This is a genomic window from Streptomyces sp. NPDC015346 (assembly GCF_043078785.1).
GTDB lineage: Bacteria > Actinomycetota > Actinomycetes > Streptomycetales > Streptomycetaceae > Streptomyces.
This window is the reverse complement of record NZ_JBIBTW010000009.1, coordinates 171,535-286,877: the sequence shown is the minus strand read 5'-3', so window position 1 is coordinate 286,877 and position 115,343 is coordinate 171,535. Positions and strand designations below refer to the sequence as shown.

Sequence of the window (115,343 nt, the reverse complement as noted above, 5' to 3'; positions counted from 1 at the left end):
GTGGCGTAGACGACCGTCGTCGCCTCGGGGGAGAGTTCCGGGTAATGCGTGCTGCGGAACTGCACGTTGAGGCTGGGGTGGCGCATACCCGTCAGCTTCGACGCCGTCTGCTCGTCCAGCAGGTAGGTGGTGCACGGATCGCCCTGTGGGAAGGGCCGGCTGAGGCCGAGGAACAGCATGACGTAGCCGGGGAACACCATGCCCGGCTCCTCGATGGTGCGGGTGTACAGCTTCCGGTACGTCTCGTCGAGGTAGCGGCCCCCCAGCAGCTTCATCACCGTCGTATGGCCGTCGCAGGCGGAGACCACGATGTCGGAGCGGAACTCGCGTCCGTCGCTGAGCCGTACGCCCACCGCGCGGTCGTCCTCCACGAGCACCTCCTCGACCTTGGCGTTGTAGGTCACCTCACCGCCGAGCCGCCGGTAGCGCCGCTCGATCGAGGTGGAGAGGCCGAGCGAACCGCCCTCAGGCACGCCGGCGGACCGGTTCGCGTGCGAGGCCAGCTGGAAGTAGAAGGGCAGCACGGGAAACGCCGGGTGCTTCTCGTAGAGGATGAAATTGAACGCCTCTCGCAGCAGCGGGTCCTTGAACCTCGCCGAGTAGTCCGTCATCAGCACCGTGATCGACTTGCGGATGACGTTGAAGTAGGGCACGAACGACGCCAGCATGCGCCAGCGCTCGAGGCGCCCCATCAGACCGACCGGCTTGAGGAAGGGGTAGACGGCCAGGCACTTGCGGAAGCTGCGCAGACCGGCGCAGAAGTCCCGGATCAGTCTGGCGTCGGCCGGCGAGAGGGAGAGCAGATGTTCCTCGAGGCGGTCGGGATCGGAGTAGAAGTACACGGCTCTGCCGTCCCGGCCGCGGACGATGTTGAAGACGTCGAAGTGCCGCATCTCCTTGCCCTGCAGCGCGCCGAGTTCGAGCCAGATCTGGTGCATCTCGTTGCCGGGCCCGTTCCCGAGCAGCCAGCTGACGCAGCAGTCGAAGGTGAAGTCGCCTCGGTCCCAGGCGGTGCAGCAGCCGCCGGGGATCTCGTGCATCTCGAAGATCCGGGTCCGGTATCCGTTCATCTGCGCGTAGCAGCCGGTGGACAGGCCACCGAGGCCGCCACCGATGATGATCATGGACTCTCTGTCCTGCTGGGACCGCGGCATCGCCGACGCCCTCCTCACGTCTGTCCGTGGGCCGGCCGGCCCACGGGCCTGGTGTCCAGTTGGGGCAGCCGGCCCAGCTTTCCGCGGTGCCAGGGCCCGGCGCCGGGGCTCTCCGAAGCCGTGAAGTCGAGCCCGAGTTCCTCGCACAGGTACTGGACGGCGAAACGGCCCGCGGACGCGGTACGGATCAGGCCGCCGCCGCCGACCCACTGACCGGTCATGGAGAAACCGCGCAGGCCCGGCAGCCGCATACGGTCCTTGTTGACCAGCTTGGTCGTCAGGTCCTCCGCCTTGGTGAAGGCCTTCCAGGCGAGGATGCTGCCGTTGTAGTTGCCGGTGTAGCGCAGCGTCGTGGCGGGTGAGGCCACGTCGATCACCTCGATGCGCTCCGTGATGCCCGGATGGTGCCGCTCCAGGAAGCCCTGGACGAAGTCGGCGACCTCGCGCTTACGCGCCCGGTACTCCTTGCGGTCGGAGCCGCGCAGCGTCTTCCAGTAGGCGAAGTCGCTGAAGTACGTGCAGTGGATGACCGTCTTGCCGGGTGGCGCGAAGGAGTCGCAGTAGCGCGACCGCATCTGCACCACCATGCTGTCCTGCCGCACGGCCGGGAGTTCCGCGCTGTCCTCCCGCGACAGCAGATAGGTGGTGCTGTGCGGGGTGGCGGGGTCCACGTCGCCGGTCAGGCCGACGAACGCAGAGACCACGCCCGGGTAGATGAGTTCCGGCTCGTGCAGCATCTCGGTGTAGAGCGTGTCGATGGTGGGGTTCGTGTACTTCCCGTCCAGCAGCCCGTAGATCGTGGTGAGGCCGTCGCAGGCCGAGACGATGTGGTCGGCGTAGTGCCGTCTCCCGTTCCTGAGTTCCACGCCCACCGCGCGGCCGTCCTCGACGAGGATGCGCTCCGCCCGTGCCCGGTAGTCGATCCGGCCGCCCAGCGAGGTGTACCGCTCCTCGATGGAGCGTGAAAGACCCAGCGACCCGCCCTGCGGAAAACCGGCGTTGCCGTGGTAGGCGCCCGCCATGTTGAAGAGGTACGGCAGCAGCGGGAAGACCTCGTGGTCCTGGTAGAAGATGAAGGGGAAGGCCCGGCGCAGCAGCGGATCCTGGAACTTGCCGCAGAAGGACTCCATGGAGGTGGCGGCGGTGCGCCAGAACAGCCGGAAGGCCGGCAGGACGGTACGGAGCAGGGTGAGCCGCTCGCGTACCGACCGCAGCGGCGGCGCGGTCAGGAACGGATAGAGGTTGATGTCGATGAACCGCCGCAGATCCCGGCAGAAGGACCGGATCAGGCGTGCGTCGGCCGACGAGATCTCCAGCAGGTGCCGCTCGAGCCGGTCGGGATCGTTGTAGAACGTGACCGACCGGCCGTCCTCACCGACCACGGTGTTGAACGTGTCGAAGTTCGTGATCGTCTTGCCGTCGAGCGCGCCGAGCTCACGCCAGATGGTGGCGGCCTCGTTGTCCGAGCCGGTGCCGATCAGCCACTCGATGCAGTAGTCGAAGAGGTAGTCGTCCCGCGCCCAGGCCGTGCAGCACCCTCCGGGCAGGACGTGCTTCTCCAGGATGCGGGTCCGCGCCCCGCTCATCTGCGCGTAGCAGCCGGTCGACAGTCCACCGATGCCCGCGCCGATGATGAGGACCCGGGGCTTGCTGCCGGGAGCGCGCTCGCGGGTGTCCCAGTCCTGCTCGGTGTCACCCGTCACGCGTCACCCGTCACGCCGGTGGGCCGGTCGAAGGTGACGGGCAGGTCGACGAGGCTGCCGACGACACCGCCCGTCTTCCAGCGCAGTTCGTCCTCGGGGACGGCGAGTCTCAGGCCGGGCAGGCGCCGCAGCGCTGTCTCCAGGGCCACCTGCAGTTCGAGCCGCGCGAGGTGTGCCCCGAGGCAGAAGTGCGCGCCGTGCCCGAAGCCGAGGTGGGGGGCGCCGGTCCGGTCGAGGACGAGGTCGTCGGCGTCGGGGAAGACCTCCGCGTCCCTGTTGGCGGCCGCCAGGGAGACCAGCACGGCTTCACCGGCGCTGACGAGGACCCCGCCCAGCTTGATGTCCTCGGTGGCGTAACGCGGGAGGATGAAGTCGTCGAGGTGCACGTACCGCAACAGCTCCTCGGCGGCCCGGGGGATCAGCTCCGGTCGCTCACGCAGCCGCGACAGCTCCCCGGGGCGGATCAGCAGGTGGTAGAGGGAGGCCGCGATCTGGCCGGCGATGGTGGCGAAGCCCGCGAGGAGAAGATCGGCCGCCAGGACCCGCAGCTCGTCCCGCGTGATCTTGCCGTCCTGGTCGCAGGCCCGCACGAGCGAGCTCAACACGTCGTCGCCCGGGTCCCCGCGGCGCATGTCGACCATCGCGTCCACCTGGGAGAAGAACGCCGCGGCGAGCTCGCCGGGGTCACCGTCGGGTGCGGCCGCGGACATCTCGGCCTCCGCCCAGGCCCAGAGACGGCTGTACTCGTGAGGTACGCCGAGCAGCTCGCAGTTGAGTGTCGTCGGCAAGGGGGTGGCGAACCGCTCGAACAGGTCGACCGTCGGTCCCGACTCCACGATGCCGTCGAGGAGTTCCCCGGCGACCTCGTGCGCCCGGGCGCGCAGCCGCTCGATCCGGCGCGCGCTGAACTCCCTGGCCATCAGGGAGCGCAGCCTCGTGTGCTCGGGCGGGTCGTGGGAGACCAGCCCGCCGTAGTCCCGGGCCGTCGCCTCCATCCGCGGCTGGTCACGGCCCACGGCCGCGGCCCGGCTGAAGCGGGGATCCGACAGGACCGTCTTCACGTCGGCGTACCGGGTGGCCAGCCAGGCGTCCTCTCCGTAGGCCATCCGGACCCGCACCAGCGGCCGATCACGCAACTCCGCGTAGATGGGGGGAACCGCGAGTCCGGTGCCCCGCTCGAAGGGGTAGGCGAGCGGCTCGCTCTGGGTGTGCATGGTGGATGTCAGCCCTTCCTGTCGGCAGGCGTTCGATCGCGCAGAACGTCCCGCACCAGACCGGTGTTGAGCTCCAGATGGCCCGGGTCGAGCATGTCGGCGTGCGCACCGGAGCCCCGGACGACCGCCGTGCGGGTGGTGGAGCTGCCGTGCCAGGAGCCCTCGTGGCCGGCGGCGTAGAGCTCGGTCTTCCGCTCGTCGGAGATCACGCTGACCGGGGCCGTGACCGCGCCGAGGTTCGGGGTGCGGCCGCAGAAGTCGATGTACTCCCTTGCCTGGTCGAGCGTCTCCTTCGTGACGGTCTCCGACCCGGTGTGCTTGCGCAGGTGCTCGCCGAGCTCCCGCTCGAAGGCTTCGAGGTGCTCCTCGGCGAGGCTGAACCGCTCCGAGATGCGGTACGAGTCCACGATGACCACATGGGACACCTCACGCCCACGCCGCTCCAGCTCCCGGGCCACCTCGAAGGCGACGTTGCCGCCGAGCGAGTAGCCGAGCAGGGTGCAGGGACCCTCGGCCTGGAGTGATTCGACCAGGTCGGCGTAGCGCTCGGTCTTGTCGTCGCCCGGCAGGTAGTTGAACGCGGTGACGCGGTACTCCGGCAGGTGGGCGGCGAACCGGCGGTAGACCAGACCGTGGCCGCCGGCCGGCGGGAAGCAGAAGAGCTGGGGCCCGTCGCCGCCGTCGAACCGCAGGTAGGGCTGCGTGCCGGCGATCCGGCCCGTGGCGATCTGCTCCACCGTCCAGGCCATGCCCTGCAGCGTGGTGATCTTGAAGAGATGACTGACGGGGATGGGGACGCCGAACTCGCCCTGGAGGCGGTGGATCAGCTCGATCAGCTTGATCGAGCTGCCGCCGACCTCGAAGAAGTCGTCCTGCAGGCCGACACGCTCCAGGCCGAGAACGGCCTTCCACTGCTCGGCCATCCGGAGCTCGTGGTCCGTCACCGGAGGCTCGTGGACGTCGCCGTCGCCGCTGGATCGCGGGGCCGGCAGGGCAGCGGGATCGATCTTGCCGTTCGCGGACAGCGGCAGGGCGGGCAGCTGGACGAAGTACGACGGGATCATGAAGGTCGGCAGACAGCCGGCGAGGTGACGGCGCAGCTCGCGCTGGTCCAGCTCCGCACCGGCCTCGGGGACGCAGTAGGCGCAGAGGACGGCCTCGCCCCGCGCGTCGGCACGTACGGTCACCACCGACTGCGCCACTCCGGGGCAGAGCGCCAGCTGCGACTCGATCTCGCCGGGCTCGATGCGGTGGCCGCGGACCTTGATCTGCGAGTCGAGGCGGCTGAGCAGCTGCACACCGCCGTCGGCGTCCCAGCGCGCGAGGTCGCCGGTGCGGTAGACCCGTACCGGTTCGGCGGCGGGTCCGTCGTCGGTCTCGCCGTCGCTCCCGCCCTCGGTCCCGCCGTTCAGCGCCAGGGTGGCGAAGCGCTGGGCGGTCTGTTCCGGATCGCCCGCGTAGCCGAGGGCGACGCCCTCTCCGCCGATCCACAGCTCGCCCGGCACGCCCGCCGGCACGGGTTCGCCGTACCCGTCCAGGATGTAGAGGTCGCTGTTCGGGAACGGGCGCCCGATGGGCACCATCCGGCTGGGCTCCAGACCGTCGGCCGGGCCTTCGAAGTAGCTGCTGTCGATGGTGGCCTCGGTGACTCCGTAGGAGTTGACCAGCCGTGTCCGCGGGCCGCACAGGCCTCGCAGGCGCTCGTACTCCTCGACCTTCCAGGCGTCGGAGCCGACGATCAGCAGCCGCATGAAGTCCAGCCGGACGCCCTCGCGCTCGCAGTGGTTCATCAGCCCGCCCACCACGGCCGGCACGAACTCGCCGCAGTCGACCCGCTCCGCCCGCATCGTCTCGTACAGGCGGGCCGTGTCGAACAGCAGCTCGCGGCCGATCAGCACCAGCGTGCCGCCGGAGCAGAGGGCGCGGACCAGGTCGCCGGTGAAGACGTCGAACGAGGGGTTGGCCAGCTGGAGATGGACCCGCACGTCCTGGTCGAGGCGGTACTCCTCGCGCCATCCGCTGTAGGCGGAGGCCAGATTGCGATGGCTGACCCGGACGGCCTTGGGCCGGCCGGTGGAGCCGGAGGTGTGGATGACATAGGCGGGGGCGTCGGGGCCGACCGTGACGTCGAGCGGCGCGTCGGCGGCGGGGCCGGGCCGGTGCAGCTCGTCCAGGGTCAGCACCTCGGCGGGCGCCGAGGCCGTCCGCTCACGTCCCTCCTCGTCCGCCACGACGACGAGGGCAGCGTCGGCGTTGCGCACCATGTAGGCGAGGCGGTCCGCCGGGTACGAGGGGTCCAGCGGCAGGTACGCGCCACCGGCCCGGAGCACCGCGAGCAGGGTGACGATCAGCTCGGGCGACTTGTCCAGGCACACGGCGACCACGGTGCCCTCGCCCACCCCCAGCCCCCGCAGTCGGTGCGCGAGGGCGCGGGAGCGGTGTTCGACTTCGCCGTACGTCAGACGGCGGGTGGCGCCGGACTCCGAGGGGGCCGACACGGCGACCGTGTCCGGGTGCGCGGCGGCGGCCCGGCGGAACAGTTCGTGCACCGGAACGTCGTGGGCCGCGCGGCGCCCGGCCCCGCTCCACTCACGGAGGATGTGCTCGCGCTCCCGGGGGGCGAGCATGGCGAGACGGGTGGCCGGGCGGGCCGACGGCTCCCGGGTCAGCGCGTCGAGCAGATTGACGTAGTGGGAGGAGAGCCGCCGCATCGTCTCGGGCTCGAAGAGGTCGGTGTTGTACTTGAAGACGCAGTGGAAGCGGCGCTCGGCCTCGTCCTCGTAGGCGGAGAGCGTGAGGTCGAACTGGCCCTCCTCCTCCGGGAGTTCGATGTACTCCAGGCGGTAGCCGTACTGCTCGGTGGCGACCTTGTGGGTGAGCAGGATGAACATCGCCTGGAACACGGCCGAACGGCTCGGATCGTGCTGCAGGCCCAGCTTGTCGACCAGCAGGACGAACGGGTACTCCTGGTTGTCGAGGCCGCCGAGGACGGTGTCGCGTACCCGTGACAGGAGCTCGGCGGTCGACGGCTCGCCGGCCAGGTTCACGTAGAGCGGCAGCGGGTTGACGAAGTACCCGTAGACGGAGGCGAACTCCTCGTGGGTACGGCCCGTCACGGGGCTGCCCACGATGATGTCGTCCTGTCCGCTGTAGCGGTGCAGCAGCAGGTAGTAGGCGCTCAGCAGGACCATGAACACGGTCGCGTTGTGCTCGCGCGCCAGGGCGTGCACGCGCGCGCTCAGCTCTTCGTCGAGTACGAAGAACTCGGACGCGCCGTTGTGGGACTGTACGGCGGGGCGGGGCTTGTCCGTCGGCAGGTTGAGGACGGGTACCTCCTCGGGGAGGTGGCCCCGCCAGTAGTCGAGCATCCGCCGGGCGTCGCGGCCGGCCAGGAACCGGTTCTGGCGGTTGAGGAAGTCGAGATAGCGCGCGGGCACCGGCGGCAGCTCGGCCGGGCGGCCGCGTCGCAGCCCCTCGTAGACCGCGAGCAGCTCCTCGATGAACGTGAAGGTCGAGACGGCGTCGGAGATGACGTGGTGGACGGCCTTCATGATCACCCAGCGGTCCGGCTCGCGCTGGAAGAGGCGGAAGCGGACCAGCGGGTCCCGCTCGAGGTCGTACGGCTTGCGGTATTCGCGGATGATCAGCTGCCGGATGTCCTCCCACTCCCACCCCCGCACGTCGTACACGCCGAAGTCGGGCGTGGCCACCGTGGAGATCCGCTGCACCGGCTGCCCGTCGTCCATGACGAGGTTGGCCCGCAGGCTGGGGTGGCGCTCGATCATGGCGGTGAAGGCGGCGCGCATCAGCTCGGGGTCGAGCTCGACGCGCACCTCCACCGCGCCGCCGATGTTGTAGGCGAAGCCGTCCGGATTGAGCTGCTTGAGGAACCACAGCGCTTTCTGGTTCTGGGTCAGCGGATACCGCAGCTCGTCGTCGTACACCTCGACCGCCGCGGCGTCGTCGCCCTCGGCCGGGTCCCCGGCGAGCAGCTCGGCCAGCGCGGTGTGCACCTGCTCGACCAGCTCGGCGACCGGCGCGTTGCCGAGCAGCGCCACCACCGGCAGGGCGATCCCCAGCTCCGCGTGGATACGGGCGCGCAGCTCCATCGCGAGCAGCGAGTCCATTCCCATCGCGCCCAGGGTGTCCGCCGGGCCGACGTCCTGCGCGTTCACCCGCAGGACGCCCGCCACCAGCGCGGCGAACCGCTCGGTCAGCAGCCGTCGGCGTTCCCCGTCGTCGGCCTCCCGGAGGGTGTCGACGAGGCTGCCGTGCGCGCCGTCCGCGCGGTGATCGCCCGCGGCGCCCGCGGCGGCCAGTTCGGTGACCAGCCGCGGCGGGGAGGGGTACCAGGCGAGGAACGTCGGCCAGTCGACGACCGTGGCCACGAGCAGCTGCGCGCGGTCCTGGGCGATGACGCGTTCGAGCACGGCCATGCCGGTGTCCGGGGAGAGCGAGGTCATGCCGCGGCTCACCCGGTAGTGCTCGACCAGGCCGAGCTCCTCGATCATCCCGGTCGCCCAGGGGCCCCAGTCGATGCTCAGCGCGGGCAGTCCCCGGGCGCGGCGGTGGTGCGCGAGCGCGTCCAGGAAGGCGTTGCCGGCGGCGTAGTTGGTCTGTCCTGCGGTGGTGAGCAGCGAGGCGACGGACGCGAACAGGACGAAGTGTTCGAGCGGTTCGTCGCGCAGCAGGTGGTGCAGGAGGTAGGCGCCGACGACCTTGGGGCCGTACACGGAGTCGAAGACCTGCCGGTCCATCTCCGGTACGAGCGTGTCGCGTACCTGTCCGGCGAGGTGGAACACGCCGCGGATCGGCGGCGAGCCGGCGGCCCGGTAGCCGGCCAGCCAATCGGTCAGCGCCGCCTCGTCGGTGATGTCCAGCGGCGCCAGGACGGGGTGGGCGCCGAGTGCTTCCAGCTCCTTGACGAAGCGGACGTGGCGCCCGGCCGGGGTGTCGGGGTCGAGGCCGCGCCACTGGTCACGCTCGGGAAGGGCCGTACGGCTCATCAGGATCAGCCGGCGCGCGCCGCGCCGGACGAGGGTGCGGCACAGCAGCCGGCCGAGCGCGCCGAACGCGCCGGTCACCAGATAGCTGCCGTCGGCGCGCAGCCGCAGCGGCAGCGGGCGGGTGAGACCGGCGGCCGGTGTCAGCCGGCTGGTGCGGCGGCGGCCGGCGCGCAGGGCGATCTCGTCCTCGTCGTCGGCCGACATCTCGCGCAGCAGCGCCTCGGCCTCGGACCTGCGGGCCTCGGGGTCGTCCGACCGGTTCGGGTCGAGGTCGATGAGCTTGCCCCGGTGGGCGGTGAGCTCCTGGTGGCGCAGTACGCGGCCGATGCCCCAGGCGGGCGCGCCCAGCGGCTCCACCGCGTCCTCGGCGGTCGCGGCCTGCGTGCCGCGGGTGACGATGTGCAGCCTGGCGCCGGGCTGTTCGCGCGGCAGGGCCTGGGCGAGTGCGATCAGCGAGTAGACGCCGCTGCCGGTGTGCCCGTCGAAGGGGGGGCGGTCGGGCCCGTCGATCGACGGCAGGTCCAGGCTCCACAGGTGCGCGATGTCGCGGGGCGGCTCGCCGCCGTCCGCGCGCAGCTCGGTGAACAGGCGTGCCATGTCCTCGGCGGAGTCCGGTGCGACCGTCCAGGGGCGGCCCTCGCTCGCCCTGCGGTAGCCACTGCCCGGGCGGACCAGATGGCAGCGGCCGCCGGCCGCGCTCACCGCGGCCGCGAGCTCGTCGGCGACGCCCTGGGCGTCGGCGAACACCAGCCAGTCCCGGACGGCGCCGTCCACGAGCGGTGCCCTGCCCTGGTTCGCGGCATCGCTCGCGGTGCCGGTCCCGTTCGTGGTCGTGGTCGCGGTCGCGTCTGCGTTCGGGTCGAGTGGCGGGTCGACCCACGTCACATCGGCCAGCCAGCCGTCGATCGTCCCCAGGCCGACCGTGGTCGCCGCCTTCTCGATGTCGGCCGCGCGGAAGCCGCCGATCCGGCCGAGGGGCACGCCGTTGTCGGAGTACAGGGCGATGTCGCCGACGAGCTCGTCGGCGCCGCGTCGCGAGACGGTCGCGTGCGCCCACAGCGGCTGGTCGCCGACGGGTTCGACGCGCACCTCCGCGATGGACAGCGGCAGCAGGACGCCGGTCCCCCGGGGCTCGGCGAGGTCGGCGGGGTCAGCGGGATCGGTCGGCAGCCCCGGTGTCAGCAGGGCCTGGAAGCAGGCGTCGAGGAGTGCCGGATGGACGTGGTGGTGCGCGGCGTCGTCTCCGAGGGCCTCGGGCGGACGGATCCGGGCGAGCGCCTCGCCGGGACCGGTCCACACCTCCTCGATCCCCTGGAACGCGGGTCCGTAGTGGTACCCCGCGGCGGCCAGCGCCGCGTAGCAGCCGGCGCTGTCGAGACGGTGGGTGGCGCGTGCCCGGACCGCGTCGGCGTCGAGTGTCCCGCCGTCGCGACGGCGCTGCCCCGCGCGGACCACCCCGGTCGCGTGCGGGGCCGGTTCCCGGCCGTCGCCCGTCACGCTCGCGATGGTGAATCCGGCGCCCTCGGAGGAGAAGGACAGCTGCACCGTGGCGGCTTCGTCGTCGGCAAGGAAGAGGGCCTTGCGCAGCTCGATGTCGCCCAGGACCGCCTCGGTGCCGCCGGTCATCGCCCGTACCGCCTGCGCGGCCATCTCGACGTAACCGGCCGCGGGGAAGACCACACTGCCCTGGATGCGGTGATCGCTCAGGTACGGCATCGCCTCGACGTCGAGCGTCGCCTCCCACGTGGGTTCGGCGTGGGCCGTACGGCGGCCCAGCAGCGGGTGGTCCCGCCGGCCGAGCCGGATCTGGCGCACCGGGTCGGGCTCCGTCCAGTGGCGGTCCCGCTTCCACGGGTAGGGCGGCAGCGTCACCGGTCGTCCGGTGGGCTGCAGTACGTCCCACGCGATGTCGACGCCCATGGTGTGCAGCGCGGCCAGCGACCGCATGAACCGCTCCGGCTCGTCCTCCCGGCGGCGGATCGACGGCAGCGTACGGCCCTCGACGCTCCGGGCGGAGAGGCACTCCTGGATCGCGTGGCCGAGGACGGGGTGCGGGCCGATCTCCAGGAACAGGCTGTAGCCGTCGTCGGCCAGGCGGTCGACGGCCGCCCGGAAGTGGACGCTGCCCCGGACGTTCTCCCACCAGTAGTCGGCGTCCAGTTCGGTGCCGTGCGCGGTGCCCTCCCTGCCCGTCAGATACAGCGGCACCTGTGCCGCGCGCGCCTTCAGATCCGCGAGCGAGGACAGCAGGTCGTCCTTGATCGGATCCATCCGCGCGCTGTGGTACGGCACCCGCACGGAGAGGAACTTGGCGAAGACCTGCTCGGCGACCAGTTCGTCGGCGAGCTCCTGAAGCGCGTCCTCGTCGCCGGAGAGCGTGACCGAGCCCGGGCTGTTGGACGCGGCCAGCGACACCCGGTCGCCGTACGGCCGCACGCGGCGGGCCGCCTCCGCAGCGGACAGGTTCACCGCGAGCATGGTGCCCGTGCCGTTCAGCCGCTGCTGGAGACGGCTGCGGTGGACGACGACCGCGACCGCGTCCTCGAGGCTGTAGACACCCGCTTCGTAGAACGCCGCGACCTCGCCGGTGCTGTGCCCGACGACGGCGTCGGGACGCACACCGTAACTACGCCACAGCGCCGCCAGACCGACCTGCACGGCGAAGTTGGCCGGCTGTGCCAGCCAGGTCTCGTCCATCCTCGAGTCGGCTTCGTCGGCGGTGAGTTCCTCCACCAGGGACCAGCCGGTGAGCTTGGCGATCTCGCGGTCGCAGCGCTCGATCGCCTCCCGGTAGACCGGCTCGCTCTCGAACAGCTGGCGCCCCATCGCCCACCACTGCGGCCCCATGCCGGTGAAGACCCAGACCAGACGACGTCCTACGGCGTCACGCTCCTGGTCCACGAGCACGCGGGGGTGTTCCTCCCCCCGCGCGAACGCTGCCAGGCCTTCCTCCAGCGACGCGCGCGAGGAGTACACGACGGCCAGCCGCGACTCCAGGTGCTGGCGGCGGTGCGCCAGCGTGTGGCCGAGGTCGGCCAGCGAGACGGGCGCCCCCTCCGCGCCGGCGCCCGCTCCCGCGAGTTCCTGGCGGATGCCCTCCGCAAGGCGGGGCAGGACTGCCGGGTCCCGCGCGGTCAGCGGCAGGATGGTCAGGGCCGGGGCCTCCGAAGCCCCGGAGGGGCCGGCGGCCGACCGGTCGGCGCCGGCCGGGTCCGCCCCGTGGCGTACCACCGTCTTCGGCGCCTCCTCCAGCACCACGTGCGCGTTGGTGCCGCCGAAGCCGAACGCGTTCACTCCGGCGCGCGCGGGCCCGTCGTGCTCGGGCCAGTCGGCCGGCCGGGTCGGGATCTCGTAGGGCATGGCCGCGAGGTCGATGGCGGGGTTGATCCGCGTCAGGTTGATGTGCGGCGGGATGGTGCGGTGCTTGAGGCTCAGGACGGTCTTGATCAGCCCGGCGATGCCCGCGGCCGATTCCGTGTGACCGATGTTGGTCTTGACCGAGCCGACGTAGCACCTGGCGCCCGGCTTCCGTCCGACCGACAGGGCGCGGCCGAGCGCGGCCGCCTCGATCGGGTCGCCGACCGGTGTCGAGGTGCCGTGCGCCTCGACGTACTGCAGGTCGCCGGGGGTGATCCCCGCCTCGGCGCAGACCTGCTCGATGAGCGCGACCTGGGCGTCCGCGTTGGGCACGGTGATGCCGTTGGTACGACCGTCCTGGTTGACGCCGCTGCCGATGATCACCGCGTGGACCGGGTCGCCGTCGCGCTCGGCGTCGGCCAGCCGCTTGAGCGCGACCATGCCGACGCCCTCGGCGCGCACATAGCCGTTGGCGGAGGCGTCGAAGGTGCATGACCGGCCGTCGGGTGACAGGAAGCCGCCCTTGGTCTCGGCGATGGTGTACTGCGGCGCCATGTGCAGCAGCGTGCCGCCGGCGAGCGCGAGGCCGCTCTCGCCGCGCATCAGGCTCCGGCAGGCCAGGTCCACGGCCACCAGTGACGAGCTGCACGCGGTGTCGACGGAGAGGCTGGGGCCACGGAAGTCGAAGCAGTGCGAGACACGGTTCGACACCATCGTCATCATGGTGCCGGTGGCGGTGTGCGCGGCCAGCGTGTCGAAGCCGAGGTCGGCGAACTGCAGGATCTTGTAGTCGAGGGTGAACGCGCCGACGAAGACGCCGACGTCACGTCCCGCCAGTTCGGCGGGCTTCTGCCCGCCGTCCTCCAGGGCCTCCCAGGCCACCTCGAGGAGCTTGCGCTGCTGCGGATCCATGTGCTCCGCCTCGCGCGGGCTGATGCCGAAGAACGCCGGATCGAACTCGTCGAAGCCGTCGATGTAGCCACCGCGACCGCCGACCAGCCGCCCGGGCTTGGTCTTGTCCCGGCTGCCGAGCGTCGTGACGTCGTACCGGTCGGCCGGTGTCGGTGTGATGCAGTCCCTGCCCTCGATCAGGTTCTGCCAGAAGGACTGGTAGCTGGACGCGCTGCCCGGAAACCGGCAACCGATCCCGATGACTGCGATCTTGTCGCGGCTGATGGCGTTCCCCGTGTCTGTCATGTCGAAATCCGTGAGGTCGTGGTCCGGTGCGCGGCGTTGCGGACAAGCGGGACCGCCCGCCGCTGGCGACGGGCGGTCGGGTGTCCCGACGAGATCAGATGACTGCCGAGGCGCTCGTACACCCCCCAGAGGCAGCGATGATTGCGCTGAGTAATGTATTGCACACAGCACGCGCCCGATGCATGTTGATGCGGGACGAGCGCCGAAAGGGTCACGAGCCCGCCGGGCGTTGACTGGCGCGGGCGCCCTGCCGAAGGGCGGCGTCGCCCGGTCGGCACCGGGCACGGCAAGCCCGTGACCCCGCTCCGGACCACCGGCGAGAGCCCGTCCACTCCCGCGCCGGATCCACACGATCGGGGGGCACTTCGGCGAGAGCGCGCCTGACGAATCGTCAGGCCCCTACACTCCGCATGGTCCCCGCTGACCAGCGCGAACGCCGAGGCCCTGCTGGATCACGGGAGTGCGGCCCGACGTCAGGAGATCCATGCGCCTCTCGGAGCTCAGCCGCACCAGCGGCGTACCCGCGCCCACCATCAAGTTCTACCTCCGGGAGGGCCTGTTGAGCCCCGGAGTCCGTACGAACACCAACCAGGCGCGGTACGGCCCGGGGCACCTTCACCGCCTTCGGCTCATCCGCGCTCTCCTCGACATCGGCGGCCTCTCCCTGGCGGAGATCGGCGACGTCCTCGCGGCGTCGGCCGGAAGCGACACCGGCCTCGGTCACCTGCCGCGGGCGGCCCGGCAGCCCGCCCTCGGCACCACCCGACGGGACACGGAACCACGGGACACGGAGGACGCTCACGCCACGGACGAGGTCCTCGCGCTGGTCCAGCGGCAGGGCTGGCTCGTCTCCCCCGGCGACCCCGCGGTCGAGGCCGCCGCCGAGGCCCTGGCCGCCCTGCTCCAGCTCGGCCGCCACGACTTCGCCGAGCGGCTGGACACCTACGCGGCCGCCGCCGACACGGTGGCGGCGAGCGATGTGGGCGGCCTCGACCGCCGCACCGACCCCGCACGCGCCACCGAGACCCTGATCGTCGGCAACGTCCTCGGCGAGCGTCTCCTCGCCGCCCTGCGTCGCCTCGCACTCACCCACCACCTGCGCGGGCCCGTTCCTCTGGTCGGGGACACGACACCCGCGTGAAAGCCGAAGGCCGCCACACCGATTCAGGAGAATCGCATTGGGATCGACACGCACCCGCGGACGCACGATCAGTGAGGGTCCGACTCCGGCCGACGTGGCGCGAGCTCCGGGCCTGCCCTACCCGAGCGGCTGGTCGGCGCTGGCCTTCTCCCGCGAGTTGAAACCCGGCACTGTTCTCACCCGGCCGCTCATGGGCGAAGACGTGGTCCTCTACCGCCTGGGCACCGGTGACGTCCGGGCCATCCGCCCCTACTGCCCGCATCTCGGTGCCCATCTCGGCCTGGCGGAGGTCGACGGAGACGACCTCGTGTGCCCCTTCCACCTGTTCGCGTTCGGCCCCGACGGGTCCTGCGTGCGTACGGGATACGGCACACCGCCCCCGAAGGCGCCGCTGGCCCGGCTGCCGGTGCGCGAGGTCAACGGCGCCGTCTTCGTCTGGCGGCACGAGGACGGCCGGCAGCCGGACTGGGACATCCCCGCCTGGCACGCGGTCGGCCACCGGCCCGCTCGGCAGTCGGCGTGGGAAATGGCCGGAAATGCCCAGGAGGTCATCGAGAACTCGGTGGACATCGGGCATTTCGCCACGCTGCACGGCTGGGTCGAGGCCGGTCTGGCCGCCCCCGTCTCCTATCGCGACAAGCAGTTCCACGTATCGATGCGGGTACGCGAGAGTGCCCCGCTCATCGGCGAGTTCGACGTCACGGTCGAGGTCGACGGGTACGGCCTCAGCTGCCTTCACGCCGACATCCACACGCCGCGGTTCGGGCTCACGATGTGCACGATGATCATGCCCACCGCGATCGCGCCCAACCGGATGCAGCTCCGGCAGTCGAACCGCATCACCCTGGCGGAGCCCTCCCGACTGCCGAGGCCCCTCGCCCGGGCGGTGAGCCGCACGGGCGCGCGCCTGCTGGAAGGACCGCTGTTCCGGTCCAGCTGCGACTTCACGGGTGCCGATTTCCCGATCTGGAGCCACAAGAAGTACGAGCAGCGCCCGCGACTGGCCCAGGGCGACGGCCCCATCGGCCCGTTCCGGCGCTGGGCCCGGCAGTTCTATCCGCAGGACTTCGCCGACCGGAAGCTGTCACGGGTCGAGCAGCAGCGAAACGCGGCCGCCAACTGAATCCGTACACACCAAAGCCCCCTCTATCCGGTCTGCACCGGGTAGAGGGGGCTTACGCGTAGGCCGCGTGGGACTCGAACCCACAACCAACAGATTAAAAGTCTGCTGCTCTGACCAATTGAGCTAGCGGCCCGCGCGCCCCAGCATAGCCGCACGGTCTGACTGCCTTCACGGCCTTATCCGTGATGCGGCGAGCCACGCCCCGGCCTCGCCGCGATCAGCTGTTGTGGGAGGGGGTGGGTCAGGACAGGGTCTTGTACATCTGCCAGCCGCCGCCGAGCTTCACGCGGGCACCGAACGCGCCCGCGCCCGTCCCGTCGTACCGCCACAGGACACCGGCCGTGTCACGGGCGACCAGGTCCGCCTTGCCGTCGGCGGTGATGTCGCCGACGCCCGTCAGCGTGCTGTAGACCTGCCACCCGGTGCCGGCCTTCACCCGGGCGCCCAGCGTGCCCTTGCCCGTGCCGTAGTACCGCCACAGGGCGCCGGCCGAGTCCCTGGCGAGGACGTCGCCGAACGTGTCGCCGTTCAGATCGCCCACGCCGACGAGGGAGCCGTAGGTCTGCCATCCGGTGCCGATCCTGACCCGCGGCGCGAGGCTGCCCGCGCCGTTGTCGGCGTACAGCCAGAGCTCACCGGCCGTCGTACGCGCCAGCAGGTCCGCCCGTCCGTCGCCCGTCAGATCGCCCGGGGAGGTCAGGGAGTTGTAGATGTTCCAGCCACCGCCGAGGGACGCCCGGGGGCCGCTCGGCGAGAACGCCTTTCCGCAGCCGCCGTCGTGGCGCGTCAGGGCACCCGCCGAGTTCCGCACCAGCAGGTCGTTGCAGCGGTCGCCCGAGAGGTCACCGACCGGGACGACCAGCGACGACGCGGGCCACCCGGTCGCCGAGGCCCCCGTCCCCAGGCTCCCGGTCCCCGTCCCCGTACGCACGGTCAGCGCGCCGGCCGACGTGAGCGTGATCAGGTCGCCCTTGCCGTCACCGCTGAAATCGCGCCACTTGGGGAGCGGCTTGGGAGGCAGCGGCGCGGTGGTGGCGGCGCGCAGCTGGGTGGTGAAGTCGCCGGTGGACTGCTGCCATACGGCGACGGGGCGGTTGGCGGCGTCGACGGTGACCCGGCCCAGGGCGTAGCCGGTGGTGTTGGTGCTCAGCGGCGTCGGGGTCGCGGACCAGACACCGTTGACCCGGGAGGAGGTCATCATCTTCCCGGACTGGGTCCATATGGCGTGCGCGCTGCCGTCGGCACCGACCGTGAGGTCGAACTGGTCGTCCGGCACAGAATCCGTGGAGAGCGTCTTCAGGGGAGACCAGGTGCCGGTGGCCGCGGACCGGGTGGTGGTCCGCGCGGTGAAGCCGGGGCCCTCGTCGTAGGCGACCCCGAGGAGGGTGACATCGCCCTCCGGGCCGACGACGACCTTGCGCCAGGCACCGGTCCTGAAGCCGTTCGCAGGCTCCTCAGCTCCCCAGACCAGGCTTCCGGCCGGGCGCTGGGCGATCGCCTCGGTCTGCTCGCCGCCGGAGGGGGACACCTGCGTCTTCCAGGCCAGCACGGCGCGGCCGTCCTGGCCGAGCGCCAGCGTGGGGCCGGTGGCGTAGAGCTTCGGGTCGGAGACGGTGACCGGCTTGGTCCACGTGCCGTCGGGCGTCCGGTCGACGACCTTGACGACGCTGATCTCGGGGCCGGCCTGTACGAAGGCCAGGGTCGCCGTGCCCTGGTCCGAGTAGACGAGCTCCGCCGAGGAGGAGAGCCCAGCGCCGGCTTCCGGCTCGTCGATGCGGATCGGCTCGGACCAGGCCTGGCCGGGAGCCGTACGGACCGACGCGTACAGCTCCGTGGTCCGTCCCGAGCTGTGCGTCCACGTCGCGACGAGCGTCCCTGAGGGCGAGCCGGCCAGCTTCCCGCTGTGCACCCAGTCGGTGGCGGTCATGATGTCGGACGGGGCGGACCACGTGGTGGCGCCGGCCGCGAGGACCGACATCCGGAACACGCCGCCGGGCTTCTCGTCGTACGGCGGAATGTCGTTGGGGAACTCCATCCAGGCCGCCGTGACGGAACCGTCGGCCGAGACGACCAGCTCGGCCTCGCTGCGCTGGCCGGGCTGCGTGGTCAGGACGTGCGGCGCGCCCCAGGCGGCGCTGCCGGCCGGGCGTACCGCCGTGACGAGTTCAAGCTTGCTGCGGTCCTCGGGGACGCGATACCAGAGAGCGACGACCGCGCCGTCCTTCGCCGTCTTGAGGTCGTGGACGCCGTGGATGGCGGTGCCGTCCGACAGCGGCACCGACGCCGCCCACGGGTCGAGGGTCGCGGACGCGGCGGCGAAGGCGCCGGCCGGCGTGGCGAAGGCCGCCGGGGTGGCGGCCGCCACGACGCCCAGGCCGAGGACGGGAACGAGCGCCGTGCCGAGGACACGGCGAAGGGTGGCCCTCCGGGGCCGAACGTGCGGATTCACGTGGTCTCCATGCATGCGGGTGGTGCACGGAGAGGACGCGGCACCGTGTGCCGCGGTCGACAGCGCGAACGCGCGTGCCCCCCACTGCAAACCCCCCGTGCGAATGCGCCGATGTTAACAGCGGTCCCACAGACAGCGGAAGCCAATTTCGAACCCGTTCAAAGAAGCAGGGCCCGTACGACACCGAGGTGTCGTACGGGCCCTGTTCAGGCGCTACGCCGTACAGGCGCTACGCGAGGTCAGCCGTTGCGCTTCCAACGCGGCTTGTCGTCGCGGCGGGCGAAGGACGAGCCGGTCGAGCCGGTCGAGCCGGTGCCACGGTGGTCGTCACGACGGCCGTGCGGACGGTCACCGCCGGCCGGGCGGAAGCCGCCCGACGGGCGGTCGTCACGACGGTCGCGGTTGAACGGACGGTCGCTGCCACGGTGGCCGCCCGAGGGGCGGTCGTCGCGGCGGTCGAAGGAACGGCCGCCACGGTCGTCGCGGTTGAAGCCACCGGAGGGGCGGTCGTCACGGCGGAAGCCACCGGACGGGCGGTCGTTGTCGCGGCGGAAGCCACCACGGTCACCACCGCGGTCGTCGCGGTTGAAGCCACCCGACGGGCGGTCGTCACGGCGGAAACCACCGGACGGACGGTCGTTGTCGCGGCGGAAGCCACCACGGTCACCACCGCGGTCGTCGCGGTTGAAGCCGCCCGACGGGCGGTCGTCACGGCGGAAGCCACCGGACGGGCGGTCGTTGTCGCGGCGGAAGCCACCACCCGACGGACGGTCGTTGTCACGACGCTCGAACGAACGGCCACCACGGTCGTCACGACGGTCGTCGCGGCGGAAGCCACCGGACGGGCGGTCGTTGTCGCGGCGGAAGCCGCCACGGTCGCCACCGCGGTCGCCGCCGCGGTCACGGCGCTCGTAGTTGCCCCGCTCGTCGCGGAACGCCGGCGTGCGCTCCTCGCGGCGCTCCTGGACCGCCGGCTCGGCGGCCACGAGGGCGGCGGCGACCTCGGCCTCGGCGGCCTCCGTCACCTCGGCGATCGCGGCCTCCGGGTCCTCGCCACGCTCACGCGCGGAACGGGCGACCAGGCGGTCGGCCTCCTCGCGGAGCTCGGCGGCGCGGCGCGTCAGACGCTCCAGCTGCTTGGTGAGGTCGGCGACCTCGCGCTCGGCCTGCTTGGCCGCGTTGTTCGCGGAGTCGGCCTGGACCTCGGTCAGCGAACGCGCACCGGTGATCTCGGCGACCTCCGGGTCGAACGCGCCCGCGCCGCCCACGATGTGGCGCGAGGCGTCGACGCCCGCGTCCTCCATCAGACGGAAGATCTGGCGGCGCTGGTGCGGCAGGGCCAGGGAGACCACGACACCCGAGCGGCCGGCGCGAGCCGTACGGCCCGAGCGGTGCAGGTAGTCCTTGTGGTCACCGGCCGGGTCCACGTTCAGGACCAGGTCGATGCCGTCGACGTGGATACCGCGGGCGGCGACGTCGGTGGCGACCAGCGCGTTGACGTAACCCTTCTTGAAGTCCTCGAGGACTCGGGTACGCGCGCCCTGGGTCATGCCGCCGTGCAGCGCATCGGCCTTGACGCCCGACTCGCACAGCTGCTCGGCGATGCGGTCGGCGCCCAGCTGGGTCCGTACGAAGATGATCGTGCGGCCCTTGCGGGCGGCGATGGCGGCCGTGACCGGCGCCTTGTCCTTCGGCTTCACGACGAGGACGTGGTGGGTCATGGTGGTGACGTTGCCCTGGGCGCTGTCGACCTCGTGCGTGACCGGGTTGTTCAGGTAGCGCTTGACCAGCGTGCCGATCTCGTTCTCCATGGTCGCGGAGAAGAGCATGCGCTGACCGCCGACCGGGATCTGGTCGAACAGCTCGGTGACCTCGGGCAGGAAGCCCAGGTCGGACATCTGGTCGGCCTCGTCGAGGACGGCGACCTGGACGTTCTCGAGGGAGCAGGCGCCACGGTTGATGATGTCGCGCAGGCGGCCCGGGGTGGCGACGAGGATGTCGACGCCGCGCTCGAGGGCGTAGATCTGGTTGCCCATGGACGTACCGCCGCAGACGACCTTGATCTTCAGGCCGAGCACGTCGCCGTACGGCTGGAGGGCGTCCGCGACCTGCATCGCGAGCTCACGGGTCGGGGTGAGGATGACCGCGCGGGGCTTCTTCTTCTCGGTGTGGCCGCCGGCGAGCTGCGCCAGGGTCGGCAGACCGAAGGAGAGGGTCTTGCCGGAGCCGGTACGGCCGCGGCCGAGGATGTCCTTGCCGGCCAGGGCGTCCGGGATGGTCGCCGCCTGGATCGGGAAGGGGGTGGTCACGCCGTTCTGGGCGAGCTTGCGCACGACGCCCTCGGGCAGACCGAGGTCGGCGAACGTGACGGTGGGCTCGGAGGACTCGGCCTCGGAGGACTCGTCCTGGGCGGACTCGTTCGAGGAGGACTCGAGAGCGGCCGCCTCGGTCTCGACGATCTCGGTGGCCTCATCGAGGGCCTCGACGATCTCGTCGTTCTCGGGCAGGACGGCGTGGTCAGGACTGAAAATGGACATGCGAAATGCGAAACCTTCCGGAGTCTCGGCACGCGCCCGTCAACTCCGTGAAATTCGCAAATCGACCGCCTCAATGCGGTCAGCCACGGCTAGGGAGAGTACGCGCCACACGGCGCTCTTCTGTTTCGGCGCCGGGCAATGGGATCAAACGATCTATAACCATACGCACCCTCCCCGCCTCATGGCAAACCGGCCTGCGTCACACCGGCCCGACCTGCGGAGATGCCTCCGGCTCGGCCGTCCCGCCGGGCCCGTCCGCCGCCTTCATGGCCCCCATGTGGGTGTCCGCGCCGGGGGTCGAGGTGGGCGGGTCGGTCGGCTCCGGGGTCGGCTCGGGAGTGGGCTCCGCGGTCGGCTCCGGGGTCGGCTCGGGGGTGGGGGTCGGCTCGGGCGGGTCGACCGGCGCGGGGCTCTCCTCGCCGGGCGCGCTCGGCCCGCCCGCCCCGCCGGGCACCTGGCCGGGGTGCGGCTTGCCGCCCCCGCCGCCCGACGGCCCGGCCGGCGCACCCGCCGACGGCTTCCCGCCGGCGGTCGGCGACCCGCTCGGCACCGGCGACTCCTCGCCTGCGCCGTCCGCCTCCGGACCGCCCTTGCCGGACACGTCGTGCCCGCCGCCGCCGTGCCGGCCCGCGGAGCCGACCCCGTCGCCGGACTCGGCGGCCACGCCCTGCTTCCCCGCGGACTTGCTGGGCGTCGGCTTCGCGCCCTCGTCACCGACACTCATACAGCCGCTCATACCGGCGCAGGCGGCGACCGCCAACGCGGCGGCGGCCCATCTCACACGGGTGGGCAAATGGCGCACGGACGGCACCTCCAGGACACAACGGGCGGGCAGGGAACACGTTTCGCTGCCCAACTCCCTTGGCACCACAAGGGACACGCCTCACCGAGGAGCGAGCCGACGACACCCGGGCGGCGGTCAAGGACAATGACGGTGTGCTGGAGATGACACGCGACACGTTCGAAGAGCTGGTGGCCGAGGCCCTGGACACGATCCCGCCGGAACTCACGCGGGTCATGGACAACGTGGCCGTGTTCGTCGAGGACGAACCCGACCCCTCCGATCCGGAGCTCCTGGGGCTGTACGAGGGAACCCCCCTCACCGAGCGCGGGGAGTGGTACGCCGGTGTCCTGCCGGACCGGATCTCCATCTACATGGGTCCCACCCTGCGCTACTGCGAGACCCGGGACGACGTGGTCCACGAGGTCGCCGTGACCGTGGTCCACGAGATCGCCCACCATTTCGGCATCGACGACGAACGCCTCCACGCGCTGGGCTGGGGCTGACGCCGGGGCCGGCCGGGAGGGGCGGGCCCACCCCCGGCGGAAACCGTTTTGGCGATAGCGGTCGGCATCCCATATGCTTCTCACGTCCCCGACGCGCTGAGAAGCGCCCAGGTGGGCCCTTAGCCCTCATCGTCTAGTGGCCCAGGACGCCGCCCTTTCAAGGCGGTAGCACGGGTTCGAATCCCGTTGGGGGCACGCACAACTGTGTGCGAGACTTGTTCTCGCACATTGCAAGGTCCTGTGGAGCAGTTGGTTAGCTCGCCACCCTGTCAAGGTGGAGGTCGCGGGTTCAAGTCCCGTCAGGATCGCTGAGGTCAGAAATGATCTCGTGGCTGGGTAGCTCAGTTGGTACGAGCGATCGCCTGAAAAGCGATAGGTCGCCGGTTCGACCCCGGCCCCAGCCACCATCGAAGGCCCCGTCCCCCGGACGGGGCCTTCTTCGTGCGGCTCAGACCTCCTCGCGCCGCCCGCCGCGACCGCCCCGGACCGCCAGCACCACCGCGGTCACCGCGACCACGGCGACCACGGCGACCAGCAGCACCCCGTCCGGTACCGAACGGCCCAGCGACGCCACCCGCTCCTCCACCGCGAAGGAGTCGTCCACCGAGAGCAGCCCCGGCAGCGCCGTGGTGCCGTCGAAGACGAGGAAGACCGTCCCCAGGAGGACGAAGAAGAGGCCGGACAGCAGCGTGGTCGAATGCGCCTCGAAGCGGCCGATACGGAGGGGTCGGCCGCGCAGCCAGCGGCGCCGGCCCAGCTCGTACCGCTCCCAGAGCAGCGCGAGCAGGAACAGCGGGACCGCCATGCCGAGCGCGTACACCGCGAGGAGCAGCCCGCCGTAGGCCGGGCTGCCGCTCAGCGCCGCCACCGTCAGGACGCTGCCGAGGATCGGGCCCGCGCAGAAGCCGGCGAGGCCGTAGACCAGGCCGAGGGCGTAGACGGAGACGGCCCTGGTGGGCCGGATCCGGCCGCTGACCTCGGCGATCCGGCGGGAGGTGAAGCCCATGCCGAGGATCTGGACCACGCCGAGCAGGATGATCAGCCAGCCGCCGAGCGCCACCAGCAGGTCCCGGTGGCCGTAGAACAGCCGCCCGGCGAAGGACCCGGCCGCGCCGAGCGGGACGAGCGTGGTGGCGAGACCCGCGTAGAAGATCCCGGTACGGGCGAGGAGCCGGCCGGTCGAGTCGACGGAGTACGCGAAGAAGGCCGGGAGCAGCAGCGCGCTGCACGGGCTGAGCAGGGCGAGGAGGCCGCCGAGGAAGGCCGCCAGATAGCCGATGTCGGCGGTCACCGCCCGGCCGCCGGCTTCTCGGAGGACTCCCCGCCCGCCGTCGGGCCTCCCGACGCACCGCCCGCCGGCTTCTCGGCCGACTCCCCGCCCGCCGCCTTCCTGCCCGCCGCCTCGGCGGCCTTCGCCGCCGCGTCGATCGCCGCCGTGAAGGTCTCCATCGGCTGGGCTCCGGCGATCGGCCGCCCGTTGATCAGGAACGAGGGCGTCGAGGTCGCCCCCAGCGAGTACCCCTGCTCCTGGTCGGCGCTCACCGCCGCCCGGGCCGCCGCGCTGTCCGTGTCCCGGGCGAACCGCGCGAGGTCCGCCACCCCCGCCTCGGCGGCGAGGGCCGCCAGCCGCTCCGCGCCGAAGCCCTTCTCCTTGGCGCCTTCGGCGTACGCGGCCCGGTGGAACTCCCAGAACCGCCCCTGCTGCCCCGCCGCCCACGAGGCCCGCGCCGCCGCCTCCGACTCCTCGCCGAAGATCGGGAAGTTCCGCCACTCGATGCGCAGGGTGCCGTTCTCGACGTACTTCTTCACCAGGACCGGCTCGGTGTCCCGGGCGAACTTCCCGCAGTAGCCGCACTTGAAGTCGGCGTACTCGATCAGGACGACGGGCGCGTCGGCCCGCCCCAGGGCCAGCTTGTCGGAGGCGTCGCGGCGGGCGTACGCCTCCAGCTCGGGGTAGACGCCGGCGGTCGGGTCGGCGGAGACCTCGGCGACGGTGGAGGAGCCGCCGTCGCCCCCGGACCCGGCCGGCTTGGTGGCGGTGTAGGAGACGAGCCCGAGCAGCGCGGCGGCGAGCGCCACCCCGGAGATGATCAGGACCGGCTTGGACCGGGAGGTGGACGTGGACTTGGACATGCGGAATCGCTCCTGAAAGGGGAAACAAGGACGGACGGCGGAGGTGACCGGTCCGTCTAGACCCGCAGGATCGACAGCTCCATCGGTGACGGTGGTACGAGTCCGGGTGGCTCGGGCTCCGGCTCGGACTCCGCTCCGGTCAGGAGGTCCCGTACGTCCTCGCCCGCTCCCCGGACCGGTGCGGGCGGCAGTTCGCCGCCGCCGTTGCCGTACGGCCGGGGCGGTACGGCGGGCATCGCCGCCCCCTCGCTCAGGTGTCCCTCGCCACAGCCCGGCGGCGCTCCCGCGTCCACGACCACCCCGGCCTGGCTCGCGGCCGCCACGGTCACGCCGCACACCAGCAGCCCCAGCACCACGCCCAGCAGCGCGGCGAAGGCCGCCGACGCGCGGGCGGTGCGGGACATGGGAGACCTCTCGGGTGGACTGCCCGAAATAGTACGGGCCACCGGCCCCCGCCCCGGGCGAGCCGCCCGCACAGCGCCGCCGCACCGCCCTGGTAAATCGGTTCGCCGGTTCTCGGCCCGGGGTGCGATCCTGGATTCCGTATGTCTACTTCCTTCGCCGCCCTCCAGTCCGTCCTGGCCGAGGTCTCGCTGCGGGACGCCCACCGGCTCGGCCGCCGCCTCGAGGGCGCCCGCCGCATCCGCAAGCCCGAGGCCCGTGAGGCCGTCCTGGACGAGATCGCCGCCGAGGCCGGCAAGGCCAAGGAGCGCGTCGACGGGCGCGCCGCCCGCGTGCCCGCGATCACGTACCCCGAGCAGCTGCCCGTCTCCCAGAAGAAGGACGCGATCCTGGAGGCGATACGCGACCACCAGGTCGTGATCGTCGCCGGTGAGACGGGTTCCGGAAAGACCACGCAGATCCCGAAGATCTGTCTGGAGCTGGGCCGGGGCGTGCGGGGCATGATCGGCCATACGCAGCCGCGCCGGATCGCGGCCCGTACCGTCGCCGAGCGGGTCGCCGACGAGCTGAAGACCCCGCTCGGCGAGGCGGTCGGCTGGAAGGTCCGCTTCACCGACCAGGTGAACCCCGACGCGACCTTCGTGAAGCTGATGACGGACGGCATCCTGCTCGCCGAGATCCAGACGGACCGCGAGCTGCGCGCCTACGACACGATCATCATCGACGAGGCCCACGAGCGGTCCCTCAACATCGACTTCCTGCTCGGCTATCTGGCCCAGCTGCTGCCCAAGCGCCCCGACCTCAAGGTCGTGATCACCTCCGCGACCATCGACCCCGAGCGCTTCTCCCGCCACTTCGGCGACGCGCCGATCGTCGAGGTCAGCGGCCGGACCTACCCGGTCGAGGTCCGCTACCGCCCCCTCCTCGAAGAAGACTCCGAGGAGTCGGACCGGGACCAGATCACGGCGATCTGCGACGCCGTCGACGAGCTCCAGGCCGAGGGGCCGGGCGACATCCTCGTCTTCCTCTCCGGCGAGCGCGAGATCCGCGACACGGCGGACGCGCTGCTCAAGAAGCAGCTGCGCAACACCGAGGTCCTCCCCCTCTACGCCCGGCTCTCCCACGCCGAGCAGCACCGCGTCTTCCAGGCCCACTCCGGCCGCCGGATCGTCCTCGCCACGAACGTCGCCGAGACGTCCCTGACCGTCCCCGGCATCAAGTACGTGATCGATCCGGGCACCGCCCGCATCTCGCGCTACTCCCACCGCACCAAGGTCCAGCGGCTGCCGATCGAGCCCGTCTCGCAGGCCAGCGCCAACCAGCGCAAGGGCCGCTGCGGCCGTACGTCCGACGGCATCTGCATCCGGCTGTACTCGGAGGACGACTTCGTCTCCCGGCCGGAGTTCACGGACGCCGAGATCCTCCGGACGAACCTGGCGTCCGTCATCCTGCAGATGACCGCCGCCGGCCTCGGCGAGATCGAGAAGTTCCCCTTCATCGACCCGCCGGACCACCGCAACATCCGCGACGGCGTGCAGCTCCTCCAGGAGCTCGGGGCCATCGACCCCGCCGAGAAGGATCCGAAGAAGCGGCTCACGCAGATGGGCCGCAAACTCGCCCAGCTGCCCGTCGACCCCCGCCTGGCCCGGATGGTCCTGGAGGCGGACAAGAACGGCTGTGTACGCGAGGTCATGGTGATCGCGGCCGCGCTCTCCATCCAGGACCCGCGCGAGCGCCCCGCCGAGAAGCAGGCCCAGGCCGACCAGCAGCATGCCCGCTTCAAGGACGAGACCAGCGACTTCCTCGCGTACCTCAACCTCTGGCGGTACGTCCGCGAGCAGCAGAAGGAGCGCGGCTCGTCCTCCTTCCGCCGGATGTGCAAGCAGGAGTATCTGAACTTCCTGCGCATCCGCGAGTGGCAGGACATCTACGCGCAGCTGCGGACGGTCGCGAAGCAGATGGGGATCCATCTCAACGACGAGGACGCCCCGGAGCAGTCCGTCCACGTCTCGCTCCTCGCGGGCCTGCTGTCCCACATCGGGATGAAGGACGTGAAGACGGCCGGGGGGGATGGTGGGAAGAACACAGCGAAGAACGAGTACCTCGGCGCCCGCAGCGCCAAGTTCGCGATCTTCCCCGGCTCGGCGCTCTTCAAGAAGCCCCCGCGCTTCCTCATGTCCGCCGAGCTCGTGGAGACCTCCCGCCTGTGGGCCCGGGTCAACGCGAAGATCGAACCCGAGTGGATCGAGCCGCTCGCCCAGCACCTGATCAAGAAGACGTACAGCGAGCCGCACTGGGAGAAGGACCAGGCGGCGGTCATGGCGATCGAGAAGGTGACGCTGTACGGCGTCCCGATCGTGACCGACCGCAAGGTGAACTACGGGAAGATCGACCCCGAGGCCTCCCGCGAGCTGTTCATCCGCAACGCGCTCGTCGAGGGCGACTGGCGCACGCACCACAAGTTCTTCTCCGACAACCGCAAACTCCTCACCGAGGTCGAGGAGTTGGAGCACCGTGCCCGCCGCCGGGACATCCTGGTCGACGACGAGACGCTCTTCGACTTCTACGACCAGCGGGTGCCCGAACACGTCGTGTCCGGGGCGCACTTCGACTCCTGGTGGAAGCACAAGCGCCGTGAGGAACCGGAGTTCCTCGACTTCGAGCGCGAGATGCTCATCAACGAGAAGGCCGGCGCGGTCACCAAGGACGACTATCCGGACTCCTGGCGGCAGGGGCCGCTGAAGTTCCGGGTGACGTACCAGTTCGAGCCGGGCGCGGACGCGGACGGTGTCACCGTCCACATCCCGCTCCAGGTCCTCAACCAGGTCACCGACGAGGGCTTCGACTGGCAGATCCCCGGTCTGCGCGAAGAGGTCGTCACGGAGCTGATCCGCTCCCTCCCCAAGCCGATCCGCCGCCACTACGTCCCGGCGCCGAACTACGCGACCCGCTTCCTCGACTCGGCCGTCCCCCGCCAGGAGCCGCTCCCGGTCACGCTCGCGCGCGAGCTGCAGCGGATGGTGGGCGTGCCGGTGACGGCGGAGGACTTCGACCTCGGCCGGGTCCCCGACCACCTGAAGATCACCTTCCGGATCGTCGACGAGCGCCGCCGCAAGGTGGCCGAGGACAAGGACCTGGAGGCGCTCAAGCTGAAGCTGCGGCCCAAGGCCCGCCAGGCGCTCTCCAAGGCCGCCGCGGCCGCCACGGCGGGCCCGGACGGCTCCGGGCAGTCCCTGGAGCGCTCGGGGCTCACGGAGTGGACGATCGGCACCCTCACCAAGGTCTTCGAGACCCGGCGGGCCGGCCAGCCGGTCAAGGCCTACCCGGCGCTCGTGGACGAGGGCGACACCGTCGCCGTACGGCTCTTCGACACGGAGGCCGAGCAGGAGCGGGCGATGTGGCGGGGCACGCGGAAGCTGATCCTGCTGAACATCCCGGTGAATCCGGCGAAGTTCGCCTCGGACAAGCTCACCAACCAGCAGAAGCTCGCCCTGTCGCGGAACCCGCACGGCTCGATCCAGGCCCTCTTCGACGACTGCGCGACCGCGGCGGCGGACAGGCTGATCGCGGACCACGGCGGGCCCGCCTGGGACGAGGAGTCCTTCCGGAAGCTGTACGACAAGGTCCGCGCGGACCTCGTCGACACGACGGTACGGACGGTGGGCCAGGTCCAGCAGATCCTTGCGGCCTGGCAGGCGTGCGAGCGGCGGCTGAAGGCGACGAACAGCCTGGCGCTGATGAAGAACCTCGCGGACGTCCGCGAGCAGCTGGCGTGGCTGATGCCGGCGGGCTTCGTCACGAAGACGGGTCTGCGGCGGCTGCCGGACCTGATGCGCTACCTGGTGGCGGTGGACCGGCGGCTGCAGCAGATGCCGACCGGGGTCCAGCGGGACACCACGCGCATGGAGAAGGTCCACGAGATGCAGGACGAGTACGCCTGGCTGCTCGAACAGCTCCCGCAGGGCCAGCCGGTTCCGAAGGAGGTCACCGACATCCGCTGGATGATCGAGGAGCTCCGGGTCAGCTACTTCGCGCACGCGCTGGGCACGGCGTACCCCGTCTCCGACAAGCGGATCGTGAAGGCGATCGACGCGGCGGCGCCGTAGAGACCGCCCTGCCGAGGCCCTGAGAGGGCCCAGGCCGGGGTGGCGCCTTGCGTCAGTTCGACCTGACCCTCTGACCTGCTGTACAGTCTTCTTCGCAGCCCCTTCGCGGAGCTGCGAACGAGGTCCTGTGGAGCAGTTGGTTAGCTCGCCACCCTGTCAAGGTGGAGGTCGCGGGTTCAAGTCCCGTCAGGATCGCCGCAGAGAAGGCCCGCACCGTGAGGTGCGGGCCTTCTTCGTTGCCTTCCGGTGTATTGACGGGGTCGCCCGTCGCCCGGTACCCCAGACATCAGGGAATCGGGGGCCCACACCGGAGGTGGTCGCGCATGGCCGCGGCGTCCGCAGCACGTGAGTCGAGACATGAGACACGCGCGCTGCTGCGCGCCCATCTGGCGGCCGCGTCCCGCTACGGACACATCACGCGCCACTGCGCCGTCTGCCATCGCCTGCTGCGCCTCGCCATGGAGCTCCCCGAGGTCCCCGACGCCCCCGAGGTCCCCGCTCCGGGTGACCCGGACCCCGACGGCGCGCCGGGCGAAAGTCCCACCGGCCCATGAGCGACGGCGGGTTGGGCTTCAGCGAGGGGTGGGATGCCGTTCTGGCAAGGGTTCGCCCGTGTGACGGGTGTCACCGAACCCGTTTGGGAAACCCCTTCACTTATACCCTCCCTACACCTGCCCCATTTAATATGTGCAATTGCACCGCGCCTCGGGACGTACGGGCCGGCACAAAAAAGATCGCGCTGGACCCGGCGGAGTCCAGCGCGATCGATGACGAAGAGCCTGTTGGGGCAGGCACCAGTCGGCAGAGCTAGGGGTGGGCGGTCCAGGTTGGGGGACCCGGAAATGCCCGGTGAAGCGGGGTGTTGCGCGTACCTCAGGCCTCGCTGCGCTGCTGCGGAATGCCCGCCAGCAGAGCGCGGACCTCAGCCTCGCGGTACCGGCGATGTCCACCCAGCGTGCGGATGGACGTGAGCTTTCCTGCCTTCGCCCAACGGGTCACCGTCTTCGGGTCCACACGGAACATCGTGGCAACCTCAGCGGGGGTCAGCAGCGGCTCGGCATCAGGGGTGCGAGCGGTCATGAGCGGCCTCCTCGGGAGAACCGAACCTTCTCGGTTCTTTCCTCTAAATTCTGCACCTTGACCCGCGTTGCCCGAAATGGCGGACGCGAGCCGAGTCGGTTATAGGACGAACGGCTTGTCCTCGGCACTACAACTACACCATCCGTCCAGCCACGTCGGCCAAACCGATGGAATTGCCCTCGCAGGTGTTCATCAGCGGCGGAAGTCGATGGACCATGCCATAACGGACAGTCACGCCACTGTGACGATCAGTCACAGAGCGATCAGGAGTCCTCAGACCCCCCATAGAGTGCAATGTCGAGCGTTCCGCCCAAAGATGGACGGAAGGAACCCTCCCCGGACTCCTTGTCCTATTTTGGCACGAGGGTGGGCGATGGGCGCAAGGGCGCGGTAAGTGCTGTCCGTCACGCTTGAGCCAAAGGCCCGGATCGGGACCTACGTCCCGACACACCGATTCGAAGATCTTCGCGAAGAACTCCACGGTGCTTGAAGATCATTTACATCAGGTCGGGATGTCCTGTCGATGGTCAGTTGGCGAACTGGAGGTTGCGGACCTCGCGCCACCGCTCCGCGAGCCGGCCGTACGCCTCGCTCGCGCCGTCCCCGTCACCGTCCCGGAGAGCCGTCACCGCCTCCGCCACGTCCGCCGCCGACCGGTCCTCCGCGAGCCACTCGGCCGACAGGGCGTGCACCAGACCGCCGTAGTCCAGCTCGACAAGCGCACGCGGATGGAACTCCTCCAGCCACCGGCCCACCTCGACCAGACCGTCGGTGAGCGGTCCCTCGCCGATCGCCTCCCGCACGGTCCGCAGCGCCCGCGCCAGCCGTCGCCGGGCCTGGACCATCGGCGTGCGGTAGCGGAGGACCGTCGCCGTGCCCCGCTCCGGCTCCCCCGGCACGTACTCCCGCTCCTCTTCCCCGAAGAGCGCGAACCAGCGCACCGGCACCTGCCAGAGCGCCGTACGGATCCACGGCCGCGCGTCCGGGTTCCGCTCCCGCCAGCGCTCGTGGTCCGCCGTCACCTGCTCCCGCACCACCGGTGGCACCATGGCGTCGAGGACCGGTCGCGGCACGGTCCCCGCCTCGGTCAGCTCCTCCAGGGCCAGCCAGCCCCTCATCCGGGTCCGCCACGGGCAGACCACGACCACCCCGTCGACGTCCGCGACGAAGGCGTCGTCGCTCTCGTGGACCGGTACCGGCACCGGCGGGGTCGGCAGCAAGTCCGCCAGGGAGCGGCGCAGTTCGTCCTGCGCGGTGGGGGCGTCCGCCCGGCGCGCGTACCGCGCCCAGTGGCCCCTCTCCGGCTCGGGGAAGGCCGCCAGCGGCTCGTACACCCGCAGATAGGTGGCGTACGGAACGAGGACCGAGGAGGCGACCGACATGTCGCGATCCTTCCACGGAGGTAACCCCCCGGGGGGTGATCCTGAGCACTGAGGCGGATCTACGCACGCGTAGGACTTACTCTCTTGCCGAACCGGTCCTCCCCCACCCGCAGGGGGGACCCGACCACCGCCGCTTCGTACTTGGGAGTCACCACCGTGACCGATGTGACCGGCGTTCCTGACGTTCCTGCCGACGTATTGCAGACCCTGTTCCACTCGGAGCAGGGTGGCCACGAGCAAGTCGTGCTCTGCCAGGACCGCACCACCGGCCTCAAGGCCGTCATCGCCATCCACTCCACCGCCCTGGGCCCCGCCCTCGGCGGCACCCGGTTCTACCCGTACGCCTCCGAGGCCGAGGCCGTCGCCGACGCGCTGAACCTCTCCCGGGGGATGTCGTACAAGAACGCCCTGGCCGGTCTCGACCACGGCGGCGGCAAGGCCGTCATCATCGGCGACCCCGAGAAGATCAAGACCGAGGAGCTGCTGCTCGCCTACGGGCGCTTCGTGGCCTCCCTCGGCGGCCGGTACGTCACCGCCTGCGACGTCGGCACGTACGTCGCCGACATGGACGTCGTGGCCCGCACCAACCGGTGGACCACCGGCCGTTCCCCCGAGAACGGCGGCGCCGGCGACTCCTCGGTCCTCACCGCCTTCGGCGTCTTCCAGGGCATGCGCGCCTCCGCGCAGACCCTGTGGGGCGACCCGACGCTGCGCGGCCGCAAGGTCGGCGTCGCGGGCGTCGGCAAGGTCGGCCACTACCTCGTCGAGCACCTCCTCCAGGACGGCGCCGAGGTGGTCATCACGGACGTCCGCGAGGAGTCCGTACGCCGGATCACCGACCGCTTCCCGCAGGTCGCCGTCGTCGCCGACACCGACGCGCTGATCCGCGTCGAGGGCCTCGACGTCTACGCCCCCTGCGCGCTCGGCGGCGCCCTGAACGACGACACCGTGCCGGTCCTCACCGCGAAGATCGTCTGCGGTGCGGCCAACAACCAGCTCGCGCACCCCGGTGTGGAGAAGGACCTCTCGGACCGCGGGATCCTCTACGCGCCCGACTACGTCGTCAACGCCGGTGGCGTGATCCAGGTCGCCGACGAGCTGCATGGCTTCGACTTCGACCGGTGCAAGGCGAAGGCCACGAAGATCTTCGACACCACGCTGGCCATATTCGCACGTGCGAAGGCGGACGGGATCCCGCCGGCCGCCGCCGCCGACCGGCTCGCCGAGCAGCGGATGGCCGAGGCTCGCCGCGGCTGACTTGACAGGGCCGGCCCGCCGGACGGCGGACGTGATCGCTCACGGGGTGGACTTTGGAGGTTCACCCCAATCGAGAGATGACTCACCCCGGTCGGCGGGTCGACCCTCAAGAAGAGGTTAAAATCGCGATTGACCAGCGAGGACAGGGCACCTCGATGGTTCTGTACCGGGTCATGTGATGCGTGCGGCGTACCGTATGGCCACGGAAGCAGGTACCGTTGAAGCCCTACGGACCGGTCTCTCCACCGAGAGCCCGTTCCGAACCATGAACGCGTGTCAAGACTCTGGGGCCGTCGAGCCCCGTCACCGAGGGGGTCGAGCCATGGGGCGCGGCCGGGCAAAGGCCAAGCAGACGAAGGTCGCCCGCCAGCTGAAGTACAGCAGCGGCGGGACTGACCTGTCGCGTCTGGCCAGCGAGCTGGGCGCTTCGACTTCGAGCCAGCCGCCGAATGGCGAGCCGTTCGAGGACGACGACGAGGAAGACGACCCGTACGCGCAGTACGCGGATCTCTACAACACGGACGACGAGGACGAGGACGACGAGTCCGGTCCCGACGCGTCCTCCCAGCGTCGCGCTTGACCTCTTAACAAGGGCGCTGCTCACACCGACACCCGGTCCGGGGAAACCTGGACCGGGTTTCTGTGCTGCCTGTGTGCTGTCTGCGTGCTGTCCGTACGCGAGGGCCCGCACGCGCACACCCGCACCGGCCGTCCGGTCCCGGGACAGCAGCGCGGGCGGCCCGGAGCCGAGACTCCGGACCGCCCGCGGATGTCCTACTTGGCGTAGTCCCCGACCAGCTCGGCGCCCGTCGCACGGTCGCCGCGCTCGGTGATCTCGCCCGCGACCCACGCCTCGACCCCGCGGTCCTCGAACGTGGCCAGGGCCACCTCCACGGACTCGGCCGGGACGACGGCCATCATGCCGACGCCCATGTTCAGGGTCTTCTCCAGCTCCAGGCGCTCCACCTGTCCGGCCTTGCCGACCAGGTCGAAGATCCCGCCCGGGGTCCAGGTCGAACGGTCGACCGTCGCGTGCAGGCCGTCCGGGATCACCCGCGCCAGGTTGGCGGCCAGGCCGCCGCCCGTGATGTGGCTGAAGGCGTGCACCTCGGCCGTGCGGGTGAGCGCGAGGCAGTCCAGCGAATAGATCTTGGTCGGCTCCAGCAGCTCCTCGCCCAGGGTGCGGCCGAGCTCGTCGACGCGCTGGTCCAGGCTCATGCCGGCCCGGTCGAAGAGCACATGGCGGACGAGCGAGTACCCGTTGGAGTGAAGGCCGGAGGACGCCATCGCGATGACCGCGTCACCCGTACGGATGCGATCGGGGCCGAGCAGCCGGTCCGCCTCGACCACGCCCGTACCGGCGCCGGCGACGTCGAAGTCGTCCGGGCCGAGCAGGCCGGGGTGCTCGGCGGTCTCGCCGCCGACCAGCGCGCAGCCGGCCAGGACGCAGCCCTCGGCGATGCCCTTGACGATGGCTGCGACCCGCTCGGGGTGGACCTTGCCGACGCAGATGTAGTCGGTCATGAAGAGCGGCTCGGCGCCGCAGACGACGATGTCGTCCATGACCATCGCGACCAGGTCGTGGCCGATCGTGTCGTACACGCCCATCCGGCGGGCGATGTCCACCTTCGTGCCGACGCCGTCGGTGGCGGAGGCGAGCAGCGGGCGCTCGTAGCGCTTGAGGGCGGAGGCGTCGAAGAGGCCGGCGAAGCCGCCGAGGCCGCCGAGGACCTCGGGGCGCTGTGTCTTCTTCACCCACTCCTTCATGAGCTCGACGGCGCGGTCGCCCGCCTCGATGTCGACGCCCGCGGCCGCGTAACTGGCGCCGCCCTCGGCACTGGGGTTCTGAGACATGGGTTCAGAGCTTTCGTGTCGTACTGCAGAGAACGCGGGGTCTTACGGGCGACGCAGGGCGTCGGAGGCGGCGGTCGCGGCGGGGCCGGCGGCCAGCTCGGTCTCCAGGAGCTGCTTGCCGAGCAGTTCGGGGTCCGGAAGCTCCATCGGGTACTCGCCGTCGAAGCAGGCACGGCAGAGGTTCGGCTTCTGGATGGTGGTCGCCTCGATCATCCCGTCGAGGGAGATGTACGAGAGGGAGTCCGCGCCGAGCGACTTGCCGATCTCGTCGACGCTCATGCCGTTGGCGATGAGCTCCGCGCGGGTGGCGAAGTCGATGCCGAAGAAGCACGGCCACTTCACCGGCGGGGAGGAGATCCGGATGTGGACCTCGGCGGCGCCCGCCTCGCGGAGCATCCGGACGAGGGCGCGCTGGGTGTTGCCGCGGACGATCGAGTCGTCGACGACGACGAGCTTCTTCCCCTTGATGACTTCCTTCAGGGGGTTCAGCTTCAGCCGGATGCCCAGCTGGCGGATGGTCTGGGAGGGCTGGATGAAGGTGCGGCCGACATAGGCGTTCTTCACCAGGCCCGCGCCGAAGGGGATGCCGCTGGCCTCGGCGTAGCCGATCGCGGCCGGGGTGCCGGACTCCGGCGTCGCTATGACGAGGTCCGCCTCGACCGGGGCCTCCTTGGCGAGGCGGCGGCCCATCTCCACCCGGGAGAGGTAGACGTTCCGTCCGGCGATGTCGGTGTCCGGGCGGGCCAGGTACACGTACTCGAAGACACAGCCCTTGGGCTTCGCTTCCGCGAATCGCGAGGTGCGGATGCCGTTCTCGTCGATCGCGATCATCTCGCCCGGCTCGACCTCGCGGACGAAGCTGGCGCCGCAGATGTCGAGGGCGGCGGACTCGGAGGCGACGACCCAGCCGCGCTCCAGGCGGCCGAGGACCAGCGGGCGGATGCCCTGCGGGTCACGGGCCGCGTAGAGGGTGTGCTCGTCCATGAAGACGAGGGAGAAGGCGCCCCGGACCTCGGGAAGGATCTTCGCGGCGGCCTGTTCGACGGTGAGCGGCTTGCCGTCCTCGTCGACCTGGGCGGCGAGGAGGGCCGTCAGGAGGTCGGTGTCGTTGGTGGCGGCGACCCGGGTGGAGCGGCCTTCCTTCTTGGGAAGGTCGGCGACCATCTCGGCGAGCTGCGCCGTGTTCACCAGGTTGCCGTTGTGGCCGAGCGCGATGGAGCCGTGGGCGGTCGCCCGGAACGTCGGCTGCGCGTTCTCCCACACGGAGGCGCCGGTGGTCGAGTAGCGGGCGTGACCGACCGCGATATGACCCTGGAGGGAACCGAGAGAGGTCTCGTCGAAGACCTGGGACACGAGGCCCATGTCCTTGAAGACGAGGATCTGGGAGCCGTTGCTGACCGCGATTCCCGCGGATTCCTGGCCCCGATGCTGGAGGGCGTAGAGCCCGAAGTACGTGAGCTTTGCGACCTCTTCACCCGGAGCCCAGACACCGTAGACGCCGCAAGCGTCCTGGGGGCCCTTCTCGCCGGGAAGCAGATCGTGATTGAGTCGACCGTCACCACGTGGCACGCCTCCGAGTGTAGGGGAGGTCGACCACTGGTCCGAATTGAGGAAACTGACAGGGTCCTCGAATGGTGTGATCGTACGAGCTGATCCACGCCGCTACACGGCGGAGGCGGTGGAGGGCCCGATCCCAAGGGCCAGACGGGTTCCGGAGCCGGGGGGCCTTGGTTCGGATGGCTCCCTACCGGCAGGTAACAACGGAATCGGGAGGGCCCGGTGTGACGTAGCCCTCATGAACCGGCCTCCGCGCTGCTCCCCGCGGGAGCTAGGACTTCGCCGCTGGGGACTTCGCGACCGCCGCGAAGCCCTTGCCGTCCGGCGTGGTGAGGCTGAGCCCGCGGTGGCGCAGTTCGTACGTCACCGAGCCGCCGAAGACCTCGTACAGCTCGGTCTCCAGCTTCATCTCCGGGCCCGAGCACATCATGCGGGTGGTGGTGATCTCGCCGAAGTCGATCGTCCGGCCGGAGACCTTCGCGGTGGTGGAGAACCTGTTGCAGCCGAGGCTGCCCCTGACCTTGCCGTTCTTGTCGATGACGAAGTGCGCCTTGCCCTCGCTGCCCTGGGGCAACGAGGCGGCGCTCTCGCCGGAGAGCAGCGAGTCGACGGTCCACGTCGTGCCGTTCAGGGGGGCGGCCGGCTCGGAGGTGAGGGCGACGGTGGTCCTGCCGTCGGGCGCGGTGAGCGTGAGCCGGTCCCCGTCCAGCTTCGCCTTGAGGGGGCCGGAGAAGGCCTTGTGCAGGGTGGTCTCGAAGCCCGCCAGGTCGGCGGGGCAGCCCATCTCCGTGGTCTCGGCCATCGACACGGTGAGCGTGTCCCCGTTCACGGCGACGGCGGCCCCGAAGTGGTTGCAGCCACTGTTGCCCTTGGCCCGGCCGTCCTTCCCGATCTCGACATGCGCGCCGGCCGGGGCCGGGGTCGTCTTCCCGGCGACCGTCACGCTGTCGAAGGACCAGTGGACGCCGGTGACGGGCACGTCGGGGGCGAGGGTGTCCGAACCGGGACGGTCCCCCGCCTTCTCGGTGCCGCAGGCGGCGAGGGCCAGGAGCGAGGCCAGGACGGTGGCAGCTGTGGTGATGCGCGGCTTCTGCATGGAGATGGGACGGCCGGACGGCGCGGACGGTTCCGCCCGCGCTCAGCGGAGGAGCGGCAGCAGCCCGGCGAGGTCCGCCCGCTCCCCGCTCGCGACGACCTTCGCCGCGTCCAGGGCCTCCGCCCAGCCGGTACGGCCCGTCGCCAGGCGGATCCAGGTCAGCGGGTCCGTCTCGACCACGTTGGGCGGGGTGCCACGGGTATGGCGGGGCCCCTCCACGCACTGGACCACCGCGTAGGGCGGGATCCGTACCTCCACCGCGCCCCCCGGGGCCTTCACGGCGAGCGCGTCGGCGAGCAGCCGGGTGCAGGCGGCCAGGGCCTGCCGGTCGTACGGGATGTCGAGACCGGTCGCCGCGTTCAGGTCGTCGGTGTGGACGACGAGTTCGACGGCCCGGGTGACCAGGAAGTCGGCCAGCCGCATGGCACCGAACCGGGTCCGGACGAGCCGGTCGTCCGAGGCGCCCGCGATCCGCTCCTCGTAGCGCGCCGCCGACCGGTCGTAGAGGCCCATCAGGTCGGCGGTGTCGATCGCCCGGGTGTCCTCGTCGATCGTCACGGCCTGTGTGGCGGTCACCAACGGCCATTCGAGCAGCGCCAGTTCCCGCGTGGCCGGCTCGGGTTCGGCCAGCTTCCGGGCGAGCGAGCCGACGGCCATGGTCATGTGCGCCGCGAGCTCCCGTACGGTCCACTCCCCCAGCCTCGTCGGCCCGGCGAGCTGCTCCGGGGTGAGCGCCGCCACCGCCTCCCGTACGTTCCGGAACTGGGCGAGCACGGCGGCCCGGGTCTTGGCGGAGTCGTAGCTGCGGGTGCGCTTCTTGGCCGGTGGCATGGGCCCGAGGCTAGTCGGAGACTGGAAGAGAGAGCACCGGCAGGCATCACACGCGTACGAGAGAGGTCGGACCATCATGAGCATGCACCCTGACGCCGCCTTGGTCCGCCAGGCCTACGAAGCGTTCGGCAAGGGAGATATGGAGACCCTCGGCTCCATGATGACGGCGGACTGCACCCAGTACGCGCCCGGCGAGTGCCAGGTGTCCGGGCACCACAAGGGCCGGGACAACATCCTCGCTCACGAGCGGCAGCTGTTCGAGCTCTCCGGCGGCTCCCTGCGGGTCGACCTGGAGGGCGTCTACCCGGACGGCCGTGGTCACGTCATGTCGACGCACAAGTGGTTCGCCGAGCGCGGCGACCGCGGCATCGAGATGAGAGGCGGGATCTTCTTCACGGTCGTCGGAGGCAAGATCACCGACATCGACGAGTGCGTGGAGGACATCGACGAGGCCGACGCCTTCTGGGGCAAGGGCGACTGAACGAGAACGGCCCCCGCCCGGAGGCGGGGGCCGACACGCGTACCGGACCGGTCAGGCGAGCAGACCGGGGATCGTCGCCTCGTGCGCCGTGCGCAGCTCGCTCAGCGGGATGCTGAACTCGCCCTGCACATCGATCTCCTCGCCGTCCACGACACCGATCCGGGTCGCGGGCAGACCCCGCGCGCCGCACATGTCGGTGAAGCGGAGCTCCTCGCTGCGCGGGACGGCGACGACCGCGCGGCCGGCCGACTCGCTGAAGAGGAAGGTGAAGGCGTCCAGGCCGTCCGGGACGACCAGGCGCGCGCCGGTGCCGCCGCGCAGGCAGGACTCGACGACCGCCTGCACCAGACCGCCGTCGGACAGGTCGTGCGCCGCGTCGATCATGCCGTCGCGGGAGGCCGAGATCAGGATCTCGCCGAGCAGCTTCTCCCGGTCGAGGTCCACGGCCGGCGGCAGACCGCCGAGGTGCTGGTGGATCACCTCGGACCAGGCCGAGCCGCCGAACTCCTCACGCGTGTCGCCCAGCAGGTAGAGGAGCTGGCCCTCTTCCGCGAAGGCGATCGGCGTACGGCGGTTCACGTCGTCGATCACACCGAGCACGGCCACGACCGGCGTCGGGTGGATGGCGACCTCGCCCGTCTGGTTGTACAGCGAGACGTTGCCGCCGGTGACCGGGGTGCCGAGCTGGAGGCAGCCGTCCGCGAGACCACGGGTGGCCTCGGCGAACTGCCACATCACGGCCGGGTCCTCGGGCGAACCGAAGTTCAGGCAGTCCGAGATCGCCAGCGGCCTGGCGCCGGAGGCGGCGACGTTGCGGTACGCCTCCGCAAGCGCGAGCTGCGCGCCCGTGTACGGGTCGAGCTTCGCGTACCGGCCGTTGCCGTCGGTCGCCATGGCCACGCCGAGGTTGGTCTCCGCGTCGATGCGGACCATGCCCGCGTCCTCGGGCTGCGCGAGGACGGTGTTGCCCTGCACGAAGCGGTCGTACTGGTCGGTGATCCACGCCTTCGACGCCTGGTTCGGGGAGGAGACCAGCTTCAGGACCTGGTCCTTCAGCTCCTCACCCGTCTGCGGCCGGGGCAGCTTGTTCGCGTCGTCGGCCTGGAGCGCGTCCTGCCACTCCGGACGGGCGTACGGCCGGTGGTAGACCGGGCCCTCGTGGGCGACCGTGCGCGGCGGTACGTCGACGATCTGCTCGCCGTGCCAGAAGATCTCCAGACGCTCGCCCTCGGTCACCTCGCCGATGACGACCGCGATGACGTCCCACTTCTCGCAGATCTCCAGGAAGCGGTCGACGTGCTCGGGCTCGACGATCGCGCACATGCGTTCCTGCGACTCGCTCATGAGGATCTCCTCGGGCGAGAGCGTGGCGTCGCGCAGGTGGACGCGGTCGAGTTCGACCCGCATGCCGCCGGAACCGGCGCTCGCGAGCTCGCTCGTCGCGCAGGAGAGGCCGGCGCCACCCAGGTCCTGGATGCCCGCGACCAGCTTCTCCTTGAAGATCTCCAGGGTGCACTCGATGAGGAGCTTCTCCTGGAAGGGGTCGCCGACCTGGACGGCGGGCCGCTTCGTGGGCTTCGAATCGTCGAAGGTCTCCGAGGCGAGGACCGAGACACCGCCGATGCCGTCGCCGCCGGTACGGGCGCCGTAGAGGATCACCTTGTTGCCGGGGCCGGAGGCCTTGGCGAGGTGGATGTCCTCGTGCCTCATCACACCGATGCAGCCGGCGTTGACCAGCGGGTTGCCCTGGTAACAGGAGTCGAAGACGACCTCGCCGCCGATGTTCGGCAGGCCGAGGCAGTTGCCGTAGCCGCCGATGCCCGCGACGACTCCGGGGAGCACGCGCTTGGTGTCGGGGTGGTCGGCCGCGCCGAAGCGCAGCGGGTCGACGACCGCCACCGGGCGGGCGCCCATGGCGAGGATGTCGCGCACGATGCCGCCGACGCCGGTGGCCGCGCCCTGGTAGGGCTCGATGTACGACGGGTGGTTGTGCGACTCGACCTTGAAGGTGACCGCGTAGCCCTGGCCGACGTCGACGACGCCCGCGTTCTCGCCGATGCCGACGAGCATGGCGTCGTTGGCGGGGGTCTTCTCGCCGAACTGCTTCAGGTGGACCTTGCTGCTTTTGTACGAGCAGTGCTCGGACCACATGACGGAGTACATGGCGAGCTCGGCGCCGGTGGGACGGCGGCCGAGGATCTCGCGGATCCGCGCGTACTCGTCCTCCTTGAGGCCGAGCTCCTTCCAGGGCTGCTCGACGTCAGGGGTCTCTTCGGCGTGCTTGACGGTGTCGAGAGTCATCAGGCGTTGACCAGCTTCTTCAGGATCGAGGTGAAGAATCCGAGCCCGTCGGTACGGCCGGTACCGACCAGCGGCTCGACGGCGTGCTCGGGGTGCGGCATCAGGCCGACGACGTTGCCGGCGGCGTTGGTGATGCCCGCGATGTCACGGAGCGAGCCGTTCGGGTTCACGTCCAGGTAGCGGAACGCGACCCGGCCCTCGGCCTCCAGCTCGTCGAGCACGCGCTCGTCGGCGACGTACCGGCCGTCCATGTTCTTGAGCGGGACCTGGATCTCCTGGCCCTGTTCGTAGTCCACGGTCCAGTCGGTGTCCGCGTTCTCCACCCGCAGCTTCTGGTCGCGGCAGATGAAGTGCAGGTGGTTGTTCCTCAGCATCGCGCCCGGCAGCAGATGGGCCTCGGTGAGGATCTGGAAGCCGTTGCAGATACCGAGGACGGGCATGCCCGCCTTCGCCTGCTCGATGATCGTCTCCATCACCGGCGAGAAGCGGGAGATGGCTCCGGCCCGCAGGTAGTCGCCGTAGGAGAAGCCGCCGGCCAGGACCACGGCGTCGACCTGCTTGAGGTCCTTGTCGCGGTGCCAGAGCGAGACGGGCTCGGCGCCCGCCAGACGGGCGGCCCGCAGCGCGTCCTGATCGTCGAGCGTTCCGGGGAACGTCACGACGCCGATGCGTGTGGTCACGACGAGACCTCGGCGGAGGCCTCGGCGGAGACCTCGGACGTGGCCGTCTCGACCTTGACGACGAAGTCCTCGATCACGGTGTTGGCGAGGAAGGTTTCGGCCATCTCATGGATGCGGGCGAGGGCGGCGTCGTCGACCGGTCCCTCCACCTCCAGCTCGAAGCGCTTCCCCTGACGGACGTCGGCGATCCCCGCGAACCCGAGGCGGGGCAGCGCACGCTGCACCGCCTGTCCCTGGGGGTCGAGGATCTCCGGCTTGAGCATGACGTCGACTACGACGCGTGCCACTGGCACTCCCGGTGGTGTGTTGCGTGGGCGGTTCCCTCAGCGTACCTGCCTCCAAATTCTACGCGGGTAGAAAACTGGAGGACCCTACAAAGGACACCTAAGACCTCCACGGAAAATTCAAGTGAAATATCGCGCGGCCCATTGCGGCGGGACACGCTGATGCAATTGGCTGGGCTTCACAATGTGAGGCACACCGCTGTACAAAGGAATACAGAGGGAAACAGCATTGCCCCGGGGCAGCCGTAAAGTCGGTGTCGCCGCACGTCAGAGGCGTTGCACACGCCGAGTACGACACGGCGGGCCGCAGGAAAGGACCGATATCCGTGGCTCAGCGAGTAGTGGTCACTCTCTTCGACGACATCGACGGCGGAGAAGCGGCGGAAACGGTTGCGTTCGGCCTGGACGGGAAGATGTACGAGATCGACCTGAATCCCGCCAATGCAAAGAAACTGCGCAAGGCGCTTGCCCCCTACCTCGCGGCGGGGCGGAAGCTGTCGGGCAGGGCCGCGGCGGCCCGCGGCGGCGGCTCGGCCGGCCCCGTCACTTCGTACAAGCACACCGCCCTCGCACCCGACCCGGCGGCGGTCCGCGCCTGGGCACAGTCCAACAAGATGGACGTACCCGCCCGCGGCCGGATCCCGAAGCATGTGTACGAGGCGTTCCGCGAGGCCAGTTGAGACCGTCGGCCGACACCCGCCGACTCGCCCCGGGAACCGAGTTGCCATGCACCCCCGCTGATCGGCTAGAGTCTGGATCACGCCGAGGGGCGAGGCCGCAGGGCCGAACCTCACGCAGCGTGCGGGTGTAGTTCAGTAGTAGAACATCCCCCTTCCAGGGGGAAGGCGCAGTGTGCAATTCCTGTCACCCGCTCTGCATCGTATTACCGACCACTCACGTGGATCAGGTAGAGTGGTGCTCGCACCGCCCAGTGAAAGCTGAGCGGCAGCAATGCGGACGTGGCTCAGTTGGTAGAGCATCACCTTGCCAAGGTGAGGGTCGCGAGTTCGAATCTCGTCGTCCGCTCCATACGAAGAAGCCCCCGGTCGAACCGACCGGGGGCTTCTTCGTGTCACCTGCTTCGCAGAGCACCCTGACATTTGTCATGTCCAGTGGTGACAGGGCGCACTGCCGACGGCCCCCGTCCGGCGGAACGCTGGAGCCATGACCAACGTGATCGAGGCGGAGGACCTCCGCCGGACGTACTCCGGCGGCTTCGAAGCCGTCAACGGGATCTCCCTCGCCGTCCCCCGAGGTGAGATCTTCGCCCTCCTCGGAACCAACGGGGCCGGCAAGACCTCCACCGTCGAGCTCCTGGAGGGCCTCGCCGCCCCGAGCGGCGGCACGGTCCGCGTCCTCGGCCACGACCCGTACCGCGAACGGGCCGCCGTCCGCCCCCGGATCGGCGTCATGCTCCAGGAGGGTGGCTTCCCCTCCGACCTGACGGTGGCCGAAACCGTACGCATGTGGGCGGGGTGCACCAGCGGCGCCCGGCCCACCGCGGAGGCGCTGGAGGCGGTCGGTCTCGGCGCCCGCGGCGGAGTGCGGATCAAGCAGCTCTCCGGCGGTGAGCGGCGCCGCCTCGACCTGGCGCTCGCCCTCCTCGGCCGCCCCGAGGTCCTCTTCCTCGACGAACCGACCACCGGCCTCGACGCCGAGGGCCGGCGCGACACCTGGGCGCTGGTCCGCGCGCTGCGGGACGGCGGCACGACCGTGCTCCTCACCACGCACTACCTGGAGGAGGCCGAGTCCCTGGCCGATCGGCTCGCGATCATGCACCAGGGCCGGATCGTCCTCTCCGGCACCCCGGCCGAGGTCACCGCCGCCCAGCCCGCCCGGATCCGCTTCCGCCTCCCCGAGGGCGTGGCGCCCGGCCGGCTCCCGCTCGGCCTCAGGGCCGCGGCCGAGGGCCGGCGTGTGGAGATCCGTACGTACGAACTCCAGGAGGCGCTCGGCGAGCTGCTGGTCTGGGCGCGCGACGCCGGCGTACGGCTGGAGGGGCTGGACGCCCGCTCGGCCTCCCTGGAGGAGGCGTTCCTGGAGATCGCCTCCCGCTCGACCGTGAACCGTACGACTGAGGAAGCAGGGACCCGATGAGCACCACCGCGACCGTACGCCGGATGACCTCGTTGGGCCGGGCGGAGCTCACCCTCCTCGGGCGGAACAAGAACAACCTCTTCATCGCCCTGCTGATGCCGCTGCTGATGATCTTCGTGCTGCGGTCCTCGGTCGCGCAGATGGACTCGGACACGCTCCCCCTGGGCGTCGCCGGAGCCACCCTCGTCGGCGGCACCGGAATGGTCCTCGTCCTCGTCGTCTACATGGGTCTCGTCTCCGCCTACGTGGCCCGGCGCGAGGAGCTCGTCCTCAAGCGGCTGCGCACGGGCGAGGCGCGCGATGTGGAGATCCTCGCCGGGGCCGCCCTCCCGTCCGCCGCCATCGCGCTCGTCCAGTGCGCCGTGCTCACCGTCGGCGGGACCACCGTCCTCGACGTGCCGGCGCCCGAGCGGCCGGACCTGCTGGCGCTCGGGCTGGTGGCCGCCGTGGCGCTGCTCGCCGGCCTCGCCGCCGTCACCACCGCCATCACCCGCAACGTCGAGAGCGCCGGCCTCACCACGCTGCCGTTCTTTCTCGTCTCCTCGATGGGCTCGGGCATGTTCGTGCCGCGCGAGGCGCTGCCGGACACCGTCGCCTCCGTCTGCGCGCTGCTGCCGATGAGCGGGGTCATGGAGTTCGTCCGCGCCGGTTGGTTCGGTGTGGGCGAGAGCGCCGGGGCCGTGGACACCGGCGACCTGCTGACCGCCGCGCTCAACACGTTGGCCTGGAGCGCGATCACCGTGTTTGCTGTCCGGCGGTGGTTCCGCTGGGAACCGCGTCGCTAGGAAGTGGGGAGGGGGCCGGCCGGTGTCCAGGTTGACGGGGTGGTGGGTGCGCCGCAGCACGGCGGGCAAGGTCGAGTTGTACACGCGGTGGACCTTCCACTTCTTCGTCCTGGTCGAGATCGCCTCCATCGGCGGCGTACCGGTCGGGCAGACCGACCGCGACCCGCTCGGTCCGCCGCTCGCCGCGGCCCTGGCGCTGTTCGTCTGCACGCACGCCGTCCTGAACGGCGTCCTCTCCTCCCGCGCCCTCGACTGGGTCCTCGACCGCCGCGAACGGCCGGTCCGGCTCGCGGTCACGCAGCTGACCCTGACCGCGGCCGGGGTGCTGACCGTCATCGCCCTGCGGGCCACGGGCGTCCTCGCCAACGGGGCGGTCGCCGCCGGCGTGATCACCGGCACGATCACGTTCACGCTCGGCAGCCTGGTCATGTGCCTGAAGCGGGTGCGGCACATGCTGTACGCGGCGCCGCTCGCCGCGCTCACGACCGGCGCCGCGGTCGCGGCGATGGGCGTCGGCATCCCGGAGGCCCTCGGCTACACGCTCGGCATCCTGCTCGCGGGCGGCGGGCTCGTGGCCGCCTGCGGGTTCTCCGCCTGGCTGATGAAGATGGTCTGGGAGCTGGAGCGGACCAAGGAACTCAAGGCGCGCCTCGCCGTCGCCGAGGAGCGGCTGCGCTTCGGGCGCGACCTCCACGACGTCATGGGCCGCAACCTCTCGGTGATCGCGCTCAAGAGCGAGCTCGCGGTCCAGCTCGCGCGGCGCGAACGCCCCGAGGCCGTCGACCAGATGATCGAGGTGCAGCGGATCGCGCAGGAGTCGCAGCGCGAGGTGCGTGACGTGGTGCGCGGTTATCGGGAGGCCGATCTGCGGGTCGAGCTGGAGGGCGCGCGGGGCGTGCTGAGCGCGGCCGGGATCGCCTGCGCCATGGAATCGGACTTGGAGGCGGGCATGGGGTCGGGCGTGGGTAAGGCGGGCTTGGGGTCGGGCGGGGGTTCGGGACTGGGCTCAGGAGACGACGGGCTGCCCTCCGAGGTGCGGTCGGCGCTCGGCTGGGTGGTCCGGGAGACCACGACGAACGTCCTGCGGCACGGGGACCCCTCGCGCTGCGCGATCTCGCTGCGGAGGAAGGACGACGCGGTGGTACTGACCGTGGAGAACGACGGCGTACGGGAGGCACCGGGGCCCCGGGTCGGCGGCTCGGGCCTCGCGGGCCTGCGCGAACGGCTCTCGGCCGTCGACGGCACCCTGACGGCGGGGCCCGGCGACGGCGGCACCTTCCTGGTGACGGCGCGCGTGCCCGTACCGCGGCGAGGGGACGCCGCATGAGCGGGGCGGAGACAGGCGGCCAGGGCGGAACCGTCCGCGTGCTGCTCGCCGACGACGAGCACCTGATCAGAGGGGCGCTCGCCGCGCTGCTCGCGCTCGAGGACGACCTCGTGGTCGTCGCCCAGGCGGCCACCGGACCCGAGGCGCTCGCCATGGCCCGCGCCCACCGGCCCGACGTCGCGGTCCTGGATCTGCAGATGCCGGGCGCCGACGGTGTGAAGGTCGCCACACTCCTGCGCGCGGAACTGCCGGAGTGCAGGACCATGATCGTGACCAGCCACGGCCGCCCCGGGCACCTCAAACGGGCCCTCGCGGCGGGGGTGCGCGGCTTCGTCCCCAAGACCGTCAGCGCCCAGCGACTGGCCGAGATCATCCGTACCGTACACGCCGGAAACCGTTACGTGGACCCGGAGTTGGCGGCCGACGCGATCGCCTCCGGCGACTCCCCGCTGACCGCTCGGGAGGCCGAGGTCCTGGAGCTGGCGGCCGACGGGGCGCCGGTCGCGGAGATCGCCGAGCGGGCCTCCCTCTCGCCGGGAACGGTCCGGAACTACCTGTCGTCGGCGGCCGCGAAGCTCGGTGCCGAGAACCGTCACACAGCGGTGCGACTCGCGCGGGCGAAAGGTTGGGTATAGTGGTCTCCGCGCTACGGCGCATGCGGACGTGGCTCAGTTGGTAGAGCATCACCTTGCCAAGGTGAGGGTCGCGAGTTCGAATCTCGTCGTCCGCTCCATACGAAGAAGCCCCCGGTCCTTTGGATCGGGGGCTTCTTCGTGTTCCGGCTCCGGCGTTACGACCAGGTGTGGCCGGTCAGGAGCTCGTACGCCTCGATGTACTTGGCGCGCGTCGCGTCCACGATCTCCTGCGGGAGCGCGGGCGGCGGCTGCTCGCTCTTCCGGTCCCAGCCGGAGGCCGGCGAGGTCAGCCAGTCGCGGACGAACTGCTTGTCGTACGAGGGCTGGGCGCGGCCCGGCTCCCAGGTCTCGGCCGGCCAGAAGCGGGAGGAGTCCGGGGTCAGCACCTCGTCGGCGATGACGAGCCTCGGCCCGTGCTCGGTGGCCTCGAAGCCGAACTCGAACTTCGTGTCCGCCAGGATGATGCCCCGCTCGCGGGCGATGTCCCGGGCCCGGCTGTAGACGGCGAGGGTCGTCTGGCGCAGCATGGCGGCGGTCTCGGCGCCGACCTGGCGGGCGACCTCTTCGTAGCTCACGTTCTCGTCGTGGTCGCCGACCGCGGCCTTCGTGGCCGGCGTGAAGATCGGGGCGGGCAGCTCGGAACCGTCGCTGAGGCCCTCGGGGAGCGCGAGGCCGCACACCGTACGGGACTCGTTGTACTCGACGAGGCCGGACCCGGTCAGATAGCCGCGGGCCACGCACTCGACCGGGACCATGTTCAGCGACTTGCAGACGAGAGTGCGGCCCTCCCAGTCGGCGGGGGCGCCCGCGGGCAGGTCGGTGGAGAGGACGTGGTGCGGGACCAGGTCGGTCAGCCTGTCGAACCACCAGAGGGACAGCTGGGTGAGGACCCGGCCCTTGTCGGGGATCTCGGTCGGCAGGACCCAGTCGTACGCGGACATGCGGTCGCTCGCCACCATGACGAGGTCGCCGGCCTCGTTCCGGTAGAGGTCACGCACCTTGCCCGTGTGGAGATGGGTGAGGCCCGGGACCTGGACAGGCTCGGGCTTTTCTACGAATCCGGACACGGTTCCTCCGCGTAGGTTGATCCAGGAGCGCTTCGATTCTCTCGCACCCGGACGCGGAGCGAGTGCCCGGGCCCCGCCCGCGATGGCCCGTCCGGGCCTGGGCCGGTCCCGCAGCCCTCCCGCCGGTCAGTCCCGCTTGCAGATGCGGTCCAGGAGGTTGGCGGTGGCGCGCTGGATGCGGCGGTCGACATGGCCGGGCCGGTCCAGGGCGGGCGACCAGGCGAAGGTGCCGGAGGCGAAGACCCAGGCGCCGGACGGCGCCCGGTAGAGGGAGGTCTCCTGGTGGCGCAGGGCGCCCTCGCCGTCCCGGTAGGGCGAGTGGGCGAGCAGGATGCGGCCCTGGTGCTCGGGGAGGGCGGTGCGCGGGAAGTAGCGGTCGGCCTCACCGGCGACCAGACCGGGGATCTCGTCCCCCTCGCCGGCGCCGGTGGCCTCCCACAGCCAGTGCTCCGCGTTCCGTACGACCAGGGGGTGCGGCTCCGGCACCCGTCCCGCGTACTGGATGCCGAGCAGCTGCTGTTCCGGGCGGTCGACCTCGCGCCAGAGGGCGGGCCGGCCGGGGCCGCGGCGCTTGCGGCAGGTGAGGAGACGGTCGGGCACACCGGAGGGGGAGGGGCCGAGCTCCACCTGCCAGTACATGGTGTTCGCGGAGAGGAAGACGAGGGAGGTGCCCTGCTCGCGGGCGAGTTCGACGGTCCGGCGCATGGGGACCGACCAGTACTCGTCGTGGCCGGGGAAGACCAGGCCCCGGTAGCGGGTGGGGTCGACGCGGCCCGCGTGGAGGTCCCGGGTCTCGGCGTAGGCGAGGTCGTAGCCGTACCGCTCGGCCCAGCGGATGAAGTCGTAGGCGTGGCCGACGTGCAGCGGCAGGCCCGCGCCCGCGTAGGGGCGGTCGAAGGAGACGGTGACCGCCGCGTCCTCCTCGCCGAGGAGGCGGCCCTGCTCGTCCCAGGCGTGGTAGAGGCTGGCGCCCGTCCGGCCGTCCTCCGGGTAGAGGTTGTACGCCTGCCAGGTCACGTCCGGGAGGACGAGGAGGAGGTCGGCGGGGTGGTCGTCGCGGACGGTGAAGGGGATGTGGGAGCGGTAGCCGTCGGCGGTGGTGAGCACGGCGACGTACGCGCCGATCGACCAGAGGGACGGGATCTGCAGGCGCCAGGACTGCCACCAGTGGTGACAGGAGACCGTCCGGTCGGCGGTGAGCGGGGCCGGCTGGACGATGCCGGAGAGCCGGGGGCTCGTCGTGATCTTGGCGGCGCCGTCGCCCGCGTAGTGGCCGATGCGGTAGATGTCGACCGAGAACTGCTGCGGCGGGTCCACGGTGATGTGGAAATCGATCGCCTCACCGGGGGCGACCGCTCCGACGGACGCGAAGCCCTTGATCTGGCTGCGCACGTCGTCGGCGGTGCGGGGGCCGCCGCCCGCGCCGCGGGCCAGGGTGTCGTCGGCGTACCAGGGGACGACCTGCCCGGTGTCGCCGAAGTAGTTCTCCGACCCGCGCAGCCAGGGCAGCGGGCCCTGACCGAAGGGGTCCGTCACGGCATGGGCCAGCGCGCCCGATTCCCACCGCCTGATCTGCTCCGCCCCCATGCTGCGCCCCTCCCTCGACTCCCCCGTGTCATGTGCTCTGTCAGGTGTGTCAGTCGTGTCGGTCATGTGTGTCATGTGCTGCTGTCAGTGCCGGTCCCCAGCACATCACATAACGCACGCACTCCGTCACCGTTCGTCGTGAATTGACGTTAATGGAAGCGGGAGTTCCGGATTCCCGGGGCCGGGAGGGCCGGGAGGGGTTCGGGGGGGCGGCGGGGCGGCGTGGGTCGCGTTGGCCGCGTGGGGGCTCCTGGGCCGCCGGGGCCTCATGGGCGGGCGCTACACGAGGCGGACGGGCTTCTCGGGGCGGACGCCGGTCTTTGTGAGCCAGGCGCGCAGCGGCTCGGCGTCGCCGTCCTCGACCAGGGCGAGGACGCGGGCGGTCAGGTCGGTGTTCCGCTCGCCGCCGATGAGGAGGGCGGGCCCGTCGAGCCAGTCGAGGCCGGGAGCGGCGCCCGCGGTGTCGACGGCGGCGCAGCAGACCATCGCGGTCACGTGGTCGGCGAGCAGGTCGCGCCCCGTGCGGGGCGGCTGCAGCGGGAAGAGCGGCAGCTGGTCCGCGCCGCCCACGGTCAGGACGGCCCCGTGCGGGCCGCTCAGCGGCACGGTGGGCCTGCCGGCCTCCTCGCGGGCGACCTGCGCGGTCAGGGCGGCGGCGAGGGAGTCGGCGGCGGGGTTGGGCGGATCCTGAGGCGCCGGGTCCTGAGGCGCCGGGTCCTGGGCGGCTCGGTCCTCAGGAAGGTGGCGGGCTTGGGGGGCTTGGGGCGCTTGGAGGGCTTCGCGGGACGAGGCCTCGGCGGCCTCGCGGGGGTGCGCCGGGTCCGAGGCCGTCGTGGTGGCGTGCCCGGGAGTCGAGAGGTGGGACATGACGCGGCTCAGAGTCGGGCCGTCGACGGTCGCGCTCCCGGCGCCCGGGCCCGTACTCGTACCTGTACGCGTACTCGCGTCGGTGTCGGTGCCGCCCGCGCGGACGCCCAGGTCGTCGAGGACCTGGTGGAGCCGGGCCGCGTCGGCGCGCCATTTGCGGTCCACGACCTCCTCCGGATACTGGCTCCAGTCCACCGGGGACCAGTCCGGGCCGACCTCCGCCGGGCCTCCGTGGAAGAGCCGGGCGGCCAGCAGCGAGGCGGCCTCGTCGACCACGCCGGGCTCTTCGAGCAGGTCACAGGCGGGCCGTTCGCCGAGCCGGGAGGTGAAGCCCTCGGCGAGGCGATCGCGGCGGGAGAGTTCGGTGAGGGCGGAGACCACGCCCGCGTCGAGGCGCGAGGGCCAGCGGCCCATCCGCCAGGCGGGCAGCGCGACCCGGGTCAGGAGCCGGTCCCAGCCCGCGTAGGCCAGGCCCACCTGCTCCTGGGCGACGATCCGGACGCCGTAGTCCACAGCCTGTGCACGCTCGGAGCCGGCCACGGCGACACCGCGCTCCATCTCGACGGCGTGCGCGCGGCAGCCGCGCAGCAGGACGCGGGCGACCCGCCCGACCCCGTGGGCGCCGAGTCGGCTGACCGGGTCGAGACCGGGCCTGCGGGGCACCGCGACCGCCGCGTCCAGGCCCTGCACGAAGCGGCGGGCCGCGGCTATGTCGGGGTGAGCGGCCGGAGCCGTACCGGCGACGACCGGGGCGAGGACCGCCCGCAGCTCGCCGACCCGCATCCACCACAGGAAGGGCGAGCCGATGACGAGCACGGGCGCGTCGGCCGAGCGCCGCAGACCGGCCGTGCGGTCGTGCGACGGATGCGTACGGTCCTCCAGCCAGCTGTCGCAGTCCGGCGTCAGAGCTATCGCGGAGGGCGCCGGGACGCCCAGCCGGTCGGCCAGGTCCCGCACCAGCCGGTAGAGATCGGGGGCGGCGGTCTCGGCGAGCTCGACGGTCGGGGTGACCGCGGGGCGGGCCCGCGCGACGACCAGCGCGACGGCGGCCGCGGCGAGCAGGACGACCAGGGCGATCACGGTCGTCACCCAGCGGGCGGCGTCCCAGCCGGACCCGGTGAAATGACCGGTGACCCCTCCCGCGTACAGGATCACGGCGGCGGCCGCCGGGAGCAGCGCGACGCCGAGCGCCCTGCCGCGGACACGCAGCACGGCGAGGGCGCGGGTGCGGGCGGCGCGCGCACCCATCTCCTCGCCGACAACGGAACCGGTACCGGACACGCCGTACATCACCCCCTCCTGTCCTCGTCGGGACTGCCCGTGGCGGTGTTGGTCACTCCCCCACTGTGGCACCCGCCACTGACATCGCAATGCCGGTGGGCCAAGTGCCGGAACGCCTTCGCCGCACCCTAGTTGGGGGTTCGGCGGGCGTCATCCGGATGGCCCAGTCGTCACTCGATGGAATGGCTTTGGGCAAAGGTGATGACGGTCGGGCGTGCTTAGGGGTTCACTCCCCCGCGGCCTTGCGCGCGATGTCCGTACGGTGCTGCGAGCCGTCCAGACGGATGCGTCCGACCGCCGTGTACGCCCGCTCGCGGGCCTGCGCGAGGTCCTTCCCGGTCGCGGTGACGGAGAGGACACGGCCGCCGGCGCTCACGATCGCGTCGCCCTCCCGCTTCGTCCCGGCGTGCAGGACGTACGCGTGCGGGGCGTCCTGGGCCGCGACCTCGTCGAGGCCCTCGATCGGGTCGCCCGTGCGCGGAGTCCCCGGGTAGTTGTGCGAGGCGATCACCACGGTCACGGCGGCGTCCTCGCGCCAGTTCAGCGGCGGCTCGTTGTCGAGCGTGCCGTTGGCCGCGTTCAGCAGAACGCCGGCCAGCGGGGTCTTGAGCCGGGCGAGCACGACCTGGGTCTCCGGGTCGCCGAAGCGGGCGTTGAACTCGATGACCCGTACGCCACGGCTGGTGATCGCCAGGCCCGCGTACAGCAGTCCCTGGAACGGCGTGCCGCGGCGGCGCAGCTCGTCGACGGTCGGCTGCAGGACGGTGTCCATGACCTCGTCGACCAGCTTGGGGTCGGCCCAGGGCAGCGGGGAGTACGCGCCCATGCCGCCGGTGTTCGGGCCCTCGTCGCCGTCGAGCGCGCGCTTGAAGTCCTGCGCGGGGGTGAGGGGGAGCACGGTGGTGCCGTCGGTGATCGCGAAGAGGGAGACCTCGGGACCGTCCAGGAACTCCTCGATGACCACGCGGTCGCAGGCGAGCGCGTGCGCCCGGGCCTCGGCGAGGTCGGAGGTCACGACGACGCCCTTGCCTGCGGCGAGACCGTCGTCCTTGACGACGTACGGAGCGCCGAAGGCGTCCAGCGCCTCGTCGATCTCCTCCGCGGTGGTGCAGACGTAGCTGCGGGCGGTCGGGACGTTGGCCCCGGCCATGACGTCCTTGGCGAACGCCTTGGAGCCCTCCAGCCGCGCCGCCTGCGCGGACGGGCCGAAGCAGGGGATGCCGGCCGCGCGGACCGCGTCGGCGACGCCGGCGACGAGCGGGGCCTCCGGACCGACGACGACCAGGTCGGCCTGGAGGCCGACGGCGAGCCGCGCGACGGCTTCGCCGTCCAGCTGGTCGACGGGGTGCAGCTCGGCGACCTCCGCGATTCCGGCGTTGCCGGGCGCGCAGTGCAGAGCGGTGACGTCGGGATCGAGGGAGAGAGAGCGGCACAGGGCGTGTTCGCGGGCGCCGCCGCCGATGACAAGGACCTTCACGCCAGCCAGGGTAGCCCGCGGGGCGGGATGCCCTTTGTGCGGGCCACCGAGCGAGACGGCCCTACTCGTTCGTGTATTCCTCCACAACCGTGGCCCCGAGCTCGCGAACGATCAGCTCGTGGCCGGAGAGCGCCGAGTCGACGAGGTCGGGATCGTCCTCCTCCGGCACGTCGTCCTCGGGCGCGACGGGCTGCGGCCGGGACGGCGCCTGTACGGGCGTGGGCGCCGGCGCCCGGTGCTGCTGCGCCGGGGGTACGGACGAGGCCGGGGAGCCCTGGGGTCCGGAGGCGGGCGGGGTGGAGGGCGCCCACTGCTGCTGCGGTGGCGCGGCCTGGGCGGCGGCCGGGGGCTGGGACGGGGCGTGGGCCTGTCCCGGGGACGCGGCTGGTGAGGGGGCGTGCGCCTGGGTCTGGGCCGGGGAGTGGGTGTGGGCTGGGGAGTGGGCCGGGGCCTGGACGGGGCGTCCGCCGCCGAAGTTCGCGGCGGCGGGCGGCGGGTTGACTCCGCCCGAGGGGTCGATGATCGCCTCGATCTTCCACTGCACGTTGAACTGCTCGGCCAGGACCTGCTTCAGGACCTCCTCGCTGCCGCTGCTCGCGAAGTTGTCGCGCGCGCCGGCGTTGAGGAAGCCGAGCTGGAGGGTGGTGCCGTCGAACCCGGCGACCTGGGCGTTCTGGCTGAGCAGGATCCAGGTGAAGCGGCGCCGGTTCTTGACGGCGTCGAGGATCGGCTGCCACATGTTCCGCACCTGGGCGGCCCCTTGGGCCATGTCACCGGAGGCGGCGGGGGCCGGGTTCGGGGCCGGGGACGTGGGGGCTTGATATGCGGCGGGCGCCTGGGACGCGGGCGTGGAGGCTCCGGGCCAGGCACCGGGTGTGGCGGCTGCGGGCGTACCGGCACTGGGCATACCAGCACCGGACGTACCGGCACCGGGCGTACCGGCGCCCGGTGTGGCGGCTCCGGGCCAGGCACCGGGGCGCGGGGCGTCGGGGCGCGGGGCGTCCACGGGCGCCGGGGGTTGCTGGACCTGGGGGGCCTGGGAGGGCTGGGCCTGCGGCGGAGGTGGGGCGACCGGGGTGTGCGCCTCCGGACCGGGGACGTACGCCATCGCGGGCGCGGCCGACCCGGTGGTGAAGACGGGCGCGGGCGCCGCGGCGGCACCGCGCTCCAGGCGGTCGATCCGGGCCTGCAGCGAGCGCTCGTCGTCGAAGGCGGCGGGCAGCAGCACGCGCGCGCAGATCAGCTCCAGCTGCAGCCGCGGCGAGGTGGCCCCGCGCATCTCGGTCAACCCCGTATTGACGAGGTCGGCCGCCCGGCTGAGCTCGGCGGCCCCGAAGACGGAGGCCTGGGCCTGCATGCGCTCGACGACGTCCACGGGGGCGTCGATGAGCCCCTTGTCGGCGGCGTCGGGCACGGCGGCGAGGATCACCAGGTCGCGCAGCCGCTCCAGCAGATCGGCGACGAAGCGGCGCGGATCGTTTCCGCCTTCGATGACACGGTCCACGACCTCGAAGGCGGCGGCCCCGTCGCCGGCCGCGAAGGCGTCCACGACAGAGTCGAGGAGCGAGCCGTCCGTATAGCCGAGAAGGGACGTCGCCATGGCGTATGTCACACCGTCGTCCGCCGCACTGGAGAGCAGCTGGTCCATCACGGACATCGAGTCACGCACGGAGCCCGCACCGGCGCGCACGACGAGCGGCAGCACGCCGTCCTCGACGGGGATGCCCTCGCGCCCGCAGACCTCGGCCAGATAGTCCCGCAGGGTGCCCGGGGGAACGAGCCGGAAGGGGTAGTGATGGGTCCGCGACCGGATGGTCCCGATGACCTTCTCGGGCTCGGTCGTGGCGAAGATGAACTTGAGGTGCTCCGGCGGCTCCTCGACCACCTTCAGGAGGGCGTTGAAGCCCGCCGAGGTGACCATGTGCGCCTCGTCGATGATGTAGATCTTGTACCGGCTGGAAGCGGGCCCGAAGAACGCCTTTTCCCGCAGGTCACGGGCGTCGTCCACGCCACCGTGCGAAGCGGCGTCGATCTCGATGACATCGATCGACCCCGGCCCGTTCCGCGCCAGGTCACGGCAGGACTGGCACTCCCCGCAGGGGGTGGGAGTGGGACCCTGCTCACAGTTCAGACAGCGGGCGAGGATGCGCGCACTGGTCGTCTTGCCACATCCACGGGGACCGCTGAAGAGGTACGCGTGATTGACCCGGTTGTTCCGCAGGGCCTGCTGCAACGGGTCGGTGACATGCTCCTGCCCGATGACCTCGGCGAAGGACTCGGGGCGGTAGCGGCGGTACAACGCGAGAGACGACACGTATACGAGGTTATAGGCGCCCACCGACAACCCGGGAACGTCGGACGGGGCCGGACCACCGGCCGACCCGGGAACGCAAGCGCCCCTCACGCACCCGCCAGAGCCGACCTACCCTTGCTGCCTTCCGGCCCTGGGGGAGTTCAGTCAGATAGCGCCACGTGAGGGGCTCCGCCAAGGGTACCTGATTCCAGACCCCTCACGTCCCCCCGGGAGCTGCCCCGGACAACCGTTGTGGATCACGTTCGCGAGCACCCCTCAACGTCTTGTATTGTTTGCGGCGGAGGATTCGCCTAGTGGCCTAGGGCGCACGCTTGGAAAGCGTGTTGGGGGCAACCCCTCACGAGTTCGAATCTCGTATCCTCCGCCAGTGCCTCACCGGGCACGATGTCGAAGGGCCCCACCGTTCGCGGTGGGGCCCTTCGACGTGTGTGGTCTCAGTTCTGGTCTCAGTTGCACAGGACGAACGGCCGCGGACTTCCACGGACGGGCTTCCGGCCTCCTCCACCGAGGATCACGTCGCTGGTCGACGAGCCTGGGCCTCGTCCACAGCAACCACGACAGCGGCAGTCGGGCACCGTCCACTCGATGCGCGGGGCAGCACGTGCTTGATCCACAATCGGGCGGCTGGTCGCGTTGCTTGTTCGGGTCGTTTGCCGCTTTTCGTGGTCCTGGGGAGGGATATCGTTGCTCCCCCGGCAGGGACGTGCCCGTCGTGCACGTGCCGGGCGCGCGTCCGAAACAGGGTGACCAGCAGGACCACCACGGCCCTCGGGTCGCCACCCCTAGATGAGCAAGGACACCCCCGACTGATGGCAGTGACCCAGCAGGAGATCGAGAGCAGGTTGTGGGATGCCGCCGACGAGCTGCGCGTGGCGATGCCCGAAGCGCAGTACTCCTCGGTCGTCTTCCCGCTGATGTTCTGGAAGTACCTGTCGGACACCTGGGAGCACCACCACCAGGAGTTCCTGGCTGACAACGAGGGCCTGGACAACCTGTCTGCCGAGGAAGCTCGCGAGATCGAGTATCGCGACTACCAGTCGTTCGAGATCCCGTTCATCTATCCCGACACCGTCCGGGAGCGTCGTGCGTCCTGGTCGTCCATCCTCGCCACCGTCACCCAGGCCGGCCTCGGCCAGCGAGTCCGCGCCTCCCTGCAAGCCATCGAGACAGCCAACCCTGACAAGTTCTCCCGCTTGTTCGGGGCCATGACCTGGACTTCCGAGGAAGTCCTGTCAGGGGAGGTGCTGGCAGCGGTCATGCGGGCAATGGACCGCACACCGAAGATGCACGAGGGCAACATGTCCCACGACGTTCTCGGCGGGGCCTACGAGTACCTGCTGAAGCGGTTCTCCGACGGGTCTGGCACTCGCGCCGGCCAGTTCTTCACGCCGCGCGAGGTGGTCGAACTGATCGTCGAAGTCCTGGACCCCAAGAGCTTCGAGTCGGTGTACGACCCGACCTGCGGATCGGGCGGCATGCTCATCGCCTCCGCGAACCTCCTGAAGGCCCACGGTGGACGCGGCTACACGCTCAGCCTGCACGGGCAGGAGGCCGTACCAGACACTGCCGGTGTGGCACGCATGAACCTCTTCATGCATAACCTCACCCAGTTCCAGGTCGAGGTCGGAGACACCCTGAAGGACCCACGCTTCAAGAAGCCAGACGGGTCCGTCGCGCAGTTCGATGTGATTCTCGCCAACCCGCCCTACGGTCTGAAGTGGAAGCCCTGGACCAAGGACCCGCGCGCCATCGGCGGGGTCGCGCCGCAGTCGTCGGCGGACTGGGCGTTCGTGCAGCACATGATCGCCAGCATGGACCCGGAGAAGGGCCGCGCCGGCGTCGTCCTGCCCCACGGCGTCCTCTTCCGCGGTGGTCCGGAAGCATCCATCCGCCAGCGGGTGCTGAACGACGATCTCCTGGAAGCAGTGATCGGCCTACCAGCGAACCTCTTCTATTCGACTTCCATCCCGACCTGCATCCTCGTGTTCCGGGCCCCCGGCACCAAGCCCGAAGAGCGCCGAGACGGGGTGCTGTTCATCGATGCCTCCAAGCGGTTTACCAAGGCCAAGAACCGCAACCTCCTGACCGAGGAAGACATCGCCGATGTGGTGACCGCCTACCACTCGAAGCTCGATTCCGACGGTACCCCTGATGACCATGGCGGACTCGTGGCGCGATTCGTCCCAGTCACAGAGATCGCGACCAACGCGTATGACCTCAACATCGGGCGGTACGTCAAGCAGGCCGCCGCCGAACAGGAAGATCTCGGCACCCTGATCGATGCCTACAACATCGCCCGAGCTGAGCGCCAGAAGACAGAGCAGCGCATGCTCGCTGTCCTCGCGGCCGCTGGGATCGAGGGCTTCGATGAGTGACTGGCGGCAGGTCTCGCTGTCGGACATCGTCACCCGCGTCACGACGAAGAACGTCGACGGCACCAACGAGAACGTCCTGACCGTCTCCGCCGAGCACGGGTTGATCCCACAGGAATCGTTCTTCACGAAGAAGGTCGCCAGCAAAGACACGTCGGGCTACTACGTTGTTGCTCCGGGGCAATTCGTCTACAACAAGAGCACATCGAAGTCGGCGGCCTACGGCACGGTTGCTCGCAATCTCAGCGACGTGCCAGGCATCGTCTCCCCGCTGTACTTCGTGTTCGAGGCCAAGGACGGGGGTGCGCTTCCCGAGTACCTGGAACTTGCCCTCAACTCGAGCCAGTTCTTCGGCTCCCTCGCTGGCCTGCTCAGGGAGGGAGCGCGTTCCCACGGACTGCTGAACGTTCGCTTGAAGGAGTTCTACGCCGCAACTGTCACCCTGCCGCCCCCACCCACACAAGCGCGGATTGTCGAGGTGACTGGCGCGATCGACGACCAGATCACCGCACTCGACACCGAGGCGGTGGCGCTCGCCGCAGTTCTGCGTCGTCGGCGGGCCGACCTCATCACTGACGGCTCGGCCGAAGTCGTCAAGGCCGAACACGTCTTCGATTTCTCCACCGGAGTGCGCCGAACGCCGGAACGGGCAACGGGCCCGTACATGACGCCCTACCTCCGCTCAGCGAACGTCGGCTACGGAAAGCTCGACCTTTCCGACGTGCTCGAGATGAACTACGACCCGGCGGAGCGCAAGAAGTTCGGCCTCCAGTACGGCGATGTCGTGGTGTCTGAGGGCAGCGCAAGCGCGAATGCGGTCGGGATGCCGGCTATGTGGCGAGACGAACTGCCAGGGCCCGTCTGCACCCAGATGACCTTGCTCCGTCTCCGGGCGCTGGAAGGGATCTGCATCCCTGAGTTCGTCTTCCACTGGAGCATGTGGGCCTACGAGTCAAGGGCCTTCCTTGACATCGCAGGTGGCACCAACATTAAGCACATCAGCGCCAAGCGGGCGAAGGTCATGGCCGTTCGTCTACCGTCGCTCGAACGTCAACGCGAGATAGCAGCGGATCTTGACGCGATGGAGTCCGCATTGGAGGCAACCCGTGCCGAGGCCGCCCGTCTCCGCAAAGTCCGGGCGGGGCTGCTGTCGGGGATGCTGGATCGCACCATCGATGTCGAGTCCGCCGAGTTGGAGGGCTGATCTGTGCCGAAGGGCATTCGAGAGCGTGAGTTCCAGAACTTACTGATCCGATGGTCCCTCCCGATGGGCTGGGCCTTCACCGCGGGCAGGTCGTTGCCGCGTGAGACGACGCAGACGGTGATCGCCAGCCAATTGCGGGACGCCATCACCCGGCTTAACCCTGGGGTGATCGACGGTTACGACGTGAACGCGGTGGTCGAAGAGATCGTCGCCACGGTCAACGCTGTCGAAGGCGGGCTGGTGCGGGCCAACGAGCAGGTCCTGCGCCTGCTGCGCGGGCATAAGGAGTTCCGGGACGTCGACGGCGTGTGGCACGCGCTGAAGGTCATCGACTTTGAGCACCCGACCGCCAACACATTGGTCGTATCAGACGAAGTGACCATAACCGTCCCCGGCAAGACCTCTCGCCGGTTCGACCTCGTGTACTGGGTCAACGGCCTCCCCCTGGTGGTGGTCGAGGTGAAATCACCGACCGCGAAGTCCGCATGGGCTGATGCCGCCCGCGAGATCAACAGCGTGTACGCCACCGAGTACCCGTGGTTCTTCACCCCCAACGTCTTCGCCGTCGCCTCCGACGGGCTGAAGCTGCGGTTCGGTGCCGTCGGCGCGCCCACGAACCTATGGCAGCCGTTCCGGTCCACCGCCGACGACGAGAACCTGTCCGGGCAGGCCGACGTGCAGCGCTCCGTTCAGCTGCTGCTCAACCCGGCGACCGTCCTGGACATGCTCGCCAACTTCACCCTCTTCGACACCTCCGGGGGCGGGGCGGACAAAAAGTACCTGCCCCGCTACCCGCAGATGGAGGCCGCTCACCTGATCCACGATCGGGTGCTGGAGGGCGGGTCCAAGGGCCTGGTTTGGCATCACCAGGGGTCCGGGAAGACCCTGCTAATGGTGTTCGCCGCCTCGCTGCTGCTGGCCGACACACGCACCGAGTCACCCACGGTCATCCTGCTCTCGGACCGGACCCATCTCGTCCGACAGACCTCTGGCGTGTTCACCTCCGCGATGGGAGGTGCCTACTTCCACCAGCCGGCCAACAGTAAGGAATTGCGCTCCCTGCTGGCCGACGACGTGCGCGGCGTGATCTCCACGACCGTCCACAAGTTCGCCGACGCCGGCAAAAACCTGTCCACCCGAGACAACATCATCGTGCTAGTCGACGAGGCTCACCGCACCCAGTCCGCCAAGTCGAAGTCCCTGGCTGGCCAGATGCGCGCAGCGCTGCCGCACGCGAAGTTCTTCGGCATGACCGGCACCCCCATCAGAAACCTCGCCACCGACACCTTCGCCCTCTTCGGTGAGGAGGCCGACCCGGGCAGGGTGCTGCACCGGTACTCAGTGTCCCGGTCTCTGCTGGACGAGGCGACCGTCCCGGTCATGCTGGACCCGCGCCCCGTCTCGTTCGAGATAGACGACCAGGCGTTGCAGGCCGAGTTCGACCAGTTCGCCGATGACTTCGACCTCGACGACCCCGACCGTGAGACCCTGTCCCGCAAGTTCGGGCGGCTCACCTCGGTGTTCGCCAACCCCAACCGCATCCACGCGGTCTGCCAGGACATCGTGGACCACTACCTGGCTGGCACGTACCGCAATGGCCTCAAGGCCCAGGTCGTCGCCTTCAACCGCGAGCTGGCCGTGGCGTACACGGACAAGCTCAACGAGCTGCTGGCGGGTTTCGAGGCGTCGCAGGTGGTCGCCGAGGTCGGGAAGCATGAGCGGATCACCGCCGAGGTGAACATCTCCGTCTCGGACTCCAAGGACGAAGACCCCGCTATGCGGCCTTACCAGCTCTCGGAGACCGAGGAGGAGGAGCAGAAGCGCCGGTTCCTCGCCGCTGACGACCCGCTGTGCTTCCTGGTGGTGACCGCGAAGCTGATGACAGGGTTCGATGCCCCCAACGAGGGTGTCCTCTACCTGGACAAGCCGCTGAAGGCCCACACCTTGTTCCAGACGATCACCCGCCCGAACCGCACGTGGGTGTCCCCGACCGGTTTCGTGAAGACCTCGGGCGTGGTCGTCGACTACATCGGCCTGGCCGAGGAAGTCCAGCGGGCCGTTGTCGACCCCACCGCGACGGGGACCGGCAAGGGGGGCGGGTTCGTAAGCGACGTGTCTGAGCTGGTCGCCGAGTTCCGCACCGTCTTCGCCCGTATCGAAGACCTCTTCGTGGACGTGGACGACCTGGACCTCACGATCCACGGATACGAGTCCGTGCGAGCCATCAACGTCTTCCTGGACTCCAACCCAGGCACCGCCGAGGTGTTCTCCAAGGACTACCGGCTCCTGGCTCGCCTGTACCCGCTCATCAACACCGACAAGCGGGTCGCCAAGTATCGGGACGGCTTCGGCCTGTTCGGATCTGTCTACACGACCCTGTTCAAGAAGTCGCCCGACGAGGAGAGGAAGGAACGGCTGGCCGAGCTGGGGCCGATGGTCCTGGAGATCATCAACGCCCACGTCCACTCCTTCTCCGTGGTCGCTTCCCAGGAAGAAGCCCTCGTCCTGGACGCCCAGGGCATCGCCATACTCAAGGAGCTGCTGACTCTCGTCCGCCCCAAGTCCACCAAGGACGGCGGCGAGGACAAGAAGCCGCCGTCCGCGGCGGAGATTCTGGACCACATCAAGGCCGCCCTCGACAAGGGCGTCGAACCGGGGTCTGCGAAGTACACGGCCCTAGCAGAGCGGATCAGACAGCTGCGGGACCGGATCATCCAGAACGCACAGGACGCCCTGGAGTTCCTGTCCGAAGCACTCCGGATCGCCCGCGCCATCGTGAACGCGGAGAAGCACCCCGCCGAGGCCGTCGTCGTGCTGGACGACGACCACGTGGGTGTGCTGTCACGGATCATCCTCGATCACGCGCCGTCCGGCCTCACGGTCATGGAGCGGAACCTGGCCGAGGAGATCGACCAGGTGGTCACTCGCACCCTCGCCCAGGCATGGGACAACGCCGACGCCCGTAACCGAGGCGCCCGGCGCGCGACGGCCGCGGTCTTCCGCCGGTACATGTTGAAGCCGGTCGGGGAACCGTACGACTCCACCGTCGCCTACATCGAAGCCCACTACCTCGTCGACTGACGATGGCACGGAGGCCCGGCAACCTGTAATGGTTGCCGGGCCTCGTCGCGCTGCGTGGACCTGATGCCTCCCTTTGGCACTCACCTGGCCGGCGTTGCAGTCGTCCGGTCCTGGCGGGGCGGCGTTTCCGGGGGCACTACCACTCGTCGGTGTCGCCATACCTCCCCGGATTTCGGGCGCGGTCCAAAGCCTGTGCACAAGCCTCGGTGAAGGCCGCCTCCACGGCGTCTTTGTCCGTGCCTCGCACCTGGGCCTCGACCTCCTGACCCGGACCAGAGCGCCGGGCCGTGCGCCAAGCCGAGGCTCGGTCGGTGTAGCGGTCGGTGTAGCGGTCGGTCTCGAAGTCCCAGGCCGGCACCGACCACTGCTCCGGCAGTCCGGGCGCCGCCCGTTCCCCGCCGGGGAGGAACAGGGCTCGGGCGTGGAAGACCACGGCTCGCTCCGGCACGCGGTCTCGGATGGCGCTGGCGCCGTCGGGGCCCTGGTGTTCCCAGCGCCAGCGGTCCCATTCCTCGACCTCAGCGGTGTGATCGGGCCAGTCCTCGCTCCACCGAGCGACGACCTCGTCAGCGTGCTCGCGGTGGAGGAAGGGCACCCGTCGCTCGCCGAGGTGGGCGACGTGGACCACCAGCTCGGCGGGGATGGGGCTCTGGCCGGCCTCCGGCGCACTGCTTCCCGCAGCCTGGTTCGTGCCCCAGAGCAGGCCGCCGACCTTGGCGGCGGTGTCCTTGAGGACGCGGCTGGTCAGGTGCTGGTAGCGGCGGCGCATCCGGGCGGACTTGCCGGGCTCCCAGCCCATGATGGAGTCGACGACCGCGTCGGAGACGCCGAGGATGAGCAGGACAGTCGCCGCGGTGTGGCGGGCGTCGTGAAGGCGGGCATCGCGGACGCCTGCGGCCTTCAGGAGCTCCTTCCATTTAGCATCATGGGCGGATGACGTACAGCGATGCCGACCTGAACGCCCTCCTACATCGCTTGGACGATCCGGAACTGGTGGAGCATCCGCCTGGCTACGACCACGTGGCGACGCGAGCGCTGTTCGAACAACTGGTAGCCAAGCTGGACACCGACTTCGATACGGGCTGCACGGCCGATCGCCAGGTGCAGGACGCGAGCCTGCATGCCAGGGTTGAGGTGCCTGCGGAGGCCACGGTGTGCGGTGGAGCGGATCGTCGTCTCGGTGAGCAACTTCGGATCGATGGCGGTCGTGGCCGCAGAGAACCCGGGCGTCTACTCCGACACCGAGGAGGCGGTAGAAGCAGGCGCGCTCGACATCACCGACCTACGGACAGTCGAACGCGCTCTCACAGACCTGGGTTACGTACCGGTCCCCGAGCGCCTGCTCACCCGACCGTACGACGGCCTGAGCCCCCTAGCCTCGTACCGTCCCGGCGAGCGAGTCGACTGGTGGATTCGGTACTTCGACTACATCTAAACATTCGGCCCGAGAGACAACCGTGCGAGGTGGGGAAGCCGTCGGTGCATCTCCTCGGCGTCGTCGAAGTCGAAGTCCTCGCCCATGTCGGCTTCCGTGCCTACGTGTTCATCGGCCGGCTTGTACTCGGCCCAGGCTTCGTAGAAGGCGTCCGAGTCTCCGGTGAGGAGCTCGAAGGCGCCGCCGGCCACGTAGTTCATCTCCTCGTAGAACAGGGCCTCGTCGCGGTGATCCTGTATCGCTTCCACCACGGCAGGGTGGCCGGCAAGGCTGTCCGGCTCGGCGGCGACCCGCTCGTACCACTCGCGGCCCAGGGCGATCACCCCGGCCCGGAAGTCGATGAAGCTGTCGTCAGAGCACCCCCCGCCGATGAGGTACGCGGCGGCCCAGATGTCCCATCGGTACAGACCGTCATGTACCTCGTCGAACCGCTCCGCGTACTCCAGGATCTCCTGGGGTGAGCGTTCGGCGAGCAGCCCCACCAGCACCTCGTCGAGGGGCTTGCCGACGACGGTCGCGGAAGAACGAGCAGATTCGATGAGCTGCCAGAACCGGTCGATGTCCATGGCCGGCACTCTGCCATCTCGGTATGACACCGCCGGTGAGAGTTCTCCTCTCCGCCCGGCCGGGTACGTCCTTCGCATCTCTCCCGCCCGCCAGCGGCGGGAAGCCAGACGTCTACTGCGGTGAGTGTGACGGCGGCGGTGAAACCTGCTGCACCAGCAACACGCCCCTTACGCCTCAAGAAACGTCGGCCCTGCAGGGTTCAACCAAGCAGAGCCTCGTCGAGGTAGTCCTGCACCGGATCGAACAGCCCGTACGGCACGTACTGCGGAATCTCGCTGTGCGCGGCCCAGGTCAGGCCGGCCACTTCGCCCTCGCTCGCGATGATCGCCTCGCCACCGACGGGACGGCATACGACGTAGTGGATCTCCCTGCCCGTCATGGGGTGCACCCGTTGTCCCAGTGCTCTCTGCGGGGTCACGAGGAGTCCGGTCTCTTCCTCGGTCTCACGTGCTGCGGCTTCTGCCGGGGTCTCCTCCGGTTCGATCTTCCCGGCCGGGAACTGCCACGAGAGTACGCCTTCCGCCACACGCCGTCGTACGAGAAGAACCCGCCCCTCCTGAACGATGACGGCTGCGGCGACCGCCGCCTTGCCCCGACTGGTCATAGAGGTTCCCTTCCGAACGCCGTCGCCGCCCCGTATGCCTCAGCCCTCAGAGAGCAGTTCCCTGGCCGCGTAGTAGGCGTGGAGGGCGGCCTCGCTTCCGGAGCCCAGGGCGGTCATGATCCGTTGGAAGCGGGCGGAGCGGAGGTCGCCGGCCACGATGACGCGGGGGTGCTGGTCGGTGGGCGGGCAGTATCCGTCCGTGCCGCGGGTCAGGTCTCCGGGTGGGGCGGTGGGCGCGTTGCCGATGCTGAGGTAGGCGGCGTCCGCCGTGACCGCCCGCCGGACGCCGCCCTGGTCCACCGCTTCCGCGCCTTCCCCGGAGGTCAGCATCAGGTGCTCGACGGGGAGGAGGGTGACGCGGGGGTCCTCGCGGATCTCCTCGATCTTGTACGCGTCGGTCGCCGGGTACGCCACGAGCAGGCGGGTGTCGGTGGTCGGGTGGGCGCGCAGGAAGGTGCCGATCGGGCGGTCGCCGCCGAGGACGAGGAGGGTGCGGCCCTCGGCGTCGTCCGCCTCGGCCTGCCAGAGCGGGGGCAGGGTCAGGCCCTCGGGGGCGGTGATCCAGGCGGCATCGCGGGGCTGGAGGGGACCGACGCCGGTGGCGACGATGGCGTACGGGGCGGTGAGGCGACTGCCGGTGTCCACCGTGGCGGTCACCCGGTCGTCGTCGGCGTGGAGTGCGGTGACGTGCCGGCCGAGTTCGAGACGGCACAGCTCCGTGCTCTTCAGTTCCGCGACGATGGAGTCGGCGAGCTCGGGGCCGCTGGTGTAGCCGCCGAGGACGTTGTTCAGGGCCGGGATCCGGTAGAGGTTGCGGCACAGCTGGTCCGGCTCGATCAGGATCGAGCGCATGCCGACACTGGCGGCCATGCGAGCGGCGGCGCAGCCGGCCGGGCCGCCGCCGATGATGATCAGGTCGGTGTCGTACAGCGTGTCGGCCATGGGGCTATTCCAGCACCGGGGTCCTTGCGTACGCAGTGAGTTGGCTCAGCACGTGGTCGCTGGTGACGAGTTGGCCGGTTCCGATCAGGCGGCGGGCGACGACGAGGCCGGCCTCGTGGACGTCCGGACCGGCGTCGCTCGCGGAGGCGTCGGTGACGATCCAGGGCGCGTAGCCGTGCTCGAAGGCGTCGGCGGCGGACTTCAGGACGCAGCTCTCGGTGGCGATCCCGCAGAAGACGAGGTCGGTCCAGCCGGCCCGGCGGATCAGTTCGGCGGCCTCCGGAGTGAGGAGCGTGTACCCGGTCTTGTCGACGACCGCGTGTGCGCGGGCGGCAGCCTCGGTAAGCTCGGGGACGATGTCGGTCTCGGGCGCTTCCTGGAGTCGGCGCCACTGAAAGAAGCGCTCGTAGGGGCTGTCCGGATAGTTGAAGTACCGGGTGAAGATCACGGGTCGGCCGGCGGCGGACCACTGGGCGACCAGGTCGGAGACCGCGGGCACGGCGTGGCGGCTGTGGTGGTTCACGAAGCCGTTCTGCATGTCGATCACGACCAGTGCGGCGCTGTCGATGTCCATCCGCTGTCTCTCCTGCCCCGTGTTCTCAGCCGACGCTCTCGCGCAGAGCGTCCTGTGCAGCGCGCAGCCTTTCAGCCAGACCGCTGGTCTTCATGATGGCCTCCCGCATGAGGACGTGCTGCGCGGTCTCCTGGGCGCGGGCGGTGGTGAGCCGGGAGGAGGCGGCGCGCAGGAAGCGCCAGCCGTACTGCTCCGGCATGGAGGGATCCTGGCCGTCCTCGATCATCTGCTGGACCTGGCGGGTGAAGCACCACAGGGCCTGGACGGTCAGCTCGCAGGCGACCAGCTCGTCGACGGTGAGGCCGCGCTCGCGGGAGTGGGAGGCGTAGGCGACGCCGGACCAGCCGGCGTAACCGGTGGAGACTCCCCGTACGCCGAAGGACACGATGTCCGGGTGGTCGAAGCCGGTGGCGAGGAGCGATGCCTCGACCGTGCCGTCCAGCGGCGTGGGCCCGCCCGGAGCACCGCGGTCGACCAAGACCGAGGGCGTGGACAGCAGGCGCAGGGCGGTGTCGTAGGCGTCTCCGGCCCAGGGTGCGGAGGTGAGCCAGTACAGGGAGAGGACGTACTCGGGGTTGGGGACGCGGTCGTGGTCTTCGTCCAGGAGGTCGCGGAGCTTGTTCCGTGCCCAGGGCAGGTCGGAGGCGTACGAGCGGTAGCGCCAGACGGCAAGGTCGGTGAGCGCGGGAGGCTCGTGCGGTTGGACGAGGTGGAAGACGGCGGCCCCGCATGCGAAGACGTGCAGGACGCAGTCCTGCGCTTCGGGGTGGTTCACGCGGACCGAAGAGGACTCTAGCCACTGGTCGCCCGCGCTCGGCGTCATGTGTGCGCGGAGCCGGTCGGCGCGCTCGGCACCGATGAACACCGGCAGGAACTTGTGGGAGTCGACTCCGATCCGGCCTGTCACGGGTGGAGCAGCGCCGTTCGTTCCCAGTGCTGCCGCGAACCGGGCCTTCACGTCGTCCGACGCGCGGCCGAGCGCGGTGTCGAGGACGGCCTGAGATTCGGCACGAGGCTGGTAACTCGCTCCGCCGCCCTCCCAGTTCGACACCGTCCGGTCGCTAACGCCCAAGTAGGAGGCGAAGTCCCGCAGGCTCATGCGCAGGGCGTTGCGTAACAGACTGGCTTCCCGGCCGGACCATCGCTGCACCGTGACCACCGTCGTACCCCCTGTCCGTCACCCGGTGGAACGCCGAAACGGCCAGCGTAGCCAGCCTCCTTCAGCAGTGGTGCGGCATTGCTGCAGCACGTGTACGTCACACCCCGTCACCGACCTGCACCATGCTGAGTTCACCGTTCCGGGAATCGCCGGCCGCGACGAGACAGCCCTCCGCCCGTTCTTCCCTGCACCACCACCAGAAGGAGCAGACAGCATGACCGACATCGTCAAGCGCAACGCCCGCGCGATCCTCCTCGACGGCGACGAGCTCGTCCTGATCAAGCGCACCAAGCCGGGCAGGGAGCCGTACTGGGTGACCGTCGGCGGAGGGGTCGAGGTGGACGACGCGACCATCGAGGCGGCCCTGCACCGGGAGGTGTTCGAGGAGCTGGGCGGCAAGCTGGAGCGCGCCGAGCTGGTCCACCTGATCACCGATGAGCTGGAGGGCGGCGTCGGCGTCCAGCACATCTTCGCCGCGCGCCTGGAGTCGATGGACCTGGCCGCGCGTACGGGGACGGAGTTCGCCAAGCCGGAGCGGGGCGGGTACGAGGTGGTACGGGTGCCGTTCACCGCCGAGGTCGTCCGTGAGCTGAACGTGATGCCGCCGGAGCTGGCCGAGTTCATCGCCGCGAACACGGACGCGATCATCTCCGTCCTCAACACCCAGATCCGCGAGGCGTGAGCGATGACGCAGGCCCCGGACTTCGCCAGCCTCAACGGCCCTGACAACGTCGGCAAGACGACCCACCTGGTGCGGCTGGCCGAGCAGTGGGACGGATTCCAGCCGCTGGGCGCGGTCCACGAGCACGACCCCCGAGCCGTGGGCACGGGTGGCAGCCGACGACTACGCCCAGGCTGCAGACCTACTCCTTTTCAAGCCTCCTCTCATACCCAGAACCAGCTCCCTGGCGTGTTCACCATGCTGCCTGCGACCCGGCGCCCGACGCCAACGCGTACGCGATCGAGGTCCACCGCTGCCGTAGCTGGGCAGACCTCGTCGTCTGGACCTCGCACCTCATGGGCAAGGCGTGGCTAGCGCACACGGACTGGAGCAAGGTGCTTGAGGGCGCCGGTGAGTCCCTCGGCAGGCGAATCGTGCCGACCGTACCCCCAACGTTGCACCGCTAGAGAGCGCCCGGGTGCCCTCACTACCCCCGTCCGTCCCGGCTGCCGTGTCCACACTCCGCTCCACCGAGGAACCCGAATGACGCAGAGCACAACCGTCCCAGTCGGTAGCTTCCGCACAGGACGTCTGGCCGAGGGTCGCCCTCAGGCCCTGGACGCCTGGCGTGTCACGACCGACGAGGCAGAGGTGGCCGCCCGCATCGCCAACCTTCTGGGCGGTCAGCCTCAACCGAACGAGGGGGGAGGAAAACTTGCCCACGAAGTCCTGACAAAGGTTGAGACAGTACGCGTACTCATTGATGGGCCTGACGCAGTGGCGGCTCACATGATCCTCTGGGGCAGTAAGGGGATCATCCACCAATGTGACGGCTTGGAGTTCCTGTCGCCAGAAGAGAAGAAGGGCCAGCCATGCGGCTGCCCTCCAGTATTCGAGGATCGGAAGGTGGCCGCGAAAGAGGGCCGCGGCCCGACGCCGTCCATCAACCTCACCTTCCGGATCGCGGCAGAACCCGCGCTCGGCGAGTTCCACTTCATGACCAGCTCATGGCAGATGGCCGCGCAACTCTCCGACCTGACAGACGCACTGAAGCGAGTCAACGGCCCGGCCATCTGCGACCTCACGCTGGAGCTCGTCGTCTACACCACCAAGATGGGTAGAGGTGTCTGCTATCGAAAGCCGGTGGTCACAGTGCTCGGCAGCCCCGATACGGTGACGATCGAACCCCCGCAGGTGGCCGAACCCACACCCATTCCGGCACCACCCCCACTCCGCCGCAAGGCCAGGCCGGCCCCTGAGCCCACCATCCCGCCCGCGATGGAGTCGAGCCACTCGGTCAGCGTGAGCGCCGCTCTGCTCCGCCAGGCCGCCGAGGTGCTCGGCACCGCCGGTCACGAGGAAACGGTCATCGCCGCCCTGTCCGAGATCGTGGCGGGACGGCAGCAGACCGCAGAACTCTTCCGACTGCGAGAGCAGGTCGGACAGATCGCCGCCATCGCGGGGCGAGCACTCCAAGGCAGGGATTCGGCACTCACCTGATCGGCCCGGACCGTCTCGCAGTGATCAACAGCAGCTGGCACAGGCTGGTCTCAAGACGGTCGCTGGCCAGCCGCTAAGTCCACCGGGAGGCACCCTGACTCGTAGGTCTCCGTCCAACGCTCCCGATGCCGCTGATTGCCCTTCCTCAGGCCGTTCACCGCGCCGAGTGACAGCAGCGAAGTGGGCACTCAGGCCGGCTTTCCCCCGATCCGGGTCGACCATCAGCGGTCAGGTGCTCGCTGGCCTATTCGCGTCCGAGCTGGTGGAGAGACGAAGGATCTTGTCCCAGGTGACCACTAGCCCCGCCGCGGCGGCCGTGGCCAGGGCGACGCCCACAGCTGACGAAGCCAGGGCAAAGACGATGCCGGCGAGACACAAGGTGAACGCAGATCCCCGCAGCACCTGCTGCCGCCACGCTCTGCGCTCGCGGTGACTGTGCAACAGCCCGTCGGCGGATACGTCCCCAGGTGCGAGATCTTGCAGCCGGCCGCTGGCGAGCACTTTCAGGATTCGCTCCACTTCGAGCAGAGCACGCTTCGCACCGTCGATCCGATCAAGCTCAACCCCGTCCCGAAGTTCACGCACGAGGGCAGCGGCTGCTGCGAACCGAGCCACGACCTGGGGCATGGGGTTACGGCCGTCAGGAAGCGCACGTTGCACGGCATACCTCTCCAGCGCGATGGCGAAGTCTTCCAACGCTTGCACTGCCGCAACGTGCGGAGAGTTAAAGGGCGATGCCGTCGGAGGCTCCTTCCCCGTTACCTCCAGAGGCTGAAGAAGTGCCTCATAGGCCCTACGCACCGTGACCGTCATGGCCTCGGTTGTCCACCGCTGCATGCCTTGGTTCGCGACAAGCGAGGCGATCACAGCGGTGATCAACATGGGCGTCACCAAGACCACTATGGCGACGGCGTCGCGCCAGACGTGCCAGCTTGTGCGTTGGATGGCTGCGGCAAGGGCGCCACCCGCTGAGACGGACATCGCGACGGGGACGACCATCTTGAGGGCGAGTGCCTTCCGGGACGCCTGATACAGGACGTCTTCGCGCTGCAAGTAGTCCAGTGTCGGACGGTCTGGACGCGTCGCCAAGGAGCTGTCGCGGACCTGGCGCACCAGGTGAGCGCGGCGCCGTCTCGCGTGTGCCCGCGCGTGAGCCCAGCAGATCCGTTCCAGGAGCGTTCTGTTGTGTCGGCGCTGCGACGTTGCCGTCATGGTCAGGGCCCATATCGACATTGTCCAAGCGGCGAAGATGAGCGCCCCAAACTCGGCTTTCGACACGTTCTCCCCCTACGGAACATCGTGGGGCTCATCCCCATCGCAAGTCCCTATGCCCTGGGGAGGTTCACCAACGCCTCACTGTCAGTACGAAACCCTGTGCGAGCCGAGTACCGTCGATCTGCCCGTCGCGGGCCCGCGACCAGCTACAGGATCAGGCTGCCGACCTGGCAGACGACCCAGCTTCGTGGTCTCAGTTCTGGTCTCATTCGCCGCCGTCCGGCCCCGTCCGGACGGGGCCATCCCGAACGCTCCGCACCAAGTCAGGACGGGCACGACCCCCGCCGGACCCCCGTACGAACATTTGGAAAGCGTGTTGGGGGCAACCCCTCACGAGTTCGAATCTCGTATCCTCCGCCAGTGCCTCACCGGGCACGATGTCGAAGGGCCCCGCAGCTTGCTGCGGGGCCCTTCTTCGTTTCTCAGTTCTCCCCTGTCGTGACGGGTGTCGTGACGGCTGTGGTGACGGCCGGCGTGGCGGGTGTCGTCACGCCCATGCGGAGTTCTCCGAAAATCCCGTACAACCACTCGACCCGATCGCGAGTCTGATCGGGCACGGCACGACCGTGTCCGATCTTCTCGTGGGGGTTCACCTTGCAGTTCCGCTCCACCGGCACCCGTCTCGCCACGGCGATCCTCGTCGTCACGGCCCTCGGCGCCGGCACGCTGGCCACCGCCCCGGCCGCCTTCGCCGCCGGTTCGGGCTCCACCTCGGGCTCCGCCCCGGGCTCCTTCTCCGGCGCCGGCTCCGACGCCGGCTCCGCCGAGGCAGCCGACGCCCTTCCCGTCTACCCGGAGGGCACCGAACTCGGAGGGGTGGGCGCCTCCGGTTTCCTCACCTACTCGTTCGCGGACGGCACCCGGAAGCTGCTCTGGACGCCGTTCGACGGCGGCGCCCCGACCCCTGTCCAGGAGCCCGACGGCGGCGCTTGGACCATGGGGGCCGACGACGTGGTCGTCCTCGGCGACGCCGGCTGGACCGCACAGATGCGTTCGCTCACCCTGCGCCACATGGCCACCCCCTCCGCCCCGGGCGTCGACATCGACCTCGGCGCGCTGAACGGCAACTACGTGGCCGTGCTGAGCCCGACGAGCGTCCTCGCGCAGCTGACGAAGGACGACGGCACGGCGGAGCTGCACGTCGTGACCAAGGACGGCGCCACGACGACCACCCGCAAGGTGGCCGGCCTGCCCGCGGACGCCACCGACTTCTTCGGCTCGAGGGTCCACGACGGTTCCGTTCTGGTCGGGTACGAGACCGGTCCGGCGGACGCGCGGACCGGCGGCCGGGCCCTTGTCGACGTGGCGGCCGGGACGGTGACCGCGACGTACGCGGCCGCGGAGTCCGGCTACGGCTTCGAGGGTCTGGCGTTCTCGGCATCGCACGTGACCTGGTACGAGAACGAGGCCGGCACCGGCGGGATCATCCGGTCCGTCGACCGCGCGTCGGGCGAGGTGAAGCGGACCGTCCTGGGCGCCCACACCGCCGAGTGGTACCACTCGCTCGTGGGCGACTGGCTCGTCTACGGCAACCCCACGACGCAGGTCAAGGCCGTCTCCCTGACCACTGGCGAGATCCGCGACCTCCTGGACTCCGGCTCCTCGTCCATGACGGCGGGCGACGGCAGCGCGGTGGTGCACGGCGCGCGGGCCGCCGACGGCGAGGGGCTGTTCCGGATCGCGGTCGGAGCGGACGGCGCCCCGACGGTCACCAAGGTGGCGGCGACCGGCACCCCCGTCGCCGCCGGAGTGGAGATCGAGCAGGTCCACGTCCCCGACGTGGCACACCTCGACCAGACCGGCGGCAAGGTGACGCTGGGCTGGACCCTGTCCCGTACCGACGCTCTTCTGGACGTCACGCTCACCCACGTCGCCACGGGCAAGGAGTTCACCACGCGCGTGAACGCCCCGGCCACCGGCTCCCTCTTCGGCTACACCTGGGACGGCACCATCGGCGGGGTGGACGCCCCGAACGGCAAGTACGCGGTCGAGGCCGAGGCGACGCTGCTCGACGGCACCGGCGAGCCCGCCTACCAGGGCTGGTTGATGACCGTCTCCCGGACACACAACCCGCACGACTACGGCGACAACGGCTCCACCGACGTCCTCGCCCGGGACGCCTCCGGCGTGCTGTGGCGCGACGACCTGCGGGACCGGCCGGTGGACGGCAAGGTCCAGACCGCCCAGCGCACCCGGGTGGGTACGGGCTGGCAGACGTACAAGCAGATCGAGGCGGTCGGAAACCTCGCGGGCAACGAGGTCGGCGACCTGGTCGCCGTCGACGGCTCCGGTTACCTCTGGCACTACCTCGGCAAGGGCGACGGCACCTTCGCGGCCCGCGCCCGCGTCGGCAGCGGCTGGGGTGTCTACAACAAGATCACCGGCGGCTCGGACCTCAACGGCGACGGCCGCAGCGACCTCTTGGCCACGGACACCTCCGGCGTCCTGTGGTTCTACAAGGGCACGGGTTCCGCCACCGCCCCCTTCGCCCCCCGCGTGAGCCTCGGCGGCGGCTGGGGCATCTACAACCAGCTCACCGCCCTCGGGAACATCACCGGTACGGCCGCCGGGGACCTGGTCGCCCGCGACAAGGAGGGCGTCCTCTGGCTGTACCAGGGCAACGGCAAGGGCGCTTTCTCCGCCCGCGTGCGGGTCGGCGGCGGCTGGGGTGCCTTCAGCCAGCTCGTCGGCGCCGGCGACGTCGACAACGACGGACGCCCGGACATGATCGCGTACGGGGCGGGCGGCACGTACGTCTACCGCTCGACGGGCTCCACCACCGCCGTCTTCAGCCGTCAGTCGACGACGCTGTACGCGGGCGAGGGCACCAAGTTCAACAGCGTGGCGTAAGACGTAATAAGTAAGACGTAATAGACGTAATAAGCGGCACGACCTGATGCCGAAGGGCCCCACCGTTCGCGCGTGCGCGGTGGGGCCCTTCGCTGTTTCTCGGTTCCTGTTTCTCGCTTCCTGTTTCCCGGTTCCTGTTTCTCGGTCTCGGGCTTGGTTCCTAGACAGGGGCGGTACTCGAGGCTCAGCTCGCGGTCGACGGCGTAGCTGGTACGCATCGAGGCGTCGATGACCCGTCCCCAGGAGCCGTACTTGGCGTAGAGCTGATCCGCAGTGGGCCCGAGCGGATTGCCGTACTTGGCCATGTTCCGCTCCTCCAGGATCTGCACCTCCTGCGGGGTCATGCCCGCGCGGGTGATCTCCTTCGCCTGGTTCCGCATGTCGACCATCTCCCTGGCGATCTCCTCCTCGGTGGCTCCGGCCTCCCGCATGTTGGCCTCGGTGCGATGCATGTCCTCCAGGAGCCCGTGGTAGCGCATCCGGGTCCTCTGGGCCTCGACCTTCTCGTCCATCGGCAGGACACGGATGCGGCACACGACCGGGTCCGTGCTGGGGCAGGGATCGTCGGCGGAGACTGGCGGGGAGAGCGGAGCGGTGATGAGGGAACCGCAGGACTCGGCGGCCGCGGAAGCGGAGGAGGCGAAGGTCGCCAGCAGTGCGACGGCGGCCACGAACGGCACGAGGACACGCCGCGGCAGGGAGAGGGAAAGGGGCATGCGCGCATCTTTGGGGACGGCGCGGCACCCGTTCACGCAGCCACACCGGTGATCACCCCTACGGGTCGCCTGGACGCGTGGGCGCCTGTCGCACGGCAAACTGTCCGGCGATTCGGCCGATTTCACCGGTTCGAGCGGGACCGAGGAGGAAGAGACGTTCCGCCCGACCGTGCTGTCCGTAGCTAAAGGAATACTCTCCGCTACGTCCCATGTGGGGGCGCTCTGAGGCTGGAGGAAACGTGCGGAAGTTGGCGACGGCGGCTGTGGTTGCTGGGCTGTTCTTGGGCGGGGCAGGGGCTGCGGTGGCGGATTCGTGGCGTGCCATCCCATCGGTGAAGTCCGACGGGGTACGTCTCAGTGGCGCCTACCTGTGGGAGCCCAGGGGACAGAATCACGGAGGCTTCCACTTCAAGGTGACTCTTGAGGACACCCTCGCCGGGGACGGACACAACGTCTATGTGCAGGCCAAGGTTGAGGGCTACGGCTGGAACCGTTTCAACGGCGTACAGAGGAAGAACGTACAGATCGACAAGATCGTCTACGACGGCGCTGCGCAGACCACTGGCGAGGCATGGATCCGTGCCTGCCGCGACCGGGGCTCCCTCCGACCTGACAACTGCACTGTCACCCAGGAGTACAGGCGAGAGCGGTAACAGCCGACAGTCCCGGAGGCCGCCGTCGCGCGGCCTCCGTGCGCAAAGGAGTTCGCACCATCATGGACGCCATTCTCCGCGCCGAGGGCGTGGATCTCTTCTACGGAACGCACCAGGCCGTCACGGGTGCGGACTTCGCCCTGCAAGTCGGTGAAGTGGCCGCCGTCATGGGCAGCAGCGGTTCGGGTAAATCCTCGCTGCTCTACTGCCTCGCGGGGGTACTTCCCGCGACCCATGGCACCGTCTCCTTCGACGGAACCGCCTTCTCGACCCTCACCGACGACGAACTGAGCACAGTACGACGGGAGCGTTTCGGTTTCGTCTTCCAGTACGGCGAGCTCCTGCCCGAGCTGACGGTCGAGGAGAACGCCGCCCTTCCCCTGCGCCTCGCCGGACAACGGAAGGCGCCGGCCCACGCGGTGGCCGGCGAGGTGCTGGGGCGGCTCGGCATGGCCGAGCTGCTGCAGCGCAGGACCTCACAGCTCTCCGGCGGGCAGAGTCAGCGCGTCGCTGTCGCGCGGGCGCTCGTTCACCGCCCCGCCGTGGTGTTCGCCGACGAGCCGACCGGCGCCCTCGACAGCGCCAACGCCTCCGCCGTACTGGAGGAGTTCCTGCGGCTCGCCCGCGATCAGGGCACCGCCGTCGTCATCGTGACGCATGACGAGACCGTGGCGGCGCACGCCGACACCCGGTACACGATGACCGATGGTGTCCTGACGCAGCGGGTGGCGACATGAACCCCTTTCTTCTCGGCATGCGCCTGCTGTGGGGCGGCGGCCGCAGAGGGCGGGCCCGTTTCCTGCTGATGGCCTTCGGTTGCTCCCTGGGCGTGGCCTGCCTCGCCGCCGTCCTCACGATCCCCGCCATCCTCACCGCTCACGATGCACGAACCGCCACGCGTGATCCGCAGCCCGCTCTTTCAGCGACCACCGGAATCGACTTCCTCACGCACGAGGACCCCTATGGTTCTCAGCGGCTCCACCGGGTCTTTCTGGCCGGCGAACCGACCGACCCCACGATGGTCCCACCAGGAGTCACTCGCCTCCCCGCTGCCGGAGAGTTGATCCTCTCTCCCCGACTTCGCACGGTTCTTACGGAGCAGCCCGGCGTCGCGGGGCTCCTTCCCGGCCGGGTGGTCGGCACCATCGGACCGGAAGGTCTGACGGGCCCTGATGAGCTCTATGCCTACATCGGTACCACCAGGGACCAGATTCCGGGTGCCTCGCACCTGCAGAACTTCGGCGGGCCGCATCCGAGCTTCAACGCAGTGGACGAATCCACGCTCGACATCCTGCGGTTCACCCTCGCCTGCGTGGTGCTGCTGCCCCTCGCCGTGTTCCTCTCCGTGTGCGCCCGGCTCTCGGCCGAGTCCCGCGCCCGTCGGCTTGCCGCGCTCCGGCTCGTAGGCCTGAGTGTCAAAGACACCCTGCGGGTCAACGCCGGGGAGACCGTGGCCGCCGCCTCCCTCGGTGCGTTGCTCGGCGTCGGCGGGTATTTCGCCGTCAACGAGATCATGGCCCGGCTCGGCCTCCCCGGCCTCCACTGGTATCCGGCTGATGGACATCCGACGGCCTTCACGCTTGTGATCTGCCTGGTGGCATGTCCGGCCCTGGCCTGGTTCGTCGGGCGCCACCATGCCCGGGAAGCCGCCCTCACACCACTCAACGTTCGCCGGACCGCCCAGCGCAAGCCTCCCAAGAAGTTCGGGACGCTTCTCCTGGTTCCGGGCCTCGGTGTCATCGGCGGCTACTGCGCTCTCAGCATCATGGGAAGGGACCCTTCTGGAGGAAGCGCCAACTCCGTACTCATTCCCGCAGCAGTGCTGGTGACGGGAGCTGGACTCGTTTTCGGACTAGCGCCGATCACCTCCTGGCTGGCGCGCCGGCTCGCCGGGTCCGTGCGATCGCTCCCGTTGGCTCTCGCGATGCGTCGCATCGAAGTCGAACCAGGCAGCTCGCTGCGGGTGGTCACGGGGCTGGCCCTGCTCATCTATGCCACCTCCCTCACCCAAGGCGTCCTCGTCGAGCTGAGCCAGGTCAGTCGCAACACATCGCCAGTACAGGAGTACGCCCTAGGCCTAGCCGAACTCAGCCCTGAGCAGCGGGCGAAGATGCTCACGGTGGAAGGGATCCGGTCCCACGCCGTGACTGCGCACTCGTGGCGCCGAACCGGCACTTTGACTCCGTCGGTCCAAGCCGTCGTTGCCACGTGCGCCCAGCTCGCGGCTTTCAGCAAGTCGATCGATGGCTGTACTGACGGCAAGATCATGAGACTGTCGGACCCAGACCTGACACCGAACGAAGATGCACAGGCAGGCAAGTCCTACCCGTTCCTTCTCGACAACGGGCAGAAGTTCGTCGTGAAACTGCCGCAAGCTGTGGCCACCGTTCACACCTTCAGTTCCACCGATCTCGGGTCGGCCGATGTACTCATCCCCCCTCCGCTCCTTCCTGATGGCGCCCTGCCCGTAGGGGACCTGCCGACACAGGGCCAGTTCGTCCTCACCAGCGATTCCGACCCTCAGACCGTCCGCACCGCCCTCGACGGCATCGGTTCCATCGCCCCCACCGTCGACGTCGAGCCCGTCGGCATCAACGTCGATGCCCTGAGCCAGCTCACCGTCATCCGCAGCCTCCTCGCCTCCGGCATGGTTCTCGGGCTCGTCATCGGTGTCGCCGCGTTCGTCGTGTCCGTCGTCGACCGGGCCATGGAGCGGCGGGGGCAGGTCGCCGCGCTCGCCCTGCTCGGGGCGCGTAGGGCGACGTTGCGGGTCGCGCAGTGTGTGCAGGTGGTGCTGCCGCTCGCGATCGGGCTGGGGGCGGCCGTCGTCACCGGGTGGCTCGCGGAGTCGAGTTATCTGATTACCGGGGGCGGGGCCGTGCACTGGGACTGGAGTGGGCTGCCGTTGCTGCTCGTCTGTTGCCTCGGGGTCATGCTCGCCGCCGCTGCCGCCTCCCTGCCCCTCGTCCGTCGCCACGTCGATCCTGAACACATCCGCCGGGACTGACAGACGTCCCACCACACCGCCCCCCGGCCGCCGAGGAGTTCCGCGCCTCGGCGGCCGCGTCGTCCCCAAGGCCCTCAAGACCACTCAAGGCTCCTCAAGCCGCCAGGTCCGCCGCTCTTGCCTTGGAGTCCGCTTCAACTCCTAGAGTGCGCGCCGAGGAGGTGCCTTGCCCGACCACCGTACGGACATCGAGGAGACCTCTCCGTCCTCGGTGACCTCGTCGCCCAGGGCAAGATCCGCGCGTTCGGCTGCTCCACCTTTCCCGCCGAGGAGATCGTCGAGGCGCACGCCGTCGCCGAGCGGCGCGGGCTGCGCCGGTTCCGTACGGAGCAGCCGCCGTACTCGCTGCTCGCGCGGGGCGTCGAGGCCTCGGTGCTGCCGGTGGCGCAGCGGTACGGGATGGGGGTGCTGGCCTGGAGCCCGCTGGCGTCCGGGTTCCTGACCGGGAAGTACCGCAAGGGGCGGCCGGTCGATCTGACCAGCGGCCGGCCCGCGTTGACCCCGCACCGCTTCGACCCGACCATCCCCGGAAACGCCGCCAAGCTCGACGCCGTCGAGCGACTCGTCGCCCTGGCCGAGGAGATCGGCTGCTCGCTCCCCGAGCTGGCGCTCGCCTTCGCCGCCGCGCACCCCGCCGTGACCTCGGTGATCATTGGACCCGGGACGAGGGACCAGCTGGACGGGCTCCTGAAGGCCGCCCCGCTCGTCCTCGACGACGACATCCTCGACCGCATCGACGAGATCGTCCCGCCGGGCACGAACCTCTACCACCCGGACGGCGCCTGGCGACCGCCGTACCTGACGGACGCGACGCTGCGCCGCCGTCCCGTGGGTGACCGCGCGGCCATGTGAGGTCCATGCTGGTCGGCATGGGTACGAAGATGCGCGTGATCACGGAGGACGAACGCAGGGCCCGGCTGGCCGTACGCCACCGGCTGGCCGGCGAGGCGCGGGCGTCGAGCGCGGTGGAGGTGGCGAACTCCCTGGTGGCGCTGCACGCGACGGACCCGGCGAGCGTGTACCTGGCGGTGGGCGCACGGCTGAGGGGCGGGGTGGGCGGGGTGGAGGGCGCGGGGGACGTGGCGGACGCGCACCGCCTCCGCGACGCGGGGCCCGTCGCGGAGCTCGAACGGGCCCTGTACGAGGACCGGACGCTGACCCGTATGCACGGCATGCGCCACACGATCTTCGTCTTCCCCACCGCCCTCGTCCCCGCCGTGCACGCCTCCGCCACCCGCGACGTCGCCACCCGCGAGCGCGCCTCGCTCCTCAGGCACCTCACCGCCGGAAGCGCGTACGACGCCGACTGGCTCGCCGAGACCGAACGGCTGCTGCTCGCGGAGCTGGCGGTACGGGGAGAGGCCACCGGGGCCGAACTGGGAGCGGCCGTACCGAGGTTGCGGGCGGAGTACGTCTACGGTGTCGGCACTCGCCAAGAGGGCCCGCAGCCGCTCTCCAGCCGCCTCCTGCGCGTCCTCGGCATGGAGGGCCGGATCGCTCGCGGCCGGCCGCAGGGGGCCTGGACCTCCAGTCGCTTCCGCTGGACGCTGACACCGGACCGCCCGGACCCGAGCGACGAGGACGCGCACGCCGAACTCGTACGACGGTGGCTGGCGGCCTCCGGACCGGCGACCGAGGCCGACCTGAAGTGGTGGACCGGGTGGAAGGTCACCGACGTCCGCAAGGCGCTGGCGGCGATCGGCACGGAGACCGTACAGCTGGCGGAGGGCACCGGTCACGTCCTGCCGGGTGACACCGAACCCGTACCGGCGCCGGAGCCGTGGGCGGCGCTGCTGCCCGCGCTGGACCCGACGGCGATGGGCTGGCAGTACCGCGACTGGTACACCGACCCCGCCCACAAGGCCGCGCTGTACGACCGGAGCGGGAACATCGGGCCCACGGTGTGGTGGAACGGCCGGATCGTGGGCGGCTGGGCGCAGCGCCCGGACGGCGAGATCGTCTGGCGCCTCCTCGACGACGGCGGCGCGACGGGCGAGGCGGCGGGCGTGGAGGCGCGGTCCGCGATCGAGGCGGAGGCGGCGCGGCTGGCGGGGTGGGTCGGCGACGTACGCGTCACACCGCGCTTCCGCACGCCGCTGGAGCGGGAGCTGGCCGGGGCGCAGACGGGAACGGGGACGGCCGGCTGAGGCTCTGCGGGTGGAATTCGGCGGGAATCCACATCCTGCCCCGCGCGGTGTCGAGAACCGGCGCCCGGCTCCGACGTCCCCTGTGAAAGGCAACGACAACAGGTACGAGTACCAGGGAGCACGTCATGAAGTACCTCGTCATGGTGCAGGGCGCGCAGGCCGACTACGAAGCCATGAAGGGCAAGGCCTCCGCGCACAGCCCCGTCTGGAGCGAGCACGACCTGCGGGCCATGTTCGCCCACATGAGCGCGATCAACGACGATCTGGCCGAGTCCGGTGAGCTGGTCGACGCGCAGGGCCTCGTCGAGCCCGCGCGGACCCGGTTCGTGACCGTCGACAAGGAGGGCAAGCCGGTGGTCACGGACGGGCCGTACGGGGAGACGAAGGAGCTGCTCGCCGGGTATTGGGTGCTCGACTGCGAGAGCCTGGAGAGGGTCACCGAGATCGCGGCGCGCGTGGCGCGGTGTCCGCAGCCGGCCGGGGCGCCGGAGTATCCGGTGGTGATCCGGCAGATCGACGAGCGCCCGGAGTCCGAGCTCTTCACCACCTGAACCCGGGCGGCCCGGGTGACCGGGCGACGCGGGCGCCCGGGTGACCAGGCCACCCGGGCGACAGGAGAGGCATGGACGAAGAGCACGAGGCCGTCGAGGACCTGCTGCGCCGCCACGCGCCGCAGGTCCTCGGCGCGCTCGTGCGGCGGTACGGACACTTCGACGCGGCGGAGGACGCCGTACAGGAGGCCCTGCTCGCCGCCGCCCGCCAGTGGCCGGAGAGCGGGACGCCCGACAACCCGCGGGGCTGGCTGATCCGGGTGGCGTCGCGGCGGCTGACCGACCTGTTGCGGGCGGACGAGGCGCGGGCCCGGCGCGAGGAGACGGCCGCGCGCCTGGAACTCCGCGAGACGCGGGCGGCTCCGTCCGACGACGACACCCTCACGCTCCTGTTCCTCTGCTGCGACCCGGTGCTGGCGCCGGCCGCGCGGGTCGCGCTGACGCTGCGCGCGGTCGGGGGGCTGACGACGACGGAGATCGCCCGGGCCCATCTCGTACCGGAGGCGACGATCGCGCAGCGGATCAGCCGGGCGAAGCAGAAGCTGAAGCAGACGGGCCGCCGCTTCCACCAGCCGGGGCCGGGGGACCGTGACGCCCGGCTCGCCACCGTGCTCCAGGTCCTCTACCTGATCTTCAACGAGGGCTATACCGCGACCTCAGGACCCGCCCTGCACCGCGCCGACCTGGCCGGCGAGGCGATCCGGCTGACCCGGGCCGTGCGCCGCCTGCTGCCCCGGGAGGGCGCGGTGACCGGTCTGCTGGCCCTGATGCTGCTGACGGAGGCCCGCAGCGCGGCCCGTACCGGACCGCACGGCGAGCTGATCCCCCTCGACGAGCAGGACCGTACGCTCTGGGACGCGGCGGCGATCGCGGAGGGCACGGCCCTGGTGGAGGAGTCTCTGACGGAGGGCCCGCCCGGCCCGTACCAGCTCCAGGCGGCCATCGCGGCCCTCCACGACGAGGCCCGCCGCCCCGAGGACACGGACTGGCCGCAGATCCTGGCCCTCTACGACCTGCTGGTGGCCGACTCGGGCGACTCCCCCGACCCGATGGCGGAGCTCGGCCGCGCGGTCGCCGTCGCCATGGTCCACGGCCCCGAGTCGGGCCTCGCCGAACTCGCCGCCCTGGAGCCGCGCCTCCCCCACCACCACCGCCTGGAGGCGGTCCGCGCCCACCTCCTCGAACGCACCGGCGCCACCGAGGCCGCCGTCACCGCCTACCGCACGGCGGCCGGCCTCACCCTCAGCGACCCGGAACGCCACTACCTGGAGACGAAGGCCGCCCGCCTCACGAAGCGAAATCGTGAGGGCTGTGAGGGCTGTGAGGGTCCGTGAGGCGTCATGAAATACGCGTCCGACTTTCACATCGTCTCCTCGAACTCCCGCACCGGACGCTACGGTTCCCCTGGGGGCGCCCACATCGGGACATCACCTTCTTCGCGGCTGTCCGCATCCGCCTTCGGCGGCCGCATGTCCAGGGGGACACATGCACGAAATGGTCAAGGGAGCCAACGTCGGCCTGGCCGCTCTGAGCGAAGACACGGGCTCCGTCATCGTGAGCCTGAGCTGGAGCAGCGCGACGGGGGACGGCGACGCGGACGTGTCCGTATTGCTCCTGGACCGCGACGGCAAGGTCCGCAGCGATTCCGATTTCTACTTCTACAACCACCCGGCCGCTGATGACGGCAGCGTGCAACTGCTGGGCAAGACCCCCACGGAGAACGGCAGTGAGGACCGCATCAGTCTCGACCTCACCGCCGTCCCCCACGAGGTCACCAGAATCGTGATCGCGGCAAGCCAGTACGGCACCTACGGCGCCACCTGCTTCGGTGACCTGGACGATCTCCGCCTGACCCTCGCCGATCGCTCGGGCGAGGCCCTGCTCGGCTTCTCCATCTCGGACGCCACGGTGGAGACCGCCTTCATCTTCGGCGAGTTGTACCGGCGCAACGAGGAGTGGAAGTTCCGCGCGGTCGGACAGGGTTACGGAACGGGGCTCGCCGGCCTCGCGAACGACTTCGGCATCGACGTCGTCGAGGACGAAGACACCGAGGAGGCGCGCGAGGACGAGGCGGCCCCCCGACCGCCGGCGGACCCCGGCCCCGCCCCCTCCCCCGCCCCCGCCCTCGCAGCGATTCCCGTCCCCGCTCAACCGTCCGCACCGGCCCAGGAATCAACCGCTGTACCAGCCTCGGAACAGGCCTCGGCGCCGGGCTCGCAACAGGGCTCTGCACCGGAGCGCCGCCGTGGACCGCGTACCGCCAAGAAGAAGGTCACGCTGCCCAAGGCGGCGAAGAAGTCGCTCGCCGAGAACGACTCCTGGAGGCCTGCCCGCCTCTTCCCCGTGCCGTCGTACAAGAGCGACAGGGAGCGGGAGGTGCGGGCCACGTCCGTGCTGCTCTCGGTCATGGCCGAAGTACCCGAGTTCGGACGCCGGCTCACGGCGGCCTTCGGCGCCCCGGCGGGTCGGATGCAGACCTTCACCGAGGTCTCCCTCCCCCATGGCGACAGCCCCAAGCGTCCCGACGGCGTGATCCGGGTGGAGCGGGCCGGAAAGCTCTGGACGGCTCTCGTCGAGACCAAGACGAACGGCAACGCTCTGAAGACGGAGCAGGTCCAGAACTACATGGACATCGCGGCCCGGCGGGGCTACGAAGCGGTCATCACCCTCTCCAACGACGTCGCACTGGAGGGAAGCCCGCTGGTCGACGTCAAGGTGGACGGCAGGCGCAAGCACAAGGTCGCGCTATGGCACCTCTCTTGGGCCGAGGTCGCCCATCAGGCACAGATGCTGATCCGGCACGAAGGTGTGGGAAACGCCGCCCACGCCTGGCTCCTGCAGGAGCTCCTGCACTATCTCCAGCACGAGAACTCCGGCTGTCACGGTTTCCAGAACATGGGGTCCTCCTGGGTCCCCGTCCGCAACGGCATCGACACCGAAACCCTCTGTCAGGGTGATCCCCGCGCGATCGAGGTCGTCGAGAGCTGGGAAAGGCTGATCCGCCAGGTCTGCCTCCGCCTCGGCGGTGAACTCGGACAGAAGGCCCTCCCCGTGCAGCGAGCCAAGCGCGGTACGGACCCGACGTCCCGGCGGGCCGAACTCGCCGACCAGCTCTGCGAGGAGGGTCGGCTGTCCGCGGAGGTACGTATCGACGGGACCAACGGCATTCTCTCGATCACCGCCGACCTTCGTACGGGGAAGCTCCGGACCTCGATCGACGTTCCGGCGCCCGACAGCGGCTATCCGCTTTCCGTCGCCAAGCGACTCGTCCGCGTGCTGGCCGACGCCCCGGCGGACCTTCACGTGGAGACCCTGGTCGAGGGGCGGAACGGGCCACGCGGCACTCTGGAGCGCTTGCGCCCGGAGCCCGGTGACCTGCTGCCGAAGGACGGGGCGGCCATCGCCGGCTTCCGTTTGTCCCTCTTCAAAGGCATGGGCGGCAGCCGCGGAAGCACCGAGTCGGGGTTCATCCGAAGCGTCGACGAAGCCGTCGACCGCTTCTACGCCGCGGTGGTCGCCCAGCTCGCGCCGTTCGAACGTCGCACCGGTCGCGGTCGCACCGCGCCCGAGCCGGTCGGGGTGAACAGCTAGACCCGCTGCATCCGATACACCGGCTGGAGGAGTGGCCGGGGCGGCCGACGACCATCGCACCGCCCCGGCCCGCCCGCCCGCCCGCCTCGCGGGGTGAGGGGCCAAGGATCAGTGGGCGTGGGGGCCGCCCGTCAGGTGGGGTTTGCCGTGGGGGATGAGGGCGGGGGCGAGGAGGGCCGCTGTGGCGGCGGTGGCCGCGCAGAGGGTGAAGGCGGCTGTGAAGCCCGTCGTCGGGGGGTGGGGGCCGGTCGAGAGGCTTGTGGCCGCGATGGTGGAGACCAGGGCCACGCCGATCGAGCCGCCCACCTCGTGGAAGGTGTTGACGATGCCCGAGGCGAGGCCCGCCTCGTGGGGGTCGATCAGGCCGAGGGCCGTGGTGGTGGCGGTGACGAAGACCGCGCCGAGGCCGAGGGAGGCCACGGAGAGGGCCGGCATCAGGGTGGTCCAGGGGTTGGCGCCGGGGGTGACCAGGGCCAGGGGGAGGCAGCCGAGGACGGCGATCGCCATGCCGCCGGCCGCGCAGGCGCGGGGGCCGAGGGAGCCGACCAGGCGGGAGCCGAGGTGGGCGCCGACGGCGGTGGTCACGGCGACCGGGAGGAAGACGAGGCCGGTCCTGAAGGCGCTGAAGCCGCTGAGGTGCTGGAGCTGGACCGAGCCCAGGAAGAAGAAGGAGATCAGCAGCGCGGTCGCGATCAGCATCAGGAACGAGCCCGCGAGGACCGGGCGCCGGGTGAACATGCGCAGGTCCATCAGCGGGGCGCGGCTCGCCCGTTCGACGGCGGCGAAGATCCCGTACAGGAGGAGCGAGCCGAGCAGGGGCAGCAGTGCGGACGCGGAGGTCCAGCCGGTGTCGCCCGCCTGGACCAGGCCGTAGATGAGGGATCCGGTGGCGGCGGTGACCAGCAGCGCGCCGGGGGCGTCGAGGCCTCGGGCGGGCTGCGGGGCGCGGGGCGGGACGGCGGCGGGGACCACGGCCGGGAGGGCGGCGAGGAGGGCGAGGCCGACCGGGACGTTGACGTAGAAGACCCAGGGCCAGCCCGGTCCGTCGGTCAGCGCGCCGCCGAGCAGGACGCCGACCGCCGAGCCGGTGCCGCCGATGGCGGCCCAGACGCCGAGGGCCTTGGCGCGTTCGGTCCCGTGGAAGGAGGTCGTGACCAGCGAGAGCGCGGCCGGGGAGAGCAGCGCGGCGCCGACGCCCTGCGCGACGCGGCCGCCGATCACCATCGGGCCGCTCGTCGCCAGGCCGGACACGAGGGACGCGGCCGTGAAGAGCGCCAGCCCGGCGAGCAGGGTGCGGCGGGCGCCGAGGGTGTCCGCGAGCCGGCCGCCGAGCAGCATGAGGCCGCCGAAACAGAGGGTGTACGCGGTGACCACCCAGGTCAGGGAGGTGCGGGTGAGGTCCAGATCGGCGGCCATCCGCGGCAGCGCGACGTTCACGACGGTGACGTCGAGGATCAGCATGAACTGGGCCACGCAGATGAGAGCGAGCGCCGTCCAGCGGCGGGGGTGGGCGGGCGGCGGTGAATGGGCGGCCGAGTGGGCGTGGGTGTGGATCGGCGTGGGGCTGGGGGTGGGAGTGGGAGTGGGGGTGGAGCCAGGGGTGTGGGCGTCGTGCGGGGAAGTCGTCATGATCTGAACTGTACGGTTCAGTTCAGATGAACTCAAGAGTTCAGTTGTTGGTAGGGTCGGATCATGAGCGCCGAGACGCCGAAGCAGGCCCCCAGCGGCCCCCGCGCCGCCCGTAAGCGCCAGGCCATCGTGCGCGCCGCCCGCGCCCTGTTCCTGCGCGAGGGGTTCGGGGTCGGCATGGACGCCATCGCCGCCGAGGCGGGCGTCTCCAAGGTCACCGTCTACAACCACTTCGGCAGCAAGGAAGCGCTCTTCACGGCCGTCGTCGCGGGCGCCCTCGACGAGCCCCTGGCGGCCGGCGAGCACGAGAACGGCCCCGACCTCGCCCGCCTCGCCGACGCGGAGGACCTGCGCGCCGCCTTCGTCGAGGCCGCCCGCGCCTGGGTCCGGGCCGTCCGCGAGAACGACGAGGTCCGCGCGCTACGGTCCCTCGTCGCCGCCGAACTCCACCGCTTCCCCGAACTCGGCCGCGCCTGGCGCGACCACGGCCCCGCCGGCCATCACCCGGCCGTCGCCGACGCGCTGCGCGCGCTCGCGGACCGTGGCCGCCTGGAGATCCCCGACCTGGAGGTCGCGATCATCCAGCTGTACGCGCTGCTGATCTACCCGCAGATGGTCTTCAGCCACTACGGCACCGAGTTGAGCGAGGACCTGACGGACCGGCTGATCGTCGACGGGGTGGACATGTTCCTCGGCAGGTACGGCCGCTGACACCGCCAGGCAAGATCCACGAGACGCCCCAAGACACCCCCTAGGGAGTGTCCGGAAAGTATCGGCGTCCGCCCGGAGGGCGGGGTGCGCGGCGTCCGGTGCGTGCGATCGCAAGGCGGAGGAGGGAGACAATGGCGGAGCCATGGCGACCGACGACAACGCGGCGTGGGGGCACCTCCCGTGCCCGAAGGGCTACGGGGGAGTGCGTGCAGGGCGTCGCGCGCTGGGGGCACCCCCAGGCGAAGCTCTGGGGGAGAGACTTTCCGGACACGACCTAGCCGCGGCTCAGGCGTTCCAGCGTCGCGTCCAGGCCGGGCCCGGCCGCCGGGCCGCGGTTGTACGGGAGCCGGCCCAGGACCACCGCCATCCCGCAGGTGTTCGTGAGCGCCGAGAAGACGAGCCCGCCCGCGACGCCCGCCGACAGCAGCTGCCACGCCGGGTGCGCGAAGGCCCCGAGCCCCAGGCCGATCAGGACCAGCGACCCGGCGACGAGGCGGACCTGGCGCTCCATGGCCCAGGTGGCGCGCGCCGGGGCGCCCTCCGGGCGGGCGAGCGCGTGGCCGCGGGAGGCCCAGCCGGCGGTGCCGCCGGCGAGATTCAGCGCGCGGACCCCATGGGCGGAGAGCTGGGCGCAGGCGTTCTCCGAGCGGGCGCCCGACTGGCACACCACGAGCAGCTCGCCCCGGCCCGCGGCCTCCTGGAGCGCGGGCACGGCGCGGCCCAGCTGGTCGAGGGGGACGTTGAGGGCGCCCGGCACATGCCCGGAGGCGTACTCGCCGGGGGTACGGACGTCGACGACGGTCAGTTCGGCGAGCCGGGCGCGGGCCTGGTCGGCGTCGAGGGAAGAGGGATTCGGCGAGGGGGAGGGGGTGGAGGAGGAGGGAGTGTTCATGCGGGGGGGCATCCTTGGGTCGCCTGGTCATACGTGACGTGACGCATGCTCCTGGAAGCAACCCCGCCGAGGGTGGGAATTACTCCCCGCGCCCCCGATGGAGGCACCCCCGGAGGCTGTCTCCCTCCGGGGGTACGTCGTGGGTAGCGCGGGCGGGCGGCCGGGCAAGGCGGTCGGGCCGGGGGGCGGGCCCGAGGTCCGGGCGGCCGGGCAAGGCGGTCGGGCCGGCGGTCGGTCGACCGCGAGGCGTCGAGCCCCGCGGGCCGGCGGTCAGTCGACCGGGAGGCCCTTCAGGCGCTTGGCGATCTTCGTGAGCCGCTCGCCCTGGTAGCGGGCGGCCCGGAGCACGTTCTCCTCCGGGGCGCCGTTCGCGCCGGGATGGGCGGTCCCGTACGGGTTGCCGCCGGCCCCGTAGACCGCCGGGTCGGTGAAGCCGGGCGAGACGATGACCGAGCCCCAGTGGTGGAAGGAGTTGTAGAGCGCGAGCAGCGTCGACTCGTTGCCGCCGTGCACGTTGTGGGCGCTGGTGAAGGCGGTGGCCGGCTTGTCGGCCATGACGCCCTGCTGCCACAGCCCGCCCGTGGTGTCGATGAACTGCTTCAGCTGCGCGGCGACGTTGCCGAACCGGGTGGGCGAGCCGAGGGCGTAGGCGTCGGCCCACTCCAGGTCGTCGAGGGTGGCGGTCTCGATGTCGCCGGTGGCGTCCACATGGGCGCGCCACGCCGGGTTCGCGTCGATCGCCGCCTCGGGGGCGAGCTCGGGCACGCGTCGCAGCCGGACCTCGGCTCCCGACTTCTCCGCGCCCTCGGCGACGGCCTGGGCGAGCTCGTGGACGTTCCCCGTGGACGAGTAGTAGATGACGGCGACCTTGACGGACATGACGAGTTCCCCTTGCGTCTTGGGCCTGAGCCCCTGGGCCCCTGGGCCTTGAGCTCCTACCTAACCGGATTCTTCTCCGCTTCAGCGATGGGACGAGAGTAACCGGATAGATTTCCGGTTGCAAGGCGAGGCCGTGGGCAAGCCATGGGGAAGCGGATAGCGCTCCGTTATGCTCGTGTCAGGGACGGACCGAGGGGGCACGCGGACGAAGGGCAGGCGGACGAGATGGGCACCAGAAAACGCCCCGCGAGCGGCGGTACGGAAACCCCGGGCGCCGACGCCTCGCAGGATGCCGCCCCCGGCACTCCCCTGATTTCCCTCTCCTCCGGCCCCGGGCAAGGCCCCGGCCCCGGGATCCCCCTTCTGCCGACCGCCGACCGGCCCGCACCCGAGCGGGCCGATGCCGCCCGCAACCGGCGCAAGATCCTCGACGCGGCCGCCCGCATCGTCGCCGAGGTGGGCCCCGGCGCCGTCACCATGAACCAGGTCGCCCACGCCAGCGGCATCGGCGTCGGCACCGTCTACCGCCGCTTCGGCGACGTCGCCCAGCTCCTCTGGGCGCTCCTCGACGACCGGGAACGGCAGTTCCAGGAGGCGTACATGAGCGGCCCGCCCCCGCTCGGCCCCGGCGCCCCGGCCGACGAGCGGCTGCGCGCCTTCCTCGACGCCCTCGTCGACCGGGTCATCGAGCAGCGCGAACTGCTCCTCGCGGCCCAGGCCGCCGCGCCCAGCGCCCGCTACACGAGCGGTGCGTACCTCGCCATGCACACCCACGTCACGCTGCTGATCTCGCGGCTCCGGCCCGAGGCGAACAGCGCGCTGCTCGGCCACCTCCTCCTCGCGCCGTTCTCGCCGAGCCTGATGCACCACCTGTCCGTGGAGCGGAACCTCTCCGCCGACGAGCTCAAGGCCGGCCTCGACGCCCTACTGACCCTGGGGAACTGAGCCCCCGGAACCCAGCGCGCCCGATCCCGACCCCGGCCCCTCACCCGAACGACCGACAGAGCCCGACCCCGAGCCCGCCCCCGACCCCCGCGCGATCAGCGCCGCCAGCCCGTCCAGCACCCGCGCGAGACCGAAGGCGTAAGCGTGGTCCGGGCTGTAGAGACCCTGGTACGCCACCGCCGACGCCTCCCCCACCCGCGAGGCCAGCGGGAACCGCTCCGCGTCGAACATCCGCTCCAGCAGCGGCTCGTGCGCCGCCCACCACTCCTCGTCGGAGAGCGCGCTCTCCCGGTCCACCGCCCGCGCGTCCAGCTCCGCACGGGCCGCGACCTGGACGAAGCCGAGCAGGTGCGTCAGCGCCGAGTCCATGGTGACGTCGTCCAGCCCCAGGCCCTCGAAAGCGCCCAGCTCGTGCTCGTACTTCGTCATCACGCCCGGTCCGAGCGGCGGCCGGTGGACTCGCAGTTCCGCGAGCCAGGGGTGGCGCAGGTAGAGCGCGCGGTTCTCGTCGGCGACCGCCGTCACGCGCTCGCGCCAGGGCGCGTCCGCCCCGAAGGCGGTACGCGGCATCCGCAGGAAGACCGTGTCCAGCATGAGGTCGAGCAGCTCGGCCTTGCCGGGGACGTACGTGTAGAGAGTCATCGGCGTGACGCCGAGGCGCTGTGCGACCGCGCGCATGGTGAGCGCGTCGAGCCCGCCCTCGTCGGCGAGGCCGACGGCCGCGTCGACGACCGCGTCGACGGTCAGGCCCTGGCGGGGCCCGCGCCGGCTCGCCGGGGCGGTGGAGGCCGGGAGGGGGTCGTCGTCGCCGACCAGTCCCCGATCCGCGGCTCGCGCCGCTCGAACCCGGCGACGTACACGGGTCTGCTGAACCCGATCCGTACGGCCTTCGCCAAGGCCAACGGCGTCAAGGCGGCCCTCTTCAGCGCGAACTCGGAGGGCGCGTGCCCGAAGTGCAACGGCATCGGGCTCGTCTACACCGACCTGGCGATGATGGCGGGGGTCGCCTCGGTCTGCGAGGAGTGCGAGGGCCGGCGCTTCACGCCGGAGGTCCTCACCTACACCCTCGACGGCAAGAACATCCACGAGGTCCTGTCGATGTCGATCGAGGAGGCGTACGAGTTCTTCACGGCGAAGGGCCAGGCGCGGACGATCCTGGGCCGGCTGAACGACGTGGGGCTCGGCTACCTCCGCCTCGGGCAGCCGCTGAACACCCTGTCGGGCGGTGAACGCCAGCGCCTGAAGCTGGCCATCCACATGGCGGAGAAGTGCGCGACCTACGTCCTGGACGAGCCGACGACGGGCCTCCACCTGGCCGACGTCGACCAGCTCCTCTCCCTCCTCGACCGCCTCGTCGACGCGGGCAACACGGTCGTCGTCATCGAGCACCACCAGGCGGTCATGGCCCACGCGGACTGGCTGATCGACCTGGGCCCGGGCGCGGGCCACGACGGCGGCCGCATCGTCTTCGAGGGCAACCCCTCCGAACTGGTCGAGAAGGCCGAAACCCTGACGGCCCGCCACCTCCGCCAGTACGTCAGCTGAGCCCGGGGTCCCCGTCCCGCGTCCCCCGTCCCCGTCCCCGTCCCACCTCGCGCGGTGACGCGGTGACGCGGTGACGCGGGGGCCGTCCATACCGTGAAACCGCCCTTCACCCGCCCCCGCGCAGGGCCCACGATCGCCTCATGACCACGTTCCTGATTCTGCACGGCTTCGAGAACCACCGGCCCGAAGGGCACTGGCAGCACTGGCTTGCCGGGCGGCTGCGGGAGCGGGGGCATGAGGTGCGGTATCCGCAGCTGCCCGAGCCCGACGCGCCCGTCCTGGCGGAGTGGCTCGGCGCGCTGCGCGGGGAGCTGCGGCCGCCGGCCGGTGGGGGTGAGTTCGTCGTGGTGGCCCACAGTCTCGCCGTGCTGCTCTGGCTGCGGGCTGCCGCCCAAACGCCCGACGAGCTCATCGCCGACCGGGTTCTCCTCGTCGCCCCGCCCTCCCCCGCCGTCACCGCCTCCATCCCGGAGATCGCCGGCTTCGTCATGGATCCCGGCCTCGGCCGCGACCTCGACCTCGACGCCGTACGGCTGAAGGCACCCACCCGGCTCGTGTACGGAGAGGGTGACCCGTACTGTCCCGAGGGCGCCGCCGTCCACTACGGCGACCCGCTCTCCCTCGACCGCGACCTCATACCGGCCGGCGGTCACCTGGACATGACAGCCGGATACGGGGAGTGGCCCTCGGTCCTGGAGTGGTGCGAGGACCCCTCGGTACGGCTCCGCGCCCGGTAGCCGCCCACGGGCGGGTCGGCGGCGGCCCCGGACGGCGGCCCGGCTCCGATCGGCCACCGTTCCGCCGGTGAGGCCTTCGCCCGCCGTCACCCACCGCCCACCCCCCGTCACCCGCCGTCGCCCGGAGGGCCCCGCCCACGCGCGGGTCCGTCGTCGGCGCGGGATCATCGATTCATGAGCACCGAGATCCATCTCGCCCAGCAGCCCGAGGCCGACGAACTCCTCGGGCGGTCCCCGCTCGCCGCGCTCGTCGGCATGCTCCTCGACCAGCAGGTGCCCATGGAGTGGGCGTTCTCGGGGCCGTACACGATCGCCCGGCGCCTCGGCGGCGACGATCTCGACGCCGGCATGATCGCCTCGTACGACCCCGACGCCTTCGCCGCGCTGCTCTCCGAGAAACCCGCCGTGCACCGCTACCCCGGCTCCATGGCCAAGCGGATCCAGCAACTGTGCCAGTTCCTCGTCGACGAGTACGACGGTCGGGCGGAGGCCGTCTGGTCCGACGCGGCGACCGGCAAGCAGCTGCTCGAGCGGCTGCTCGACCTGCCCGGTTTCGGCAAGCAGAAGGCGCAGATCTTCCTCGCCCTGCTGGGCAAGCAGTACGGCGTACGGCCCGAGGGCTGGCGCGAGGCCGCCGGCGCCTACGGTGAGCCCGGCTCGTACCGGTCGGCCGCCGACATCACCGGTCCGGAGTCGCTGGCGAAGGTCCGCGCGTTCAAGCAGGAGGCCAAGCGCGCCGCAAAGGCGGCCAAATCATCCGGAAGTTGACCCCTCCTGATGTCAATCCTGCTAAAGGTGTCAGGAATTGCGGCCGATCTGTTCACAGAACACACCAGAGATCGCTAACTTCCCCTCAACCTCGTTCGCACCGGGAAGGACCTCTGTGAACGCATCCCATCGCAGAGCCGCGGCCACACTGGCCGCAGCCGCACTCGCGACCCCGCTCCTGCTGGCCGCCGCTTCCCCCGCCACCGCCACTACGGATCCCGCGGCCGCACCGGCCAGGGACGCCGCGAAGTTGGCGAAGAAGCTGGTCCGTGAGACGTCAGCCGACGGCGCCTACAAGCACCTGCAGGCATTCCAGGCCATAGCCGACTCGTCCGGCGGCCACCGCGCGGCCGGCTCGCTCGGACACGACGCCTCGGCGGCGTACGTGTACCAGCAGCTCAAGAAGGCCGGCTACAACGTCTCGTACCAGAAGTTCGAATTCATCTACACGGAGACGCTTGCCGAGAAGCTCTCCGTCGTCTCGCCCGAGCCCCGCACGGTCGAGATCAAGGCGATGACCTACACCAAGTCGACGCCGGTCGGCGGCATCAAGGCCGACCTGGCCGCCGTCCCGGTCGACGCCGACGGCACCACCGGCTGTGAGCCCGGCGACTTCGCCTCCGGCACCTTCACCGGCAAGGTGGCGCTGATCAAGCGCGGCGGCTGCGCCTTCGCCGTCAAGCAGGCGAACGCCGCCGCGGCGGGCGCCGCGGGCGCGATCGTCTACAACAACACCGCGGGCGCCCTCTCCGGCACCCTCGGCGACCCGGCGGCCGGCAAGATCCCGACCGGCGGCATCACCCAGGCGGAGGGCGAGAAGCTCACCGCCGACCTCGCCAAGGGCCCGGTCAGCCTCTCCCTCGAGATCCGTCAGCTCCAGGAGACGCGCACCACCAACAACGTCATCGCGGAGACGAAGGGCGGCAACGCCGCCAACACCGTGATGCTCGGCGCCCACCTCGACTCGGTGACCGCAGGCCCCGGCATCAACGACAACGGCTCCGGCTCGGCCGGTCTGCTCCAGTCGGCCCTGGAACTCGCCGAGTCGAAGGCGAAGGTCCGCAACAAGGTCCGCTTCGCCTGGTGGTCGGCCGAGGAGAACGGCCTGCTCGGCTCCGAGCACTACGTCGCGAACATGAGCGAGCTCGACAAGAAGGAAGTCAAGCTCTACCTCAACTTCGACATGATCGCCTCGCCGAACTACGGCCTGTTCGTCTACGACGGCGACAACTCCGACGGCGTCGGCGCGGGCCCCGGCCCGGAGGGCTCCGCCCAGCTGGAGCGCGACATCAACGCCTTCCTCGACAAGCAGGGCACACCGCACGAGGGCACCGACTTCACGGGCCGTTCGGACTACGGCCCCTTCATCGAGGTCGGCATCCCGTCGGGCGGCACGTTCACCGGCGCCGAGGGCATCAAGACGGCGGCGCAGGCGGCGAAGTTCGGCGGGACGGCGGGTGTCGCGTACGACGTGAACTACCACGCGGCCGGCGACGACCTGTCGAACATCAACATGACGGCCTTCGACGTCAACATCGACATCATCGCCAACGCCGTGGGCACCTACGCCCACGACATCAGCTCCCTGAAGAAGCCGGTCGTCTCCGTCCCCACGGACGGCGACGCCGGTAGCGGCGGCGGGCTCCACGACGGCCACGACCACGAGGTCACCGAGTAGTAACTCGGCCGGACGTCAGGTTCGGGGTGGGGCAGGGAGATCCCCGACCCCACCCCCTACCTTTCCCGCACCTTTCTCCCCACCTTTCTCGCTACCTTCTTCGTCGGGCCGTGCCGAAGATCGACCGGCTGATCTCCCGGCCCAGCTGCGTACCGATCGACCGCGCCAGGGACCTGAAGACCCCGCTCCCCACCACCTGCTCGGCGAGCGACGGCTCCTCACGCGGCTTCTTATGCGGCTCGTCACGCGGTTCGCCAGGCGGCTCGTCAGGCGGCTCTTCACGTGGCGCCGCCTGTGCCGTCAGCCTCTCGTACGCCGACTCCCGGTCCACCGCCTCCCCGTACCGCCCGTACAGCGGCGACGCCTTCACGGCCGCCTCCAGCGCCCCCGCCTCCACCGGCCCCATCAGCGACTCCGGCGCCCGCAGCCGCGTCGCCGCCACCGGCGTCGGCGCGCCCGTCTCGCTCAGCACCGTGACGACCGCCTCGCCCGTCCCCAGGCCCGTCAGGACCTCCTCCAGGTCATAGGGCGAGTTCGGAAACGTCCGTACCGTCGCCTTCAGCGCCTTCGCGTCCTCCGGCGTGAACGCCCGCAGCGCGTGCTGCACCCGGTTCCCCAGCTGACCGAGCACGTCCCCCGGCACGTCCTTCGGCGTCTGGGTCACGAAGAAGACGCCGACCCCCTTCGAGCGGATCAGCCGCACGGTCTGCGTGATCGACTCCAGGAACGCCTTCGACGCCCCGTCGAACAGCAGGTGCGCCTCGTCGAAGAAGAAGACCAGCTTCGGCTTCTCCAGGTCCCCGGCCTCCGGCAGATCGTGGAAGAGGTCCGCCAGCATCCACATCAGGAACGTCGAGAAGAGCCGCGGCCTCTCCCGCACCGCCGGCAGCTCCAGTACGGACACCGCCCCGCGCCCGTCCCCGGCCGTCCGCAGGAACTCGGCCGTGTCGAACTCCGGCTCCCCGAAGAACCCGCCCCCGCCCTCCTGCTCGAACGCCGTCAGCGCCCGAAGAATCACCCCGGCCGTCGCCGTCGAGAGACCGCCGATCCCCTTCAGCTCGGACTTCCCGGTGTCGGAGACCAGGAAGGCCACCACCGCCCGCAGATCCTTCAGGTCCACCAGCTCCAGGCCCTTCTGATCCGCGTAGTGGAAGATCAGGGCGAGGGACTGCTCCTGCGTCCGGTTGAGCTGGAGGACCTTGGAGAGCAGTACGGGGCCGAAGCTGGTGACCGTGGCCCGCACCGGGATCCCCGGGCCGACGCCGCCGAGCCCGTAGAACTCGCAGGGGAAGCCTTTCGCCGCCCACTCCTGCCCCACCTGCTCCGCCCGCTGCCTGACCCTCTCGCTCTCCTCGCCCGGCGCGGAGATCCCGGAGACGTCCCCCTTGATGTCGGCGAGGAAGACCGGCACACCGTGCGCCGACAGCTGCTCGGCGATGAGCTGGAGGGTCTTGGTCTTGCCCGTGCCGGTGGCGCCGGCGACCAGACCGTGGCGGGTGAGCATGGCCAGCGGGATCCGGATGCGCGCGTCCGGGTGACACACCCCGCCCCAGAGCAGCGCCCCCAGTTCGAGTGCCGGTCCGGTGAACCCGTATCCCGCCGCGATCTCGCCGGCCGGAGACTCTTCGCTCACGCTCATCGGGGGACCCCAATTCCGGGTTTGTGGCGGTTTGCCCCAGCATCCCACCGGCGCCGCGTGGCTGCGCCGGGAGCCGCTTGCCCGGTAGGCTTTCCGTGTGATCTTCAAGCGCATCGGTAACGGGCGGCCGTATCCCGACCACGGCCGGGAAAGCACCCGCCAGTGGGCGGACGTGGCGCCGCGCCCGGTCCGCCTCGATCAGCTGGTGACCACCAAGGGCCAGCTGGACCTGGAGACGCTGCTCGCGGAGGACTCCACCTTCTACGGCGACCTCTTCGCGCACGTCGTGAAGTGGCGGGGCGACCTCTACCTCGAGGACGGGCTGCACCGCGCGGTGCGCGCGGCGCTCCAGCAGCGGCAGGTCCTGCACGCACGCGTCCTGGAAATGGACTAACGACCGCCGCTCCGTACTGGGCTTCGGAACCGGCTTCCGACCGGCCCCGACGAGCCCGGAACCGGCTCCCGGCCCGGCTTCTGACCGGCCCCGAACCAGCTCCCGGTCCGGCTTCCGACCGCACGTCTCCGACCTCGGCTTTTCGCCGTGGCCCTCGCGCCCCGGCCCTTCGCCTTGACCCTTTCGGAGTCTCTTCCCGCCCATCCGGACGCGATCACATGATCATCCAGTATGCATCCCCGGCGGACGGCATTACGCTGCGCCCATGAGCATGCTCACTCCCCCCGGTATGGGCGGAAAGTACCGCATCACGGGTGACACGTACCCGCGCATGCGCCGCCCACGGCGCCGTCGCAGGATCGTCCTCGCGGCCGCCGCCGCCGTGGTCGCGCTCGGCGCGGCCGGGTGGGGGACGCTGCAGCTCGTCGACGTCTTCTCGGGCGGCGACGGTGGGACGAGGACGACGGCCGGGCGGGGCACCGACTGCAAGCCCGTCGCCAAGGCGAGCGCATCGCCCGCCGCCGCCCCCGCCCTGCCCAAGCCGGGCCAGATCACGGTGAACGTCTACAACGCGACCCCGCGCAGCGGTCTCGCCAAGACGACGGCCGACGAGCTCAAGAAGCGCGGCTTCACCATCGGCAAGGTCGGCAACGCGCCGGCAGCGTACGACAAGAAGCTGCCCGGCACCGGCCTGCTGCTCGGCGCTCCGGGGGCCGTCAAGGGCGCGTTCCCGGTCCTCGGCACCCAGCTGAAGGGCGCCACGACCAAGACGGACACGCGCGCCACGGCGGACGTGGATCTGATCCTGGGTACGGCCTTCAAGGCGCTGGACCCGAAGGCCGTGGCGGACGCGGCGCTCATCGCCCTCAACAAGCCCAAGCCCGCACCCACCGGCAAGTGCTGAGGGCCGCCGGTCGGCGGCCCCCCACGAGTCGTACTACGCGTACTACGGACTGGTCGACGTACTAGTCGACGGTGCCGTACATGCGGTCGCCCGCGTCGCCGAGGCCCGGGACGATGTAGCCGCTCTCGTTGAGCCGCTCGTCGACCGAGGCCGTCACGACGGTCACCGGCGTGCCCGCCAGCTCGCGCTCCATGACCTCGACGCCCTCCGGGGCGGCGAGGAGCACGACCGCGGTCACATCGTCCGCGCCCCGCTTGATCAGCTCCTGGATCGCCGCGACGAGCGTGCCGCCGGTCGCCAGCATCGGGTCGAGGACGTACACCTGGCGGCCCGAGAGGTCCTCCGGCATCCGCGTCGCGTAGGTCGACGCCTCCAGCGTCTCCTCGTTGCGGATCATGCCGAGGAAGCCCACCTCGGCGGTCGGCAGCAGCCGCACCATGCCGTCGAGCATGCCGAGCCCGGCGCGCAGGATCGGGACCACCAGCGGACGCGGGTACGACAGCTTCACGCCGGTCGTGGGCGTGACAGGGGTCTCGATGTCGACCTGCTCGGTGCGCACGTCCCTGGTGGCCTCGTAGGCGAGCAGGGTGACCAGCTCGTCCGCGAGACGGCGGAAGGTCGGGGAGTCGGTGCGCTTGTCGCGCAGCGTGGTGAGCTTGTGGGCGACCAGCGGGTGATCGACGACGTGGAGACGCATGGATCCAACAGTAGCCCGCACTGGCATCAACCCACGCCGCGGAGGGAAGGTGGGGGCAAGGACCCAGTCGTGGGGTGGTGTGGCCCATGCCCGACCCGCAGAACCCGAAGAACGCGAAGAACGCGAAGAGCACGAAGAACCCGCGAGACCGGACCGCGGTGCCGGACGCCGGACTGTCCGACGCGCCGGACAGCGGCCTTGAACGGTTCGGACCGCCGTCCGAGACGGCGTCCGACGCCGCGCCCGAGACGGCCGCGGAGCGCCGCCGGCGCCGCGCCCAGTTCCTGCGCGAACTGCACGAGGCGAAGGCGCTGCGCGACCGCGTCCAGCCCCGGCGCGCGCGGGCGGCACGGATGCGCCAGGCGATGCGGATGCGGACCTTTCGCTGGTGAATGCGGCGGTGACGGCCGGGGCGGCGGCGGTGACGGCCGGGGCGGCGGCGGTGCCAGGCATGGTGAACGGGTGATGACACGGCCCGGCGCGCGCGCCGCCTGCGCGCCGGGGCCGTGCGCGGGTCGACGCGCCCGCCGCGCCGCCACCCGTTCACCGACTCGATCAGACTGATGCACGACGCAAGAGCCGAAGACCTCTCCTGAAGCCGTTGTTTCTGCCACGATGCCGATTGGGCGGGGCGCCAGGAGGGCACCGCCAAATCGTCACACCTCTGATCAGTGGGAGAGTCACGGTGTACTTGGCCGCACTGCTCGCGCGCACCGAAGACGGGTGGGAAGCGAGCGACACAGAGATCGACGATGTGGAGACCCTGTCGGATCTGATCGAACTGGCCCGCGAGGCCTCGGTCGACGACGACACGGTCATCGTCTTCATCGAACAGGAGGACGCCTGGTTCGGCCTTCTCCGCGTCGAGGGCGAGGACGACCCTCGCATCTACGTGTCGGACGGGGCGGCCGCCGCCCGCTCCTCGTACGGGGAGATCCTCACCAAGGAACTCCTCGGTGAGGACCAGGACGACGACACGGCCGACCTGGACGCGCTGGACCTCGACGGCACGGAGGACGGCGAGCCTCTCGACCGGGAGGACGACGAGGAGGAGGCCACGGGCCCGGCCGCCGACGCGGTACCGGCCGCGCCGGTCGGCGACACGCTGATCCTCGCGGATCTCGGCCTGGCGGAGAAGGAGCTGCTGGCGCTCGAGAGCGACGCGCTGGCGGAGATCGCGGACGCGCTGGGCGCCGCCACGGAGGTGCTGGAGACCGTGCGCTTGTGACAGATGCAGGACCCGATCCCGTACGGGGTGACGTACAGAAGCCCGCGCCCGATCCCGTACGGGAAGACCCCCCGCGGCCGATGCCCGATGCGGTGGCCGATCCGGTGGCCGATCCCGTACGGGATCCCTGGCGGGACGCCATGCGGCTCGCTCTCGCGGAGGCCGACCGGGCCGCGCTGGCCGGTGACGTACCGGTCGGCGCGGTCGTGCTGTCCGCGGACGGCGGCATCCTCTCCGTCGGCCACAACGAACGCGAGGCGACCGGCGACCCGACCGCCCACGCCGAGGTCCTCGCCCTGCGCAGGGCGGCGGCGCGCACCGGCGAGTGGCGGCTGACCGGCTGCACCCTCGTCGTGACCCTGGAGCCCTGTGTGATGTGCGCGGGCGCGCTCGTACAGTCGCGGGTCGAAAGGGTGGTGTTCGGCGCGTACGACGAGAAGGCGGGCGCGGCCGGATCGCTCTGGGATCTCGTACGGGACCGGCGGCTGAACCACCGTCCCGAGGTGATCGCCGGCGTGCGCGGCGAGGAGTGCGCGGCGCAGCTCACGGCCTTCTTCCGCACCCGCTGAACACCGCCGCGACCTGCACCGCGATACGGATTTCATCGCGGGGGCACCTTTGGGCTAAGCTCTCTCTCGGTAGCGTGTCCGAGCGGCCGAAGGAGCTCGCCTCGAAAGCGAGTGTGGCGCAAGTCACCGAGGGTTCAAATCCCTCCGCTACCGCTTCGATCGAAGGGCCCGGTGCATCGCACCGGGCCCTTCGGCGTGCGTCCGCGGTACCCGCAGTACCCGCGGTGAGGGCAGGTTGGTCCCTAAAGGCCGGGTGAAAAGGCTCCGCTAGACTCACGCGACCACGCAGGGGTGCAGACAGGGGAGGGCGCGGCAGATGGCGCAAGCGAAGAAGGTCGCGCTGTACGCGGTGGTGGTCTTCGTGCTGTACACGATCATCAATTCCCCCAGCCGGGCGGCCGATCTGGTCCAGGTAGGGTTCGAGGGCATATCGAGCGCCGCCCAAGGTGTCGGCGAGTTCATGACCGAGCTCATCAACTAGGAGTCCCCCCGTGATCCGCCATCTGGTCCTCTTCAAGCTCAACGACGGCGTCAAGCGCGACGACCCGCGCGTGGTCGCCGGCGTCGAGGCCTTCAGGGCGCTGGGCGGGGCCATCCCGGAGCTGACGTTCTGGGAGTGCGACTGGAACATCACCGACCGGCCGATCGCGTATGACTTCGCCATCAACTCGGCCGTCGAGGACCGCGATGCGCTCCAGCGCTACCTGGACCACCCCGCGCACCAGGCCGGTGTCGCCATGTGGCGCGAGTTCGCCACGTGGGTGATCGCGGACTACGAGTTCTAGGGTCTCCGCCCTTCCGCGCACCTTCTTCTTCCCGGGCCCCTCGCCGTTACGGCGAGGGGCCTTCTGGGTATGAAAGGTCCCTTTGACCCCCAAATGCCGTCAACACGTAGCTATGCGGTGCTTGCACACAGTGGACATGTCTTGTGATGCTATGACCGCTTTTGATGGATGAGTTTGACCGTAGTTGACCAGCAAGAAGCAAGACCAGCCAAAGGGGTGGCGTGAACGTGCCGGCCAGTACAGCGCCTCAAGTCCCGCCCCAGAACGAGGCCGGCGGCCCGGACGCCCCGCGCCCCCGGCCGCAGAGCACCCGCGGCGCCGACACCCGCGCGCTCACCCAGGTGCTCTTCGGGCAGCTCAAGGACCTGGAACCGGGCACCCCCGAGCACGACCGCGTCCGGGGCGCCCTGATCGAGGCCAACCTGCCGCTCGTGCGGTACGCCGCCGCCCGGTTCCGCTCCCGCAACGAGCCGATGGAGGACGTCGTCCAGGTCGGCACCATCGGCCTCATCAACGCGATCGACCGCTTCGACCCCGACCGCGGCGTCCAGTTCCCGACCTTCGCCATGCCCACCGTCGTCGGCGAGATCAAGCGCTACTTCCGCGACAACGTACGGACCGTCCATGTGCCGCGCCGGCTCCACGAACTCTGGGTCCAGGTCAACGGAGCCACCGAGGACCTCACGACCGCGCACGGACGCTCGCCCACGACCGCCGAGATCGCCGAACGCCTGAAGATCGGCGAGGACGAGGTACTGGCCTGCATCGAGGCGGGCCGCTCCTACCACGCCACCTCTCTGGAGGCCGCCCAGGAGGGCGACGGACTGCCCGGGCTGCTCGACCGGCTCGGCTACGAGGACCCGGCGCTCGCGGGCGTCGAACACCGCGATCTCGTACGGCACCTCCTCGTCCAGCTGCCCGAGCGCGAGCAGCGGATCCTGATGCTCCGCTACTACAGCAACCTGACGCAGTCCCAGATCAGTCAGGAGCTCGGGGTCTCCCAGATGCATGTGTCAAGGCTCCTCGCCCGCAGCTTCGCCCGACTGAGGTCCGCAAACAGGATCGAGGCGTAGCCGGAACGGGTAGACCGGTTCGGAGCAGTCCCTGACGGGTTTTCGGCACCCCAAATGCCGTACACCCCTTGTTTCCTGCGCATTCGCGCTTCCTCTGTGTCGACAAGTCACTACAGCGTGTTGCCGACATGTGACATTCTGCTGGAACCGCGTTTGCCGCAGCTCCGCCTCCGGTATTCAGGTGGAGGCTGCGTTCCTCCGATGGTCGTGGCCGCCGCGACCGTCCGCGACCTCAAGGGGGTGGCATGTCCGCAGAACAGGGCAGCTCGAAGGTGCTCACGCTCACGCCCACGCTCGCGCAGACGCCGGTTCAGATGCCGGCACAGCCGCAGCCGCAGGCCCAGAGCGAAGCACCCGCCGCACCGCTGGTCGTCTCGCCGGAAGCCATCGACACCCGCACGCTCTCCCGCTCCCTCTTCCTGCGCCTGCGCGCCCTGGACGACCAGGGCGTGGCCGCCGACAGCCCGGAGCGGACCTACGTCCGTGACACCCTCATCGAGCTCAACCTCCCGCTCGTGCGGTACGCGGCGGCCCGGTTCCGCTCGCGCAACGAGCCGATGGAGGACATCGTCCAGGTCGGCACGATCGGCCTGATCAAAGCCATCGACCGGTTCGACTGCGAACGCGGCGTGGAGTTCCCGACGTTCGCGATGCCGACGGTCGTCGGCGAGATCAAGCGCTTCTTCCGTGACACCTCGTGGTCGGTGCGGGTGCCGCGCCGGCTGCAGGAGCTGCGGCTCGCGCTGACCAAGGCGAGCGACGAGCTGGCCCAGAAGCTGGACCGCTCCCCGACCGTTCCCGAACTCGCCGCCGTTCTGGGGGTGTCGGAGGAGGACGTCGTCGACGGCCTCGCGGTCGGCAACGCGTACACCGCCTCCTCGCTCGACTCCCCCTCCCCCGAGGACGACGGCGGCGAGGGCTCGCTCGCCGACCGGCTCGGGTACGAGGACACGGCCCTGGAAGGGGTCGAGTACCGCGAGTCGCTGAAGCCGCTGCTCGCCAAACTCCCGCCCAGGGAGCGGCAGATCATCATGCTGCGGTTCTTCGCCAACATGACCCAGTCGCAGATCGGCGAGGAGGTCGGCATCTCCCAGATGCACGTCTCGCGGCTGCTCACGCGGACCTTGGCGCAGCTGCGTCAGGGCCTCATCGACGACTGAAGTCGTCCCGAGCCGTTCCAAACTGACGGCTCGTCAGTAAGACTGGCGCCATGCGGCGACAGAGGTCACTTCTGGCAGTGGTCGCGCTCTGCCTCGGCGGAGCGCTGACCGCCTGCGGCGGCGTGGGTGAGGCTGAGGGATACGCGGCGGTCGGCGCGGGCACCGGCCCGAGGGGCGCGGTGCTCCCGTCGGGCAAGGTCACGCTGGTGCCCCTCGACGGCCCTTCGCCATCGGCATCGGTGTCGGTATCGGTGTCGGTATCGCCATCGGAATCGGAATCGGCAGGGTCGGCGAGCGGTACGGCGTCCAGCACGTCACACCCTTCGGACGGGGGTACGGGCGGGGGTACGGGTCCCCGGACGGGCCCGGCCTCGGCGCCGGCCCCGGGAACCTCGCCATCCGGGCACGGGAACCCTGGGACCCCCGGGACTCCTGGGGCCACCGGCGCGCCCGGCACGGTGACACCGCCCCGCACGTCGGCGCCACCGCCCCCTGGGGCGACCCCGCCCGCACCGACCACCCCGACCACGCCGGCGACACTCACGCTCTCCGCCCCTGTCCTCACGGACGCGGACCGGCGGTGGTGCGAGCGGGTCACGGTGACGTTCCGCAACACCGGGGGCACGGCGGCGAGTTCAGGGACGGTCACCTTCTTCACCCACATCATCGGCGCGCTCGGAGTCGACTGGGCGACGGTCGAGTCCAGGCAGCCGCTGCCCTCACCGATCGCGGCGGGCGCGGCCCGGACGCATACGTACACCGTCTGCGTGGAGTCCTGGCGGGTGCCGCTCGGCATGCACGTCGACACCCAGAAGGTCACCGCGACCTGGAAGTGATCCCGGCGCGGTGACGCCAGTCTGAGCTTTCAGGCGAGGACCAAGGCGGCGACGACCGGGGCCGCGTACATCAGCGGCCAGGCGACGTGCGGGTACGAGCGGGCGCGGATCACGGTGATGACGGCTCCGGCGAAGTAGAGAACCGTGCCGATCCCGGCCGCCAGGCCGATCACCGGAACCCACAGACCCACCACGAGCCCTGCGGCACCGGCCGCCTTGGCGACTCCGAGCCAGGTCCACCAGGAGCGGGGGACGCCGTACTCGGTCAGCGGCTCGACGACCCACGGAGCCTTGATGAAGATCGAGAGAGCCGAGAAGCCGACCATGAACGCGGCGACGGCGGTGACGACGATGTAGGTGGTGGACATGGTGGACATCAGGAACGCTCCTCGGTGGCGGTGTCTGCGGAGCGCTTCTCGCTCACACACCCCACTGACGGAGCGCCCGGCCCATGTGTGACGGGTATGGCGAACTTCCTCTTGGGCCGTTGTCGGTGCGGGGGCGGGGGCGGGGGCGGGGGCGGGGGCGGGGGCGGGGGCGGGGGCGGGGGCGGGGGCGGGGGCGGGGAGGGCGCCTGGGCCGGGCCGGGATCGTGGGCTTCTGGTGGTGGCCGCCCTCTCTCCGAGTGTGGCGGGTTCCACCGGCCCCTCAAGGGCGCTCCTTCGTCGCGTCGCTGCGCGATGGGCTCCGCCCACCCTTGACCGCCCGCCTCCACCCGCCTTTTCACACTCGGAGGGCGGCCCGGGGTGGGATCCCACGCCCTCGCGATTTTTGTGCCCAGGGCAGGCGGGCGTCTGCGGGTCAGGGGTGGGATCGCGCGGCAGTGCCATGGGGCGGCCCGGCTGCGCTTAGCGTGTTGCCCCCGGCGGGCAGCTGGGCTTCATGCCCCGCTGGTGGCTGTCCGGTGGGGGGTCGGGCCGCCCATTCCGGGTCCCCAGCGTGCCTAAGTGCTGTCTACTTCCGGCAACACCCGACCAGATGCCCCATTTGCGGGGATACCGGGCCTCGGCGGGGCAAGTTCGCTGCAGTTTTGGCTGCCGGGCAGTGCCCAGCGGGGCATGAAGCCCCGCCGCCCACCGAAGGTCACTCGCTAAGCCGTGCCGGGCCGCCCCATCGCACCGCCGCGCAATCCGACCCCCTACCCGCAGGCGCTCGCCCAGCGGCGGAACGATTCTGCGAAGGCGTGGGGAGCCCACCCCGGGCCGCCCTCCGAGTGTGAAAAGGCGCCCGGAGTCGGGCGGTCAAGGGTGGAGCGCAGCGGAATCGGCGGAGCCGACGCGACGAGGAACGAGGAGCGCCCTTGAGGGGCCGGCGGAGGGCGCCACACTCGGAGAGAGGGCGGCCACCACCAGAAACGTACGAACCTGGTCCGCCCCGAGGCCCCCGAAGCCGTTACCGCCGGGCGCTCAGCCCAGGGCCAGCCAGGCCACCCCCGCCAGGACCGCGATCACCGCGATCACGCCCACGATCAGGCCGACGCGGGGGCCGGTCGAGGCGGCCGGCTGCGGGCGGCCCTGCGGGGCGCCCTCGTCGACGAAGGCGCGGAACATCTGCGTGTTGCCCGAGGGGTCGTAGTTGCCCTCGGGGCCCTGACCGTGCGGTGCATGGGGGTTGTGTGCCATGGGGCAGGACCCTAGCGAACCGGAGGTTGCCGCCCCAAGCCCCGCCCCCGCCCCCGGCCGTTCCGGCACCGATCCCCCGCAACGCCTCCCACCTTTGCCGTTTCTTTAGCGCGGTTTGACCGATTTAGTTTGCCTGAAGCAACCATCCATCTCTATGGTTGCCCTAAGCAACAAGATGTGTGGGGTGCCCATGGACTCACCGGACCGTCAGGACCACCAGGACCGCCAGGACCGTCACGACTCTCGGGACCGTCACAGCCGTTACGAGTCCCTGGCCCGCCAGCTCGGCGCCATCGGCGCCGTCAAGCGCGGACTCGTCCGGGCCCTGCCGGCCGAGTGCCCGGGCGGTTCCGCGATCGTCCTCGCCCTCCTCCATCACCACGGCAGTCTGCGGATGGGCCGCGTCTCCGAGCTGATGGGCGTCGACATGTCGGTCAGCAGCCGTCATGTGGCGCACACCGTGGAACGCGGCTGGGTCGAGCGGCTGCCCGACCCGGACGACAAGCGCTGCCGCACCCTGCAACTCACCCCCGCGGGCGGGGCGATGCTCGCCGACCTCGACCGGCGGGTGACCGACCTGTTCGCCCGCACTCTCGCCGAGTGGTCCGACGACGACGTCGTGCTGCTCACCACCCTGTTGGCCCGTCTCCGCGGCTCCTTCGGGGACTGCCGGGCCCACCACGCCTAGCAAGCACGTCAACAGACACGCAAGCAAAGGAAGTTCATGGCTACGACCACACCCGACTCCGGTGTGCGGGGCGGCCACGCCAAGCATGGAGGCCATGGAGGTCCCGTCTCCGACGGCGCCCCGATGACGCACCGCCAGATCATGGAGGCGCTCTCCGGGCTGCTGCTCGGCATGTTCGTCGCCATCCTGTCCTCGACGATCGTCTCCAACGCCCTCCCGGAGATCATCACCGACCTCGGCGGCGGCCAGTCCGCCTACACCTGGGTCGTCACCGCCGCGCTCCTCTCGATGACCGCGACCACCCCCCTGTGGGGCAAGCTCGCCGACCTCTTCTCCAAGAAGCTGCTCGTCCAGACAGCCCTGGTCATCTACGTCGCCGGCTCGGTCGTCGCCGGTCTGTCCCAGAACACCGGCATGCTCATCGCCTGCCGGGTCGTCCAGGGCATCGGCGTCGGCGGTCTGACCGCGCTCTCCCAGATCATCCTGGCCGCCATGATCGCCCCGCGCGAGCGCGGCCGGTACAGCGGCTACCTCGGCGCCACCTTCGCCGTCGCCACGGTCGGCGGCCCGCTGCTCGGCGGCGTCATCACGGACACCGACTGGCTCGGCTGGCGCTGGTGCTTCTACGTCGGCGTGCCCTTCGCGATGATCGCGCTGCTCGTGCTGCAGAAGACCCTGAAGCTGCCCGTCGTGAAGCGCGAGGTCAAGGTCGACTGGACCGGAGCCGGCGTCATCAGTGCCGCGGTCTCCCTCCTCCTGATCTGGGTGACCTTCGCGGGCGACAAGTACGACTGGATGTCCTGGCAGACCGCCGCCATGGTGGGCGGTTCCCTCCTCCTCGTCGCGCTCTTCGTGCTCGTCGAGTCGAAGGCCGACGAGCCGATCATCCCGCTACGCCTCTTCCGTAACCGCACCATCACCCTGGCCTCGCTCGCCTCGCTCTTCGTGGGCGTCGCGATGTTCGCCGGCACGGTCTTCTTCAGCCAGTACTTCCAACTGGCCCGGAACGAGTCGCCGACGATGTCCGGCGTCCTGACCATCCCGATGATCGCCGGTCTCTTCGTCTCCTCGACCGTCTCCGGCATGATCATCACCAAGACCGGCCGGTGGAAGGCCTGGCTGGTCAGCGGCGGTGTCCTGGTGACCAGCGGGCTCGGACTGCTCGGCACGATCCGGTACGACACGGAGTACTGGCACATCGCGGTCTTCATGGCCGTCATGGGTCTCGGCCTCGGCATGATGATGCAGAACCTGGTCCTGTGCACGCAGAACCAGGTCGACCCGGCCGACCTCGGCTCCGCCTCCTCCGTCGTCACCTTCTTCCGCTCGCTCGGCGGTGCGATCGGTGTCTCGGCGCTCGGCGCGGTGCTGGCCCACCGGGTCACGCACTACGTCAAGGACGGCCTCGCCGACCTCGGACCGAAGGCCGCCGGAATGGCCGGCGGAACGGCCGGCGGCGGTTCGGGCGGCGGCATCCCCGACATGGACAAGCTGCCGGCGCCGATCCGTACCGTCATGGAGAGCGCGTACGGGCACGGTGTCGGCGATGTCTTCCTCTACTCGGCGCCCTTCGCGCTGCTCGCCTTCCTGGTGACGCTGTTCATCAAGGAGGTGGCGCTGAAGAGCGGCGCGAACGGGCCGGCCAAGGAGACCCCGGCACAAGCCCCGACCGCCACCACCCCAGCCGCCACCACCCCGATCGCCACCACCGCCACCACCGCCACCACCGCCACCACCCCGACCGTCAGCGGAACCGTCCGTACCGCCGAAGGCTCGGACGTGCCGGGTGCGACGGTCACGCTGATCTCGCTCGGCGGGCGGCAGCTCGGCCGCGCGGTCGTCCGGGACGGGGGCGGTTACGCCGTCGACGCGCCGGGCGCCGGGTCGTACGTCCTGATCGCCTCCGCCGACGGTTTCCAGCCGCAGGCCTCGACGGTCGTCGTGCACGACGGTCCCGGTCCGCTCACCCACGACGTGCTCCTGACCGGCACCAGCGGGCTCACGGGCTCCGTCACCGCCGTGGACGGCGGGGCACCCGTCGACGGCGCGACGGTCGTGGTCACGGACGTACGGGGTGAGGTGCTGGCCTCCGGTAAGACCGGCGCGGACGGCGGCTTCGCCTTCGCGGAGCTGGTGCCCGGCGCGGTCACGGTGGCGGTCACCGCCGCAGGACACCGCCCGCAGGCGCTGCCCGTCGAGATCGGCGGCCAGGGCACGACCCGGCTCGACGTGGCCCTCGCGGCCGGAGCGGTCGTCCACGGCACGGTCCGCGCGGGGCTCGACCACCGGCCACTGGCCGACGCGCGGGTGACCCTGGTCGACGCGGCGGGGAACGTGACGGCGTCGGCGACGACGGACACGGACGGCACGTACGCCTTCGCCGACCTGGACGCGGGCGAGTACACGCTCATCGCGACCGGCTACCCGCCGGTGGCGGGGCGCCTGACCGTGACCGGCGCCGGAGTCGACGGCCACGACATCGAACTGGCCCACCCGGGCGAGTGACCGACCCGGCCGCGCCCCGAGCGGAGGCGCGGCCGGTCCGGAAAGAGTGAGGTACGGATGGGACTGCACGCACAGGTACGGACGCGGGACGGGTGGCCGGTGCCGCACGCCGTGGTGACCGTGACCGACGGCTCGGGCGGGCAGGTCCTGCGGGCGGTGGCGGACGCGGACGGGGTCGTACGGTCGCGGCCGACGACGCTGGCACCGGGGGCGTACACCGTGGTGGTGACCGCCCTCGGGTACGCGCCGGACGCGCGCACCGCGCTGGTCGGCGCGGCCGGCCGGGCCGAGGTGGGGACCGTCGTCCTGGCCCGCGCGGGCGGCACGGAGCTGCCCGCGCCGGGCGTCTGGACCCTGGACGCGGCGCACTCCTCGGTGGGGGCGGTGGCCCAGCACCTCGGGATCTCCAGCGTGCACGGGCGGTTCACCGAGTTCACCGGGCGGATCGAGATCGCGCCCGACGTCCTGGCGTCCCGGGTGGAGGCGGTCATAGCGGCCGGTTCCGTCGACACGGGCAACGGCCTGCGGGACAAGCACCTGCGGTCGGCGGACTTCCTGGACGTGGACCGCTTCCCGGAGATCACGTACCGGAGCACGGCGCTGCGGGCGGCGGGCCCGGACCGCTGGACCGTGGCGGGCGAGCTGTCCCTGCGGGGCGTCACGCGCGAGGTGCTTCTCGACCTGTCGTACCTGGGCACGGGCCCGGACCCGTGGGGAGGGGTCCGGGCGGCCTTCCGGGCGGAGGCCGAGCTGCGGCGCGAGGACTTCGCGATGACCTACAACCAGGTGGTGTCGGCGGGCATCGCGGCGATCGGCACGACGCTGCGGGTGACGCTGGACATCCAGGCGGTACGGGCGGGGGACATCCAGGCGGCACGGGCGGGCTGACCGGGCGTCACTCCGAGCGGGCCGCCATGACCTCGATGCCGGCGATCAGGATGTCGAGGGCGTAGGCGAAGTCCCGCTCCCAGATGTCGCTGACGCTGCCGTGCGTGGCGCGCTCGTCCAGGATCTCCTTCATGTCCTCGATCTGCACCGCGAATTCCGGGTCGTCGCGGAAGGCCGAGACCGCCTCCGTGTAGAAGTCGTCCTGCGTCATGCCGGCCTCGGCCGCGCGCCGGCCGAACTGGGCCTCCAACGTCCCGTAGCCGTAGACGAACTGGAAGACCGCCGACATCGCACCCGGCCGGCCGTGCAGCGGCAGGCCGGTGTCCTTGATCGCCTCCTGGATCTTGGTGCCGACGGCGATCGCGTTCGGTCCGATGTTCAGGTACGAGCCGGCGCACGGCGAGGCCCAGGCATGGCGGGCGAGCATGCGGCGGTAGGCGAGGGCGAGCGCGCGGATCCGGCCCTGCCAGTCCTCGGCGGCGTCGACGGCGGCGAGGTCGATCTCGCCGTAGAGGGCGTCGAGCGCGAACTCGATGATGTCGTCCTTGGTGTCCACGTACCAGTAGAGCGACATCGCGGTGACGTTCAGCTCCGCCGCGAGCCTGCGCATGGAGAACTTGGCGAGACCCTCCTCGTCCAGCATCCGGATCGAGGCGGCCACGATCCGGTCGCGGTCGAGCCCGGCGGGGCCGCCCCCCGCGCGGGCGGCCCTCTTCTCGAGCCAGACGCTGGAACGCGCCGGGTTCTTCGCCCGGTCGGCTGCCTTCACCATCGCGTTCCTCCTCGTCAACGGTCGAGGCCCATGCTATGCACCGGCCGTCTCCTTGTCGGACAGCCCGGTCGCCTCCCCCGGCTTCTCCGCCCGCTTCTCCGATCGCTTCTCCGATCGCTCGGCGCGCGCGAGCAGGGCCGCCGCCACCAGGCCGCCCGCGAAGACGGCGATCGCGCCGACCAGCTGGCTGGTCTGGAGCCCCGAGGCGAAGGCGGCGGAGATCTCCTGCCGTTCGGCGCCGCTACCGGCCGCCGCGAGCGCCGCCGGCAGGGAACTCGCGGTGACGGCGACGAGCGCCGCGAACCGGGCGTTGAGGACGGCTCCGAGGACGGCGACACCGAGGCCGTTGCCGAACTCGGCGAGGGTGCCGTTGATACCGGCGCCCACTCCGGCCTTCTCCGGCGGGATCGCGCTCATGATCGCGTTGGCCATCGCCGGGGAGGAGACGGCGATGCCGCCGCCCATCAGCACCAGACCGAGCAGCATGCCCCAGTAGCTGCCGTCCGTGCCGCCACCCAGCAGCGAGATCGAGGTCAGGCCGCCGGCGACCAGGGACATGCCCAGGACGACGGTGGGCGGGGTGCCGAGCTTCATCACGATGCGCGGGCCGATGCCGGTCAGGTTGAGGCCGACGATCGTGAGCGCGAGCGGCGCCATCCGCAGACCCGCCTCCAGCGGCTCGTAACCGAGCACGAACTGCAGGTGCTGCGTGAGCAGGAAGAGCGATCCGCCCATGCCGAAGACGACCAGGATCGAACCGCCGATGGCGCCGATGAACTTCTGGTTGCGGAAGAAGTGCATGTCGAGCATCGGGTACGGGACGCGCAGCTCCCACAGCGCGAAGGCGCCGAGGGTGAGGACGCCGATCGCGGCCGGGGTCAGCACCTCGGCGGAGAGCCAGCCGTGCTCGGGGCCGGTGATGATCGCGTACACGACGGCGGTCATGCCGATGGTGGAGAGCAGCGCGCCGAGCAGGTCGGGGCGCGCGCCCTGCGGGTTCTTCGACTCGGGTACGAGCTTGAGGACGGCGATCAGGCCGACGACCGCGACCGGGATGTTGATGAGGAAGATCATTCCCCACCAGAAGTGGTCGAGGATCACGCCGCCGATCAGCGGTCCGCCGGCGAAGCCGAGCGAGGCGACCGTGGACCAGAGCGCGATGGCCTTGACCCGCTCCGAGTCGTCGAAGATCTGCATGACGACGGCGAGCGTGGTGGTCATCAACAGCGCCCCGCCGACGCCCATGCCCGCGCGGGCGGCGATCAACTGCGCGGTGGAGTCGGCGAGTCCGGCGGCGAGCGAGCCGAGGCCGAAGAGCGCGAGGCCGGTGGCGAGGAGCTTCTTGCGGCCGTAGCGGTCGGCGGCGTTGCCGGCGGTGAGGAGCAGACCGGACTGGACGAGCGAGTACGCGTTGATCATCCACTGGATGTCGGCGGTGGTCGCGTGGAGTTCGGAGGTCAGGGAGGGGATCGCGACGCTCAGGACGGTGTTGTCGAGCAGCACGGTGAGCTGGGCGAGACAGATGACGCCGAGGATCAGCCAGCGCTGCGGGTGTCCGCCGGTGGTGGCGGGGTGGGACTCGGCGGTCGTCGCCGTCATGGGGACAGGCTCCTTGTACAGTGTACGGGACTGGTCTCGTACACCGTACAAGGGCTCTCGTACGCTGTATAGCGATTACTTCTTCTCGGTCAGGTCCGGCAGGCCCCCCGGGCCCGGCACCCCGGGCCCGGGGCGCCCCGGGCCCGGCCCCCCGGGCCCGGCCCCCCGGGCCCGGCACCCCGGGACACCCCTACGACACCCCTACTCCCCCGGCTTGATCAGGTAACCGGCCCCGCGCCGGGTGTGGATCATCGGCGAGCGTCCCGCGTCGATCTTCCGTCGCAGGTAGGAGATGTAGAGCTCGACGATGTTGGCCTGGCCGCCGAAGTCGTACGACCAGACCCGGTCCAGGATCTGCGCCTTGCTCAGCACCCGGCGCGGGTTGCGCATGAGGTAGCGCAGCAGCTCGAACTCGGTCGCGGTGAGGTGGATCGAGTCCCCGCCCCGGGTGACCTCGTGGCTGTCCTCGTCCAGGGTCAGGTCCCCGACCACGAGCAGCGACTCGCTGCGCGCCTGCGCCGCCCCCGAACGCCGGATCAGTCCGCGCAGCCGCGCCACGACCTCCTCCAGGCTGAACGGCTTGGTGACGTAGTCGTCGCCGCCCGCCGTGAGGCCGTCGATCCGGTCCTCGACGGCGTCCTTGGCGGTCAGGAACAGCACCGGCACGTCGGGCAGTTCGCGTCGCAGTCCGCCGAGCACGGCCAGGCCGTCCATGTCGGGCAGCATCACGTCGAGGATCACGGCATCGGGCCGGAACTCCCGCGCCGCGCGCAGCGCCCCGGCGCCGTCGCCCGCGCTGTGGACCTGCCAGCCCTCGTACCGCAGGGCCATGGAGAGCAGTTCGGCGAGCGAGGCCTCGTCGTCCACGACGAGCACCCGGACGGCCGTGCCGTCGGGCCGGAGTATGTGAGGGGCGGCGGTACGCGGGGCGGCGGTACGCGGGGCCGTGGTGCGCGGGGCGGCGGTACGCGGGGCGGCGGTACGCGGGGCCGTGGTGCGCGGGGCGGCGGTACGCGGGGCGGTGCTCCCCCGGGGCGTGGTCGCGGTCATGGTGCCACGCTGGAGCGGCGTACTGAGATCTCTCTTTGCCCTCCCTGTGAATTCCCTAAGAACGCCGGGGCAGATCGAAGAGCCCGGCCGCGTTGTGGTGCAGCACGTTCCGCAGCCACTCCTCCCCGAGGCCGAGCCGCTCCAGGGCGTCGAGCTGGTGGACGTACGGGTAGGGAATGTTCGGGAAGTCGGAGCCGAGGAGGATCCGCCCGCCGAGCCCGAGAGCGCGCAGGCGCGGGAGTTCGGCGGCGGGGAAGGGGGCGAACCGTTCGCTGAAGTCGGTGAAGGCCATGGTGGTGTCCAGGTGGACGCCTTCGTACCGCTCGGCGAGGTCGAGGAAGTCGGCGTACTCCGGCATCCCCATGTGGGCGACGATCAGCCGCAGGCGGGGATGGCGGGCGAGCAGCTGTCCAACGGGCCCGGGCCCGGTGAACTTCCCGGGGGCGGGCCCCGAGCCGCAGTGGATGACGACGGGCACGCCGGCTTCGGCGATCAGCCCCCAACCACCCTCCATCAGCCCGTCGTTGGGATCGAACCCGCCGACCTGGAGGTGCACCTTGAAGACCCGGGCACCGGCGTCGAGGGCCTGCCGGACGTACGTCCCGGTGTCCGGCTCCGGATAGAGGGTCGCGGTGTGCAGACAGTCGGGTGTACGGGCGGCGAAGTCGGCGGCCCAGCCGTTGAGCCACCGCGCCATCCCGGCCTTGTGCGGATAGAGCATCGAGGTGAACGCGAGGACACCGAACTCGCGGAGCAGCGCGACGCGGCGGTCCTCCTCCTCGCGGTAGGTGATGGGCCACTCCATGCCGGTCAGGGGGCCGACGGCGTCGAAGTAGGCCCAGACCTTGTCGAGGACGTTCTGGGGCATGAAGTGGGTGTGGACGTCGACGAGTCCGGGGATGCCGAGCCGCCGGACCAGATCGCCGGGGTGGTCGGGGGTGTCATGCGCGCTCAAAGCTGTAGCTCCTCTCGACCTTCCCGATGTGGACGCTGTAGCGGTCGTACCAGTGCGCGCGCCCGTGGTGCTTCGCGGCCTGGTGCTCCGCGTCGTTCTGCCAGGCACCGAGGGATTCGAGGTCGCGGAAGTAGGCGACGGAGATGCCGATCCCGCCGGGGGTGCGGGCGGTCTCGTAGCCGAGGAAGCCGGGGATCTCCCGGACGATCTCCAGCATGCGGGCGCCGGTCTCGGCGTACCCCTCGGGGTCGTCGGCACGGACCGAGGTGAAGACAGCGGTGTAGTACGGCGGTTCGAGGCCCGCCACCAGGCTCTGGGTCATGTCGATCACCCTCCGCCGGTCGGGGCGGACCTGTCCACAGCCGGGCGGGAAAGGGGTCCAAGTCTTTACGGTCGGCTAGAACAGCCCCTCCTGGGTGCGGCCCGGCTCCTTCCGGACGGGCACGGTGACGGCTTCGCCCGCGTCGGCCGAGGCCAGCCCCCACCCCCGTACGAGCCGGGTGTCGACGGCGAGGCAGCGCCCTTCGGAGTCGAGAAGGTGCAGGTCGGGCCCTGCGGCGGCGAGGACACGGCCGGCGACGACGCCGTTCTCGCACAGCTCGGTGACGGTCCCGGAGAGCGCCGGGAGCCCGTCGAGCCCGAAGACCCCGGCGTGATCGCGCACCTCGCACGGCAGCGTGTGGAGGGTCTCTCCCCACCCGGGCAGGGCGACGGCTTCGCGGTACAGCTCCTCGATCTCGCGCCGGCGTTCGGGCGGCGCCGGCAGCCGGTGCCGTACGGCACGCTTCCCGGCGTACGGAATCCGGTCGGGCACCTTCAGCGCGTGCCGCAGCTGTTCCTCGGTCCGCCGCGCGGCCATGAGCGGCCCCCGCCCGATCCAGCTGAAGGCGACGGCCCCCTGCTCCAGGAGCCGGGCGTCGCCCCGGGCCTCGGCCGTGATCCCGACCTTGGTCATCCCGGGCCCGAACCAGGCGAGGTACACGCGGTACGGCTGGGGGTCGTCCAGCTTGGTGTCGGCGGCGACCGAATGGGCCCGGTCGAGCCGTGCGCACGCGGGGCACTGCCCGCCGGTGGCGCGCGGCGGCACCTGCGCGGACAACGGGCAGGCGTTGCCCCGGGCGCCCGGGCAGCGTCGCCCACCGACCGCCCGGAACCCGATCATCTGCCCGTACCGGAGCACGGACACCCGCCCGCCCTCCCAGCGCAGCCCGGGCACGCCCCCGCGCCACCCCATCCCGGCACACCGCCACACCACGGCTCGTTCCCCCTGCTCGTGCTCTCGTGAGCCGCCCAGTCAACCTCACCGCTCACGGCACGGCCCGCGCCCCGCCCCAAGGCACCGGGTGGCAGCGCGCCTCACGTCCCGGACGGCCGTGGCTGCTCCGGCGGAACCGAGCTCTCGGCGACCGCCATCCACTGGTCCAGGTCGGCCTGGGTGAACTCCGCCCACGGTGGGATCTCGGGAAGCCGGCGGAGGAGGTCATAGGCCTCGGGGACCCGGGGGCCGCTGAGGATCGGGGTGTGGCAGCCGGCGATGACCTCGGCGCCCAGATGCTGGAAGTCGCTGACGACCGTCCCGAACTTCTGGGAGTCCAGCAGGGCGACCCAGGGAGAGACCAGGCGTCCGCCGAAGAACTGGCCGTCGCGGAAATCGTCCGGTGACAGCTCCGCGACGTCGGGCATGGGGGCCGGCACGTTGGTGGCGAAGGTGTCGACGGCCCACAGGACATGGGTCTTCGGGTCGAAGAGGGCGCGAGTGGTGGGGTTGTCGTACAGGGGCGGTCGTTTGGCGACCAGGGTGCGGTCGCCCGCGTCGATCGTGTCGCCGTCGGTCATGAAGCGGCACCGATTGACGGGGGTCTCCCACTCCTCGGCCATGCGGCCGATGGAGAACCAGGTGGTCAGCAGGGTCGCGTTCGGGCACGCGGCGAGGACCGCCAGGAGGTTGCCGGCGTGGTCGCGGTCGTCGTGGGTGAGGAAGATCCACCGCACGTCCAGGGGGTCTACGACGGACCAGGCGGCCTCCAGCCACTGGGAGCGCACCGCGGGCGCCCCGGTGTCGACGAGGACCGGTTCGGGGCCCCGGATCACCATCGAGTTCATCGGGAAGTGCCCGACCGGCGGGGCCTCGAGGGCCCAGGGGATGACGAACGTCTCCTCGGCGATCTTGTACGGCTGCAGAAGCTCGAACGTTTCCATGGTCGTCATCGCTGCTCTCCCTAGGCCGGAGTCCCCGCAGCCCCCATGAATCCAGTCC

General features: G+C 70.7%; 89 protein-coding genes, 10 tRNA genes, 1 other RNA gene and 5 pseudogenes (1 of these 105 running past the window's edge). 56 read left to right on the top strand and 49 right to left on the bottom strand.

The window, feature by feature from the left end; translation table 11 throughout:
* The 4 genes in view from ACF06X_RS29855 to ACF06X_RS29840 are tightly spaced (at most 14 nt apart) and all read right to left on the bottom strand, a layout consistent with a single transcriptional unit that may run on beyond the window.
* Positions 1-1,154: the 5' portion of a phytoene desaturase family protein gene (locus ACF06X_RS29855; RefSeq protein ID WP_392290407.1), read on the bottom strand. 613 nt of this gene lie to the left of the window's left edge; only the first 1,154 of its 1,767 coding nucleotides appear in the window; the start codon lies at positions 1,152-1,154; its stop codon lies off the left edge, out of view.
* Positions 1,155-1,168: 14 nt separating this feature from the next.
* The gene (locus tag ACF06X_RS29850; protein WP_392290406.1) at positions 1,169-2,857 is read right to left on the bottom strand and encodes a phytoene desaturase family protein; all 1,689 of its coding nucleotides are present in this window, start codon (positions 2,855-2,857) and stop codon (positions 1,169-1,171) included.
* A complete protein-coding gene (locus tag ACF06X_RS29845) occupies positions 2,854-4,071 on the bottom strand; it encodes a cytochrome P450 (protein ID WP_392290405.1) in 1,218 nt (405 codons plus the stop codon). The genes ACF06X_RS29850 and ACF06X_RS29845 overlap by 4 nt, the downstream gene beginning before the upstream one ends.
* 8 nt (positions 4,072-4,079) lie before the next feature.
* A complete protein-coding gene (locus ACF06X_RS29840; protein ID WP_392290404.1) occupies positions 4,080-13,631 on the bottom strand; it encodes an amino acid adenylation domain-containing protein in 9,552 nt (3,183 codons plus the stop codon).
* A 484-nt stretch (positions 13,632-14,115) separates the two neighbouring features.
* On the opposite strand from ACF06X_RS29840, the gene ACF06X_RS29835 reads away from it, so the two are divergent.
* Together ACF06X_RS29835 and ACF06X_RS29830 are read left to right on the top strand one after the other, a co-directional pair.
* Complete coding sequence (locus ACF06X_RS29835) at positions 14,116-14,772, top strand: MerR family transcriptional regulator (protein WP_392290403.1); 657 nt, start codon at positions 14,116-14,118, stop codon at positions 14,770-14,772.
* A 37-nt stretch (positions 14,773-14,809) separates the two neighbouring features.
* On the top strand, positions 14,810-15,895 hold the full coding sequence (locus ACF06X_RS29830) for a Rieske 2Fe-2S domain-containing protein (RefSeq protein WP_392290402.1): 1,086 nt from the start codon (positions 14,810-14,812) through the stop codon (positions 15,893-15,895).
* Positions 15,896-15,954: 59 nt separating this feature from the next.
* On the opposite strand, the gene ACF06X_RS29825 is transcribed toward ACF06X_RS29830, so the two are convergent.
* The 4 genes from ACF06X_RS29825 to ACF06X_RS29810 form a co-directional block, all read right to left on the bottom strand.
* Positions 15,955-16,028, bottom strand: a tRNA-Lys gene (locus tag ACF06X_RS29825).
* A gap of 108 nt (positions 16,029-16,136) precedes the next feature.
* Complete coding sequence (locus tag ACF06X_RS29820) at positions 16,137-18,344, bottom strand: FG-GAP repeat domain-containing protein (protein ID WP_392290401.1); 2,208 nt, start codon at positions 18,342-18,344, stop codon at positions 16,137-16,139.
* Positions 18,345-18,583: 239 nt separating this feature from the next.
* Positions 18,584-20,881, bottom strand: coding sequence for a DEAD/DEAH box helicase (locus ACF06X_RS29815; RefSeq protein WP_392290400.1), 2,298 nt, complete (start codon positions 20,879-20,881; stop codon positions 18,584-18,586).
* Between the two features lie 199 nt (positions 20,882-21,080).
* Positions 21,081-21,605 (bottom strand): hypothetical protein, encoded by a 525-nt coding sequence (locus ACF06X_RS29810; protein WP_392290399.1) that lies wholly within the window; start codon positions 21,603-21,605, stop codon positions 21,081-21,083.
* Between the two features lie 212 nt (positions 21,606-21,817).
* On the opposite strand from ACF06X_RS29810, the gene ACF06X_RS29805 reads away from it, so the two are divergent.
* From ACF06X_RS29805 to ACF06X_RS29790, 4 genes are all read left to right on the top strand, one after another.
* Positions 21,818-22,168 carry a metallopeptidase family protein gene (locus ACF06X_RS29805; protein ID WP_158994510.1) on the top strand — a complete coding sequence of 117 codons (351 nt, stop codon included), beginning with the start codon at positions 21,818-21,820 and terminating at the stop codon, positions 22,166-22,168.
* A gap of 122 nt (positions 22,169-22,290) precedes the next feature.
* Positions 22,291-22,363, top strand: a tRNA-Glu gene (locus ACF06X_RS29800).
* A 39-nt stretch (positions 22,364-22,402) separates the two neighbouring features.
* Positions 22,403-22,476, top strand: a tRNA-Asp gene (locus tag ACF06X_RS29795).
* Positions 22,477-22,498: 22 nt separating this feature from the next.
* Positions 22,499-22,575 (top strand) — tRNA-Phe (locus tag ACF06X_RS29790).
* A gap of 41 nt (positions 22,576-22,616) precedes the next feature.
* On the opposite strand, the gene ACF06X_RS29785 is transcribed toward ACF06X_RS29790, so the two are convergent.
* From ACF06X_RS29785 to ACF06X_RS29775, 3 genes are read right to left on the bottom strand one after another with little or no spacing between them, the layout of a single operon-like run.
* On the bottom strand, positions 22,617-23,459 hold the full coding sequence (locus tag ACF06X_RS29785; protein ID WP_392290398.1) for a cytochrome c biogenesis CcdA family protein: 843 nt from the start codon (positions 23,457-23,459) through the stop codon (positions 22,617-22,619).
* Positions 23,456-24,301, bottom strand: coding sequence for a DsbA family protein (locus tag ACF06X_RS29780; protein ID WP_392290397.1), 846 nt, complete (start codon positions 24,299-24,301; stop codon positions 23,456-23,458). Before ACF06X_RS29780 ends, ACF06X_RS29785 begins: the two co-directional genes overlap by 4 nt.
* 56 nt (positions 24,302-24,357) lie before the next feature.
* The gene (locus tag ACF06X_RS29775) at positions 24,358-24,705 is read right to left on the bottom strand and encodes a hypothetical protein (RefSeq protein WP_392290396.1); all 348 of its coding nucleotides are present in this window, start codon (positions 24,703-24,705) and stop codon (positions 24,358-24,360) included.
* A gap of 141 nt (positions 24,706-24,846) precedes the next feature.
* Between ACF06X_RS29775 and hrpA the strand changes: the two genes are divergently transcribed.
* The 3 genes from hrpA to ACF06X_RS29760 all read left to right on the top strand — a co-directional run bounded on the left by hrpA (position 24,847) and on the right by ACF06X_RS29760 (position 29,363).
* Positions 24,847-28,809 (top strand): ATP-dependent RNA helicase HrpA, encoded by a 3,963-nt coding sequence (hrpA, locus tag ACF06X_RS29770; protein ID WP_392290395.1) that lies wholly within the window; start codon positions 24,847-24,849, stop codon positions 28,807-28,809.
* A gap of 121 nt (positions 28,810-28,930) precedes the next feature.
* Positions 28,931-29,004: transfer RNA gene (locus tag ACF06X_RS29765), tRNA-Asp, on the top strand.
* A gap of 128 nt (positions 29,005-29,132) precedes the next feature.
* On the top strand, positions 29,133-29,363 hold the full coding sequence (locus ACF06X_RS29760; protein WP_392290394.1) for a DUF6274 family protein: 231 nt from the start codon (positions 29,133-29,135) through the stop codon (positions 29,361-29,363).
* Between the two features lie 319 nt (positions 29,364-29,682).
* Here ACF06X_RS29760 and bldC read toward each other — a convergent pair whose 3' ends face one another.
* Together bldC and ACF06X_RS29750 are read right to left on the bottom strand one after the other, a co-directional pair.
* Positions 29,683-29,889 carry a developmental transcriptional regulator BldC gene (gene bldC / locus ACF06X_RS29755; protein ID WP_003949541.1) on the bottom strand — a complete coding sequence of 69 codons (207 nt, stop codon included), beginning with the start codon at positions 29,887-29,889 and terminating at the stop codon, positions 29,683-29,685.
* A gap of 527 nt (positions 29,890-30,416) precedes the next feature.
* Positions 30,417-31,271, bottom strand: coding sequence for a hypothetical protein (locus tag ACF06X_RS29750; RefSeq protein ID WP_392290393.1), 855 nt, complete (start codon positions 31,269-31,271; stop codon positions 30,417-30,419).
* A 156-nt stretch (positions 31,272-31,427) separates the two neighbouring features.
* Here ACF06X_RS29750 and ACF06X_RS29745 point away from each other — a divergent pair, with 156 nt between their 5' ends.
* Positions 31,428-32,528 (top strand): Leu/Phe/Val dehydrogenase, encoded by a 1,101-nt coding sequence (locus ACF06X_RS29745; RefSeq protein ID WP_392290392.1) that lies wholly within the window; start codon positions 31,428-31,430, stop codon positions 32,526-32,528.
* Positions 32,529-32,850: 322 nt separating this feature from the next.
* Complete coding sequence (locus tag ACF06X_RS29740) at positions 32,851-33,108, top strand: DUF3073 domain-containing protein (RefSeq protein ID WP_137994405.1); 258 nt, start codon at positions 32,851-32,853, stop codon at positions 33,106-33,108.
* A 194-nt stretch (positions 33,109-33,302) separates the two neighbouring features.
* Here ACF06X_RS29740 and purM read toward each other — a convergent pair whose 3' ends face one another.
* The 4 genes from purM to ACF06X_RS29720 all read right to left on the bottom strand — a co-directional run bounded on the left by purM (position 33,303) and on the right by ACF06X_RS29720 (position 37,866).
* The gene (gene purM, locus ACF06X_RS29735; RefSeq protein WP_392290391.1) at positions 33,303-34,382 is read right to left on the bottom strand and encodes a phosphoribosylformylglycinamidine cyclo-ligase; all 1,080 of its coding nucleotides are present in this window, start codon (positions 34,380-34,382) and stop codon (positions 33,303-33,305) included.
* Between the two features lie 42 nt (positions 34,383-34,424).
* The gene (gene purF / locus ACF06X_RS29730; protein WP_392290390.1) at positions 34,425-35,951 is read right to left on the bottom strand and encodes an amidophosphoribosyltransferase; all 1,527 of its coding nucleotides are present in this window, start codon (positions 35,949-35,951) and stop codon (positions 34,425-34,427) included.
* Positions 35,952-36,210: 259 nt separating this feature from the next.
* Positions 36,211-37,035, bottom strand: a complete 825-nt coding sequence (locus ACF06X_RS29725) for an META domain-containing protein (RefSeq protein ID WP_392290389.1) — start codon at positions 37,033-37,035, stop codon at positions 36,211-36,213.
* 42 nt (positions 37,036-37,077) lie between these two features.
* The gene (locus tag ACF06X_RS29720) at positions 37,078-37,866 is read right to left on the bottom strand and encodes a sterol carrier family protein (RefSeq protein WP_392290388.1); all 789 of its coding nucleotides are present in this window, start codon (positions 37,864-37,866) and stop codon (positions 37,078-37,080) included.
* A gap of 76 nt (positions 37,867-37,942) precedes the next feature.
* On the opposite strand from ACF06X_RS29720, the gene ACF06X_RS29715 reads away from it, so the two are divergent.
* Complete coding sequence (locus tag ACF06X_RS29715) at positions 37,943-38,347, top strand: nuclear transport factor 2 family protein (RefSeq protein WP_392290387.1); 405 nt, start codon at positions 37,943-37,945, stop codon at positions 38,345-38,347.
* Positions 38,348-38,398: 51 nt separating this feature from the next.
* On the opposite strand, the gene purL is transcribed toward ACF06X_RS29715, so the two are convergent.
* The 3 genes from purL to purS are packed head-to-tail and all read right to left on the bottom strand — an operon-like array spanning position 38,399 to position 41,615.
* The gene (gene purL / locus ACF06X_RS29710) at positions 38,399-40,648 is read right to left on the bottom strand and encodes a phosphoribosylformylglycinamidine synthase subunit PurL (RefSeq protein ID WP_392290386.1); all 2,250 of its coding nucleotides are present in this window, start codon (positions 40,646-40,648) and stop codon (positions 38,399-38,401) included.
* Positions 40,648-41,328: a phosphoribosylformylglycinamidine synthase subunit PurQ gene (gene purQ, locus ACF06X_RS29705; RefSeq protein WP_392290385.1), complete on the bottom strand. Its 681-nt coding sequence runs from the start codon at positions 41,326-41,328 to the stop codon at positions 40,648-40,650. Before purQ ends, purL begins: the two co-directional genes overlap by 1 nt.
* Complete coding sequence (purS, locus tag ACF06X_RS29700; RefSeq protein WP_392290384.1) at positions 41,325-41,615, bottom strand: phosphoribosylformylglycinamidine synthase subunit PurS; 291 nt, start codon at positions 41,613-41,615, stop codon at positions 41,325-41,327. Before purS ends, purQ begins: the two co-directional genes overlap by 4 nt.
* 323 nt (positions 41,616-41,938) lie before the next feature.
* Here purS and ACF06X_RS29695 point away from each other — a divergent pair, with 323 nt between their 5' ends.
* The 8 genes from ACF06X_RS29695 (at position 41,939) to ACF06X_RS29660 (ending at position 46,554) form a co-directional block, all read left to right on the top strand.
* The gene (locus tag ACF06X_RS29695; RefSeq protein WP_392290383.1) at positions 41,939-42,292 is read left to right on the top strand and encodes an Lsr2 family protein; all 354 of its coding nucleotides are present in this window, start codon (positions 41,939-41,941) and stop codon (positions 42,290-42,292) included.
* Between the two features lie 121 nt (positions 42,293-42,413).
* Positions 42,414-42,485, top strand: a tRNA-Gly gene (locus ACF06X_RS29690).
* 80 nt (positions 42,486-42,565) lie between these two features.
* A tRNA-Gly gene (locus tag ACF06X_RS29685) sits at positions 42,566-42,641 on the top strand.
* A 135-nt stretch (positions 42,642-42,776) separates the two neighbouring features.
* Positions 42,777-43,709 carry an ABC transporter ATP-binding protein gene (locus tag ACF06X_RS29680; protein WP_392290382.1) on the top strand — a complete coding sequence of 311 codons (933 nt, stop codon included), beginning with the start codon at positions 42,777-42,779 and terminating at the stop codon, positions 43,707-43,709.
* Positions 43,706-44,494: an ABC transporter permease gene (locus tag ACF06X_RS29675; protein ID WP_392290381.1), complete on the top strand. Its 789-nt coding sequence runs from the start codon at positions 43,706-43,708 to the stop codon at positions 44,492-44,494. Before ACF06X_RS29680 ends, ACF06X_RS29675 begins: the two co-directional genes overlap by 4 nt.
* A gap of 22 nt (positions 44,495-44,516) precedes the next feature.
* On the top strand, positions 44,517-45,821 hold the full coding sequence (locus tag ACF06X_RS29670; RefSeq protein ID WP_392290380.1) for a sensor histidine kinase: 1,305 nt from the start codon (positions 44,517-44,519) through the stop codon (positions 45,819-45,821).
* Complete coding sequence (locus tag ACF06X_RS29665) at positions 45,818-46,456, top strand: response regulator (RefSeq protein WP_392290379.1); 639 nt, start codon at positions 45,818-45,820, stop codon at positions 46,454-46,456. Before ACF06X_RS29670 ends, ACF06X_RS29665 begins: the two co-directional genes overlap by 4 nt.
* Before the next feature lie 22 nt (positions 46,457-46,478).
* A tRNA-Gly gene (locus ACF06X_RS29660) sits at positions 46,479-46,554 on the top strand.
* Positions 46,555-46,611: 57 nt separating this feature from the next.
* Here ACF06X_RS29660 and ACF06X_RS29655 read toward each other — a convergent pair.
* The 6 genes from ACF06X_RS29655 to ffs all read right to left on the bottom strand — a co-directional run bounded on the left by ACF06X_RS29655 (position 46,612) and on the right by ffs (position 55,220).
* A complete protein-coding gene (locus ACF06X_RS29655; RefSeq protein ID WP_392290378.1) occupies positions 46,612-47,523 on the bottom strand; it encodes a phosphoribosylaminoimidazolesuccinocarboxamide synthase in 912 nt (303 codons plus the stop codon).
* Positions 47,524-47,649: 126 nt separating this feature from the next.
* Positions 47,650-49,110, bottom strand: a complete 1,461-nt coding sequence (locus ACF06X_RS29650) for a N,N-dimethylformamidase beta subunit family domain-containing protein (protein WP_392290377.1) — start codon at positions 49,108-49,110, stop codon at positions 47,650-47,652.
* Positions 49,111-49,389: 279 nt separating this feature from the next.
* Positions 49,390-51,267, bottom strand: coding sequence for a hypothetical protein (locus ACF06X_RS29645; protein ID WP_392290376.1), 1,878 nt, complete (start codon positions 51,265-51,267; stop codon positions 49,390-49,392).
* 217 nt (positions 51,268-51,484) lie between these two features.
* Positions 51,485-52,735 carry a phosphoribosylamine--glycine ligase gene (gene purD / locus ACF06X_RS29640; protein ID WP_392290375.1) on the bottom strand — a complete coding sequence of 417 codons (1,251 nt, stop codon included), beginning with the start codon at positions 52,733-52,735 and terminating at the stop codon, positions 51,485-51,487.
* A 61-nt stretch (positions 52,736-52,796) separates the two neighbouring features.
* Complete coding sequence (locus ACF06X_RS29635) at positions 52,797-55,049, bottom strand: DNA polymerase III subunit gamma and tau (protein WP_392290374.1); 2,253 nt, start codon at positions 55,047-55,049, stop codon at positions 52,797-52,799.
* Between the two features lie 72 nt (positions 55,050-55,121).
* Positions 55,122-55,220, bottom strand: an RNA gene (gene ffs / locus ACF06X_RS29630) — signal recognition particle sRNA small type.
* A 108-nt stretch (positions 55,221-55,328) separates the two neighbouring features.
* Here ffs and ACF06X_RS29625 point away from each other — a divergent pair.
* The 4 genes from ACF06X_RS29625 (at position 55,329) to ACF06X_RS29610 (ending at position 61,706) form a co-directional block, all read left to right on the top strand.
* Positions 55,329-55,416 (top strand) — tRNA-Ser (locus ACF06X_RS29625).
* Positions 55,417-55,858: 442 nt separating this feature from the next.
* A complete protein-coding gene (locus ACF06X_RS29620) occupies positions 55,859-57,424 on the top strand; it encodes an N-6 DNA methylase (protein ID WP_392290373.1) in 1,566 nt (521 codons plus the stop codon).
* Positions 57,417-58,625 carry a restriction endonuclease subunit S gene (locus ACF06X_RS29615; RefSeq protein WP_392290372.1) on the top strand — a complete coding sequence of 403 codons (1,209 nt, stop codon included), beginning with the start codon at positions 57,417-57,419 and terminating at the stop codon, positions 58,623-58,625. Before ACF06X_RS29620 ends, ACF06X_RS29615 begins: the two co-directional genes overlap by 8 nt.
* 3 nt (positions 58,626-58,628) lie before the next feature.
* On the top strand, positions 58,629-61,706 hold the full coding sequence (locus ACF06X_RS29610; RefSeq protein ID WP_392290371.1) for a type I restriction endonuclease subunit R: 3,078 nt from the start codon (positions 58,629-58,631) through the stop codon (positions 61,704-61,706).
* 136 nt (positions 61,707-61,842) lie between these two features.
* On the opposite strand, the pseudogene ACF06X_RS29605 reads toward ACF06X_RS29610, so the two are convergent.
* Positions 61,843-62,625, bottom strand: a pseudogene (locus tag ACF06X_RS29605) (site-specific integrase); the annotation flags it as partial.
* Positions 62,626-62,865: 240 nt separating this feature from the next.
* Between ACF06X_RS29605 and ACF06X_RS29600 the strand changes: the two are divergent.
* Positions 62,866-63,141, top strand: coding sequence for a hypothetical protein (locus tag ACF06X_RS29600; RefSeq protein ID WP_392290370.1), 276 nt, complete (start codon positions 62,866-62,868; stop codon positions 63,139-63,141).
* Here the strand turns inward: ACF06X_RS29600 and ACF06X_RS29595 are convergent.
* From ACF06X_RS29595 to ACF06X_RS29575, 5 genes are all read right to left on the bottom strand, one after another.
* Entirely contained in the window at positions 63,138-63,707 is a 570-nt protein-coding gene (locus ACF06X_RS29595) for a DUF4240 domain-containing protein (RefSeq protein ID WP_392290369.1), read from the bottom strand. The two genes, ACF06X_RS29600 and ACF06X_RS29595, sit on opposite strands and share 4 nt — an antisense overlap.
* A 200-nt stretch (positions 63,708-63,907) precedes the next feature.
* The gene (locus tag ACF06X_RS29590; protein ID WP_392290368.1) at positions 63,908-64,312 is read right to left on the bottom strand and encodes an NUDIX domain-containing protein; all 405 of its coding nucleotides are present in this window, start codon (positions 64,310-64,312) and stop codon (positions 63,908-63,910) included.
* Positions 64,313-64,351: 39 nt separating this feature from the next.
* Complete coding sequence (locus ACF06X_RS29585; protein ID WP_392290367.1) at positions 64,352-65,254, bottom strand: FAD-dependent oxidoreductase; 903 nt, start codon at positions 65,252-65,254, stop codon at positions 64,352-64,354.
* 4 nt (positions 65,255-65,258) lie between these two features.
* On the bottom strand, positions 65,259-65,828 hold the full coding sequence (locus tag ACF06X_RS29580; protein ID WP_392290366.1) for an isochorismatase family cysteine hydrolase: 570 nt from the start codon (positions 65,826-65,828) through the stop codon (positions 65,259-65,261).
* A 25-nt stretch (positions 65,829-65,853) separates the two neighbouring features.
* Positions 65,854-66,927, bottom strand: a complete 1,074-nt coding sequence (locus ACF06X_RS29575) for a helix-turn-helix domain-containing protein (protein ID WP_392290430.1) — start codon at positions 66,925-66,927, stop codon at positions 65,854-65,856.
* A gap of 274 nt (positions 66,928-67,201) precedes the next feature.
* Here ACF06X_RS29575 and ACF06X_RS29570 point away from each other — a divergent pair, with 274 nt between their 5' ends.
* Together ACF06X_RS29570 and ACF06X_RS29565 are read left to right on the top strand one after the other, a co-directional pair.
* Positions 67,202-67,669, top strand: coding sequence for an NUDIX domain-containing protein (locus tag ACF06X_RS29570; protein WP_392290365.1), 468 nt, complete (start codon positions 67,202-67,204; stop codon positions 67,667-67,669).
* 522 nt (positions 67,670-68,191) lie between these two features.
* Positions 68,192-69,148, top strand: a complete 957-nt coding sequence (locus tag ACF06X_RS29565) for a hypothetical protein (RefSeq protein ID WP_392290364.1) — start codon at positions 68,192-68,194, stop codon at positions 69,146-69,148.
* A gap of 228 nt (positions 69,149-69,376) precedes the next feature.
* Here ACF06X_RS29565 and ACF06X_RS29560 read toward each other — a convergent pair whose 3' ends face one another.
* The gene (locus tag ACF06X_RS29560) at positions 69,377-70,201 is read right to left on the bottom strand and encodes a hypothetical protein (RefSeq protein ID WP_392290363.1); all 825 of its coding nucleotides are present in this window, start codon (positions 70,199-70,201) and stop codon (positions 69,377-69,379) included.
* Between the two features lie 816 nt (positions 70,202-71,017).
* On the opposite strand from ACF06X_RS29560, the gene ACF06X_RS29555 reads away from it, so the two are divergent.
* The gene (locus ACF06X_RS29555) at positions 71,018-73,273 is read left to right on the top strand and encodes an FG-GAP repeat domain-containing protein (RefSeq protein WP_392290362.1); all 2,256 of its coding nucleotides are present in this window, start codon (positions 71,018-71,020) and stop codon (positions 73,271-73,273) included.
* A gap of 164 nt (positions 73,274-73,437) precedes the next feature.
* Here ACF06X_RS29555 and ACF06X_RS29550 read toward each other — a convergent pair.
* A pseudogene (locus tag ACF06X_RS29550) lies at positions 73,438-73,989 on the bottom strand (hypothetical protein); the annotation flags it as partial.
* Between the two features lie 239 nt (positions 73,990-74,228).
* On the opposite strand from ACF06X_RS29550, the gene ACF06X_RS29545 reads away from it, so the two are divergent.
* The 8 genes and pseudogenes from ACF06X_RS29545 (at position 74,229) to ACF06X_RS29510 (ending at position 83,938) form a co-directional block, all read left to right on the top strand.
* Complete coding sequence (locus ACF06X_RS29545) at positions 74,229-74,642, top strand: hypothetical protein (RefSeq protein ID WP_392290361.1); 414 nt, start codon at positions 74,229-74,231, stop codon at positions 74,640-74,642.
* A 62-nt stretch (positions 74,643-74,704) separates the two neighbouring features.
* On the top strand, positions 74,705-75,379 hold the full coding sequence (locus ACF06X_RS29540; RefSeq protein WP_392290360.1) for an ABC transporter ATP-binding protein: 675 nt from the start codon (positions 74,705-74,707) through the stop codon (positions 75,377-75,379).
* Entirely contained in the window at positions 75,376-77,649 is a 2,274-nt protein-coding gene (locus ACF06X_RS29535; protein ID WP_392290359.1) for an FtsX-like permease family protein, read from the top strand. Before ACF06X_RS29540 ends, ACF06X_RS29535 begins: the two co-directional genes overlap by 4 nt.
* Positions 77,650-77,818: 169 nt before the next feature.
* Positions 77,819-78,501, top strand: a pseudogene (locus tag ACF06X_RS29530) (aldo/keto reductase); the annotation flags it as partial.
* Between the two features lie 17 nt (positions 78,502-78,518).
* On the top strand, positions 78,519-79,796 hold the full coding sequence (locus ACF06X_RS29525; RefSeq protein ID WP_392290358.1) for a winged helix DNA-binding domain-containing protein: 1,278 nt from the start codon (positions 78,519-78,521) through the stop codon (positions 79,794-79,796).
* 125 nt (positions 79,797-79,921) lie between these two features.
* The gene (locus tag ACF06X_RS29520; RefSeq protein ID WP_392290357.1) at positions 79,922-80,347 is read left to right on the top strand and encodes a YciI family protein; all 426 of its coding nucleotides are present in this window, start codon (positions 79,922-79,924) and stop codon (positions 80,345-80,347) included.
* A gap of 68 nt (positions 80,348-80,415) precedes the next feature.
* Positions 80,416-81,681 (top strand): annotated as a pseudogene (locus ACF06X_RS29515) (RNA polymerase sigma factor); the annotation flags it as partial.
* A 151-nt stretch (positions 81,682-81,832) separates the two neighbouring features.
* Positions 81,833-83,938: a TerD family protein gene (locus tag ACF06X_RS29510; RefSeq protein WP_392290356.1), complete on the top strand. Its 2,106-nt coding sequence runs from the start codon at positions 81,833-81,835 to the stop codon at positions 83,936-83,938.
* Between the two features lie 108 nt (positions 83,939-84,046).
* On the opposite strand, the gene ACF06X_RS29505 is transcribed toward ACF06X_RS29510, so the two are convergent.
* Positions 84,047-85,567, bottom strand: a complete 1,521-nt coding sequence (locus ACF06X_RS29505) for an MFS transporter (protein ID WP_392290355.1) — start codon at positions 85,565-85,567, stop codon at positions 84,047-84,049.
* A 63-nt stretch (positions 85,568-85,630) separates the two neighbouring features.
* On the opposite strand from ACF06X_RS29505, the gene ACF06X_RS29500 reads away from it, so the two are divergent.
* Positions 85,631-86,278 carry a TetR/AcrR family transcriptional regulator gene (locus ACF06X_RS29500; protein ID WP_392290354.1) on the top strand — a complete coding sequence of 216 codons (648 nt, stop codon included), beginning with the start codon at positions 85,631-85,633 and terminating at the stop codon, positions 86,276-86,278.
* A 274-nt stretch (positions 86,279-86,552) separates the two neighbouring features.
* Here the strand turns inward: ACF06X_RS29500 and ACF06X_RS29495 are convergent, their stop codons facing one another.
* On the bottom strand, positions 86,553-87,170 hold the full coding sequence (locus ACF06X_RS29495) for a rhodanese-like domain-containing protein (RefSeq protein ID WP_392290353.1): 618 nt from the start codon (positions 87,168-87,170) through the stop codon (positions 86,553-86,555).
* 270 nt (positions 87,171-87,440) lie between these two features.
* Entirely contained in the window at positions 87,441-88,049 is a 609-nt protein-coding gene (gene wrbA / locus ACF06X_RS29490; RefSeq protein WP_392290352.1) for an NAD(P)H:quinone oxidoreductase, read from the bottom strand.
* Positions 88,050-88,274: 225 nt separating this feature from the next.
* On the opposite strand from wrbA, the gene ACF06X_RS29485 reads away from it, so the two are divergent.
* Entirely contained in the window at positions 88,275-88,994 is a 720-nt protein-coding gene (locus ACF06X_RS29485) for a TetR/AcrR family transcriptional regulator (protein ID WP_392290351.1), read from the top strand.
* Here the strand turns inward: ACF06X_RS29485 and ACF06X_RS29480 are convergent.
* Positions 88,974-89,810: a TetR/AcrR family transcriptional regulator gene (locus ACF06X_RS29480; RefSeq protein ID WP_392290429.1), complete on the bottom strand. Its 837-nt coding sequence runs from the start codon at positions 89,808-89,810 to the stop codon at positions 88,974-88,976. The two genes, ACF06X_RS29485 and ACF06X_RS29480, sit on opposite strands and share 21 nt — an antisense overlap.
* Between ACF06X_RS29480 and ACF06X_RS29475 the strand changes: the two are divergent.
* The 4 genes and pseudogenes from ACF06X_RS29475 to ACF06X_RS29460 form a co-directional block, all read left to right on the top strand.
* Positions 89,781-90,539: pseudogene (locus tag ACF06X_RS29475) on the top strand (ATP-binding cassette domain-containing protein); the annotation flags it as partial. The gene ACF06X_RS29480 and the pseudogene ACF06X_RS29475 overlap by 30 nt on opposite strands.
* Positions 90,540-90,679: 140 nt before the next feature.
* Entirely contained in the window at positions 90,680-91,276 is a 597-nt protein-coding gene (locus tag ACF06X_RS29470) for an RBBP9/YdeN family alpha/beta hydrolase (protein ID WP_392290350.1), read from the top strand.
* Between the two features lie 174 nt (positions 91,277-91,450).
* On the top strand, positions 91,451-92,044 hold the full coding sequence (locus ACF06X_RS29465; protein WP_392290349.1) for an HhH-GPD-type base excision DNA repair protein: 594 nt from the start codon (positions 91,451-91,453) through the stop codon (positions 92,042-92,044).
* 115 nt (positions 92,045-92,159) lie between these two features.
* Positions 92,160-93,722 carry a M28 family metallopeptidase gene (locus ACF06X_RS29460; RefSeq protein WP_392290348.1) on the top strand — a complete coding sequence of 521 codons (1,563 nt, stop codon included), beginning with the start codon at positions 92,160-92,162 and terminating at the stop codon, positions 93,720-93,722.
* A gap of 91 nt (positions 93,723-93,813) precedes the next feature.
* On the opposite strand, the gene ACF06X_RS29455 is transcribed toward ACF06X_RS29460, so the two are convergent.
* The gene (locus ACF06X_RS29455) at positions 93,814-95,361 is read right to left on the bottom strand and encodes a helicase HerA-like domain-containing protein (RefSeq protein WP_392290347.1); all 1,548 of its coding nucleotides are present in this window, start codon (positions 95,359-95,361) and stop codon (positions 93,814-93,816) included.
* Between the two features lie 97 nt (positions 95,362-95,458).
* Here ACF06X_RS29455 and ACF06X_RS29450 point away from each other — a divergent pair, with 97 nt between their 5' ends.
* Both ACF06X_RS29450 and ACF06X_RS29445 read left to right on the top strand, forming a co-directional pair.
* Positions 95,459-95,755 (top strand): type II toxin-antitoxin system VapB family antitoxin, encoded by a 297-nt coding sequence (locus ACF06X_RS29450; RefSeq protein WP_009067182.1) that lies wholly within the window; start codon positions 95,459-95,461, stop codon positions 95,753-95,755.
* A gap of 265 nt (positions 95,756-96,020) precedes the next feature.
* On the top strand, positions 96,021-96,659 hold the full coding sequence (locus ACF06X_RS29445; protein WP_392290346.1) for a LytR C-terminal domain-containing protein: 639 nt from the start codon (positions 96,021-96,023) through the stop codon (positions 96,657-96,659).
* Between the two features lie 61 nt (positions 96,660-96,720).
* Here the strand turns inward: ACF06X_RS29445 and upp are convergent, their stop codons facing one another.
* Positions 96,721-97,356 (bottom strand): uracil phosphoribosyltransferase, encoded by a 636-nt coding sequence (gene upp, locus ACF06X_RS29440; RefSeq protein WP_137994448.1) that lies wholly within the window; start codon positions 97,354-97,356, stop codon positions 96,721-96,723.
* An 86-nt stretch (positions 97,357-97,442) separates the two neighbouring features.
* On the opposite strand from upp, the gene ACF06X_RS29435 reads away from it, so the two are divergent.
* From ACF06X_RS29435 to ACF06X_RS29395, 9 genes are all read left to right on the top strand, one after another.
* Positions 97,443-97,748, top strand: a complete 306-nt coding sequence (locus tag ACF06X_RS29435; RefSeq protein ID WP_392290345.1) for a hypothetical protein — start codon at positions 97,443-97,445, stop codon at positions 97,746-97,748.
* A 293-nt stretch (positions 97,749-98,041) separates the two neighbouring features.
* Complete coding sequence (locus tag ACF06X_RS29430; protein ID WP_392290344.1) at positions 98,042-98,584, top strand: hypothetical protein; 543 nt, start codon at positions 98,042-98,044, stop codon at positions 98,582-98,584.
* An 80-nt stretch (positions 98,585-98,664) separates the two neighbouring features.
* Positions 98,665-99,153, top strand: coding sequence for a tRNA adenosine(34) deaminase TadA (gene tadA / locus ACF06X_RS29425; RefSeq protein ID WP_392290428.1), 489 nt, complete (start codon positions 98,665-98,667; stop codon positions 99,151-99,153).
* A 68-nt stretch (positions 99,154-99,221) separates the two neighbouring features.
* A tRNA-Ser gene (locus ACF06X_RS29420) sits at positions 99,222-99,306 on the top strand.
* A 163-nt stretch (positions 99,307-99,469) separates the two neighbouring features.
* Positions 99,470-99,634: a hypothetical protein gene (locus ACF06X_RS29415; RefSeq protein ID WP_189599421.1), complete on the top strand. Its 165-nt coding sequence runs from the start codon at positions 99,470-99,472 to the stop codon at positions 99,632-99,634.
* Between the two features lie 10 nt (positions 99,635-99,644).
* Positions 99,645-99,938, top strand: coding sequence for a Dabb family protein (locus ACF06X_RS29410; protein WP_392290343.1), 294 nt, complete (start codon positions 99,645-99,647; stop codon positions 99,936-99,938).
* A gap of 227 nt (positions 99,939-100,165) precedes the next feature.
* Positions 100,166-101,011 carry an RNA polymerase sigma factor SigF gene (locus ACF06X_RS29405; protein WP_392290342.1) on the top strand — a complete coding sequence of 282 codons (846 nt, stop codon included), beginning with the start codon at positions 100,166-100,168 and terminating at the stop codon, positions 101,009-101,011.
* 245 nt (positions 101,012-101,256) lie between these two features.
* The gene (locus ACF06X_RS29400) at positions 101,257-102,171 is read left to right on the top strand and encodes an RNA polymerase sigma factor SigF (protein WP_391937402.1); all 915 of its coding nucleotides are present in this window, start codon (positions 101,257-101,259) and stop codon (positions 102,169-102,171) included.
* 599 nt (positions 102,172-102,770) lie between these two features.
* Positions 102,771-103,007 (top strand): hypothetical protein, encoded by a 237-nt coding sequence (locus tag ACF06X_RS29395; RefSeq protein WP_392290341.1) that lies wholly within the window; start codon positions 102,771-102,773, stop codon positions 103,005-103,007.
* Between the two features lie 29 nt (positions 103,008-103,036).
* Here the strand turns inward: ACF06X_RS29395 and ACF06X_RS29390 are convergent, their stop codons facing one another.
* Together ACF06X_RS29390 and ACF06X_RS29385 are read right to left on the bottom strand one after the other, a co-directional pair.
* A complete protein-coding gene (locus ACF06X_RS29390) occupies positions 103,037-103,375 on the bottom strand; it encodes a DoxX family protein (RefSeq protein WP_392290427.1) in 339 nt (112 codons plus the stop codon).
* Between the two features lie 1,038 nt (positions 103,376-104,413).
* Complete coding sequence (locus ACF06X_RS29385; protein ID WP_392290340.1) at positions 104,414-104,629, bottom strand: hypothetical protein; 216 nt, start codon at positions 104,627-104,629, stop codon at positions 104,414-104,416.
* Positions 104,630-104,819: 190 nt separating this feature from the next.
* Here ACF06X_RS29385 and ACF06X_RS29380 point away from each other — a divergent pair, with 190 nt between their 5' ends.
* Genes ACF06X_RS29380 through ACF06X_RS29370 form a run of 3 tightly spaced genes read left to right on the top strand, consistent with a single transcriptional unit; the run spans position 104,820 to position 108,710 of the window.
* The gene (locus ACF06X_RS29380; protein ID WP_392290339.1) at positions 104,820-105,317 is read left to right on the top strand and encodes a MarR family winged helix-turn-helix transcriptional regulator; all 498 of its coding nucleotides are present in this window, start codon (positions 104,820-104,822) and stop codon (positions 105,315-105,317) included.
* A 36-nt stretch (positions 105,318-105,353) separates the two neighbouring features.
* The gene (locus ACF06X_RS29375) at positions 105,354-107,822 is read left to right on the top strand and encodes an MFS transporter (protein WP_392290338.1); all 2,469 of its coding nucleotides are present in this window, start codon (positions 105,354-105,356) and stop codon (positions 107,820-107,822) included.
* 57 nt (positions 107,823-107,879) lie between these two features.
* A complete protein-coding gene (locus ACF06X_RS29370) occupies positions 107,880-108,710 on the top strand; it encodes a YceI family protein (protein ID WP_392290337.1) in 831 nt (276 codons plus the stop codon).
* 7 nt (positions 108,711-108,717) lie between these two features.
* On the opposite strand, the gene ACF06X_RS29365 is transcribed toward ACF06X_RS29370, so the two are convergent.
* The 7 genes from ACF06X_RS29365 to ACF06X_RS29335 form a co-directional block, all read right to left on the bottom strand.
* The gene (locus tag ACF06X_RS29365; RefSeq protein ID WP_392290336.1) at positions 108,718-109,482 is read right to left on the bottom strand and encodes a TetR/AcrR family transcriptional regulator; all 765 of its coding nucleotides are present in this window, start codon (positions 109,480-109,482) and stop codon (positions 108,718-108,720) included.
* A 33-nt stretch (positions 109,483-109,515) separates the two neighbouring features.
* Positions 109,516-111,081 carry an MFS transporter gene (locus ACF06X_RS29360; protein ID WP_392290335.1) on the bottom strand — a complete coding sequence of 522 codons (1,566 nt, stop codon included), beginning with the start codon at positions 111,079-111,081 and terminating at the stop codon, positions 109,516-109,518.
* 201 nt (positions 111,082-111,282) lie between these two features.
* The gene (locus ACF06X_RS29355; RefSeq protein WP_392290334.1) at positions 111,283-112,131 is read right to left on the bottom strand and encodes a response regulator; all 849 of its coding nucleotides are present in this window, start codon (positions 112,129-112,131) and stop codon (positions 111,283-111,285) included.
* Between the two features lie 55 nt (positions 112,132-112,186).
* Positions 112,187-113,086 (bottom strand): amidohydrolase family protein, encoded by a 900-nt coding sequence (locus tag ACF06X_RS29350; protein WP_392290333.1) that lies wholly within the window; start codon positions 113,084-113,086, stop codon positions 112,187-112,189.
* A complete protein-coding gene (locus ACF06X_RS29345; RefSeq protein WP_392290332.1) occupies positions 113,073-113,408 on the bottom strand; it encodes an antibiotic biosynthesis monooxygenase family protein in 336 nt (111 codons plus the stop codon). Before ACF06X_RS29345 ends, ACF06X_RS29350 begins: the two co-directional genes overlap by 14 nt.
* Positions 113,409-113,483: 75 nt before the next feature.
* The gene (locus ACF06X_RS29340) at positions 113,484-114,320 is read right to left on the bottom strand and encodes a DUF2797 domain-containing protein (protein ID WP_392290331.1); all 837 of its coding nucleotides are present in this window, start codon (positions 114,318-114,320) and stop codon (positions 113,484-113,486) included.
* 122 nt (positions 114,321-114,442) lie between these two features.
* The gene (locus ACF06X_RS29335; RefSeq protein ID WP_392290330.1) at positions 114,443-115,294 is read right to left on the bottom strand and encodes an MBL fold metallo-hydrolase; all 852 of its coding nucleotides are present in this window, start codon (positions 115,292-115,294) and stop codon (positions 114,443-114,445) included.
* Positions 115,295-115,343 lie beyond the last annotated feature (49 nt).

Bases quoted from the DNA above. Each gene is read 5' to 3' on its own strand.
- ACF06X_RS29540 (WP_392290360.1), top strand. From the start codon at position 74,705: ATGGACGCCATTCTCCGCGCCGAGGGCGTGGATCTCTTCTACGGAACG.
- ACF06X_RS29485 (WP_392290351.1), top strand. From the start codon at position 88,275: ATGGGCACCAGAAAACGCCCCGCGAGCGGCGGTACGGAAACCCCGGGC.
- ACF06X_RS29740 (WP_137994405.1), top strand. From the start codon at position 32,851: ATGGGGCGCGGCCGGGCAAAGGCCAAGCAGACGAAGGTCGCCCGCCAG.
- ACF06X_RS29725 (WP_392290389.1), bottom strand. From the start codon at position 37,035: ATGCAGAAGCCGCGCATCACCACAGCTGCCACCGTCCTGGCCTCGCTC.
- ACF06X_RS29340 (WP_392290331.1), bottom strand. From the start codon at position 114,320: ATGGGGTGGCGCGGGGGCGTGCCCGGGCTGCGCTGGGAGGGCGGGCGG.
- ACF06X_RS29435 (WP_392290345.1), top strand. From the start codon at position 97,443: ATGCCCGACCCGCAGAACCCGAAGAACGCGAAGAACGCGAAGAGCACG.
- ACF06X_RS29585 (WP_392290367.1), bottom strand. From the start codon at position 65,254: ATGGCCGACACGCTGTACGACACCGACCTGATCATCATCGGCGGCGGC.
- ACF06X_RS29390 (WP_392290427.1), bottom strand. From the start codon at position 103,375: ATGTCCACCACCTACATCGTCGTCACCGCCGTCGCCGCGTTCATGGTC.
- ACF06X_RS29570 (WP_392290365.1), top strand. From the start codon at position 67,202: ATGACCGACATCGTCAAGCGCAACGCCCGCGCGATCCTCCTCGACGGC.
- ACF06X_RS29680 (WP_392290382.1), top strand. From the start codon at position 42,777: ATGACCAACGTGATCGAGGCGGAGGACCTCCGCCGGACGTACTCCGGC.
- ACF06X_RS29650 (WP_392290377.1), bottom strand. From the start codon at position 49,110: ATGGGGGCGGAGCAGATCAGGCGGTGGGAATCGGGCGCGCTGGCCCAT.
- ACF06X_RS29370 (WP_392290337.1), top strand. From the start codon at position 107,880: ATGGGACTGCACGCACAGGTACGGACGCGGGACGGGTGGCCGGTGCCG.
- ACF06X_RS29715 (WP_392290387.1), top strand. From the start codon at position 37,943: ATGAGCATGCACCCTGACGCCGCCTTGGTCCGCCAGGCCTACGAAGCG.
- ACF06X_RS29780 (WP_392290397.1), bottom strand. From the start codon at position 24,301: ATGTCCAAGTCCACGTCCACCTCCCGGTCCAAGCCGGTCCTGATCATC.
- ACF06X_RS29580 (WP_392290366.1), bottom strand. From the start codon at position 65,828: ATGGACATCGACAGCGCCGCACTGGTCGTGATCGACATGCAGAACGGC.
- ACF06X_RS29415 (WP_189599421.1), top strand. From the start codon at position 99,470: ATGGCGCAAGCGAAGAAGGTCGCGCTGTACGCGGTGGTGGTCTTCGTG.
- ACF06X_RS29535 (WP_392290359.1), top strand. From the start codon at position 75,376: ATGAACCCCTTTCTTCTCGGCATGCGCCTGCTGTGGGGCGGCGGCCGC.
- ACF06X_RS29620 (WP_392290373.1), top strand. From the start codon at position 55,859: ATGGCAGTGACCCAGCAGGAGATCGAGAGCAGGTTGTGGGATGCCGCC.
- ACF06X_RS29720 (WP_392290388.1), bottom strand. From the start codon at position 37,866: ATGCCACCGGCCAAGAAGCGCACCCGCAGCTACGACTCCGCCAAGACC.
- ACF06X_RS29815 (WP_392290400.1), bottom strand. From the start codon at position 20,881: ATGTCCATTTTCAGTCCTGACCACGCCGTCCTGCCCGAGAACGACGAG.
- ACF06X_RS29525 (WP_392290358.1), top strand. From the start codon at position 78,519: ATGGGTACGAAGATGCGCGTGATCACGGAGGACGAACGCAGGGCCCGG.
- ACF06X_RS29365 (WP_392290336.1), bottom strand. From the start codon at position 109,482: ATGGTGAAGGCAGCCGACCGGGCGAAGAACCCGGCGCGTTCCAGCGTC.
- ACF06X_RS29355 (WP_392290334.1), bottom strand. From the start codon at position 112,131: ATGACCGCGACCACGCCCCGGGGGAGCACCGCCCCGCGTACCGCCGCC.
- ACF06X_RS29505 (WP_392290355.1), bottom strand. From the start codon at position 85,567: ATGACGACTTCCCCGCACGACGCCCACACCCCTGGCTCCACCCCCACT.
- ACF06X_RS29360 (WP_392290335.1), bottom strand. From the start codon at position 111,081: ATGACGGCGACGACCGCCGAGTCCCACCCCGCCACCACCGGCGGACAC.
- ACF06X_RS29575 (WP_392290430.1), bottom strand. From the start codon at position 66,927: ATGAGCCTGCGGGACTTCGCCTCCTACTTGGGCGTTAGCGACCGGACG.
- wrbA (WP_392290352.1), bottom strand. From the start codon at position 88,049: ATGTCCGTCAAGGTCGCCGTCATCTACTACTCGTCCACGGGGAACGTC.
- ACF06X_RS29510 (WP_392290356.1), top strand. From the start codon at position 81,833: ATGCACGAAATGGTCAAGGGAGCCAACGTCGGCCTGGCCGCTCTGAGC.
- hrpA (WP_392290395.1), top strand. From the start codon at position 24,847: ATGTCTACTTCCTTCGCCGCCCTCCAGTCCGTCCTGGCCGAGGTCTCG.
- ACF06X_RS29835 (WP_392290403.1), top strand. From the start codon at position 14,116: ATGCGCCTCTCGGAGCTCAGCCGCACCAGCGGCGTACCCGCGCCCACC.
- ACF06X_RS29520 (WP_392290357.1), top strand. From the start codon at position 79,922: ATGAAGTACCTCGTCATGGTGCAGGGCGCGCAGGCCGACTACGAAGCC.
- ACF06X_RS29385 (WP_392290340.1), bottom strand. From the start codon at position 104,629: ATGGCACACAACCCCCATGCACCGCACGGTCAGGGCCCCGAGGGCAAC.
- ACF06X_RS29470 (WP_392290350.1), top strand. From the start codon at position 90,680: ATGACCACGTTCCTGATTCTGCACGGCTTCGAGAACCACCGGCCCGAA.
- ACF06X_RS29455 (WP_392290347.1), bottom strand. From the start codon at position 95,361: ATGAGCGTGAGCGAAGAGTCTCCGGCCGGCGAGATCGCGGCGGGATAC.
- tadA (WP_392290428.1), top strand. From the start codon at position 98,665: ATGCCCGATGCGGTGGCCGATCCGGTGGCCGATCCCGTACGGGATCCC.
- purL (WP_392290386.1), bottom strand. From the start codon at position 40,648: ATGACTCTCGACACCGTCAAGCACGCCGAAGAGACCCCTGACGTCGAG.
- ACF06X_RS29810 (WP_392290399.1), bottom strand. From the start codon at position 21,605: ATGAGTGTCGGTGACGAGGGCGCGAAGCCGACGCCCAGCAAGTCCGCG.
- ACF06X_RS29495 (WP_392290353.1), bottom strand. From the start codon at position 87,170: ATGAACACTCCCTCCTCCTCCACCCCCTCCCCCTCGCCGAATCCCTCT.
- ACF06X_RS29400 (WP_391937402.1), top strand. From the start codon at position 101,257: ATGTCCGCAGAACAGGGCAGCTCGAAGGTGCTCACGCTCACGCCCACG.
- ACF06X_RS29775 (WP_392290396.1), bottom strand. From the start codon at position 24,705: ATGTCCCGCACCGCCCGCGCGTCGGCGGCCTTCGCCGCGCTGCTGGGC.
- ACF06X_RS29465 (WP_392290349.1), top strand. From the start codon at position 91,451: ATGAGCACCGAGATCCATCTCGCCCAGCAGCCCGAGGCCGACGAACTC.
- ACF06X_RS29845 (WP_392290405.1), bottom strand. From the start codon at position 4,071: ATGCACACCCAGAGCGAGCCGCTCGCCTACCCCTTCGAGCGGGGCACC.
- ACF06X_RS29380 (WP_392290339.1), top strand. From the start codon at position 104,820: ATGGACTCACCGGACCGTCAGGACCACCAGGACCGCCAGGACCGTCAC.
- ACF06X_RS29590 (WP_392290368.1), bottom strand. From the start codon at position 64,312: ATGACCAGTCGGGGCAAGGCGGCGGTCGCCGCAGCCGTCATCGTTCAG.
- upp (WP_137994448.1), bottom strand. From the start codon at position 97,356: ATGCGTCTCCACGTCGTCGATCACCCGCTGGTCGCCCACAAGCTCACC.
- ACF06X_RS29335 (WP_392290330.1), bottom strand. From the start codon at position 115,294: ATGACGACCATGGAAACGTTCGAGCTTCTGCAGCCGTACAAGATCGCC.
- ACF06X_RS29445 (WP_392290346.1), top strand. From the start codon at position 96,021: ATGAGCATGCTCACTCCCCCCGGTATGGGCGGAAAGTACCGCATCACG.
- ACF06X_RS29565 (WP_392290364.1), top strand. From the start codon at position 68,192: ATGACGCAGAGCACAACCGTCCCAGTCGGTAGCTTCCGCACAGGACGT.
- ACF06X_RS29840 (WP_392290404.1), bottom strand. From the start codon at position 13,631: ATGACAGACACGGGGAACGCCATCAGCCGCGACAAGATCGCAGTCATC.
- ACF06X_RS29375 (WP_392290338.1), top strand. From the start codon at position 105,354: ATGGCTACGACCACACCCGACTCCGGTGTGCGGGGCGGCCACGCCAAG.
- ACF06X_RS29615 (WP_392290372.1), top strand. From the start codon at position 57,417: ATGAGTGACTGGCGGCAGGTCTCGCTGTCGGACATCGTCACCCGCGTC.
- ACF06X_RS29760 (WP_392290394.1), top strand. From the start codon at position 29,133: ATGGCCGCGGCGTCCGCAGCACGTGAGTCGAGACATGAGACACGCGCG.
- ACF06X_RS29595 (WP_392290369.1), bottom strand. From the start codon at position 63,707: ATGGACATCGACCGGTTCTGGCAGCTCATCGAATCTGCTCGTTCTTCC.
- ACF06X_RS29645 (WP_392290376.1), bottom strand. From the start codon at position 51,267: ATGTACGGCGTGTCCGGTACCGGTTCCGTTGTCGGCGAGGAGATGGGT.
- ACF06X_RS29750 (WP_392290393.1), bottom strand. From the start codon at position 31,271: ATGTCGGTCGCCTCCTCGGTCCTCGTTCCGTACGCCACCTATCTGCGG.
- ACF06X_RS29665 (WP_392290379.1), top strand. From the start codon at position 45,818: ATGAGCGGGGCGGAGACAGGCGGCCAGGGCGGAACCGTCCGCGTGCTG.
- ACF06X_RS29675 (WP_392290381.1), top strand. From the start codon at position 43,706: ATGAGCACCACCGCGACCGTACGCCGGATGACCTCGTTGGGCCGGGCG.
- purM (WP_392290391.1), bottom strand. From the start codon at position 34,382: ATGTCTCAGAACCCCAGTGCCGAGGGCGGCGCCAGTTACGCGGCCGCG.
- ACF06X_RS29345 (WP_392290332.1), bottom strand. From the start codon at position 113,408: ATGACCCAGAGCCTGGTGGCGGGCCTCGAACCGCCGTACTACACCGCT.
- ACF06X_RS29500 (WP_392290354.1), top strand. From the start codon at position 85,631: ATGAGCGCCGAGACGCCGAAGCAGGCCCCCAGCGGCCCCCGCGCCGCC.
- bldC (WP_003949541.1), bottom strand. From the start codon at position 29,889: ATGACCGCTCGCACCCCTGATGCCGAGCCGCTGCTGACCCCCGCTGAG.